Below are 115,343 nucleotides of genomic sequence, written 5' to 3' on the forward strand. Positions count from 1 at the left end.
ATGTGGTCGAAGGGAATCTGGGCGGTGGCGGCGGCGGGGAATACCCGTTGCAGGATGGCTTTGGCTGGACCAACGGCGTGACGCTGAAGCTGATGGACGCGTATTGCCCGAAAGGCATTACCTGTAACAATGTCAGCGACCTCAAAAAAGCCCCGTAGCCTGGCGCTGCCCGGCCGTGGGGCCGGGCGGTTACGAGCTGGTTATGCCTGAAGCACCTTTTCAAGCTGCTTAACGGCGTCGGCGTGTTTATCCGCAGGCATTTTCGACAGGTTGTGCAGCTTCCACCGAACTGCCGGCAACTGGTCGATATGGTCGAGACCGAGCAACGCCCAGTCGGGCTGCCGGCGTTTGAACGACAATAAAAATGCCCGCTCGTCTGATGTCATCTCTGCATGGATCTGTGCAACCAGCTGTTCCCGCACCGCCTGCAAGTCTGCCAGGGGGACGTCCACCTCCGCCATACGGCGGAACTCACCTTCATAAATCCCGCTTATCTCTTTAAAATGCGGTCGCAGCAACTCAGCGATAGGGCGTGGATGGCTGATCACATAAACCAGCAGGGCTTTACGCAGCGCATCTGTCAGCCCCTCGTTGTCGAGTAAAAATTTGACGTCAAACAGATCCCTGGGATGCTGGCGATCCAGTGCCGCGCAAATTTTACCGGCATACAGGTCAGCAAATGACACCACGGCCATTTCTGCATAACCAAACTCATCCTCAACCGCTTCACAGACCGGCCGCACCGCCGGCTCGTAGACGGTCCCACGCAATACCGGCGACAGCTCAATCTTAATCATCACGCTGTCGCGGACAACCGTCAGCCGCAATGCATCACGTTTGTCTTCATACGATTTGCTCACCTTGCTGGCGGGAACAGAGGTGCTGATGGCGTCTGCAATGCTATCCAACGCAGATTTGATGGCGGTGAGTGAGGCGTTGCGTTCCAGCACCGGCAGAAACACCAGGTCAATATCCACCGATAAGCGGGGAAACTCCCGGATAAACAGATTAATGGCCGTGCCGCCTTTCAACGCAAAGCAGTCATGTTTCGCAATGTGCGGGATGAGCTGTAACAGGAGCTGAACCTGTTGGTAATAAATGCTTCCTCTATCCATTTTTGATCACATCTCTTTAGGGACGGTAATATTCCAGGTGGTGTCCAGGCGACCCGCCTGGACGATGGCCCGCTTGCCGGTGCCGAGCGCATACTGGGTAGGGTTAAGGTGCCTGTACCACGGGTGGTTATGGCGCTGCGCCAGCCACATAAACAGCCGCTTGGACTTAATGCTGCCATTTGCCTGCATTAAAGGGTCGAGTTTTCTGGGGGAGAGTGTCGACAGCCCCTGCATCAGCTGGTCAGCATGTTCCACACTGAGATGTTCAGGCACTTGCGGGAGAAGCTCCAGCATGGCTTTTTCAGGCCCTGACATCATGAGCGCGGGTAACCCTTCGCGCCACGGGTACGCCCGCAGATAGCGGGCATCGTCCATCACCGGAGCGGGCCAGATGCGCCGGGTGCTGTGCCACTCAAACTGTGTGCTGAGGTTAAGCCGGTTCAGCCACGGAGGTGCCGCGCCTGCGGAATAGAGGCTGATCAGCTGGTCTTTATGCCTGGACTGATAATGCGCCAGCCCTGCCAGATCCAACGCCGTAAGGCCGCCCACCTGCACCGGCAGGCTTTGCATACGTTGCAGGGAAATGGTGACGCCTTGCCAGCTCAGGCAGGGCTCCTCACGCACGTAAACGCCGGGCACCAGTGCCAGTAATGTCCGGCTTTTTACCGCGTTATCAATAAAGTGCAGGGTTAAACCCTGTGCCTGTAGCCAGGCTTTGGTTGCCAGCAGGCCCACTGGAAGCAGTGTTTTCAGCAATTGTCTCGATTCACTATTTAACATTCGCCACCTGCGGTTTACTAACGTGTTTATATACGGCGATTATCGCCGTATATAAGGAAATATACAAACCACGTAAGGTGGAAAGTTTACCTGGCTTCCTATTTACGGCAATCATCGCCGTGAATGACCATTTTAATAAACCTCTGTGCAGGGTGTTTCTGCGGGTATTACCTTGCGGTCATCTGCCGCTGCACGCAGCCAGCATCAAAAATCGTCTGAAAGACGCTGCGGCCGTGGCCCAGGAGATACGTAATGAAAAGCAAAACCTTTAATGGTGTGGTCGCCGAATACAGTGACGGCAACGTATTCGCTGATCCCGCTCTTCCCGACACAGAAAAAGTGACAGTTAAAAGCGGCCTGGCCGCTGAAATCAATCTGCCTTAGGCATTACGGGCCGGTGTCCGCATCAATGTCACCGCCTTTGTCCTGAAATTTTGATCATACTCTCTACACATACAGGTTCCTTCTCTCACCATCCACCTTCTCAACGGTGCAGAAATCAATCTGTTAGCAGCCAATGTTTCCCGGAGATTTCATTTTTCTGTCATTTTTGTTCTTTACGCTGTTAGCTTCCTTATATGGATATTAACACTATGAAAATAAAAGCTATTTCCCTGGTTGTCGGCTGTGCGCTCTCATCATCAACGCTCGCGGCGCAGCCGCAGGTCGAGCGCTATATCGTCAGTTTTCCCGAAGGGACACGCGTAAGCTACAACGGCGCGTTTTCCGGCGCGTTTCCAAATGGTTTGCCGGTGGGGATTGGCTCCGGTTTGCTGTTTACCGGCAAGCAGGGGGAGGCGTTCACCTTCGCAACCGTCACCGATCGCGGGCCGAATGCTGACTCGCCTGATATGGGTAAGAGAGAGGCAAAAATTTTCGTCACGCCAGAGTTCGCCCCACTGCTGATGACTATTCGGGTGCAGAACGGCAAAGCGGAGGCCACGGACGCCCGGCCGCTGCATGACGATAAGGGCAATATTAACGGATTGCCGCTGCAGGATGGCGTCATCGGATCAACCAATGAAATCGCGCTGGACGATACGTTGAAAGTGCTGCATGGCGATAACCGCGGTCTGGATACGGAAGGCATTACGCCGGACGGCAAAGGAGGGTATTGGCTGTGCGATGAGTATGGCCCGTTCCTGATTAACGTTGATGCGCGCGGCAAAATCCTGAAAATTCACGGGCCGCAGGCAGAAGAGGGGGAGAAATCCATCGCGGGCGGTCTGCCGAACGTTCTCAAATGGCGTCAGCCAAATCGTGGATTTGAAGGGCTCACCCGCATGCCGGACGGGCGCATTATCGCCGCGGTGCAGAGCACGCTGGATATCAACGGTAAAAGTAAAAAGCAGGCGCGCTTTACCCGCCTGGTGAGCTTCGATCCGGCGACCGGGAAAACCGCGATGTATGGTTACCCTATCGACAGCGCCGCTTACAGTAAAAACAGCGACGCAAAAATTGGCGATATTGTGGCGCTCGACAATCAGCATATCCTGCTGATTGAACAAGGCAGCGACAAAGACGATGCGATGCGCAACCTTATCTATAAGGTGGATCTTAGCCCGGCTACCGAGCTTGCAGCATTCGATAAGCCTGACGAGTATCCGGAGTTTGATGACGAGAAAGCGCTGGCGCAGCGCGGCATTAAGCTCGCCGCTAAAACGCTGGTGGTCGATTTACGTCAACTCGGCTGGCAGCAGGAGAAGGCCGAAGGACTGGCGCTGATCGACAATAAAACGCTGGCCGTCATCAATGACAATGACTTCGGCGTGAGAACAGTCATGCAAAATCCGGTTGAGGGTAAGAAGCGTAAGGATTATCGGGTGACCGAACAGGGGACGCTGACGGTAGATGATAAGCCGGTTGCAACGACTATCGGCATAAAGCCGCTGAAGAAACCGGAGTCGGACAGCGAGTTGTGGATTGTCACGCTGGCGGCACCGCTGAAATAAACGCTTTCCCCACCCCAGGCTGCATCCGTTAATGGCATCACTTTGTGTAAAAGAGCCGGATGCAGCCCCGTTTTGCCATCGACAGATCATTCCCCGGCGTTAAGTTACAGCGGGCTGCGGGCTGCGGGCCGGACATCGCCCGCGATGAGCGAGAAGCGGACTGAAACCAGGTTAATGTCCTTTACGTAACCGGCTCACACTTAATACCACTGATGCCGCAGACGCGACGACAGCAATCCACAGAGCATAATGGACAGCCTGCAGTTCATTTATTGCCAGCAGTGCCCCCATGACAGCAGCACCGAGGCATTGGCCGAACGTCCGGACGATAGACAATACGCCTGATGCGTAGCTGGCATAGTCGCGGGATACGTTAGAGAGCATCTCCCGGTTGTTAGGGCTTTGGAAACAACCAAATCCGATGCCGCACCACAGGCTGCGTAAACAGATATCCCATACCGCAGGGCGGGCGGGTAGCGTGGCCAGCAAAATCAAACCCATAACAAAAAGAGCTAACCCAACGGTAGAAATCAGAGGCGCTGAAAATATGTCGGCCCAACGGCCCGCATGAGGCGCTATCAACACAATGCCGATCGGCCATGGCGTAAAAAGTAACGCCGACACGACAGGGCTGTAGCCATACACGCTCTGAAACAGAAATGGCAGCGCAATAAAGGTAATTCCCTGGCTAACAAAACAGGCGAGCGACGTTAAAGCGGCCAGGGTAAAGCGTCCATTTTTGAACATGACGGGGGGTAATAAAGGATGCTTTACCCGGCGGATCTGCCAGATAAATGTTATGGCGCTGAGCATCGCGAGCAGACTCCAGTTGATAGCCTCGACACTGATGTGATGGCCTGAGGAGAAGCTGTTTGCCGCCATCACCATTGAGCCTAAAAGTAGTGCAGAAAGCACAGCGCCTGGCGTATCGAACGGCGTTCTATCGGACGCCGGTTTTCGTGGCAGCGACCTGAATACCAGCAACAGGGAAACGGTGCCGGGGAGCACGTTTATGGCGAACAACCCTTTCCAGCTCATTATGTCCAGCACTGTGCCGCCAAGTACAGGCGCGATGGCCGAGCTTGACGCAATCAGCAGGGCATGTAGCCCAAGGATACGGCCAAGCAATCGGCCGGGGAAAACAGAACGCAGTATCGCCGGGGCGATGCTCAGGGTAGCTGCGCCGCCGATCCCTTGCATAATGCGCATTCCGATGAGCATCTCCGGCGTACTGGCCAGCGCACAACCCAGTGAAGTGAGCGTAAAGACGGTAAGGCCTGAAAGAAACACTGGCCGGTAGCCGACGCGTACTGCCAGCGCAGCGAAGATAGCCAACGTCATGGCGGCGGAGAGCAGGTAACCGTTGGCGAACCAGACCGAGACATTCGCCGGTACCTGCATCGCTTTTGCCATGGATGGCAGGGCGATGTTGATCATCGTGCCGTCAAACACGCCCATCAGCGTCGTGGTCATCACGGCGGCCATGACGCGCGCACGTTCTTGTCCCGGCAGGCCTTCATCGCCCGGTAGATGTGAAAATAACGTTGTCATTTTTATGCCTGTGAAAGGAGGGAGACGAAAACTATAATCAGCAGTGACTCAAGGCGGAAGATGCAGCATTTGCACTGTATCATTGCATTCGACGCCCTATCTGAATTCCTGGCAGGAACCCATATGTCCGACCCTGATTTCAACTTGCTGGTCGCGCTCGACGTTTTGCTGGCAGAAGCCAGCGTTGCGGGGGCAGCCCGACGCTTAAACCTGAGTACCTCAGCGATGAGCCGCACACTCAGCAGGCTACGTGAGGTGACGGGGGATCCCATTCTGGTGCGGGCAGGGCGTAACATGGTGCTCACCCCTTGGGCTGAAGCAACCCGGGATCGTGCCAGAAACGCGGTCTATGAGGCGAGGGCAGTGCTTCAGCCCTCATCCGAAACGCTCAAGGTGGAAAACCTCGAACGGCTGTTCACCATCAGGGCCAATGATGGTTTTGTCGTGGCATTTGGCCCACTGCTCATTGCCGCCGTGGCCGAAGCGGCCCCAGGTATTTGCATACGCTTTGCACCGAAACCTGAAAAAACGCCTCGTTATCTTCGGGAGGGTTTAGTTGACCTGGAGATTGGCGTCCAGAGCAATATGGGGCCGGAAATCCGGGTGCAGAGACTCTTTCAGGATCGCTTTATTGGCGCGGTGCGCAAGGAGCATCCGCTGGCGTCACAGCCGGGAATAAGCGTTGAAGATTATATTGCCTGGGGACATGTGGTGGCGTCACCCGATGGGGTGTTACATGGTTTTGTCGATGATGCCCTGGCGGCGTCAGGCGTCATGCGCAAAGTGGTGAGTGTGGTTCCGGGCTTTCCGACTGCGTTATCCGTCGCACTGGCCTCCGACCTTATCGCCATGGTTCCCGCGCTGTACTTGCGCAACCAACAAATGACAGAAAATTTACATGTCTTTGAATTGCCATTCAAAACCCGGAACATTGTGGTGTCGCAGATGTGGCACCCAAGAATGGAAAAGGATCCGGGGCACCGCTGGCTTAGAGAGAAAATTTCAGAGGTGTGCCGGGTACGGTAACGTATTCCGTCCCCTATCAACTAAGTCAATTGCACTGTTACCACGGGACTGCCTCCGGCACGCGTTGTTGAGACTATGCGGCTGGAGTTTGCCAGAAGTCACATCGAAAGTTAGCCACGTCCGCTTCTGGCACAAAGCGGACTGAATCAGCTGAAAGTCCATGATGAGTGAAAAACGGGCGTCTGCATCAGAGGGAAATTTTACAGCCGAAAAGTCTGCTTCAGGGTTTGCGCCAGTAGTTCGGTGGCTTTATCCTCATACGATGCGGCGCTACGGATGAACAGTATGTTATGGTCCGGAATGACGGGCATCCCTTCAATAATCTGCATCATTGCTGTGACCTTTCCCCGATCAATCAGGCTGACGGCCAGCCCTGTCTCAACGCACTCTTTAATCGCCTGGCTGGAATGGCTTTCAAGTACGATACGAGAACGCCTTGCGGCCACTTTGAGCGACTCGGTTATGGCCTTACGGTAAGCGCAGGGCGCTGTGTAAACGGCAAGAGGCAATACTTCGCTGAGCGCTATGTCTGTGCCTAAGGGCCCCACCCAGACGGGGGTCGTCGGCATTAACACCTGAGCATCAGGATTGATTTCTTCCTGAGATTGAACGACCACTGCCGTATCTAATTCACCGCGCTGAATCCACTCTTTCAACAGATTGCTTGGCCCCATCCGGAGCTCCAGCACGACGTTCGGCCAGGCTTCTGAAAACGCTGGAAGCACCTCACGGATTATGTGTGCAGCATAATCGTCAGGAACACCCAACCTGATACGACCGGCGATACTGGTACCACGAAGGTCAGCCAGTACCTGATCGTGCAGGCGTAATAGTTCGGCAGACGACCCCCACAAACGTTTACCCAGCATTGTCAGGGTCACTGACTGGTTATCACGATGTAGCAATTGTCCGCCTGCCACGGCCTCCAGACGCTGAATGTGAACGCTTACTGCCGCAGGACTCTTATGGAGCTGTTCAGCAGCCGCGCTGAATTTTCCTGTTCTGATCACTGCATGGAATGTACGCAGGAGTTCAATATGAAGAATATCCGTCATGATTTAATATCGCTTAACCACTGTTGCATATAATTTTGATTTACCAGATTACACCCTTCCTTTAGGTTTGGGTAATGAACAAAATCAGCCCACTCCTGAAAGAAAAACCTCTGCACCGTCACTGGATTTACGCCATTCCTTTGCCCCTGCTTGAAGCGGCACTGGTGATCTCCTGGAGTTCAGGATTTATCGGTGCACGGTTTTCTATCTCCTATGCACCCGCACTGCTTGTGGTGTTCTGGCGCTATGTGTGCTTAACAGTTCTGCTGTTTCCTTTTGTCTGCAAAGCGCTGCTGAAAACGCCTCCCCGGGTACTGCTGAGAAATGCCGGAATAGGTCTGCTGGCTATGGTCGGATATATGACAGGTGTAACGCAGGGCATCGTTTTAGGTGTGCCTGCAGGGCTCGCCGCCCTGTGCGCAGACCTGCTGCCGCTGGGAATGGCGCTGCTGGCAGCAGCATTTTGTGGCGAACGTTTATCGAATCAGGTCTGGCTTGGATTGTTCACCGGACTGCTGGGCGTGATATGGGTGACGCATGATGTGCTGAACGTGGGTAAGGCGCCGGTATGGGCCTATGTCTTGCCCTTAACGGGCATGTTGTCACTGGCTGTGGCAACGTTATGGCAGAAACGCAGCAGTGCTTCACAGTCCATGGATATGCTGCCGGGTCTATGGCTTCAGTGTCTTGTGGCGAGTTTCGCCTTCGCCATCATCGAGGGGAGTCAGGGAAGCCTGGTTCCGGTACCCACAATGGGCTTTACTCTCAGCGTATTATGGACGGCAAGTCTGCCAACCTTTGGCGGCTATGGGCTCTACTGGATATGCCTGCGCCGAAGCTCGGCGACCCGGGTTACGACCGTTCTGTTCCTTAGCCCACCGGTGACCATGTTATGGGCCTGGGCTATGTTCAGTGAACCACTTTCCTGGCAGATGGCGTCCGGTATGGCAATTTCCTCAATTGGCATTTGGATAGTATTGCGTGCCGAAGAACGGAAGGTTCCTCTTGCACCATGAGCCGGCATACTGATGATGGCACGTTAAAAACCGATGCGGAAGCGTCAGTCCGACGCAGGCGATCACGCAGTGACATCAGTACATCGCGGAGCATGGGTGCCTGCCGTTCTGCTGGATCACCCGCCAGAGGATGTTTACCGCGAGGCGCTGTGGCGCGTCACGTTGGCGCATGATGCCCTGCTATTCCTGCAATAGATTTCCCCCATATGCTCAGCGCGACAGTGCCTGAACGACACCTGATTCAAAGGGGTTGCCTGCTTCTGATCACTTTTGATACCCTGTCCGGCTGGAGTTTTTTCAGCAGTCCAAAAGGAAAGAGTATGGCCTGCTCGCGTCGACACCGCCCATTTACCGCCCTTTCGCGCCGCAAGCGCCGCCAGAAAGTGTTTGCCCTCAAACAGCAGATCCACCGTGAACGCGCCCGCTGCGGCGGCCTGTTTTATGATGAGTGTGATATCGATTATCACCGCCGGCATCCTGAGCACCCCTGGCGCTGGAGCGACATCTTTTTCACCGGCCACGACCCCGCCGTGCTGTGGAACGCTGAAATTATTACTGCCCAACTGGCGCGGGAAGATCTTATTTCAGAGCGTGTATTCGATGAGGCCTGGCAGCAATTAAGTGACGCAGAGCGGTTAGTTGAAGCCCGCTTTGAAACCCGCCCCAACTACAACAGCCAAGGCAAACTGGTCAGCCGCACATTACTCCACCAGGAAAAGCCGCGTTACGCCCGCTTTAACGGCCTGACGTTCAATGAATACACGGAACAACGCGAAGCCGAAATAGTGGCTACCCAACCGCCTGCGGTGTATTGCGGCTATAAAATCCTGCCTGGGTTTGCTTACGGCATTGGGTTACGGATGGTGGTCGAGGCTGAGGCGTTAACGGTGGACGTGATTAACGCGGCGATTGAAGAGTTTAAAGCGCGGGGCGAAAGGGCATGGCAGTCGCCTGAACCGGCGCGCGTTTAAGGGAGGAGAGCATGAATTACTATGCGGAGGGACACTTCTAGCGAATTAATTATTAGCAGGAAGTGTCATGAAGAAACTTAAAGATCACTATAAGCATCCTAAACCCTGCGGGGGCATTGGGAATCCGTATGTCTATTATTACCGGCTGGGAAGCGTATGCTTCAGGCAATTCAGCACCCTGCAGGAGAAAAGTTATTATCACCTGCACCGGTATGAATATCGCGAATTTGGGCTTCATCTCCGGGCGGCACGCGGAAAAATGCTGCCGAGCAGCTGGGATGATTTCCCCTCAGATGTTGATAACGTCGCCAAAAGCTGGAAACACAATTCGAGACGGCGGCACCAGTATTACCGCTGAGTAGTGAACAAAAGCCTGTACACCCCGGTGCAGGCTTTTTTTGGCGTTGCGCCTGAGGTAAATAAAAGTAAACAGGCGTGATGCCGTGCCCTTGCGTGACACCCCCTCCGCTACACTTTTCCCATACGCGCCATTTTCTGGCCAGATCTGGGGAACCGCCATGAGGTTTATGCATACCCGTTTATCCGCCCCTGCCCGTGGCAGTGTTGCCCTGCTGGCCGCCCTGGCTTTCCTGTGGTGCAGTGCGGCGCCCGCAGCAGACAGCGGCCTGTTCCGGGCGTTAACCCCCGACACTGCCGATCTCACTCAGTATCGCTGGAAACATCGCCCGGTGGTGATCTTTGCGCCGTCAGCCACGGATGCCCGCTATGTTCAACAGATAGCGATGCTGAAAAAGCATCAGGATGCGTTGGCCGAGCGGGATATCATCGTGTTCAGTGATACCTCCCCGGCGGACAAAGGGCAGATGCGTGCACAGCTCCAGCCCAGGGGCTTTGAAATGGTGCTGGTGGGGAAAGATGGCGGGATGAAGCTGCGTGAAACCACCCCGTTGAGTGCGGAAGCCCTGCTCTCCACTATCGACCGGATGCCGATGCGCCAGGCAAAAACAGACTGATGCTGGGTGGTAAGCGCGGTTTTACGAAGCGGGTTGGCACGGGCAACCCGCTGCTGCCCGTGCACCGGGGGCGTTAAACCCGTACCGGCAAGCCTTTGAGTAACTTATCCAGCGTGATCGGGTAATCCCTCACCCGCACACCCGTGGCGTTGTACACCGCATTGGCAATCGCCGCACTGACGCCACACAACCCCAGTTCGCCCACTCCTTTCGCTTTCATGGGAGAGGAAACCGCGTCAGCCTCTTCCAGGAAAATCACCTCCTGCTCAGGGATATCCGCATGTACCGGGACTTCATACGCCGCCAGATCGTGGTTGACGAAATACCCCAGCCGCGTATCCACCGCCAGTTCTTCCATCAGTGCCGCGCCCACGCCCATCGTCATCGCCCCGATCACCTGGCTGCGCGCTGTTTTCGGGTTGAGGATGCGGCCCGCCGCGCACACGGCCAGCATTCGCCGGATACGCACCTCACCGGTGTCGATATCCACCCCGACTTCAACAAAGTGCCCGGCAAAAGTGGATTGCTGGAATTTTTTATCCAGGTCGCCAAACTCGATGGTGTCTTCAACGGTAATTTTCCCCTCACGGGCGGCATCCGCGAGTTTCACGCTGCGGCCCCCGGCGCGCACCTGCCCCTCAGCAAACACCGCCCCGGCGGGATCAAGGCCAAGCCTGTTCAGCACCGTGTCACGCAGTTTGACGCACGCCGCGTACACCCCTGCCGTTGAACTGTTGGCGCCCCACTGGCCGCCGGAACCGGCAGACGCCGGGAACGCGGAATCCCCCAGCCGCACCACCACGTTGTCGAGCGGTACCCCCATCATCTCTGCCGCCGTCTGGGCAATGATGGTATAGCTGCCGGTGCCGATATCCGTCATGTCGGTTTCGACGGTCACGATGCCCTGGGCGTCAAGATGCACCCGCGCGCCGGATGTCATCACCAGGTTGTTGCGAAAGCCGGCTGCCATGCCCATGCCCGTCAGCCAGCGCCCGTCTCGGGTCTGGGCGGGGCGCGCATTGCGGCGGCTCCAGCCAAATTTCTCTGCGCCGGTCTTTAAACAGGCGATCAGCTGGCGCTGTGAAAAGGGGCGGTCGGGGTTGGCGGGATCGACCTGGGTATCATTCAGGATGCGGAAGTGTACCGGGTCCATGCCGAGCTTTTCGGCCATTTCATCCATCGCAATTTCCAGCGCCATCAGCCCCGGTGCCTCGCCGGGCGCGCGCATCGCATTCCCTTCCGGCAGGTCAAGCCGGGCCAGCCGCAGCGCGGTAAAGCGGTTGGCACCGGCATAGAGTAACTCGGTCTGCTGGACGGCCGTTTCCGGCTTGCCCTCCAGCAGATTGCCTGACCAGCTCTCATGCGCGATCGCGGTAATATGCCCGTCCTGATCCGCCCCAATGCGGATGTGCTGGATGGTCGCCGGGCGGTGCGTGGTGTTGTTGGGGATAAACGGCCGGGGCAACGCGATTTTTACCGGCCTTTTTGCCGCCCGCGCGCCCAGCGCCGCCAGCACCGCATCGCTGCGCAGGAACAATTTGCTGCCGAAACCGCCGCCGATATAAGGCGACACAATACGCACGTTGTCGGCAGGCAGGTTAAGCGTCTTCGCCAGTTCGTTGCGGCACCAGTTAATCATCTGGTTGGACGTCCAGACTGTGACCTTATCCCCCTCCCAGACGGCCATCGACGCGTGGGGTTCCATCGCCATATGGCTCTGGTCAGGCGTGGTGTAAACCGCATCCAGTTGCACCTGCGCGGCGGAGAACGCGCGCTCAAAATCCCCGGTTTTCTTGTCCGGCTCGTTTTCATCGGCTTTTGCCGAGGGCTTCTCGTGGGCGAGATCCCAGGCACCGCGGTCGCGGCGGTAATGCACCTGAATCAGCGCCGCGGCCGCGCGCGCTTGTTCAAACGTCCCGGCGACCACCACCGCAATAGCCTGATGGTAATGCTGGATGTCAGGGCCGCCGAGCAGGGCGGCAGCGTTCATTTCACCTTTGCCGAGGCGGCCTGCATTCTCTGCGGTGACAATGGCCAGTACGCCGGGCGCGCGCCGGGCCGCCTCGAGATCAATAGACTGGATTTTACCTTTGGCGATGGAAGAGCCGACCACATAGCCGTGGGCGACATCCGGCACCAGGTCATGCCATTCATAGGCGTAGTGGGCAGTACCCGTGGTTTTCAGCGGCCCGTCGATGCGGTCATGAGGGCGGCCTACCACCTTCAGCTGGTCGATGGGGTTGTCATTGGCCGGATTCTCAAATTTCATGATCTTATGCCCTCGCTTCCGTCAACACCGAGGCGAGCATACGCTTCGCCAGGACAAGCTTGAATTCGTTTTCATGCGTGGGTTGCGCGTTTGCAAACAGCCGGTCATAGACCGCCTGCGCACCCTGCTTCAATGCGGCGTCGGCGGCGTCCGATCGCCAGGGTTTATGCGCCACACCGCCCAGTGCCACGCGGCCGCTGCCGTCCTGCTGCACCACGGCCGCCACTGAAACCAGGGCAAACGCGTAAGACGCACGATCGCGCACTTTCCGGTAAATATGCGTGCCGCCGAGCGGGCGCGGCAGCGTCACGGCCGTAATCAGTTCGCCGGGCAACAACACGGTTTCCAGATGCGGCGTTGTGCCGGGGGCGCGGTAAAAATCAGCAATCGGCAGGGTTCGCGTACGCCCATCCGGGTTCACCGTCTCGATGACGGCGTCCAGCAGGCGCATACTGACGGCCATATCACTGGGATGCGTGGCGATGCAGGCGTTGCTTGCGCCCGTTACCGCGTGCTGGCGGCTGAACCCTTCCAGGGCGGCGCAACCGCTGCCGGGCAGCCGCTTATTGCAGGGCTGGTTCGTGTCGTAGAAGTAAGGGCAGCGCGTACGCTGAAGCAGGTTGCCGGCGGTCGTGGCCTTATTACGCAACTGGCCGGAGGCCCCGGCGAGCAGCGCCCGCGACAACACGGCATAATCGCGGCGTATGCGCGGGTCAGCCGCCAGATCGGTGTTACGCACCAGCGCGCCAATCCGCAGCCCGCCGTCAGCCGTCGGCGTGATGTTATCCAGCGCCAGGCCGTTAACGTCGATCAAATGGGTCGGGGTTTCTATCTCCAGCTTCATCAAATCCAGCAGGTTGGTGCCGCCGGCAATGAACTTTGCGCCCGGTATGCGCTGGGCGCTTGCCGCCGCGTCGGCAGGCGTGGTGACGCGTTCATAGGTAAAAGCTTTCATGATTCTTTCCTCCCGGCGACATCCTCAATCGCCGCAAGGATGTTGGAATAGGCCCCGCAACGGCAGATATTGCCGCTCATGCGCTCCCGGATTTCATCAGGCGTGAGGGGCGGGGGCGAAACCAGATCAAGCGTGACGTGGCTGGGAATGCCCATTTCGATCTCTTTGAGTACTGCCACCGAGGAGCAAATCTGGCCGGGGGTGCAGTAACCGCACTGATACCCATCATGCTTTACAAACGCGGCCTGCATGGGGTGCAGGTTTTCCGGCGTGCCGAGGCCTTCAATGGTGGTGACCTCCGCGTCCTGATGCATCACCGCCAGGGTCAGGCAGGAATTAATCCGGCGTCCGTCCACGATGACCGTACAGGCCCCGCACTGGCCGTGGTCACACCCTTTTTTGGTGCCGGTAAGGTGCAGGTGTTCGCGCAGCGCATCCAGTAACGTGGTCCGCGTATCCACGTTGAGCTGCCGGATCTCGCCGTTAACCTTCATTTTCAGGTCAGACATGGCAGGCGGCGGGGTGTCGGGGAGTTCGCGGGCGCTCAGCATGGTGGAAGAGGAGACCGCCGCCACCGCCACGGTGGCAGTACCCGCCTTCAGCAGTTCGCGCCTCGTCAGGCAAAAGTGCGCTTTTTGGCTGCCGTCACCTGGCTCATCGTGATGTTCCTTATTAACCTTCTTATCGTGGTTGCTCATGCCAGATCTCCGGGATGCTGAAAGGTGAACCAGGGAACAGTCGACGCTTTCTGTTATGACAAGGGGGAATAGTCAGTCCTAACTTTTGAATATAGCTGTTCCCGGCCGCTTCTTTACCCGGCGATACCGAATGCTGTAATGAGTAATATTCATCAATCAGGCGATAGGCGGGTTTTTTGAGGTGAGCGCGCGGGTGATCGTGTTTATGAGCGGGTTGTTTTACTGCCGCGAGGCCACCGCATGTTGGAAGCCGCTTAAAATATTGACAACAGGAATCCAAAAATATATTGCTCTCTGGAAATAAGAACAGACACGAATTAAGCCGCGTCAGAAAAACCAGGGCGAACACCCCTAAAGCTTCCCTCTCTCTCCGCCGATACTCATTTTTACTTATCCCGGCCTATGGCTGGTGTGCAATGACACAACCTGTCAGCGACACCCGCTAAGGTATCGGCACATCCAACAAGCACAAGGTTATCCTGTGGTTAAAAAAATGGGAGCGCATGACAAACTGGCGAGCCGGCTGGCAGATATGCTGGTTACACTCCACCAGCAACCTGCCGTTTATCGCAGCCAGCTGGCAGAAAAATATGGCGTGTCTGAGCGTACCATTTTCCGTGATCTCAACCGGTTGCAGCCGTTGGTAGAACATATTAACGGTGAAAGCTACCGGTTATCGCCAACGTATGCTCCCTCTTTGCACCACAACGATTTAACTAAATTGATGGCCATCACCGGTTCATGGCCACTGTTTGCCGGCCAGAAAATTCAACAGCTTCTTAAATGGGCACGTCAGGATGCGCATCCTCCGTTCCTGATAAAAAATGCCGGTATTGAACATGGTCAGGATGAGGCGTTGGAGCGCATTTTCGCGCCATTACAGCAGGCGGTAAGCCTTAATCGCCTATGCGAATTTCTCTACAAAAATAAACTACGCAGGGTTGAGCCTTATCGTCTGGTGAATATTAAGTATGTCTGGTATCTGGCCGCTATGGAGTCGGGGATGTTGAAAGCATTCCGGCTGGGAAATATTCAGTGGCTGACGATCTCCGACACCACTTTTACCCCCGATCCGGCAACCGTCATCGCAGTGGAACAAGAAGATGATGCCTGGTTCAGCCTGGCAAAATTTGAGGTACAGCTATGCGCCAGTGCCGACAGCGCCAGTTGGTTCATACAGCGTGATCTACTGCCTGCACAAAAGATTATCAGCCGTACGCCGGACGGCAGTTTGCACCTTCACTGCAAAGTAGCAGATGCCCGCCAGATCCTGGCTATCGTCCGTTACTGGTTGCCACATCTCACCATTTTGTCGCCTGCCTGGCTGCAAATGCGCCTGAAGCAGGAACTCGAAGACGCCCTTACGGCGATGAATAATAACAAGGAGAATTTATGACAGGCACTACAGCGCAAGAATCCACTCTGCCCATTCCGATCAATGCTGAATTGCTGCAAAGCGATGGCTACCAACAGTTATTAGCGGATGATATTACCGCAGAGCTCACACAGCATGAGGGCGACATTATCGCAGCGGGTGAGGTGATCAGTGCCTTCACGACTGCAGCGGCCAACCACCCTGATGCTGATGCCATGCAGTGGTTGATGGAGCAATTTTCGCATCACGCCGCCTTATGGCCCGATCATGCCAGTATGAGGCGTGATGCAGAAGTCATTGTGGCAAGCGTAACCCGCCATGCTGCAATTAATGAGGATTTGGACGCCGCACGCAACAACGGCAAATCGCGCGAAAATTGGCTGGCGAAATCGCTGTCCGCATCGGCGCAGCGCCACGGCACACTCAGCGTCGGCGATTACGGCAATATAATCGATGATGCTCTTATGCTCGCCAATGCGCAGATGCAGACGACAGTCATGCGTATCGACGGGGGATTCAACCAGTCACGCAATCTGGATGGTTTTATTGCCGAAACGCATCATGTTAACACGTTTAACGTCAATGCAGTCGCCAGTGGTGCAGACGCACGGGCTGAGCTGGTGTTTACCCCAGGCAAACCCTTTGGCAAAAACTCCGTCGATATTCAAATCAAAGACAGTAGGGGCAAAGTAGTACGCCGCTATCAGTCGAAATACGGCAGCGATGCAAAAGCCAGTGAAACCCTGTTTGAAAAAGGCGATTACGCTTTCCAGCGTAAGTTGGTTCCAGAAGGCCATGCCGAACAATTTAAAGGTATTGCCCACGAAAGCATTGAGTTCGAGGGAGTGAGATCTACCCCACTCAGCAAGGAAGAGGCGAAACGTCTGCAGTATGAGGTTCAGCAGAAACAGAACGTTCATGTAATGGATTGGAAAAGTGCTGATGGGCTGACAGTCGCAAAACGTATCGGTAAGGATGCGGCAGTGGCAGTGGGTTTGAGCATTTGTTTACAGGCTGGCGTAATTCTGGCGCGCCGCAGCTGGAATGCGCTGAACAACAAGAAAAACCCGGCGCTGAAAGAAGAAGGTAAAGCATTTATAAACAATGCATTGATGACCTCCGGATCGATATTGCTCAACGTATCCGCTTCAGGCGCATTAATGGTCGCCGCCAGACGTGGGCTGTTTGGCAGCGTAGTACAGAACACCCCTGCCGGACGTATTGCTGCCATTGCTTCGGTTGCGATGGATAACACCAGAATAGCGGTGAAATTGTATCGGGGAGACATCAGTAAAGAAGAGGCGTTGGACAGCATGACCAATACCACCTTCTGTGCAATAGCCGGACTGGTAGCGGCAGGCGAAGGTGCCTCGCTGGGCGCAGCGATTGGCATGGTGATTGGCCCGGTAGGCTCCGTTGTTGGCGGCTTTGCGGGCGGCATTATTGGCGGTATGGCCGGCAGCAAGGTCGCGGAGCAATTCTACAAAGGACGTAAATCGTTGATCAGTAAAAGCCTGCAACTCGTGAATAATGCCCGTCAGACGCTGGCCGGCGGCATGAAAGCATTTGGCAATGCGTTATCGCACCTTTTTGCCTAAGGGAAGTCATGGATATTGAAATGATGAGCCGCCTGCACACTTGGATCCTTGCCGGTCATGGTGGATTTTATCTGCAAAGTGCAGAGGACGAACGTGTCGACAGCCTGATTGCCGCGCTGGCCAAAGAAACCGGGATGCGGATTTGCGAGTGGAACCTGGCTTGGGGGTGGGTTAACGCACAAAATAAAACTCCGCTCAGCCTGGCAGCCGAACAGACACCGCAACTGGCGCTGCATTTGGCAGAGTTGCTGCATGACGATTTGGAAAACACCCTGATTGTTATCAAAAACGCCCATGCGGCATTAGAAGGGAACGCGCTGGTCGCGGCACGGCTGCAACAACTGCTGCTGCGCATTCAGCGCCACCATCAGCGTGAATGCGCGGTGATTTGCGTCGATGAGCGGGCTGCCATCCCGGCGCTGGTAGAATCGCAGATGACCTTGGTTACCTTGCCGTTACCCCAGCGCACCGACATTGAGCAGCAAATTCTTTGCTTTGCCAATGTTCGGGGCATATCACTGAAAAATGAGTTGTTGCAACAGCTAAGTGCCCTATTGTCCGGGCTGACCAGCCGTGAGATCGAGCAAACCCTGTCGGTTGCACTCGTGAACCACCAGGCGCTTAATGACGACGCGTTGGAAACGCTGCTAAGCGAAAAAGAACAAATCATCGCCAAAAGTGGCGTGCTGGAGATGATTAAGGTACGGGAAACCTTTCAGGACATCGGGGGCTTAGAAAATCTGAAGGCCTGGCTGGAGCGTAAAGCAGCCATCCTCAAACGTCTTGGTGATGCTCAGCAACTTGGCTTACCGGCCCCCAAAGGGGTATTGGTGGCAGGTATGCCAGGTTGCGGTAAATCGCTGACGGCCAAAGCGGTTGCCAGCCTGTTTCATCTGCCGTTACTGCGTTTAGATATCGGCTCGCTGCTGGGTAAATACGTTGGTGAGAGCGAGCATAACATGCGCCGGGCGCTGGCGATGGCTGAAACCATCAGCCCCTGCGTGTTATGGGTTGATGAACTGGAGAAAGCGTTTGTTGGTATCGGCGGCCAGGGGGGATCCGAAGTAACCGCTCGTCTTTTAGGCTATTTTCTGACCTGGATGCAGGAAAAAAGAGGGGCAGTCTTTGTGGTGGCAACAGCCAATAATATTGAAGTGCTGCCGCCGGAACTGCTGCGTAAAGGGCGTTTTGATGAAGTGTTTTATGTTGGCTTTCCTCATATTGCTGAACGCCGGGCAATCCTTAGCCTTCAACTGAAAACTCACTGGCATACTTTCAGCGAAGCACAGCAGCAGATGCTGGCACGCCGCTGTCGCGATTTTTCCGGTGCGGATATTCAAAATGCGGTGCATGAGGCTCGTGAGCAAGCATTCCTGAGCAACACGGAACTCAATTTCGATACTGTGCTTCACGCTATTGATAACACCGTGCCACTGCGGGAAACCCTGCGCGACAGCGTCAGCAAATATGAAGTGTTGTTTGAGAAAATGAAGCTGAAACCTGCGTCATGTCAGGAGGGATTAAGCCTCGCGCAGATGATCGCGCTTGTAAATCATGTTAATCCGCATGATCGCTTGCGCGTGGCCAGTCATGAAGAGTGCACTGTTGATCTGCTTACCCAGCTGGCGCAGGACAGCAATCAGGACGTGCGGCGTGCAGTGCTGAATAATCCAAACTGCGATGAGAAGATCCTCTCCGCCTATCTGGTGGATGCACAGAACAAAACAAAACATGATGAAAGCCTGCTTGAATTGGCGATATGCCATCCTAATGCACCCGAAAACCTGCAATATGATCTGGCAAAAGCCGGGCAATTATCTGACAAAATTATTCTGCGCCTATTAAGCCTCAGTCACTGCCCGGCCAGGATGCTGGCATATTTTGCCCAGCGTCAGGAGGTGAAGTTGTTGGTGCCGTTACTCGCTCATCCGAATCTCAGCGAAGAGGATCGTGAGCTGCATATAAACAGCAAAAATCCGCAACTTCGTGCTGCGCTGGCAGGCAATCCAACATTATCTCTGCCTCATCAGCAGAAACTGGTGAACGATCGTGATGTCAGTGTGCGTTGCGCGTTGGCAGGAAATCGGCATTTGTCAGAACAAATCATTGTGCAACTCGCTATGGATAGAGAACATTCAGTATTGGGTACCCTGGCGTTTACGCATCAGGTACAAGGAAACCATGCCAATACCCCAGACATTGAGACACTGGTTGAACGGCTTCATTCAGGCAATGAAAATGATCTTCGTAGCCTGGCGGAAATACCGTTACCCACAGAGTTGCAGTACCAATTCATCAGTAAAGTGCATGACGAAGATATTCTGGCCATTTTTGCCCGGAATACTGATTTGAACCCACCTATCCAACAGCGTTTGGCCAGCGAAGGGTCAGAAATTGTCCGTCAGTCACTGGCAGGTAATCTTACATTAGTGAGTGATGTTCAAAATTATCTCTTTAAAACCAGTCAGTCTGAAACCAAAAAGGAACTTGCGAAAAACCCATCGTTATCGTTGATGGTGCAGCATTATATGATGCGGGCGGATACCGACATTCGTTGTGCCCTCGCCACCAATACCGCATTGGATCCTAAGCTACAGGAAAGCCTGATAACCAAAGGAAATTACGCAGAAATTACCGCGTTAGCCAGCAATCCGGCTTTATCTGCGCAGTTGCAACACCACATCTTTGATAAGAGCAGCCGCTTTAGCAATCATCATGTTGAGTTAGCGAAAAACCCCAATGTCACGCGTGCAATCATTGACCAGCTGCTCGCCAAAGAGGACAAAATGGTGAATGCGCAACTGGCGATGAATCCCAATATTGGGGTTGAATTATTGCTCACTTTTGCGCAATCGCAGGATCAGCAGACTCAACTGGGCGTTGCCGGGAATATTGCCGCCACTGAGGAAGTACAGGCGGCACTGATGCATGGCGCTGAGCATGTATTGCAACGGTTGGCTGCTCATCCACATCTGGCCCCTGCCCAGCAGTGGGTACTGGCGGGTAAAGGTCATTATGAGGTTGTGATTGAGCTATTGCAGAATAGTGCCGTAACTGAACGTTGTCGTGAACTCTGTTTGGAAATACTTCGCACTTCTGTACAACATCAAGGGAAGCTAATAAAAAATATTGAGTCGCTAACAGCCGAAGTCAGTTCATTAACTGAAGAGAAAAAGTTTACTGCTGGTTTTGCTGCCAGGTTTGTTGGCTCGCGTTCTGAGAAGGACCGCTATGTGAAGTTAAGCGGCGCTCAACATCGTCTTGGGGTACTTACCGCAATTCAGCATTCGATTCGGAGTCTATAAGCTATTTAATGTGGCTTGGGTCAATAAAATCATCATTACAAATTTATTGGCCTCGCCGGCAGCCCCGGTGATCCTGATAAGTTATTGTGTACGGTTGGGTATTCCGGCCTGTTAACACCCAACCGTACACCTTTCTGCCTTCAACCGGCTGGATAACGACGCGAGAGCCATGACAACGTTAATTGGTTCAGCTCGGCCGGCTTCTCTTCCGGCGTCCAGTGCCAGCAATCGGCAATAACCTTTTTTTCCAAATCCGGGATGTAAGTTTCCATTCCCTCGGCCATGCCAGGCCTGAGCACCACATCATTGGCAGCCGAGATCATCAATGCAGGAACCCGTATGGTCTGTTCAAGCGTGCGGCCTGCCTGCCAGTTCCGGGAAATATTGCGGTACCAATTGATGGCAGGAGTGAAACCTGTGCGCTTAAACTGTGCCGTATACACATCAAGTTCTGCAGCCGTCAGGACATCATGCCCTGGAAACTGCCTGGGCAGGGGCTTCCCGTAATATTCCATGTTCGCGACCTCAGGGGGCAACGCATCCCACTCCGCCGCGGTCATCAGGTCTTTGCGGTACGCATTCCGCAGAGTACCCTGTATATCCTGCGCCATTGCGGTATCTGCACGCTTGCCGTCCTCAAACATGAGGACGTACATCTCCGGGCTGTAAACCTGCCGCATCTGAACAATGGGATCAACGTTAGGGTTAATAACCCAGCCCCTGCGTTCAGGCTGCGCTGCCGCCACAAGATCAGGGTGCAGCCAGAGTGTCCAGTGTGGCATAAACGGCGTATTAACGCCGATCACTCCGGCGACCCGTTTGGGATGGATAAGCGGCATTTGCCAGGCCAACATTCCGCCCCAGTCGTGCCCCATAAACAGAGCCTTATCGACACCGGACACATCAAGCAAGCCTGTCATGTCAGCGGTCAGTTGCTGGATGTCATAGGCTTCAATGGCCGCCGGTGCGTCGCTTTGGCCATAGCCGCGCAGGTCCGGCACGATCACCCGGTAACCCGCTGACACCAGCGCAGGGATTTGGTGCCGCCAGGTGTAAGCCAGCCCAGGAAAACCGTGCAACAGAACAATGGCCGGCCCTGAGCCGGCGTCATGTACTGCCAAGCGGATGCCGTTGGTCTGCACAAACCGCACAGGCGGCATCGCAGGTGCCTGTGCCCCGGCGGGCAAGATAGGCAATGCTGAAAGAAGGGCTGCCGAGCCTGATGCAACCAGTAATGTCCTTCGGGTGACTGGAGCCATATTGACCTCGTACCTGATGAATACGTGGAAAGGGTGTTCCTGACTGCGCCAGGATTGATGCGATACTCCGCGTCAGGCTGGAAACGCGTTCAGCACTGATGATAGAACGCTATGGCTGATTGGCACGAAAAAACGATGCAGGCTTACCGCAGGGGAGCGGACGCCCGCTGATTTTAAGGAGGATTATGCAAACGTCGCTGATGCTTGAAGACACGCTCATTGAAGCAATGATCAATTCAGATACCGCCGCGCTTGGCCGGCTGATCGCAGACTCGTTGATCTTTATTAACCATACCGGCCAACAAGTGGCCAAGGCGCAGGATATAGAAATGCACACTTCCGGCACGATTCAGATTGAATCGATTGTCCGGGAGTCATTCAACGCCTGTGAATATCCGCACTGCCTGATTGTCGATACCTGCCTGTTGATTACCGGCAGCTATGCCGGCCAGAAAGCGGATGGCCGGTTTCATCACTTACGTACCTGGGCGAAAACCGGGGAACAGTGGCAGGTGGTCGGCCTGAAAAGCACGGTGATGTAACAGGCGGGAAAATGGCCTGAGCAGGTGAGATACGCGCTCAGGCCAGGGGTAGTCGCTGGCCGTAAACACGCGGCAGGCGGCGGTTCCCGGCAATGGCTAACGGCCTGTAAGATAATAGTTTTATACGTATTACATCATACTTCATAAATATGACTTCATACTTAATCAATGCCGCTGCGTGGTGTGGCCTCACGACAGGGCGCGCCCGGCAGCACCGGCGCACGCCATAGTGCGGCTATTATGGCTTACCGTGATACCCATCCCAATAGGTCGCAATCGCCCCCTCCAGCAGCAGCTTGCTGCGTTTCTCTGGCTGATCTGCCTCGTATTCGTGGTTAATAAAAGCGCTTTTCTGCGTAACGGGACTGAACGGCCCCTCTTGGTCCGTGGCACCGTCCTGAGCCTGGGAAAAACTTGCCACACGCTGCTGTGCCTGCTCTGCCGTCAGGCCGGCCACCCGGTCTTGTTTCCCGAGGTCGTAAAATTGGCTAAGGAACTTTTCCATCCGCCGGGCATTGTCCGTCGTTAATGGCTGGGTGTTCGGATCAAAATGGAGGCCGGCTAACTGATAAGCCATATGGCGTGCATGTTGACTGACGCTGGTTTGTGGCCCTGAACAGGCCGAGAGCAGTAACACACCCACCAGCACCGACGGAAGGAGAAGTTTTGGCATCATTTAACGTATATCCCTATAAAAATGTGTGCCGGAATATACAGGTAAGGGGTAACCGCAGTAAATCGATAAGATTTCTCTCTCAGGCATCACTTTTACAAGGCGCAGCGATTGCCGGGGGATGTCTGAATTTTTCAGACAGCGCCAGACTGAGCAGAGCCAGCAGAATAAAGGCCACAGACAGACCGGCAAGGCCGTAAAAACCCGCCACCGGATAAACCCAGGAGGCCACTGCCGAGCCAAAGCCTATCCCGCCAAACATAAAGGCACTGGTCAGCGCCAGCGCAATGCCGCGATGCCGGGCAGATGACAGTTCGACAATCCTGCGCTGCTGGCTGGGCCAGAGCAGGTCAGTGGCAAAGGCCCAGAAAATGAGCGCCACCAGCAGCACGCCCAGCGTTTTCGGCAGCAGGGTGATTAACCCCGTGTCGACGATCAGCAGCGTCATGCCGGTCATCAACAGCTTCTCAGACGTAAAGCGGCTCGCGGCGCGTGTGACCCAAAGGTTCCCCAGCACCCCGGCGACGCCCAGCACTGCCAGCGCCGCGGAGACAGCCTGCGGGCCGCCGGCGTAGGCATCGCGAATGAGCGGGGCGATAAAAGCGTAAACGCTGTAAACCCCGGAGGTGATGAAAAATACCACCAGGAATGCGGCCAGGTATTTCCCCTCAGACAGCACGCCCGCCATGTCAGAGAACCGGGTGCGCGTCCCCGCATGTCCATCCGGTACCGTCAGCAGGATGTTCAGCCCGCTCAGCAGGCTCACCAGCCCGACCAGCGCAAACAGCGCTTTCGCTCCCCACAGGCCGGCAACCCACGCGGCAAGCGGAATCCCGGCAAGGCTCGCCATAGAGACCCCCAGGAGCACCATGCCGATAGCCCGCCCGCGCTGCTGCTCATGCACCAGCTCTGAACCCAGTGCAACCAGCACCGGGCCGATAAACCCCGCGCCCACGCCCATCAGCACGCGGGAAGCCACCAGCGCGCTGTAAGCCGGGGACAAGGCAAACGCGAATGCGCCCAGCCCAAACAGCCCGATGCCTGTGAGCACCAGTTGGCGGCGGTGCAGCTGACCAAAGAGAATCTGAACCAACGGGGCGGCCAGCGCAAAGGTGAGGCCGAAAATGCTCAGTAAGCGTGCGCTCTGCGCATCGGTCAACTGCCAGGCCGCTGAGATAGCGGGCAGGCTGCCGGCGACAGAGAGGGCACCGGTAGCCTGAACAAAGTAAGCGAGGCTCAGTGCGCGCAGGGCGCGGCGCTGGGAAGAGGTGATGACAGCGTTCATATTCACTCCGGCATAAAAAACAGGGGCAGTACGCCCCTGATGTTTTTACTGAACAGGAATCGGGTTATCCGCGACCGACTGGTTGAACTGGTTCACCAGGGTATGCTCGTCGGCACCGGGGTTATCCCGGACTGGCAGCACACGGTCAACGATCGCTTCGATGGTGTCGGTGCCCAGCTTGTCAAAGGTCTCGCTGATGAACTCACCCAGCGGCATGGCGCGCGGGTCGCCGCTCTTGTAAATCAGGTCGGTATCCACCCACGGCGGAGAGATCTCAATCACCTTCACGCCGGTACCACGCAGCAGGAAGCGCTGTGACAGCGTATAAGAGTGGATAGCCGCCTTGGTGGCAGAGTACAGCGCATTGGTCGCCAGCGGCAGGAAGGCCAGCACCGAGCTGTTGTTGATCAGCACCGCATCCGGCTGCTGCTTCAGGTGCTCAATAAAGGCCGCGCTGACGCGCACCGGGCCCAGAATATTGGTGTTAAGGAGCGTCACTGCCTGGGCGTCATCCAGTTCGCCGGCGGCATTGTCAAACGGCATGATACCGAGCATTTTAATAAGTAGATTAGCAGGAGCAGTGTCTAAGTGACTTATGTCATTTAAGTACTCCCAAAATGCCAGCCATATTGACTTTCATATTTACCCGGTAATATTTTAGTATATAAAATACACTGAACTTTACCGTTTTAATAAAAACATTTTTTCCGCCTCTCTCTAAAATTGTCTAACTGCAGAATCTAAAAGTGACAATAAATAAAACTAAAAATTTATCTTTAAAGAGATGCATTAAAGTATATGTCTTATAAATCAAAGCAATGCAGAGCAATCTATATGTTTTTATTATCAAGTTATAGGTAAATCAATACCATAATGCACATATCGCAATTAAACCATTTTATTTATATTATTAATTTAAAATGGTTATTATTATTTATCGCAATCATAAACAAATATAATAATCGCTTCATTTCTTATTAAAAAGCAATTTTACCAGAAGTAATTTAATAACTTTGTCATTTTTTCTTTGATATTTTATTTTTCTTTCGCGCAAAAAGAATTTTAAAAAAATTACGCTTTTTTAAAAACACATTATATCTGCAAAAGACATAAACAGTGGGGAATAGACATAGCTCTTTTTAATAATTACATGCATAAATCTACTATTGTAATATTGTTATTTTAAACAAAGGAACTTTTATTATTCACCACCGTATAAACGTGATTAGCCGATCTGCGAAGCTCACTGCAGAACTTATTTACTTCCTCTTTATTTCGCGCCACGGCAAGATAACATAGCCCCTTTGAGCAAACTGTTTCGCTATTTCAAAGGCTATGTCGTCAGACGCGCCGGTGATTAAGTCGATTTTATTGTCCATCTCCTTTCCTCAGTATTTCATTTCAATAAGCAGCAATCCTGATATATGCAACAGCGACAGGCGCCTGAATAGTGGATAAGCATGACTAATGCGTCACCGTTCACAAATATTGTTTTGAAACATTGCTTTTTGAAAATTTAAAATGCAACAATTAGGGTTAATATTGCATTTATTTCCCTATTACTGAGTGTAAAACATGAAGATTAGCGCCCTGACTGAGCGGCTTGCGCAAAAAATCGTTGGCCTGATCGATGCCGGCAAACTGGTGCCTGGCGCGCATCTCAGCGTGCCGAAGCTGGCCGAAACCTTTGACGTCTCGCGCTCGCCGGTGCGCGAAGCGCTGGTCTATCTGGAGCAGAAAGGCGTTCTGCAACAGAGGCTCAACCGCGGTTTTTTTGTCAAAGAGGATTATGCACCGCAACAGCATGACGAGCCCACGCCCGCCGACGGCAGCGATCTGCCGGAGTATTATCAGCTGGCGGAAGACTGGCTGCAGGATAACATCGAAGCGGAAGTCACCGAACTCTACCTGATGAAGCGCTACAACCTGACCAAAAGCCAGCTCTCAACGCTACTGGCGCGCGGCATCAGCGAGGGCTGGGTGGAGCGCAAACAGGGTTACGGCTGGCGTTTTCTGCCGGTGGCAAAAACCAAAGCGGCGCTGGAAAACATTTTCAGCTTTCGTATGGTCATTGAGCCGATGGCGATTCTGGAGCCGACCTTCAACGCGCCGCAAGAGAAGATCGACGAGATTCGCCGCGAGCTGGAGATGCTGCTCGACAACGGCATTGAGCGCCTGTCGCCAAAACAGCTGCAGCTGGCCGGCTACCGCTTTCACGAGACAGTGATCGGCTTCTCCAACAACCCCTTCTTTGGAATCTCGCTGCGCAACGTCAACCGTATGCGTATGCTGATGGACTACCGCATTATGGACGATCGCAGCCGCTACTACGCTGAGGTCAAGGATCATATGCGCCTGCTGGCGCTGATTGAGTCGGGGCAGCGTATCGAAGCTTCTTACATGATGAAGCAGCATTTGGCGGTGGCGCTGGAAAATAAAAAAATGCGCCGTATCAGCGCGGAAGCCTGAAGAATAAACGGCTCACTCCCTGAGCCGTTTTCCCTTATGCCACGGTCGAGTAGATGGGGTACAGCCCTAACAGCAGGCCCGACCCGAGGAAGATCATGCAAAGCAGAAACGCCCACTTAAAGGTGTATTTCTGATGGTCGCTGAACTCGACACCCGCCAGCCCCACCAGCAGATAGGTTGACGCCACCAGCGGACTGAGCAGGTGCACCGGTTGGCCTACCAGCGAGGCGCGGCCAATTTCAATTGGTTCGATGCCGTACGCCTTCGCCGCTTCCGCCAGCACCGGCAATACGCCGTAGTAGAAGGCGTCATTCGACATGAAGAATGTGCCCGGCAGGCTGATCAGCGCGGTAATCGGTGCCAGATAAGGCCCCCACGACTGCGGCAGAATATCCAGCAGTGAACCGGACATCGCCGTCACCATGCCGGTGCCGGACAGGATCCCGGCGAAGATGCCCGCAGCGAGGAAGATCGAGGTCTGATTAAGCGCGGCTGGCGCATGGGCGGCAATGCGCTGACGCTGCGCATCCAGATGCGGATAGTTGATCAGCAGCGCCAGCGCGAAGGCGACCATAAACAGCACCGACAGCGGCAGCAGCTCCATTACCAGCGACGCCATCAGTACCAGCGTCAGGCCGGCATTCAGCCAGAACAGTTTAGGCCGGCGCAGCTCTTCGTTCACCTCATTAATAGCGGGAAGATAGCTCTCCGCGTCCTCTTCCACTACTGAACCGTCAGCGTGGGTCTGAATGCTCAGTTTGCCCAGGCGACGACGCTCGCGAATGCCGATATACCATGCCAGCACCAGGACGCCGATAAAGCCGCATAGCATCGACGGGATGAGGGGGATAAAGAGATCGCTCGACTCCACTTTTAGCGAGGCCGCCACGCGTGCCAGCGGCCCACCCCACGGCAGCAGATTGGTGATGCTGCCGGCCAGGAATACCACGCAGGTCAGCGATAGTGGATCGAGACGAATGCGTTTAAACAGCGGCAGCATCGCGGTGACGCAAATCATATAGGTGGTGGAGCCGTCGCCATCCAGTGAAACCATCGCTGCCAGCACCGCGCTGCACATCACCGCTTTAACGGGATCGCCGTTAATTATCCGCAGGAAAAAGCGAATAATGGGATCAAATAAACCGGTATCGAACATGGTACTGAAATAAAGAATGGCGAAGATCACCATAATCGCGGTCGGCGCGACTTTCTTTAATCCCTCTATCATCATCTCGCCCATCTCGCCGCCAAAACCGGCAATTAATGCGAAGATAATGGGAATAATTGTCAGTGCAACCAGAGCAGAAAGCTTTTTAGTCATAATCAGGATCATAAAGACCACGATCATGCCGTAACCCAGCAAAGAGAGCATAAGAGCCTCCAGCGCCCTTATAAATAAGGCGCGATAAAAGTTGTCGTCGTTATATTTTTTACGGCGCGGAAAATTAGCTCATATGCATACCGCCGTTGACGGAGAAATTCGCGCCGGTGGCGTAGCCCGATTCATCCGAGGCAAGCCAGGCGCAAATAGAGGCGATCTCTGACGGCGAGCCGAGGCGGCGTACCGGGATCTCTTGCACGATTTTATCGATCACCTGCACCGGCGTAACAGTTTTCAGCTTGCTGGTGGCGAGATAGCCCGGCGACACGGTATTCACGGTGACGCCGCGCGCGGAGACTTCACGCGCCAGCGCGCGGGTAAAGCCGCGCACCGCATATTTTGCCGTGGAGTAGTTCACCTGCCCGACGGTGCCGATTTGCGCATTAAGCGAGGAGATATTGATAATGCGTCCCCAGCCGCGCGACATCATGCCGTCGATAACCTGGCGAGTAACGTTAAACAGGGAGTTCATATTGGTATCGATCACCGCTTGCCACTCCTGTGGCTGCATATCGCGAAATAACGCGTTACGCGCGGTACCGGCATTATTGATCAGCACATCTACTTCGCCGATCTCCTGACGGATCTTGTCAAAGGCCTTAACAGTAGAATCCCAGTCGGCCACATTGCCTTCAGAGGCGATAAAATCGAAGCCCAGCTTTTTATTATCATCCAGCCAGAGCTGTTTTCTTTTTGAATTGGGGCCACAGCCGGCGATGACTTTGAATCCATCTTTAGCCAGCCGACGGCAGATTGCCGTGCCGAGACTGCCCATTCCAGAGGTGACATACGCGATACGTTGGGTCATACCCTTACTCCCAGATGCATTTTTTTAACATTCGTTTACTTCGCATTAACAGTAAGCGGTGAGCTCGCTTTTTCTGCAATCTGCCCGCGTTGAAAATGTGAACAGGATCGGTTAATTTATGCTTTTAAAGATATGTAAATGCAATGATGCAATATGAGCGGGTAAAACTGCTTTTGAAAAAATTGTGCATTTAGCAGCGACTCAAGGCCATTTTTGATCACTATTTTTGCTGGTTTCAGACAGTGGCGTGAGGATGGTCACATGATGGTTAATGCACTTATATTATTATAAATGCATTAATTCTGGAGGTTGACATGACATTTGCCTATGTGGGTTGCCGTACGTCCGCCTGGCGCGGTGCGCGCGGAAAAGGGATTGAGGTCTATCAGGTGCTGCCGGATGGTGAGTGGCGTCTTATTCAGCGCGTCGAATCGGTGCAGGAAAACCCGTCATGGCTGACGCTGGATCCGCGTCGTCAGCGTCTCTACGCGCTGCATGGCGACGGGGATATCGTTGCCGTCTGGCAGCGCCACCCAGAGAGCGGCCTGCTGAGCCTGCTGACGCAACAGACCACCGGCCCGCGTCATTCACATCCCGATCTCGATCCGCAGCGGCGCAATAACCCCGTCAGTGCGGCGTTGACGCCTGATGGTCAGTATCTGCTAATCGCCAACCATGAAGCGGGCAATATCGCGGCGCTCGCCATTGAGCAACAAGGGCTGCAGCCGCCTCACTCGCTGGCGCGCATTCCCGGCCATCCCACCACCCTGGAAGCGCCGGAAAGCCTGTCCCGACCGCATGAGATCGTCTTTGCGCCCGGCAGCGATCTTTTCGCCGTGCCGATACAGGGACGCGCGGCGGGCAACGGCATCGATATGATCCGGCTTTATCGCTGGCATGAGGGTGAAGCACACCTGCTGGATGAAATCCGGCTTGCACCGGGCAGCTGGCCGCGCCATGTCGACTTTCACCCCAGCGGAAAATGGCTTTACGGCCTGAGCGAGCTGAGCAGCACGCTGACGGTACTGGATGTCGATGCCCAGCGCGGCGCGCTGACGCTCAGGCAGACGCTGAGCGCACTGCCTGAGGGCTATTCAACGCGCAGCGACGCCAGCGAAATTGAGGTGCATCCCAGCGGCCGTTTTGTTTACGCGGCGAATCGCGGTCATGACAGCATCGGCGTGTTTGCGGTGGATGCGCAGGAGGGCACGCTCAGCGTGATTGACTGGGTGGACTGCGGCGGCAAAACTCCCCGCTTCACCACGCTTTCGCCTGACGGCTGCCGCTTCTTCAGCGCGAATGAGGAGTCCGACACCATTCAGGTATTTGACGTCGATGCGCAAACCGGCCTGCTGCACAGGCGTGACCAGACGATTGTCACGGCCAGCCCGACCTGTATCTGCTTCGCTAGCGCAGAGTAACCACGCTGCCTGGCCCTTCCTCCTCCTGACCGCGTCTGTTCGCGGCGGTCAGGCTTTCAATCAGGGTTTTCACCGAGGGCGACGCCAGCGCATGCGCCTTGACGCCCACCAGCAGCCCCCGCTTCGCCCAGGGTTCCGCCAGCGGAATCGCCCGCACACCTCGGTGCAGCGAGGCGGGCGCGATCTCATTCACCGGCAGGATGGCGATGCCCAGCTGCTGGCTGACCAGCTCCGCCATGGAGACAAAGCTACTGACGCGCAGCCCGATGCTGAGCGTCCTGCCCAGCCTGCGCGCCTCGCGTTCCAGAATATGGCTGACGGCGCTGTCGCGGTGCGGCCCCACCATCTTCTCATCAAGCAGATCGGCCAGCTGCAGAGAGGCGTGCGACGCCAGCGCATGGCCGTGCCACACCAGCACAGAGAGTTGATCCTGCTGCCACGGCCAGACGTCGATGCCGGACGCGGGCGTCCAGCTGGAGAAGATGCCGACATCGGCGTTGCCTTCCAGCAGTCCCTGTACTACCCCGATGCCGGTCTGCTCTTCAATATCGATATCGGTTTGCGGATAGTGCAGCAGAAACTGGCTGATGGCGCGCGGCAGACAGTGCATCAGCGCCGCTGAAATAGTGAAGATACGGATATGGCCGCGGATCCCGGCGGCGTAGTCGTTCAGCTCCTCTTCCATCTGCTCCAGATTGCGGAATATCTGACGCGCGTGATAGAGCAGCGAATGTCCCGCCGGCGTCAGCTCGATGCCGCGCGGCAGGCGCAGCATCAGCTGAGTGCCCACCTGCTGTTCCAGTTCGGTGATGCGCTTGCTCACCGCTGACACCGCGGTATGCTTGCGCCGCGCAGCGTGGGTCAGGTTTTGCGTTTCCGCCACGGCGACAAAGAGAGATAACGAGACCAGATCGTAACGCATAGTCAGCCTTTCAGAGTTTGCTGGATGACGAAGGGCAGGATGCCGCCGTGCAGCAGATAGCTAAGCTCCTGCTGCGAGTCTATCACCGCGTTCAGCGCGAATTCGCCGAGCAGGGTCGTATCACGGCGGATGCGCAGCCGCAGCGGCGTGCTGCCGGGCTGTAACGTTTCTAGCCCGATAAAGTCCAGGGTTTCGCTGCCATCCATCTCCGGCAAGCGCGCCGCCTCGCCCGCGCAGAAGTGCAGCGGCAGGATCCCCATGCCAATCAGGTTGGTGCGATGGATGCGTTCAAAGCTCTCCGCCACTACCGCCTTAACGCCCATCAGCGCCTGAGCTTTCGCCGCCCAGTCCCGGCTGGAGCCGGCGCCGTAGCGTTCGCCGGCGAACACCACCAGCGGCACACCGCGCGCCAGCCAGCTCTGGGCGGCTTCATAAGCGGGCAGGATCTGCTGATGGTCGGCATCCCAGGCGAAACCGCCGCCGCCGCGTTTTTCTGCGGGCAGCAGGCGGTTCGCCAGCGCTTTGTTGGTGAAGGCGCCACGCACCATCACCTCATGATTGCTGCGTCGCGTCGAGTAGAGATTAAGATCCTGCGGATCCTCATGGTGTTCCAGCAGCCATTTTCCCGCCAGGCTGGTCGGCGGAATAGCGCCGGCCGGCGAGATATGGTCGGTAGTGACGTCGTCGCCGAACCACAAAAAGGGGCGCGCGTCGCGCAACGACAGCGGCGCAGCGGGATCGCGCGGCAGACGTTGCAGATAACCGGGACGACGCAGGTAGGTCGAACGGGCTTCCCACGGATAGTGCATGCTGCCCGGCGCGGCGATCTGCTGCCAGTGCGGCGTGCCCTGCCAGATAATCTCGCGACGTTTGACGTAAAATTCCCGCTTCATGGCGCGATCGACCCACTCTTCAACCTCTTCGCGCGTCGGCATCAAATCCCGCATGCGGATCGGCTGCTGCTGCGCGTCGTAGCCCAGCGCGTCGTGGATCATATCATGGGAAATATGGCCCGCCAGCGCCCAGGCGATCACCAGCGCCGGAGAGGTGAGATAGCCGTGTCCGAGGCTGGGGTTGACGCGCCGGGGAAAGTTACGGTTGCCCGACAGCACGCAAACCGCCTGCAACCCCTCGTTCACCAGCGACTCCATGGCAGGCTGCAGCGCGCCGGAGCTGCCGATGCAGGTCATGCAGCCGTAGCCGGTGACGTCGAAACCGATCTTCTCCAGCTCGCTCAGCAGGCCGCAGGCGCTGAGATAGTCGGTAACGGCGCGCGATCCCGGCGAGAACGAGGTTTTCACCCAGGGTTTGGGCTTCAGGCCGTGCCGCGCGGCGTTGCGCGCGAAAAGCGCCGCCTGGATCACCAGCCACGGGTTTGCGGTGGTGGTGCAGCTGGTAATGGCGGCGATGGCGATAGCGCCCTGTTCAATCGCCTGCGGATAAGCGGCGTGCTGCCAGCGCTGGTTACGCGCCTCAGCCGTCAGGCTGTCGCGAAAGCTTTCTGCGGCGCGGCTCAGTGGGATTTGCTGATGCGGATTCACCGGTCCCGCCATGCAGGGTTCGATGCTGCCGAGATCCAGCGCTATCAATTGGGTAAATTCAGGCGTCGGCGTCTCCGGCGAGCGCCACAGGTGTTGCTGCTGCATATAGGCGTGAATGATCGCCTGCTTCTCTTCGCTGCGCCCGGTCATTTGCACATAGTCGGCGCTGCGCTGATCCCAAGGGAAAAACACCACCGTAGCGCCATATTCCGGCGCCATATTGGCGATGGTAGCGCGCGACTCCAGCGGCAGCAGATGCAGTGAGGGGCCGGTAAACTCGACGAACTTGCCGACCACGCCTTTTTCGCGCAGGAGGCGGGTAATATGCAGCGCCAGATCGCTGTCGCTGACGTCAGCGGCCAGCGAGCCCGACAGCGAAATGCCGATCACCTCAGGAAAGCGCAGCGTCACCGGTTCGCCGACCAGCGTCGCCTGACCTTCCAGTCCGCCTACGCCCCAGCCCAGAATGCCCAGCGCGTTGATCATCGGCGTATGACTGTCCGTCGCCACCATGCAGTCGGCGTGCAGCAGCGGCACGCTTTCCCGCGTGTCCACCGTGACGATCTCCGCGATAGCCTCCAGATTCATCAGATGAATAATGCCGGTGCCCGGTGGGATCACGCGGAAGTTATCAAGGCTCTGCTCGGCCCAGCGAATAAAGCGATAGCGCTCGGCGTTGCGACGAAAGTCGAACTGCAGATTCTGCTCCAGCGCGTCGGCGGAGGCGTAGCTTTCGACAATCACCGAGTGATCGATGGTCAGCACCGCCGGGATGTGCGGGTTAATGCGCTGCGGATCGCCGCCGAGTTCGGCGGTGAGATCGCGCATCGCTGCAAAGTCTGCCAGGGCGGGCAAACAGGTGGTGTCGTGAAACATCAGGCGGTCGGGATAAAACGCGACTTCTCCCGGCGCCTCTTCGCCCTGCAGCATGCGTAAAAAGTTGGGCAGCGCCTGCGGCGAGCGCAGCGCGACGTTCTCCAGCAAAATACGCAGGCTGAACGGCAGGCGCTGCAGCCGATCGAGCGGCAGAAGCTGGGTCAGATCGAGAAACTGAAAGGGGTGGCCATCAATGACCAGCGTTGAGCGTTCCAGAGATAAGGGCGATGTCATACAAACCTTCCGTCATCACAGCGTTGTTATGTTCTCAGATGGATAACGTGCCACGCCAGAAAGAGATTGAAAATTGAACCTTGAATAAGAGAGCGTTCTCAGAACGAGAACGCTTTGCAGGAGGCTCAGGCGTCAGCCAGGTGGCGGTCGATGATGGACTGCAGGCTGCCGTCCTGTTGCCACTGGGTCAGCAGCTCAACGAGCTTTTCATGGCGAGACGGCTGCTGGCGTGGCACGCAGATCGCCTGATTGATAGTGCCGAAGTTGTCCGGCAAGACGCGATAGCCCGCCTGTTCGCGGGCGGCGCGCGTCAGCGGCTGACGAATGCCGGCTGCCATATCGCCTTCTCCTCTCAGAAACGCATCAATCGCCGCCTGGGAAGAGTCGAGCCGGTTCAGCGTAGCGTGCTGCAGCTGCCGCGTCAGATGCAGATCGTAGGCGGCGCCTTTGCCGACATTGATCACCACGCCCGGCTGATCCATCTGGTCAACGCTCTGCCAGCTGCTTTCCGCTTTCACCAGCACCGTGCCCTGAATCTGAATATAGGGCTGCGTAAAGCGCAGCACCTCTTCACGTTTGGGATCGACGGCGAGAAACGCGATATCCCAGCGGCTGTTTTGCGCGTCGTCCACGACTTTTCCCGCGGTGGGGTAAGTGATGAACCGCGCCTGGCTGCCCAGCGCGGCCGCGATCCGCTGGGCGATATCAACGGTAATGCCGCCTGGTGCGCCGTCTGGCAGGGTGTTGGCCAGAACGGCGTTGCCGAGGTTAATGGCGAAACGGACTTCTGAATCAGCGGTGATTGACATGCGGTTCCTCCGGGAAAGGGGCGTCAGGATCCTGCTGGTTCGTCTCGAAATTTAACCGCTGGATTTTACCGGCGACAAAGAGATAGCAGCAGAGGTTCAGGAAGGCGCAGACACCGACGAAAATCAGTGCGCCGTTAAAGGAGCCGGTGTCCTTAATAATGTAGGCGATGATAATCGGCGTGAAGATCCCGGAGATATTGCCAATCATATTGAACAGGCCGCCGCTCAGCCCCACCGCTTCTTTTGGCGAGAAGTCAGAGACCACGCACCAGCCCATGGCACCAAAACCTTTGCCGAAGAAGGCGAGGGACATGATCGCCACCACAACCCAGGCGGAGTCGACGTAGTTGCAGATGACCATGCTCACGGCCAGCAACATGCCGATGACAATCGGGGTTTTGCGGGCGGCAGAGAGGCTATAGCCGCGTGAAAGCATAAAGTCAGACAGCACCCCGCCCAGCAATGCGCCCGCACAGCCGCACAGTGCCGGCAGGGAGGCCACGAACCCCGCCTTGAGGATGGTCATGCCGCGGTCGTGTACCAGGTAGACCGGGAACCAGGTCAGGAAGAAGTAGGAGAGCACGGTGAAAAAGAACTGCCCCATATAGACGCCCAGCGCCAGGCGGCTGGTCAACAGCTTTTTGGTGTAGCCTTTGCTGCTGGTGTCTCCTTTTTTTGTGGCTTTGAGGTTGGTCAGCCCGCCGCCGGACTGAATATATTCCAGCTCGGCATGGTTGACCAGCGGATGGACTTTCGGCGTGTCCGCCAGTACGCGGCTCATCAGCAGCGATATCAGGATGCCGATGCCGCCCATAAACCAGAACACCGATTCCCAGCCGAAGGTATAGGAGAACCAGCCCATCAGCGGCAGGAAGACCACCAGCGCGAAATATTGCGCGGCGGTGGTAAAGCCAGAGGCCTTGCCGCGTTCACGCGCCGGGAACCAGGCGGCAAGAAAGCGCGAGTTAGCCGGCAGCGTCGGCGCTTCGATCAGCCCCATCATAAAGATAAAGCCGAACATCATGACGCGCGTCACCCAGACGCTGTCAAACGCGGTGCTGAACCCCACCAGGAAAACAAAAAACGACCAGGTGAAGACACCGGTAACCAGCACCTTTTTCGAGCCAAAGCGATCCAGCAGCCAGCCGCCGGGATATTGCCCCAGCACATAAGCCCAGGTGAAGGTAGAGATGAGATAGCCCAGCGCGACAATATCGAGGCCGGCGGCTTTCACCATATCCGTTCCGGCGATAGAGAAAGTGGCGCGATCGCCATGGTTAAGCGCAATACTGAGAAACACCATCAGCAAAATCATATAACGATAATGCGTCGGCTTATTTTTTCGTGGTGCGGAGTGTAAGGTATCCATTATTTCGGCCTTTTCTGCCAGTCGATTAATTAAATCGGTAAAGTTCAGCCGGGTTTGCCACAAAGAGTTTGTGCCGAACCTGTTCGCTACTTGCCCAGTGGAATATCTTGGAAAGAATTAATGTATCGTCCGGCATCTTTTTATTCGCGCTAATCAAGCTGGGGTGCGGCCAGTCGCTGCCCCACAACACGCGTTCTGTCGCTTCATGTAAAAAGCTTTTTACTACGGCGGACATATCCGAAACGTCATCATGCCGCGATTGATGGTAAAGCCCGGAGATCTTGACCCAGCAGCGTCCCTGGTTGATCAATTCCCACGCCAGCCGCCAGGCCGGATGCGCCATTGGTTCGGGCTGCGGCAGACGGAAAACATGGTCGATCACCAGATTGCCGGGCAGCTGCAGCAGAAGCGGACGCAGCGACCAAAGCTGGTCGGCGGAGGCGTGGATCTGCAGGTGCCAGCCGCGCTCCGCCAGCCGATGCGCCAGCGGCAGCATCATCTCCGGCGTGGTGGCGCTGCCTGCACCGAAGTTAAAGCGCACCCCGGTGACGCCCGCCTGACCAAGCGTGTCCAGTTCGGCATCACTGACCCGATCCGTCACCACCGCTTCGCCGCGCGCGCAGTCGCCCGCCTGCGCCAGCGCCGCCAGCAGACAGCGGTTGTCGAGGCCATACGATGAGGGCTGCACCAGCACATGCCGCTGAAAACCCAGCCGCTGTTTAAAACACGAATAGTCGTCGAGCGTCGCGTCCGGTAAATTGCGCGTATCGTCAGGCGCATAGGGAAAACGCCGATCGTAAATATGGTGATGACAGTCGCAGCTTTTTTCCGGCAACAGGCTGTCCGGCGAAGATGAAATATCACTATATTTCACCTCCTCCTTAATAGAGTGGCTGTTCACGGTGGGCCTTTATTATTGACGGTTGGAAAAGAGATTAAGCCATCAGGCGTTTTAATTTCGCGACGGCGGATTGCGCGCTGCTTAATACCGGACAGGCGGCGGCCGCTTTTATCTCCTCGAAGGCGACTTCCATCGAAAAATGGGCCAGAACGATGGCGTCGACGTGCGGGTTCTGGCGCGCGGCCTCAGCCAATAGCCGATTATGATAGTCAACGTCGCCCGCACTCAGCGCGTCGCGCGCGCCAGCCACTACCTGCGTTCTCAGTGTCGCCGTCGAGCCATGCGCGGCAGCGAGCTGGTGAAATTCCGCTTCCATGCTCGGCACGGCCGGCGCGAACGTTGCCAGCATCAGAATGTCTTTGCCCTGCGCCAGGGCCGCTTCAAACATCGCTTCGTTAGGCTTCAGCACCGGCAGCGTGTGTCGCTGCGCGCTGGCGTCGATCGCCTCGCCCAGCGCCGAGCAGGTAAAGAGGATCGCAGCGGCGTGCATCGACAGCGCATAATCCACCAGCGCATCGATACGCTGGTAAAACTCAGGCGTCAGCGCCGCGACCTTACCGCGATCGCCGCTCAGGGCGTCATCCAGCAGGTTAGCGATCTCCGCCTCGGGCCACTGCTGCGCGAAGGTGTTGTTGACCGGTGCCACCGCCAGCGGCGTCGCGTGGATCAACACAATGCGTTGGTTCATGATGTTCTCCATGAAAACAGGCTGCTGCCAGTGCAGCAGCCTGACGCCAGCCGTTACGCGCGGATGGCCGCAGCCACGTGCTCTGCGAACGCTTTGGTGCCGCAGTTGCCGCCCAGATCCGGCGTGCGCGTTTCGGGATTTTCCAGCACTTCGTCGATGGCGCGGTTAATCTCCTGCGCCGCTTTCAGGAAGGTTGGCTGGTTATGCTTTTCCGCATACCACGCCAGCATCATCGCCGCCGACAGGATCATCGACACCGGGTTGGCCTTGTCCTGATTCTGAATATCCGGCGCGGAGCCGTGCTGCGCCTGCGCGCAGCAGTGGGTGTCGCTGGCCATGATAGAGCCAGCCAGACCCAGGCTGCCTGACAGCTCACTCGCCAGGTCGCTGATGATGTCGCCATAGAAGTTGGTGGCGACCAGCACGTCGAAGCGCTCCGGGTTACGCACCAGGTGTGCCGTTGAGGCGTCGACCAGCAGATCGTCCAGCTCTACTTCCGGGAACTCTTTGGCGACGTCGCGCACCGCTTCCAGGAAGAGGCCGTCGGTCATATGGAAGCTGTTGGCTTTATGGATCGCGGTGACTTTTTTACGGCGCTGCATCGCCAGCTCAAACGCTTTGCGCGCGATGCGCTCAGAGCAGTGACGGGTGATCTTACGCGTTGAGAGCGCCATGTCCGGGCTGGGCATCACTTCGCCCCAGCCGCGCGTCATGTTGCGATCGGGATAGAAGCCCTCGGTCGCCTCGCGCATGATCACCAGATCCATGGTCTTGCCCTCTTTCATATTCGAGGTCAGGAAGGGACGGGTGCGCGCCGGACGCACGTTGGCGTAGAGGTCAAGGCCGATACGGAACCCGGCGGAGACGTTGCGTCCGCCTTTTTCCGGTGCCGGATAATCGGCGTGCGACTGGGTGCCGAGAATAATGCCGTCGTAGGTTTTCGCTTTTTCCAGCGACTCCTGACGCAGCGTGGTGCCGTGCAGCTCCAGGCTTTTAAAGCCGACATCCTCATAGTCAAACTCAAAACCCAGGCCATAGGCTTTGTCCAGTGAGTTCAGCACGGTTACCGCAGCTGAGGTGATTTCAGGGCCGATGCCGTCGCAAGGCAAAACCAGAATACGCATATACACTCCAATAGTGGGTCAGTTTCGATTGCATTTTTATACCAATAAATGCACTGAAAGAAAGGGGATGCAGATCACATTTATTACACAAAAAAATCACATTTACGCAAGGCTGTTAGATTTCAGCCAGTTAGCGGAGCAAGAATCTCTGAGCGGTTTACTCCCTCTTTTCTGCTTTCATTACCCAGCTTAACGCAATCAGTAACGATAGGTATCCGGGGGCTAAATTTGTGAGCTTAACCACAAATTAACACGGATGTACTTTGCATTTATAAATACATAAAAGCAGTATGTACCATTCATTGAGCACGAAGGGAAAAAGTATGATCAGGTTAGGCGTTATCGCCGATGACTTTACCGGTGCCACGGATATCGCCAGCTTTATGGTGAACGCCGGCTGGAAAGTGGTGATGTTTAACGGCGTGCCCGAGGAGGCGTTCGCCTCTGAGGGCGTGGACGCGATCGTCATCGCGCTCAAGAGCCGCTCGATTGCGGTAGAGGACGCGGTGAGCCAGTCGCTGGCCGCATCCAGCTGGCTTAAGGCGCAGGGCTGCCAGCGTCAGATGTTTAAATATTGTTCGACGTTCGACTCCACCGCGCAGGGCAATATTGGACCGGTCACCGACGCGCTGATGAAAAGTCTCTGCGCTGAGATGACGCTGGTGTGCCCCGCGGTGCCGGATAACGGCCGCACCATCGTTCACGGCCACCTGTTTGTTAAAGGCGAGTTGCTCAACGAAAGCGGCATGCAGCACCACCCGGTAACGCCGATGAAAGCGTCGTCGCTGAAAAAGCTGATGGAGGCGCAGTCAGCCGGCCTGTGCGGCAATATCACCCTCGATACGGTAAAAAATCATGCCGATCAGATTCAGGCTCAGCTGGCGGCGCTGCAGGAGAGCCAGGTTCGCTATGTGATTTTCGACGTACTCGATAATGCCGATCTGCTGACCGTAGCGCGCGCCACTGCCGCGTTTCCGCTGGTGACGGGCGCTGCCGGGCTGGGCTACGCCATCGCGGCGATTGATACGCAGCTGCAACGCGGTGCCGGCCGCGCCATGACCATTGATGCCGAGGGCTACAGCGTGGTGCTATCGGGCAGCTGCTCTTCAATGACGCGTCAGCAGGTCGGTTTCTACCAGCAGCGCGCCTCCTCGCTGGCGCTGGACGTCGAAAAAATCCTTCATGATGCGGAGTATCTGCCTGCCGTGGCGGAGTGGGTGCACCGGCACGCCGGCAATACCCTCGCCCCGCTGGTCTATGCCACGCAGCCGCCGCAGATCATCGCGCTCATTCAGGAAAAGTACGGCGCCGCATTGGTAAGCGAAAAGATTGAAGGGTTCTTCGCCGCGCTGGCGCGAACGCTGAGCCAGCAGGGCTTTAACAAATTTATTGTGGCGGGCGGCGAGACCTCCGGCGCCGTCACTCAGGGACTGAATATTCGCGGCATGGTAATCGGCGACGCCGTCGCGCCTGGCGTGCCCTGGACGCAGGTTCTTGATGAACGGAAATGGGTGATCCTCAAATCCGGCAACTTTGGTAACAGTGATTTCTTCCTGAAAGCACAGGAGTATTTCCATGAGTGAATCTCAATTGCGCCAGGATCTGGTGCGCTACGCCCGCTCAATGTATCAACGCGGCTACAGCAGCGGCGGTGCGGGTAATATCAGCCTGAAGCTGCCTGACGGCAACGTGCTGGCGACGCCGACCAACTCCAGCTTCGGGGATCTTGATCCCGACACGCTGAGCAAGGTGACGATGATGGGCGAGCTGCTATCGGGAGAGAAGGCGTCGAAGGAGATCCTGATGCATCTGGCGATCTACCGTCAGCGTCCGCAGTGCGGCGGCATCGTACATCTGCATTCGCCGTGGCTGACCGCGCTCTCCTGCCTGCCTGACCTGGATGAAGAGAATGCGCTGCCGCCGATTACGCCTTACTACGTGATGCGCGTCGGCAAGCTGCCGGTGGTGCGCTATATCCGCCCCGGATCGCCGGTGATTGCCGAAGAGGTCGAAAAGCTTGCCGTCGAGCACAATGCTATTCTGCTGGCGAATCACGGCCCGATTATTTCCGGGAAAAATATTCGCGAAGCGGTATTTAACGCCGAGGAATTAGAAGAGACCGCCCGGCTCTATTTTATGCTCAGGCCCTTTGGTATGAATACGCTGACGCCGGAAAATGTCGCCGAGTTAAACACCCTTTTTAATATGAAATAACGGTTATTACGCGCCCGGGAAATTCATTGCCCGGGCTTTCTGTACCTGTAAAAAATAAAAACAGAGTTAATTCGACCATGTCATTGATGCTGATTACCGGGATCGTCATGTTTATCGTGCTGACCTGGTGTTTACTGAAGAATACTTTTCCGCCAGGTATTCTGTTTATTATCCTGCCAACCCTCGCCGCGCTGGTGTGCGGATTTGGCTTCAGGGAGCTGGGCGATTATGTCGCGCTGGGGCTGAAGTCGGTAGTCGGCACCGCCACGCTGGTGGCCTTCAGCGCCATGTTCTTTACGCTGATGAAAGAGGCAGGCGTATTTGACGTGATCGTGCGTTTTATCCTGCGCTTCGTTACCCCCTCGACCTTCTCCGTTCTGCTGGCGACGCTGGTTATCGCCTCCGTCTGTAGTTTGGACGGCAACGCCTACGCCACCCTGCTGGTAACCGTGCCCGCGTTGCTGCCTATCTATGAGAAGATGAACATCAGCCGGAAAACGCTGCTGCTGCTGGTAACGGTCGGCGTCGGCGTTACCGGCATCACGCCCTGGGGCGGCTCCCTGAATCGCGCCGTCGCGGTTACCCATCTCGATATTCTTACCGTTTACTATCAGCTGCTGCCGCTGCAGGGGGTGCTGTTTGTGCTGGGCGTCCTGCTCTGCGCCTGGATGGCGCGCGTTGAGAACCGCAAAGGATCGGGGATCTCGCCCGAAGCCTTCCATCAGATGCGCCTGGAGATGCTGAACCCGCAGGCGAATCCGCATCCCTGGCTGCTGAAACTCAATTTCGTGCTGGTGATCGCCACGATTGTGACGCTGGTGGCGGGCTGGGTAGCAGGCAATTATCTGTTTATGATCGCCTTTGCGCTGGCGGTAATGATTAATTATCCCGACGCGAAAAAGGCGCAGCAAAAAATCAAAGAGTACGCGATAACCATATTCCCGGTTATCGTCATTTTTCTCACCATCGGCGTTTTTGTCGGCATACTGCAAAATACCGGCATCATTAAGGTGTTGGTCAATGAGCTGGCGGCGATATTTCCTGACAGCCTCGGCCCTTATCTCTATCTTGTTTTGGCGGCTTTTAGCGTACCGGTGGTGATCCTCATTGGCTCCGACGCGTTCTATTTCGCTCTGCTGCCGCTGGCGGTAGGGCTGGGCCAGAACTTCAATGTCTCGCCTCTGCACGTCACTATCGCCATGCTGATCACCGAGCAGATTGGTTTGCTGCTTAGCCCGGTCATTCCCGCGACCTATCTTGGCCTGAGTCTGCTCAATTTGCGCGTGGACGAGCATATCCGTCATTCAATGATCAAAGTATGGATCCTGAGCGTCAGCGCGCTGCTGGCGGCGATGCTGCTCGGCATCGTACCGGTGTGACGCCATGATCCCGGTAGAACGGCATCAATATAGTTTCGACGCGCCGGCGACGAATCCTACCTTAGCCCCGCAGCGCTGGCAGCTCGGCTGCGCGTTTAGGTGATGATCATTCGCCGTGACGTCGCCGAGCTTTCCGCCTCCGCCGCGCGAATCGCCGTGTGCGGCGGAGCATATTATTAAAGAAAGAGGATAAGAGAATGCCTGAGATTGTAGTTTATGCGGTAGAGGGCCGTTCTGCCGAGCAGAAGAAAACCCTGATGGTGAAGATCACCGAGGCCGTAGTGGAGAGTTTCGGCGTAGAGCGCGATCGCGTGGTGGTGTCGATCGTCGAGACCAAAGCCAGCGATAAAGCGCGCGGTGGCGTGCTTTATAGTGAGCGTGGGAAATAGCGAATACGCGCTGTCCCAGCACAACGAAAATGAGGCTATGAGTATAGCCTCATCTCTTTTTTCAGCTTTGGCGCATATACAGCAACGCCGTAACAGCACGCAGGGATGAAGCCACCATACCCGATAAAAGGCCAGGCCCTGTCTGGCTGAATTCACTGCCCGCCAGCGAAATAATATGACGCCGCCCGCTGCCGGATCAGTCATCACAACCCGCGTCTATCGGCACATTGCCTGTCTTGTCATCCTCTGTCCGTTCTTTGATAAAAAACGTGTAAGGGTGCAGAGGCTTGTTCGCCGAAAAGCCGTTTTAACTGCTCTTTTGAGCCGGAGATGCTTGCCTGTTCCCCACTTTTCCGCTGCGCGTTCGACATGCCAGTAAATTCTGTCAGTGCGGCTTTGCCGATAATGTAGCGGTATTGTTCATCTCAATAAGCAGTCCAGCCATGCTCTGCGCCGGGCCAGACAAACCCGCTTCGCGACAGAAAGGGCGCGGATAAACCGCAAAGAGTTTAGCGTGCAGCGCCATCCGGGTGGGTGTTTGTTTGCAGCTCATTAATCCTGCCAAATACATGGAATTATGACGCTGGACGTGATGTGTGGGTCTGATCACATCTGAAGAAAATAGGTGTTAACCATAATGGTATTTTGTTGATCCAAAGAACCGCAAAGGGCTAGATTGATGTTGCTCATGTTAAAAATTCGTAAATGACTCCTTGGATAATTCCCTACCTCTTACTCATCCAGATGTAACACCAGGTCTGGAATCAACGCAGAGAAAGACGATGGTCAACATTACTGAAAGCAAAGATAAAGCCTCAGGAAAGGACATAGAAAATCAGCCGGGCTGGGTGAAAACCTGGTGGAAACTCATGGACTTCGACATTGGCATCATTCCCTTACCTGTCTACATCGTCATGGTTATTCTGATGATCAGCTTTACGGCTATCAATGGGATAACCAGGGAGCTGGCAATGGTCATTGCCATTGCGGCAACATTCGCCTTTACCTTAGGTGAAATTGGTAATCGTTTGCCTCTCTTGAGAAATATTGGCGGCGGTGCGGTGCTGGTAACCTTCGTTCCCTCTCTTTTGGGGTACTTAGGCTGGATCCCTCAGCCAATGACCGACAGCGTGGGTGAATTCTTCAAAACCAGTAAAATTCTCAACCTGTTCATCGCTGCTGTCATTGTGGGTTCGATCCTGAGTATGGACCGCTCATTGTTGATTAAAGGCTTTCTGAAAATCTTCGCCCCACTTGCCGTAGGCACACTCTGTGCTGGAATTGTCGGGACCGGCGTTGGTGTGTTGTTGGGTATCGACATAGAGCACACATTTTTCTATATCGTGGTGCCTATTATGGCTGGCGGAGTCGGTGAAGGCGCTATCCCACTGACGATTGGATATTCGCAAATACTTGGGCTTGACCAGGGTGAAATGCTGGCGAAAGTGATGCCTGCCATCATGGTCGGCAACCTGACCGCGGTTATTCTTGCCGGCCTGCTGGCGAACCTTGGTAATAGACTGCCCCATTTAAGCGGTAACGGTGTGCTGCAGCCGGGCGCTGAAGACCTGCTGGGCAAACAGTCAAAGGCAGAGAAGGGCTGTGATATTCGTGCCGTTGCTGCCGCTGCCATCGTGGCGGTCATGCTCTATCTGGTAGGCGTATTAATGCATGACCTGCTGAAGTGGCCCGCGCCTGTCGTCATGCTGTTCCTGGCAGTATTGCTGATGCTGTGCCATCTGATTTCCCCACGCATTCAGGCGGGCTCAGCTGTAGTCTACAAGTTTGCACTGACAGCGATGGCTTTCCCGATTTTGTTCACTTTCAGCTTAATTCTAACACCATGGGAGAGTCTAATTGCGGGCTTCGCGCCGGCAAACCTGATTACCATCGTGTCAACGGTGCTGGCAATGGTAACAGGCGGTTTCTTTACTGCCCGCTTCGTCAACCTCTATCCCGTTGAAGCAGCCATTGTTACCAGTACCCACAGCGGGATGGGCGGTGCGGGCGATATCGCTATTTTGACAGCGAGTAACCGCATGCGCCTTATGCCATTCGCGCAGATTGCTACGCGTATCGGTGGAGGTATCACTGTGGCTGTCGCCCTGATCCTGTTGCATCTGATGTACTGACCATACTGGCCACATCAAAAAATCCCGGACTATGTCCGGGCTTTTTATTTTGCCTGTTTCTCGCGGGAAGCATCTGAAAGGTGCATACGCATATAGTCGGAAGCAGCCTCTCTATCGTCTTCAAGTAGCAATCCGATCAAAACCAGATGCTCTTTACAGCGGCGCAGGGCCTGATCACGGTCCACAGCTTTCGTATACTCCATCAGACGGCGCACACGGTTTAAACGCCGTAATGAGTCAAGGATAAACATGTTGCCTGAACAGGCGGCAATAGCTTCATGCAGCCGGGTATTAGCATCAAATATTTGTGCCGGCGTAACAGAGAAAATGGCCCCATTACATAGCCATTTCTGCTCTTCCTGACACTGAAGGATGCTGGCCTCATCAAGTTTGAAAGTGGGTTCAAGAATTCCGGCGGGTTCAATGATCTTCCTGAAACGATAGCTTTCGTTATAAGCCCCACCGGATGACATCGACTCTGTAAACATCCAGCCATGACCGGGCAGGCGTTCTATCCAGCCTTCATGATGAATACGCAGCAGGATATCACTGAGCAGGCTGCGGGTAATGCCGTAGCGGCGCATCATTTCATTCTCAGTGACCTTCTCCGGCAATTTACCGTTCAGCCTGTCGTTGGCAATTTTGAAATAGATTTCATCTGAATTGCTTTTTACCGGTTCCGTAAAAGGCGAGCAGGAAAGCGCACCTTCCGCAACTACATAGCCCCCGTCCGGATGGCGGTTAATCAGCTTTTTGTCCGCCATCTTTGCAAGGGCAGTTCGGACGGGGGAACGGGAAACCCGCAGATGCTCAGCCAGTGCACGCTCAGGGAGACGCGCTCCGACAACGAGAGACTGGTTATTAATGTACTGAATAATGCTTTGAGCCAGCTGCGCTGACAGCGTCTGGGGCATAACGATTCACCCTGCAATAAAATCAAAACCCAACTTTAACCCGAGAGAGTTAAATCCGTAAATTTGCCACAGGCCAACAAATGTGACCCTGATAACAAAAAAGCACCATAACAATTGTTTCACACTCATTTAGTGGTACTTTATTTTAACAATATACCATAGAGGTAAGCCATGTCAGGGTTAGTTTTACCGGAAAATACTTTTGGGGCGTGCGACAGTCACGTACACCTTTTTATGCCCGATATCTTTTGTTATTACAGCGACCGGTGCTACACGCCAGACTCTGCAACGCTTATTGATTTGGCGGCTCATAACGAAATGTTAGGCGTAACGCACAACGTCCTTGTTCAACCCAGCTGCTACGGCACCGATAACCGTGCGCTCCTTCATGGTCTGACGGTTTTAGGAGCGGCAAGCGCGCGTGGCGTCGTTGTTATTGATGTTGACCACGTGACCGATGAAGAGCTGCGTGCGCTACACCTGAAAGGGGTTCGCGGCATTCGCCTGAATCTTTCTGTTTCGGGCCAGGGCGATATCGCCCGCATTCGCATTGAAATGGAGAAAGCGGCAGAACGCATCGGTCCGCTGGGCTGGCATGTGCAGATTTTCGCCAGCCCGGCTCAGCTGACCCTGCTGCTGCCAGTCATTTGCGACAGCAAAGTCGCGGTAGTCCTGGATCACTTTGCCGGCGGCGCTGCACTGGCCGATCAGATTTCGGAGCTTCTCCATCACCCTCATATCTGGATAAAACTCTCTGCGCCAGGCCGGGTATCTAACGTTTCTGGCCATGCCGATTTGGCAAGCGTAGTTAAGCGCTTTATAAGCGCTGCGCCCGATCGTCTGATCTGGGCCTCAGACTGGCCCCACACGGGCGGCCATGGCCGCCGCAGCGGCTCAATTAGCGATATTGAACCCTTTGCTGCCGTTGATGATCGGCAGGATCTCTACCGCCTTGCCTGGTGGGTCGATAACGGCGATCTATTCCGCCGCATTCTGACTACCAACGCATACGCGCTTTACGATTTCTGAAACTGAAGAGAAGGCCGAATCATGATTGTTACTGTTAATCCCGCTACAGGTCGCCCGATTGCTGAGTATCCACTGCACTCATCTGCTGACGTTGAGAAACGTATCGCAGGTGCGCACGAAGCGCAAAAATCCTGGGGTGAGAAGCCGGTATCCAAGCGCGTGACCCTGCTCAACAACGTGGCTGAGGTGCTGCGTCGTAACAAGGCGCTTTATGCGGCAACCATTACGGAAGAGATGGGCAAGCCCATTGCCGAAGCCGAAGCCGAGATTGAGAAGTGTGCATTGACATGCGAGTTTTATGCAGAAAGCGCGGAGAAATTTTTAGGTGACACGCATGTGCCGAGCAACGCCACTGACAGCCGCATCGTTTATGATCCGCTGGGCGTTGTGCTGGCCATCATGCCATGGAACTACCCGTTCTGGCAGTTCATTCGCTTCGCCGCGCCCGCACTCGCCGCCGGTAACGGCGCACTCCTCAAACATGCAAACAATGTTGCCGCCTGCGCTATTCAGCTTGAAGAGCTGTTCCGTGAAGCCGGGACGCCAGAAGGTTTGGTGTCGACGTTGCTGATCAATGCGTCTGACGTGGCGGGTGTGCTGGCAGATGACCGCGTGGCAGCCGTTACACTGACGGGGTCAACGGAAGTCGGCAAAATCGTGGCTTCACAGGCGGCCAGTCTGATGAAAAAACAGGTCCTTGAGCTGGGCGGTTCCGATCCGTTCCTGGTCCTGGCCGATGCGGATGTCGAACTGGCCGCCAAAATGGCGGTAAAAGCGCGCTTTTCTAACACCGGACAGAGCTGCATCTCATCCAAACGCTTCATCGTGGACGCAACCGTTGCAGATAAGTTCGTTGAGCTGTTTGTTAAAGGCGTTAAGCAGCTAAAAACCGGCAACCCAACAGATCGAGACAACATCATTGGCCCGATGGCGCGTGAAAATCTACGCGATGCGCTGCACGCACAGGTTGAGCGCAGTATCAAGGAAGGCGCGAAGCTGGTTACCGGCGGTCATGCTGTCGATAGCGAAGGCTATTACTACCTGCCAACCGTGCTGGATAACGTTACCCCGCAGATGACTGCCGCTATCGAGGAAACCTTTGGCCCAGTAGCCGCCATTATCCGCGTGCAGTCCGAAGAGGAAGCGATTGCCGTGGCCAATAACACCGAGTTCGGTTTGGGTGCGGCTGTATGGACCCGTGATGTTGATAACGGTTATCGCATCTCCCGCCGCATCGAAGCCGGCGCAGTATTTGTTAACGGGCTGGTCGCCTCCGACCCACGCCTGCCGTTTGGCGGAATCAAGCAGTCTGGCTATGGCCGTGAGCTGGGCGAGCTCGGCATCCGCGAGTTTACCAACGTCAAAACAGTGTGGATCGGCCCCGCTAAGTAAAAGAGGTCTATGAGCATGATCAAAACAAAATCGGATTCTTATCTGCTGCACCCGGCAGATATTAAAAAACACGATCGTGGCGGCGGTGCCAGCACAACCCCTCTGGTGACGGCAGGCATGGGTGCCAGCGCCTTTATCACCGGTTATACCGAATTTGCGGGTGGCGCAAAAATTCCGTTTCATTTCCATAACTGCGAAGAGAGCGTGTTGCTGGTGGAAGGCAATGCAATTTTTGACATTGACGGGCAGGAATTTGCGATCCAGCCACAGGATGTCACCTTCATTCCGGCGGGCGTTCCGCACCGCTTTCGCAATGCTTCGGAAACGGAGCCGATGAAGATTATGTGGATATATGGTTCACCCGATGCTAACCGCACGTTGGTTGAAACGGGCGAGACGCGGCCGATCGCGGCAGAGCATAAAAATTAATTAGTCAGATTAAGGTAAGAAAAACCATGAAATTTCTCGTTCTGCCAGGCGACGGTATTGGTCCCGAAATCATTGAATCAGCCGTCACTGTACTGAAGGAAGTCGACCAGAAGCTCGGTTTGGGCATTGAGTACGACTATCAGGATATCGGCTTCGCCAGCCTGGAAAAATATGGCACCACGCTGCGCCCTGAACTGCTGGAAAGTGCGCGCACTTATGAAGGCATTTTGCTGGGCACTATTTCTCACGCCGATTATCCAAAGCCGGATAAAGGCGGTATCAACGTCTCGGGTGCATTCCGCGTGGGCCTTGACCTTTATGCCAACGTGCGTCCAGCACGCACCCGTTCTTACATCACCAGCAATCTGCGTGAAGGCAAAACCATGGACCTGGTGATTATGCGCGAAGCGACGGAAGGTTTTTATCCTGACCGCAACATGGCCCGCGGCTGGGGGGAAGTGATGCCAAGCCCGGATATGGCGCTTTCTACACGTAAAATTACCCGCCACTGTTCTGAGCGTATCGCCCGCCGTGCGTTTGAGCTGGCAGCCAAGCGCCGCAAAAAAGTGACAGCTATCCATAAAGCAAACAGCTTCCACATGACTGATGGCCTGTTTCTTGAAGCGGTACGGGCTGTCGCTAAAGAGTTCCCTGAGATTCAACTCGACGACCTGCTGGTTGACGCCTCTACCGCACACCTGGTGCGTAATCCCGAGCGTTTCGACGTACTGGTCGCCACCAATTTTTACGGTGACATCCTCTCTGACCTGGCAAGTGAATTGTCGGGCAGTCTGGGCCTGGCCGGCTCGGTCATGGCGGGGGATCATCAGTGCTGTGCACAGGCGCAACACGGTTCAGCGCCTGACATCCAGAACCAGGATAAAGCGAACCCGACTTCCATGATCCTGTCAGTTGCGATGCTGCTGGAATGGATTGGTGAGAAAAAAGCGCTGCCGGTATGGAGCGAAGCCGGTGCAACCATTCACAACGCGATTGAAAAGGTGCTGGCGGAACCAGCGCACCGGACCATTGATTTAGGCGGTAGCACAGGCACCAGGGCTTACACCACAGCGGTCGTCGAGCAGATCCGCAGCCTGTAACCGACAGTCAGGATGAGGGCAGCGGACAGGGACGTCCACCTGATTAACGCAAAAGGTGAGAGGCAAACATGCCAGAAATTGTGGTGTATGCGGTAGAAGGCCGTTCTGCCGAGCAGAAGAAAACGCTGATGGTAAAGATCACTGAAGCGGTTGTTGACAGTTTTGAGGTTGATAAAGATCGCGTTGTCGTGTCCATCGTTGAAACCAAAGCGGCAGATAAAACACGCGGCGGTGTGCTTTACAGCGAACGCAAAAAGTAAAACCGAAAGGCGGGCGCTGATGCCCGCTTTTTTATAAGGAAAAACGAATGATCCATGTTATTGCGATAATCACAGCCAGACCCGGCATGCGGGATGAAATTATTGCCCGCGTTCAAGAAAATATCCCAGCCGTTATTGCTGAAGAAGGCTGCATTGAATATCGTCCGGTCGTTGATCTGTCAGCGGAAGCTGCTACCGGCTTCGGTTCCGACACGCTGGTTATTATCGAAAAGTGGCGTGATGCAACCTGCCTGAAGGATCATGCAGCCTCACCGCACATGAAAAATTACGCTGAAAAAGTGAAGGATTTCATTCAGGAACGATCTATCCGTATTCTGAAAGACATCTGATATAACCCACTCATTTATTAAAGCGCAAACTATTGGCTTCACGGCCAATGGCTTGCTCATGCTCACTGAACGCTCAAACATTTTTTCCGGAGCCTGCAGATGACCACACATTCTCGTTTAAGCCAGCAGTTGGCGAATTATGGTATTACCCCCTCCGCTGACATTATCTATAACCCTGACTACGTCACCCTGTTTACTGAAGAGACACGCTCTGATCTGACCGGCTATGAAAAGGGCGTGGTAACCCGCTTAGGCGCCGTCGCCGTTGATACCGGCGAGTTTACCGGCCGTTCGCCGAAAGATAAGTACATTGTGCGTGACGGCACCACGCGCGACACTATCTGGTGGTCGGATCAGGGTAAAGGAAAAAACGACAACCATCCTCTTTCACAAGAGTCCTGGGAACATCTCAAATCGCTAGTGTGTCATCAGCTTTCTAACAAACGCCTGTTTATTGTAGACGCCTGGTGCGGCGCCAATGCCGACACGCGCCTCGCCGTACGTTTTCTTACCGAGGTCGCCTGGCAGGCTCATTTCGTAAAAAACATGTTTATTGCGCCAACCGCAAGTGAACTTGAAAATTTCACGCCTGACTTCATCGTGATGAACGGTGCCAAATGTACAAATCCAGACTGGCAGGCTCAGGGTCTTAACTCTGAAAATTTCATCGCTTTCAACCTGACGGAAAAAATCCAGCTTATTGGCGGGACCTGGTACGGCGGCGAGATGAAAAAAGGCATGTTCTCGGTCATGAACTACCTGCTTCCTCAGCAGGGCATCGCCTCCATGCACTGCTCTGCTAACGTCGGCCAGGCGGGTGACGTAGCGCTGTTCTTTGGCCTCTCCGGAACGGGTAAAACCACGCTATCAACCGATCCTGACCGTCAACTGATTGGCGACGATGAACACGGTTGGGATAATGATGGTGTGTTCAATTTTGAAGGCGGCTGCTACGCCAAAACTATCCATCTTAATCCACAGGCAGAGCCTGAAATTTATCAGGCGATCCGCCGTGATGCGCTGTTGGAAAACGTAGTGGTACGGGATGATGGCAGCATTGATTTTGACGATGCGTCCAAAACTGAAAATACCCGCGTAACCTACCCGATTAACCATATCGAGAACATCGTTAAGCCCGCATCCAGGGCGGGCCATGCCTGCAAAATCATTTTCCTGACGGCTGACGCGTATGGTGTACTGCCGCCTATTTCTGTGCTGACTGACGAACAGGCGCAATACCATTTCCTCTCGGGTTATACCGCCAGGCTCGCCGGAACCGAGCGTGGCGTAAACGAACCCACCCCGACGTTCTCCGCCTGCTTTGGTGCCGCGTTCCTGAGCCTGCACCCGGTGCGCTACGCCGAAGTGCTGGTAAAACGCATGAAGGTAGCTGGAGCGAAGGCCTACCTGGTGAACACCGGCTGGAATGGACAAGGCAACCGCATTTCGATTAAGGACACGCGTGCCATTATCAATGGGGTCAGTTTGGATATCGAAAATTATTGTACGTTAAGGAGATTTTTTGTACCTCTGAGCTATGGCAACGCTTGACCACTTTGACAGGCAGCTTTAAGCGATAAGCGGACATTAACGAAATCATGGAACCAGTGAGCATCGACAAATATGCCCAAAATCATGCACGTTGATTTTGGGCTTTAGATACTTTTCACATAAACATAATCCGCTTCCAGGCCGCAGATAAAACTGCGTCATGAGCTTAATTTATCCTGCTTTTTTGCCCGCAACTCGTTAACAATACCTAAAAAGGCAAGCCCGACGGGAACAAGGGATCCCCACAGGACGGCGTTCCAGCCGTAGAGACTGAGCAGAGCACCTGAAGAAAATGATCCTACAATCATCACCCCAAACACCACAAAATCGTTCAGGGACTGGACCTGGGTTTTTTCTTCGGGACGGTGATATTCAATGATTTTTGCCGATGCGCCGGTGAAGCCAAAATTCCAGCCAAGACCCAACAAAATCAGCGACAGCCAGTAGTGGAAAATATCGGTTCCACTGAGTCCGGCCAGGACAGAACATGCCGTAATAAGAAGACCCGCAGCGGCGATACGCATGGCTCCAAATCGGTTAATTAATTTGCCGGTGAAAAAACCCGGACCGTACATGGCAATAACATGCCACTGGATACCAAGATTCGACGCCTGCTGAGAAATGCCGTGCATGTGCATCGAGAGTGGGGCTGCCGTCATCAGGAAGTTCATCACCATATAAGTGACCGCACCGCTGAATACGGTTCTGGCAAACCCTGGCTGACGGACAATTTCGCGTAAAGGCCGCCCACCCGTTTTTACCGCGCCGGCAGGTTCTGTGGTTTTCACGCCTTTGAGTATGAATGCCGAAATGACGGCCACGAGCGCCTGGGCGAGGAACGTGACGGCGAATGTATGAGGCGGCCAGAGGTGCATCGTTCCGGAAACCAGCATAGGACCAACCACGCCAGCTATCACTCCGCCTCCCATTACCAGCGACAAAGCCCTGGCTCGGCGTTCAGGCGTGACGCCGTCCGTTGCGGCAAAACGAAAGCTGAGCGCAACGGCCGCATATGCCCCCCCCATAAATGCGGCAATGCAGAAAAGTATAAAAGAGCCAATGACGACGGCAAGTGCAGCGGTCAGTCCGGTAATGACGCCAGCCCCTGTGCCGACCATAAAAGCAGTTTTACGACCATTTTTCCGCGCCAGTGAACCTAACGGCAAGATGCAGGCCGCCATCCCAAGTACAAACATGGTGATGGGCAGCGTGGCCAGCGAGCTTGCAGGCGCAATCGAGTTACCCACAATTGCGCCTGTGGCATAAAAAACCACAGAGTTAGCACCGGCGAGAGCCTGTGCGGCCGACAGGCGGATGATATTGTTTTTCTGGTCTGCAACGGGCAGGAAATGTTCTGCGGACATGTGATTAATTATCCTGATTCATGGTGAGCACTATCCGGTATCGCGCCAGACCCTGCTTCAGTCTGCTGAGCGCCTCATTTGCCCTTTCAAATGGCAGTAGCTCTGTAACAGGCAAAGCCTGAAAGAGATGGCTGAACTGCAGCGCGCGCTCGGTTTGCGTCGGTGTGCTGACGAAAGATCCTGTCAGGGTACGTTCAGCGCCGATCATCATACCGGGCATGACCTGTAGCGGCGTTTGTCCGGTACCCAGCAGGATCGCTTTTCCCCGGGGGGCGAGGGCGGACAGAAGGGCTGATACCGTCTCTGAAGCCGGTGCCGTTGCCACAATAAAATCCACACCGCCGTCATTTTTCAGGCGTTCTGATGCGTTTTCATCAAGTGTATTGATGTAGTGATGCGCACCCAGCTCATAGGCCGCTCGTTCTTTTTCGTTACCCCGCGCAATCACCGTCACCTCAAACCCCATTTTACGGGCGTACTGAACGGCCATGTGGCCAAGGCCACCCACTCCGAGAACCGCCACTCTGTCGCCCGCCCTTGCGCCTGAATTACGCAGCGCGTTGAAGGTTGCGGTACCGGCGCAAAGGATCGGCGCGGCATGTACGGAAGAAAGCGCGGAGGGGATGGCTATCAGCGCAGTGTGCCGCATGACGACGTACTCTGCGTAGCCGCCATCACAGCTGAGTCCAGGCGTAAGCTGGTTTTCACAAAGATGAAAAAGCCCGCTGCGGCAGGGTTTGCAGTGCTGACAGTACCCCCCCAGACGTCCGACGCCTACCCGCTGACCGTTTTGCCAGATATCGGGTACCCTGTTCCCCTTCCGGGCAATAAACCCGACAATTTCATGTCCCGGTATACGGCCGGGCTGGCCCGCCTGTGGTGCTTTTTCCGCGTCCCGGAGATCGGCACCGCATACGCCGCATGCTTCAATTTTGATGAGCACTTCATCCGGGCCGGGAACAGGTACCGGCTGCTCGGTCATTTCCAGCACACCGGGGGCAACGATCTGCATAGCGCGATATTTTTTATTCATAAATTGCACCGGAAAATTTGGGGTTGTCAGATGGCAAGGGCGACAAGAAAACGGGACACCATGTTATAGGCGGCGACAGTAGCAACGGCTTCCACGGTCTCTTTTTCACCTAACAGGCTTTTCAGCGCACCAATTACTTTCTCCTCAACCACGACGTTCCGGGTGGACTGGTCCGTAAGATGTATCAGCAACGTTTCGGTGTCATTAAAGACGTGTGGCGCGGAGGATAACCGCAGGGCTTCTGCTTTTTCAGCCGTTCCGCCTGCATCCAGATAAGCAGGGTAGTGCACGTTCCATTCAAATTCTGCTTTATTCAGCCAGGCAACGCGCAGCATGATTAGTTCCCGGTATTCAAGGCTGAGCGAAAATTCCTGACGTACCCGTACCATCAGTTCGTTCCAGCCCGTGGCCAGGGGGGCACTCTTCAGTAATATCCGATCAATAGCTATCAGTTTTCCGCCGGGCCGACGGGCCTTTATCGCGTTGAGAAGATCGGCGTCGACTGGCTCTTCATCTTGCCAGGGAGTTACTCTTGATGTGTTCATATCATTTTTTCCTGTAGAACAGAACAATCCAGCCGCGTCAGCTCAGTATTAAGTCACCTTCGATCAGCATATTCTGGGCCAGTAACCACCGGTTCAGAGAGGAGGTAATCACCCGTTGATGAACCCCTTCAAACTGATGCACCGTGCCGCCACCGCGTACATGGATGACATACACAAGCCTGCCGGAAGCATCCTCTGCAGGTCTGTCACCGGAGGCCGGTATACCCTTCGGAAGGTGCCCGTCAGTGTGAATTTCAAGATGCGTAAGGGCGAGACCTTCAGCCCTGGCTTCGAGAATAAAGGCGGCCATCATGCAGGCATTGAACGCAGCGAGCATCAGCTCCTGGGGGTCAGGAGCCAGCCCTTCGCCACCCAGCGAAACCGGTTCATCGGAATCGATAACATGACTTTGCAGGGCAGGCGGAGCGTTGTCTGCGGAAAAGGACTGGCAGAGCGTCCGGCTGGCCATGCCCCCCTGCCACGAGGTGACAAGGTCATAATGCGCGGTCTGGATTTGCATAATTACTCCAGTGCCGCACGCGGGTAAGCGCGTGCGGCATGGTCATCAGGCGTTACGGCCAGCCATTACGCCGCCATCGATATCCCAGATAGCGCCGGTGACCCAGCCAGTCTTGTCAGAAAGCAGGAAAGCAACGGTTTCCGCGATATCTAACGGGGTACCCACGCGGCCGATCGGGTGGAAGCTGTCAAAGCTGTTCATCACGCCCTTCACGTCGTCTTTCGGAATGAAGCCTTCGTAAATCGGTGTGTGAACAACTGCCGGAGACACTGCATTCACACGGATCCCTTTTTCACCCAGCTCAATGGCCAGGTTTTTGGTCAGCGCGTGCAGACCCGCTTTTGCCATTGAGTAAGCTGAAGACGGAGTGGCACCGATGGCCTGCTGTGCCCACATGGATCCGATATTAACGATGGATCCTTTGATACCGGCCTCGACCATATTGCGCACCACGTCACGGGTAATAAAGAACGTCGCGCGGTTAATGTTCATGTACATGTCATAGTCTGACGTTTCATGTTCGGTGAACGGTTTCGGGAAAAATACGCCAGCAGCATTGACCAGCAGGCTGATATCCTTGTGTTCGGCATTGATGGTATTCACCACGTGCTGCATACCTTCTTCTTTCATCAGGTCGGCAACGATGATGGAAACCTGACCGTCTGCAGCCAGCGCCTGGCGGGCCTGCTCGGCTTTGTCCTGACGATTGCCAACCAGCACAACGCTGCCACCGTTTTTCAGAACCAGCTTCGCCGTTTCGAAGCCCATGCCGCTTGTACCACCGACCACTAACAGTTTTTTACCGGCAAAAGATGCGTTCATCGCTAACCTCTTAAAATTGATATGGTTGTCATTGATGAAAAGCCGCGCTCCTCATCGTGTGAAATCAGAATGCCACCCGGGCCCCAGATTGACGACTGAGAAGAAATTGCGACGCAGGAAAGAAAATCTTTCTCGCTGGCGTATACTGAGGAAAATCATGAATCAGGATAACCCCGATGCGATCGCTAAACCGACTTAAATGGCTGCATGCTTTTGAAGCCACCGCCAGGCACGGTAGCTTTACCGGCGCGGCACAGGAGCTTGGCGTAACGCCCGCCGCAGTAGGCCAACTGGTACGCTCGCTGGAAGACTGGGTCGGACACCCGCTTCTTCACCGCACCCGCTCAGGAAAAGAGCGTCTGACGCTGGTTGACGAGGCGCAGGAGGCACTGCAGGACATCACGCTGGGACTCGACAAACTGGAAACCGGATTAAATAAGCTTCGTGGTCGCCGGTCGCGTTCAGTGGTGGTGGTGACAGCATCGCAGGTACTGATGATGAACTGGCTGATGGATCGCCTGAACCGGTTTTCGGAAACGCACGAAAATATCGATCTGCGGCTTAACGTCACGGAAAAACTGATGGACGTGTCGCACGGCGAGGCGGATATCGGTATTCGCTGCGGCCAGGGCGACTGGCCAGGCGTGAATAAAACCTGGCTGATGGATGAGGAAGCGGTACTGATCTGCAGTCCACACCTGGTGCCGTCCGGGAAAATGGCCTGCAGTGAATGGCTCGCCACGCAAAAACTCATTCATGATGACACGCCCCATCCCGGGGCGGATTTTCCGTCATGGAATGATGTCCTGTTGGCGGTCGGTGCCCCCGAAGCGCTGGAAAGCGGTCTGCATATTAACTCCACCTCAGCTGTGATCCTGTCGGCCCTGAGTGGCAGGGGCGTGGCCATCGTGCGATACGCTCTGGTGAAAAAGCTTATCGAAACCGGACAGCTGGTCCAGCTGCACCCCGACCATCGGTGGCCGCTCAAGTGGTCTTATTATGTGGTGACCCCGCAGCAAAAAGTCATGCGTGATGAAGTGAAAGTTTTCCACGACTGGCTTCTTCAGGATGTGATCTCGGAGCTTTCATAAACTGCCCACTCAGGCATTACGCTGCTCCTGCAATCACGCCGGGCGCGTAATGCTTATTCCCTGCCAAACGACGACATAGAATTTCTTCTCTGCTCCGCAAGATTATCTGATTTGTTGAAGCTGTCTGGCTTTCTGATAATCGCCCTCAACGAAAGGTAATACAGACCGGATTTTAACCGGGCGTGTTACTTCAACCCTGAGCGAAGGAGAGAACGATGGCTTATCTGCAAATCACCCTGGATATCAGTAATGAAAACCGTGCGGCAGCCGCAGGGGTATACCAGAAATACAAAACTCCGTTTCTGACCACCATTGAGGGTGCCACCTCTAAAGAGCTGCTTGTCCGTGACGAGGATGTCCAGGTGCTGCACGGCTTTACGACTGTGGCGCAGGCGCAGGCATATCTTAGCAGTTCGCTGTTCACGCAGGATGTCGTTGCAGGATTAAAACCGTATTTAAACAGCGCGCCTGACGTACGTATTTTCGACGTCATGTAATGAATTTTCTGAGACAAAAAATAACCGGAGTTTTCAATGTTCTTAAACTGGAATGAATATCGCAGTAGCCTGCTCGCCACCATCGGTAAATTTGCCAAACTGCAGCCAGAGTTTATGAAAGGCTTTCAGCAGATGGATAAAGGGGCGTCAGAGAACAAGCACCTCGATCCTAAAACCCATGAACTGATTGCACTGGCCGTGGCCGTCACTACCCGCTGTGACGGTTGCCTGGCGGTACATGTGGACGCTGCGGTCAAGCACGGTGCCACGCGTGAAGAGATCGCCGAAGCGCTGGCCGTTGCCATTAACCTGAACACTGGCGCAGCGCTGACGTATACCGCGCGTGCTCTGGATGTTTACGATAATCTGCCGAACAAATAGGCCTGCAGACGGCCCCCTGCGGGGCCGTCTAATCACTCACTATGATATTACTGAATTCTGATTTTTCGCAGCGTGCGATCGTTACTCCGGACGATTATCAGTGGATACCTTCTCCCCAGCCCGGCGTTGAGCGCGTGATGCTTGACCGGATTGGTCGCGAGCAGGCCCGCGCAACCAGCCTTGTCAGGTATGCGCCCGGCTCCGAATTTCCCGCACACAGCCATCCCGGCGGAGAGGAGATTCTGGTGCTCGACGGTATTTTTAGCGAAAACGGGGTCGACTATCCTGCCGGCTGGTATCTGCGCAGCCCGGATGGTTCTTCTCACCAACCCTCAAGTCGCGACGGCACAACCATTTTCGTCAAGCTGCGCCAGATGTCTGCCGGTGAGCGCCAGCCGGTCAGGATAAATACGCAGGAGGCAGCTAACTGGCACGGTCAGTCGCAAAGACAAATCTGCCCTTTATTCTCCGACACCTCAGAAACCGTTCTACTTAAGAAGCTTGCCCCGGGTGAGCGGATCTTCTGTGCACCGCTTGTTGGCGGAGCAGAGATCCTTCTTCTGCAAGGGGAACTCCATGCGCCGGAAGGTTGCTATGGGGTAGGAAGCTGGCTGCGGTTTCCGCCGGGTGATATGCCTGCTCTTATAGCCACCGCCTCTGGCGCACTTTTTTATCTGAAAACGGGACATCTCAGCCCGACAACCCTGACCGGAGCGACATTATGAAGCAGACCGCTGTTATCATTGGTGCGGGCATAAGCGGCCTTTATGCCGCCACGCTGCTTGAAAAAGCGGGTGTTGATTATGTGATCCTTGAGGCTCGTGACAGAACGGGCGGGCGCGTGCTGTCAGGCCTGGAACTGGCGGGCACCTCCGCTGGCATTCATGTAGATATGGGGGCAGCGTGGTTCTGGCCTGATATTCAACCGGACTTCGCGCAACTGATTGAGCGACTTAATCTTCCGGTAATCACGCACGGCCGCCCGGGAGACATGCTCTACGAGCGCCAGCTGGATTCGCCCCCCGAACGCTACCCGTCATGGGAGAGCTCCCCGGCGTCTTTCAGGCTGAAGGGAGGAATGCAGACGCTCACGGCGGCACTTAAAAGTCAGATCCCGGCTGAGAAGATTAAAACCGGCCATCAGGTGGTGGCGGTTTCCCGGACTGGCAAGGAAGTGCAGGTCCATACCCGTTCCGAAGGCAGTAAAAAGGCCGTGTTTTCCGGTGAGCATGTCTTCCTCGCTTTGCCTCCCGCCCTGGCAGCTAAAATAGATTTCAGACCAGCGATGCCGGAACAGGTGCTGTCGAACTGGCGGAAAACTCCGACGTGGATGGCTCCCCATGCAAAATATGTCGCTGTATATAAAACAGACTTATTGCATGAGCGGCAGCTTTCAGGGAATGCAGGAAGCCGCGTGGGGCCAATGGTTGAGATCCACGACGTATCCGAGCCAGATTCGGGAAAAACGGCGATTTTTGGTTTTATTGGCGTACCGGCAAAATCAAGATGGACAGTCAGCGAAGCTGTTCTCAAAAGCCTTTGCCGGGAGCAGCTCGTACGCTTATTTGGGCAGGATGCGGCAGAACCCGAAGCTGAGTATATAAAAGACTGGGCGGCCGATCCGTTTACAGCGACGGAATTTGATCTCCTGCAGGAGGTCGGGCACGCAATGCCTGAGCAACTTCCCGCCAGGGGAGAGTGGTCTGGCGAGATGACAGGTATCGCCAGTGAATGGTCGCCGCAATTCTCGGGCTATCTGGCAGGCGCAATTGACTCTGCATTAACGGGCGTTCAGCGCTGGTTACAACAGAAATAACCCCGTGAAAATGGTTTGTAGCCTTTCGAACCGGAGAGGGGTTATTAAAAAACATGAGTTTCCGGTTCGATAATACGTCTGTTATTGGAAACAGCTGGCTTCTAAAACTTCCGCTTATGGCACAGAGCGGACTGACACGCAAACCCATGTCCGCTATGAGCGAAAAACGGATATTGGTTTAATGTCAGAACTGACATTTTTTGACTCAACCTCGCCATTGTTAAGTCTCTAAAAAAGCAAGAAGAAAAACTCCGCTGGCGCAAATTCTGATTCGGGGAAACCCGCTCCACACGGAGTTTTACCGAATGGCCGGACGGGGCAACCCATGCCTTCCGCGCCGGGGCTGGCCGCCCGGCACCCCCTATATCTAGTGGCTTTCCCAGCTGGCGCAGACACAAGATATAGCTTATCCACAGAAACGGGGGATAAGTCGGCGGATTCGGTCTTATTGGCGTTTTACCGAATGCCCTACAATCGTGACCAGGTATGAACGCCCGTTATGCAGGATTAGCAGGGATGATTGACGGGCCCGTCAAAATACAATACTATTGTTCCTACAACTCAACCCCGAACGCAGCGATTAAGTTCACTGGCAGTTGGGGTGAAGAAACCGGCCAGCGAGCCGGTTTTTTCGTATCTGAAGGAAGGGAAGCAAACGTGCGCACCGCTTTTTTTATTGACGGATACAACCTCTTTTATGGCCTGCTAGCCGGCACGCCTTATAAGTGGCTCGACCTCCCAGCCCTCCTGACCTATATCACGAAAATACAAAACCCAGCCTCTGAGACTGCTCAAGTAAATTACTTCACGTCTCCTGTATTGCCGAGCCTTGCAACTTTAGGAATCAAATCTAAAGAAGCTCAAGATACTTACATTCGCGCACTGATCGCGAAAGGCGTAATAGTAACACTGGGAAAACATCGGTTAGAGCATGGCACAGCTCCCCGCTACATAGATAAAAATACTCCGGCTTCTAGACAGGATAAGGTGGATATATGGGATCTAGAAGAGAAACAGACCGATGTTAGCCTGGCAATAGGTATGTATAGGCTTCTTTCAAAACAACAGAATCTGCAAGCATATGAACGCATTGAGCAGATAGTTTTAGTATCTGCTGATACTGATATGACGCCAGCATTAAAAGCGATAAAACAAGATTTTCCCGAAATCATAGTGGGCATCATCCTTCCCCACCGGGAAGGAATAGATCGTGAAGTTCCCGGCTCACTCAAGAATTACGCTCACTGGGTAAGAAAGAACGTAAAAATTGATGAGCTAAAGGCACATCAGTTCCCTGAACGCGTCCCCACAAATAAGAAGCCTGCTATTAAACCTCATTACTGGTAATTCGGTAGAATGAGTGCTTTACCGAACATTCAATATTGAAGCAAGCCAAAATCATAAAGTCCGCTTCTGGCGCAAAGCGGACGGCTATCTTTCAAAGGAGATGTATAGTGTCTGAGATGAATGAGCCGGAAGGCGAAGACAAAATTTTTTTTACAGGAAAGGCCAGTACTGAAGAGCTGCGTGCTACGTCTCTCGACCTCCTTTTATCTGATTACATGCATATTGATGACACTGGGATGGGGCGTGAGTTGCATAAAGCCGGTGAAGCAGCATTTAATACTGGGAACATGCCAGCCTACCGGGGCCTCCGAATACTTGGGGCGCTTTGCACATTTCACATGAACAGTGATGATCCAGCAGATACATGGCATCCCCGCTGGACGGATGGTAAGGCCAGAACGTTGACTCCAGCCGACGTACGAGGAGAACAAAATTCAGCCCTCGCAGTAATCCTCCCGGAGATCGCTCATCCTGCCCTGCGTGCTCGTGTGGCTGATGTTGTATGGTCCAATGACCGTAAGCAATACAAAGCGGCTAACGAAGCCGTAATGGCATACTGTGAGTGTGTAGAGAGTCGTCTTAAGGGCCGTTTTAAAGATAAGTATGAAGGTGATATAGAAAGCCTGTTTGAACCTACTAATCTGCTCCAGCGAGCTTTATTCATTAATGCTTCAATTGGAAAAAAGAAAGCTCTACCTGAATTCCTACAGCACGCTTTTTCTCTTCTTTATCAACGCGCCATTGAAGAATGCCACTATGTTGTATTCGCGCGGCTTGGAGAACTTGCTACCGGTTATAAAATCATGACCTGGCAGAAGGTTGCACAGGATTCAGAATATTTAGTCAGCACAAGTAATGCTAATGATTATCCTGAAGCTCGTAAAAAGGTATGGGCACTAGCAGCCAGATGTTATGAATTTCTAAAAGACAGAGAGGGAAGACAGCGCTGTTTAGGGTCTTTGGTTGATGAAACCCTGAAAATGTGCGAGCAAGTCTCAAGTTATGCAGCGAAAGCATCATGGATGCGCCAGGCCATAAATGAACTTCGTATAGCGGGTGGTTTCCAGGAAAGAATTAAAAATATTATTGAAGATATGCGTCTTGCGCAGTTAGCCAGCCTAGATGAAATATCTGAGTTCAGCATCCCTTTTGATTTATCAGAAGAGAGAGAACTGATCACTGATAAATTTTCAAAATTACTTTTGCCAGACGCCCTGTTTCATTTTGCAGTAGTAGCTGAGTCACCTTCTGTTGAGCTTTTGAAGCAGGTTGCTTACGAAAACAGGTCTACAGGTCTGATAGCCCATCTATTTCCAAAAAAAATATATCTCGATCGGGAGGGAAAAGTCATTGCAGAAACGTCTGGCCAGATTAAACCCGAAGGTCCAGATGATGAATGGTTCCGAGAAAATTGCCTTAGTGTGATGGACATTTTTCATCACAACATTGTCGAGGGAATCATAAAACCGGCCAGGCATGCCGTAATGCATAACTATCCTGTAGAGAGTAGGCACTTTGACGCCATAACTTCACTTAGCCCTTTTGTACCTTTTGGCTATGAGCATATTTTCAGCCTTGGATTTGCCCGCTTCTGGCAGGGTGACTGCGCATCAGCTGCTTTTCTCCTGATCCCTCAGCTTGAAAATTCTTTACGCCTGATTCTGATGAATGCTGGCAGAGATACTTTTAAAACTGATAGAGGAGAAGTGCAGGAAGATCGTTCTCTTTCCGGATTACTGGATAACAAGAGAAAAGAACTTGAGGATATTCTCGGAAGCGATCTCGTTAACGAGATAGATTTACTTTTTCACTTCAAGCCCGGACCGTCCTTACGACATAAAATTGCTCACGGAAAATTGACTGCAGGGGATTGCTACAGTACAGCATGCATATATGCCTGCTGGTTTATCTACCGGCTTACCTGCATACCCCTGCTTCCACAATGGCAGGATCAGGTAGCGTCCCAGATAAAGCTTTCTCTCTAATTATGGGTAACCTTAACTGTGAGTTGGCAATATGGAAGAGCCGCTTACGGAAGAATATCAGCATCTTCCATTGCCGCTTTTATTCTGAGGATGGTCTGACGCGTAGTATTAAATTCGCGAGCGATCGCGCTGATGCTTTTTCCTTCATTAAGTCGCTGAAACACCATTTTCTTTTGATCGTCATCCAAGGCCGGCGGACGACCAAAACGCTTTCCGGATGCTTTGGCCCGCGCAATACCAGCATGCGTACGCTCAAGCAACAGATCACGCTCAAACTCAGCAACTGCAGAGATAACCTGCATTGTCATCTTTCCGGCCGGACTTGTGAGATCTACCCCGCCTAGCGCCAGGCAATGAACCCGTATTTCTGAATCAGACAAAAGCTCAACAGTTTTTCTGATATCCATGGCGTTGCGCCCGAGGCGGTCCAACTTTGTTACGATTAAAACATCACCGTTTTCCATTCGGTCAAGCAGCCGCATAAATCCGGGCCGCTCGGCCGCCGCGACTGATCCACTAATGTATTCTTCAATCAACCTCTGAGGCTTGATAGCAAATCCCGCAGCTTCGATCTCACGGCGCTGATTTTCAGTGTTCTGCTCAAGGGTTGATACCCTGCAGTATGCAAAAACTCGTGACATAGTGTTATTTTGTGTACGAATATGGTGTACGAATTATAAGGCATGTACGAAAATAAAAACACTAACTTTCGGACATATTGATGTTAGGGTGTACTAAGCCGGTCGGTTTCGGTCAGTGTAAAGCGGTAACTAAAATAAACTATATGCAGAGGAAGCATCTATGCCACGGAGACAAATACTCAGCAGTGAAGAAAAAGAACGCTTGTTGGTTGTGCCGGACGATGACGTTCTTCTGACGCGCATGTGCTTTTTGAGCGAACATGACCTGGCGCTTATTAATAAACACCGCAGACCTGCAAACCGCCTGGGCTTTGCTGTTTTACTCTGCTATTTGCGAGGACCAGGGTTTCCTCCCGACAAAAACATTGCCCCTCACGACGGAGTTGTTTCCCGGCTGGCGGCTCATTTGAAACTTCAGCCTGATTTGTGGGCCGAGTATGCATCAAGAGAGGTCACCCGCTGGGAGCATCTGGCCGAACTATACCGCTATCTGGAATTATCCCCTTTCAACCGGGCGCTGCAAAAAACCTGCATTCGCCACCTTTATCCCCACGCCATGCGGACAGACAGAGGTTTTTTGCTTGCGGAAGAAATGCTCTCCTGGCTTCACAATAATAATGTCATTTTCCCCTCAGTTGATGTCATTGAGCGGACCCTGGCCGAAGCAGCAACGCTTGCAGACAGGGCGGTTTTTTCTGCGCTTACCACGCAGCTTGAACCAGGGCACAAAGCGGCACTGGACCGTCTGCTGGTATCTGAGGGTGAGCAACCCTCACGGCTGGCCTGGCTGCTCCAGCCTCCGGGAAAAATTAATGGTAAAAATGTCCTGCAACATATCGACCGGTTAAATGCGATTGAGGCGCTGGCACTGCCTGACGGTATTGCACTTTCCGTTCACCAGAACCGGCTCCTGAAATTGGCACGCGAAGGCAGGAAAATGAGTAGCCGGGACCTGGCAAAATTCACGGATGTTCGCCGTTATGCCTCGCTGGTTTGTGTCATATCGGAAGCCAGGGCCACCCTGACTGACGAAGTTATTGATCTGCACGAGCGTATTATGGGCAGTCTGTTCAGCAGGGCAAAACGCACGCAAGCCGAACGGCTTCAACAAACGGGAAAGCTGATTCAGAGCAAGCTGAAGCAATACGTTACCATCGGGCAGGCATTGCTTAACGCCAGAGAGTCTGGTGAAGATCCCTGGGCCGCAATAGAAGATGTCCTTCCCTGGCAGGAATTTATCAACAGCGTGGAAGAGACGCGCTTCCTGTCACGTAAGGACAACTTTGACCCGTTGCATCTGATCACAGAAAAATACAGTACGCTGCGTAAATACGCCCCCGGATGCTGTCCGCATTGCAGTTCAGGGCTGCAACCGCTGCATTGCAACTCAGTGACGCGCTGGACACCGTCAGAGAGATGTATCGAAAACAACTCCGAAAAGTACCGCCTTCCGCGCCAACCGGGTTCATCCCGGAAAGCTGGAGAAAGGCGGTGATCACTCCCACCGGCATTGACCGAAAATATTACGAATTTTGCGTGCTGAATGAGCTGAAGGGAGCCTTACGTTCTGGTGACATCTGGGTAAAGGGATCACGCCGCTACCGGAATTTCGATGATTATCTGATCCCGTCTGACGACTTTGAAAAATCACTCCGGGATAATCAGCTATCCCTTGCCATTCCGACTGATTGCCATGAGTACATCAAGAACCGTATGACACTTCTGACATCGCGCCTGGAGGAAGTTAATGCGATGGCGCTGGCCGGTGATTTACCGGATGTTGATATATCGGATAAAGGCGTGAAAATAACCCCGCTGGATAATAGTGTCCCTTCAGCAGTATCTCCTTTTGCCGATTTGGTTTATGGCATGCTGCCTCACCCTAAAATTACTGAAATTCTGGATGAAGTGGACGGCTGGACCGGTTCTACCCGCTATTTCACGCATCTTAAAAATAAACACGTCAGACCAAAAGACAGAAAGTTGTTACTGACCACCATCCTGGCCGATGGCATCAATCTGGGGCTGACAAAAATGGCCGAATCCTGCCCGGGAACGACAAAATCGTCACTGGAGGGCATTCAGGCCTGGTACATCAGGGATGAAACCTATTCAGCCGCGCTGGCTGAGCTGGTTAATGCTCAGAAACAGCGGCATCTGGCTGCATTTTGGGGCGATGGTACAACGTCTTCGTCTGACGGGCAGAACTTTCGGGTGGGTAGTCACGGACGTTATGCGGGTCAGGTCAATCTGAAATACGGGCAGGAACCAGGCGTGCAAATTTACACGCATATCTCGGATCAATACAGTCCATTTTACACCAAAGTGATCAGTCGCGTGCGCGACTCCACCCACGTACTTGACGGTCTGCTATACCACGAAAGTGATCTGGAAATTACAGAGCATTACACTGATACCGCTGGTTTTACGGAGCATGTTTTCGCGCTGATGCATCTGCTCGGATTTGCTTTTTCCCCAAGGATCCGGGATCTTCACGACAAGCGGATTTTTATTCAGTGAAAGGCTGAGCGTTATCCGGGACTTCAATCTGTTATATCCACAACACCACTGAATCTTAAAGACATTGAGACGCACTGGAATGAGGTACTTCGCCTCGCAAGCTCGATAAAACAGGGGACTGTTACCGCATCGCTCATGATGAAAAAACTGGCCAGTTATCCTAAACAAAATGGCCTTGCAAAGGCATTGAGGGAAATCGGACGCATCGAACGGGCACTGTTTATGCTGGACTGGTTTCGCGATCCATCACTGCGCCGACGCGTACAGGCAGGGCTGAATAAAGGTGAGGCCCGCAATGCGCTTGCACGAGCGGTCTTTATGCACCGGTTGGGTGAGATCAGAGATCGGGGGCTGCAGAATCAGAGCTACCGGGCCAGTGGTCTGACGTTGCTGACTGCGGCGATCTCCCTGTGGAATACGGTATATATAGAAAGAGCTATAGATTCCCTGAGACGAAAAGGGATCCCGATTAATGAGCAACTGATTTCTCATTTGTCCCCGCTGGGATGGGAGCACATCAATCTGAGTGGGGATTACGTCTGGCGGACAAACCTTAAGCTGGGACAGGGTAAATACCGTTCATTACGCTCAGTGGATAGTGGTCTGTACAAAAAACAAGCTTAGCGTAGGATATTTTCCGTTTTCCAAGCGGACCCCATCCAGGTTTCATCATACCCAAGTTATGACACTACACATCAGGGCCGCCGGCCCGACGTGTCCGGGTGCCCTGATGTTCAGGGTAAATGTCGGCAGTGTTGTGCAGGAACACAGGCGGTGTCACACCGTGCCCTTAACATCTTCAGGGCACGTATTTAACGCGGATCACGCTGTTCCAGGCACAGGGTGCCGCGGGCGGCCCCCAACATCTGAGGAGAGAAAAGAGTGCAGCAAGATGAATTTTCTGAAGCCAAAGCCATCTGCACGGAAATCGGGATTGCGGTATTGGCGTCATTAGGGGAACAGCGGGCGTTTACGCTCGAGACGCTTATCGACATTCTGCAAGAAGTACAAAGAAGTGGGGCCAGATTGGAGGCAGAACGAGAACACAGTATGGATCTGGCCGTTAAAATATTGACCAGCTTTGCCGGGAGCCGACCGGACGTCATTCGGCATTGAGAGTGCATTAGTGCCCCTCGCCTTATCCCGGTAAACCGCCATTTGGTGAAAGAAGGTGAACCCGGCGCCGTGTGTCCGGGCATCGGTAACTCTCGGCGAAAAGGCGACAATATGTCCCCTTTTTTATGCCAGGGGATCGGGATATAGAGGGTAACGTGGTTTTTTTCTGGGCGGAGGTAATCATGCTTTATATGCTTATGCGCAGCATACACGTGCTGGCGCCGGTTTCCCTCGTATGGATCGACTGTCAAATTGTAAATAGTCCTCGACGAGAGATTGAACCTACAGTATGCCACTGACTTAACACGTTTTTTAGGGAGTGCACGGATGACAATACTGGTTACAGCCCAGGCTCAGCACACGGTTGGTGAAGCCCAGGTAATAGAAGGTCTGGCCCCGGATGGGAAATTCTCCGCGGTGTTTGAAGATGACGGGGATACAGGGTATTTCTATGCGCTCGATGAGTGCGATGAAGGCAATCCGATCAAGGATGCTTTGCATATCTACAATGCCGAACATATCTCAGACGCTCATATACCCTCCGATATAAAGATCGGATGGTCAGAAGACAGCAAGAAATGTGTACTCCTGATCAATGGATATCCACATGGCGTTTTTGATTTCGATAGTAAAAATGGATATTGCAGGAGTGGTTTCCCCCCTTCAATTGGTCAGGGTTGGTCTGTATCAGGGCATGAATGGGATGACAAGGTTGATGATTTTTTCAGATGAACCACTGAAAAGTCTCACCTTGCTTCAATACCCTTTTGGATAGAAGCTTCTCCGCTCATTGCAGATTTCTCCACACTTCAGTTGTCCGCTTTGTGCCAGAAGCGGACGTTGCCAGACTAGGATACGATACGCTCAACCTGTCATTTTCTCGCTTCCCGATGAGACATGCCCGCTTTTCTGAGCAGGATAACCCTCGCAAAAAACAATCCTGTGATACACAGAACGATGACGCATGGAAATAAACCACCGTTGTACTGGGTGTCGGTAAAGTAACCTCCCGCCACGGCATTCAGATCCGATGTCAATGTTGAATGACAGAAAGCGCAGAAGTGAATTCAGGATGAGCCTGTAACGCTTCGATTACCCGGCGCTGAAACCCAGCGATAACTACTGATACTGAGCAGTTCCAGGAAAACATCACCCGGGCAGCGCCGATATGTCCTGGGTTTTATGTTGATACTCCTGTTGTGACGCTCTCCATAGTGGAACGGAGGTATGCGATCCAGCGAACCTCCGTTTCGTCGTCTACACCAGTTGTTTCAGTACTGCGGGCTGGAAGGGCACGATGTCAGCGCCCGCTCCGTTCGCCACCTTCCTGGGCCAGTCGGGATCGGCTATTAACGCGCGCCCCACCGCCACAAGGTCAAAATCGCCGCGCTCCAGACGCCGTTCAAGCTCGGCGAGGTTGTCGGCCACATTGCTAGCATGGCCTTGGAACGAGTCGAACATGTCATTTGTCAGCGAGACCGAACCCACCGTCATCGTCGGCCTGCCAGTCAGCTTCTTTGCCCACCCGGCAACATTCATATCCGTTCCGAATTCGCCTTCCCAGAATCTCCTTTGCGAGAAGTCGAAGATATCCACGCCTGCATCCACAAGAGGGAGGAGATAATCCCGTAATTCTTCAGGTGTCTGAGCCAGTCGCGCCGAGTAGTCGTGGAGCTTCCACTGGGACATGCGCATCATTATCGGGAAGTGCGGCGCGGTGCGGCGGCGGATTTCGCGCACTATTTCACAGGCGAAACGAGTGCGATTGGCTATCCCACCCCCGTATTGATCCGTACGCAAATTAGTGGCCGACCAGAAGAACTGGTCGATGATATAGCCGTGTCCACCATGAAGTGCGATACCGTCAAATCCCAGCTGATATGCCGACTGGGCAGCTCTGGCAAAACTGTCAATGACTTCCTCGATATCGCTAAGCGATGCGGGCTCGTCCAGCTGCTTCAGCGGCACGCCGAGAGAGCCAACCATACCCGACGGGCCGATCCTGCGCGCTCCGCCGCCCGGCCCCTCTTCCGTCTGGCCGCGATGCATGAGCTGCGGCATGATCTTGCCCCCCGCAGCGTGCACCTCGTTAAGCACACGTTTCCATCCTGCCAGAGCGTCGTCCCCGTAAAAGCGGGGTGCGTCAGGTTGGTCCGATGCAGCAGGATGAGGGACCCACGATCCCTCTGTGATAATCAGGCTGACCCCTCCTTCGATCCGACGACGGTAGTACCTTGCCATGTCCTCACCGGGCACGCCTGCCGGTGAACGGTATCTGCTCATCGGGGCCATCACCACACGGTTGGGAAGCTGGAGTGGCCCGACCGTCACCGGTTCAAACAATTTCGCTTTTGTCATACTTGCTCTCCGAGCCGCCTTCGGCTCCTTGCATTATTGTGAGGTTTTCGCGGGTCACCCGGGCTGAAGAATCAGGCGGTCGCCTGGCTTACCCGGGCGATCAGCTTGCCATTAACTCCGCCACCAAGCTGCTCAAGCGCCTCTGGCACCCCGGCAAACGGCACCACCCGGTCTATCGGCATGGTGATCTTGCCTTCCGTAAACAGGCGACCAAGAACGGCGATGGCCTCATCGCGTTCTTCGGGTGTCCGTATGCTGTGCAGGGCACCCGTAACCGAAATACCAAGCGTCTGAATCTTGAATGGCGGGATCGTCGGGAAGTCCGAACCACCGGCGAAGCCGATGAGCACATAGCGGCCGCCGATGGCGATCGCATCCAGCGCCTGCTCAACCAGCGGGGGCCCGACCGTATCGTAAACGATGTCAGCGCCCTTGCCTCCGGTGAGCGCCCGGACCTGCTCGCTCAACTGCCCCGACTGCGTTTCGATGACATGGTCGGCTCCCTGCTCACGGCAGAACGCCGTCTTTCTGGCATCCCGCACAGTAGCAATCACGGTCAGGCCCAGCGCTTTGGCAAGCTGGATCGCAGTTGAACCCGTGCCCCCGGTTCCCCCAAGTACCAGAACCGTCTCGCCAGCATGCGCCCGGGCTCGATTGACCAGACCAACCCAGGCGACGTGGAACGTCCCAAGGAATGCCGCCGCCTGCTCGTCGGGCATGTCATCGGCGGCCAGCACTGCGCCGCCGCCCGGAGAAAGGCAATACTCCGCAAGCCCACCGGACCCGGACATGAAGTTGGCACCACCGATCACACGTGCCCCTACGGGATAGGGGTATCCGGGACCTGCCGCCTCGACAATGCCAACCACTTCCTGACCAGGAGTGACAGGCGGATTTGGGGTAAGAAAGTAGCGTCCCTCCAGCATCATGCGATCTGGCAGTCCGATATTGGTGGCTAATACTCTGAGAAGCGCTTCACCTGGGCCCGGTTCGGGGATATCAATATCGACCAGTTTTAGCACGTCTGCGGGGTTGCCGAAGCTTTCTGCGCGCCAGGCTTTCATATCTATTCTCCCAGAATATTTGATGTTTACATGAATAATGCACGGGCAATTCTGACCACTGTATCTGCATCAGGGGAAGCACGTTCACCAACACGCTCTGCAAAGACTTCTGCTGATAAATCACGGCGCCGCGGCAGGCGCTCCCGTTCTGCCGATGCCAGGGCTGGTCCCAGCTCGTCGTGGTTCAGATCGGTGATATACACGGGAGAACCTGGTTGCTGACGCCATGAATCGGCAAGCATGCCTGCGTCAAAACCATCGAAGCCGGTGTCTTCGACCAGTTTCAGCGCCACGTCCCGATCCTGCTTTCTGTCGCCCGCTACGGGGAGCGCAATACGGTCAGGATCACCTTTTGGTTTTCCGCGGGTTTCAAAGGAAACCATACCGATGTTATTCCACGCCTTGGTGACAGGACGCCCGAAATAGTCTCGAACCCATTCACTTTCAACTTTGCCGGCTTCAAGCTCCGGATTCACACCGTCGCGGCCAGGGAAGTAGTTGGAGATATCAATCACTACGACGTGCTCCGGCAATGCCGCCACTAAAGGTCTGATTTTATCGAAACCGGTATGAGGCATTGCGAGGATAACCACTTCCGCCTCTTTCAAGGCCTCCTCTGCAGTTGCCGCCTGAGCACCGGTTTCCAGCACATCGGGCGCAATAGTTTCAGGACCACGTGAGTTGGCTACTTTCACCTCGTGCCCGGCAGCAGCGAGCTTGCGGGTGAGATTTTTGCCCATAAAGCCTGTTCCCAGTATGCCGATTTTCATGATAGTTACCCTTACAGTTAAAGTGACCTGCCCTTACATTTGCAGTGCGCGGCTGATCCTCACAATGGTTGCCGCGTCGGGATTAACACCTGGTCCGAAACGCTCAGCAAAGACGGCGACGGACAAATCACGACGCTTAGGCAGACGCTCCCGTTCTGCGGCCGCCAGCGCAGTGGCGATCTCACTGTAACGGAGATTGGTGCAGTAGACCGGCGCGCCGGGCTGCTGTCGCCAGGAGTCTTCAAGTGGGCCTGCATCATAGCCATCAAAACCGGTATCACTGATGAGCGCGATAGCAATATCCCGATCGTGAGCGCGATCGCCAGCAACCGGGATCGCAACCCGATCCGGATGACCTTCCGGCAGGGCATTTTCAGCAAAAGGTACGGTGCCTATTGCATTCCATGCTTTGACGATCGGGCGTTCGAAAAAGGTCTGAATCCAGACGCTTTCAACTTCTCCCGCCTCGATAGCAGGATTGACGCCATCACGCTGCGGGAAATAGTTGGAAGTATCGATCACCACGGTATGCTCAGGCAGTGCCGTGACCAGCGATCTGACCTTTTCAAAGGCGCGTTGAGGCATGGACATGATCACCACATCCACATTATTTACTGCGTCTGCAGCGGTTGCGGCAATTGCACCGTTTTCCAGTGCACGGGCGCTAATTGTCTCCGGACCACGTGAGTTCGCGATCTTCACCTGATGCCCGGCTGCGGCAAGAGTGCGGGCCAGTGTAGAACCGATTGCTCCTGCGCCAAGAATGCCAATCTTCATTGTTGCCTGTTCCTTTTTTATGAGACGGAAAATTGGTGAGGTATAATATTTTCTGGCTTACTAATATCTAGTTCACTAGGTAAATTAGCAGCCCTTACCTTAATGATCAACTTTAGCGAACGTGGAGCCCGTCTTGTCAGATAACACAATGCCTCGTCTTGGAATGGAGCTGTCCTTTGCCCTTTACAGCGCAGCAGGCAGGATGGCCCGCATGCACAAACCGCTGCTGGAGCCGCTGGAGTTGACGTTTCCCCAGTATATGGTTTTGCTGGAGCTGTACGCCGGTACTCCCCGCAACGTAGGCGATCTGGGGAACAGCCTGGCAATGGACACCGGCACCATCACCCCGCTGCTTAAACGTATGGAAAAAGCCGGGATGGTAACCCGTACTCGCGATCCGCTGGACGAACGCCGTATCCTTGTGGGGTTGACCTCAAAAGCGGAGAGTATTCGGCAGGACGTGTGGGCGGTATCCGGGAAAATTAAAGCCAGATGCCAGCTTGATGAAGCAGGGCTGGTCGCGCTGAGAGACACGCTGCGGGATTTTGCACATCCGGCAGAGGAGTAAGCTGGCGATATGCATTGATATTCCACAGGTTAAATACGGGATATGCTTTTATTCAATTTATAGGGTCCGCTTCTGGCACAAAGCGGATAGGTGCTTAGCGTTGAGGGTCCGCTTCTCGCTCTAAGCGGACATCGGTCTACGTGTTAGCCCGCTCTGTGTCAAAGTAGACAATAAAGTGCTGAACGGGATGGTCATTACAAAGTAATGATCCCTACATGGCACTGGGAACAAATAGCCGATCAGTATCTAAATGCGGCCGCACGCCCTTAGTCTGTATTTAAGAAGCTGCAATGTTTCTGCCAGCCAATGAGGGCGTGGCAGAAACATCGCTCGGTGCCGTATTGAGCATTAGGCCAGCCTGAGCTGCCCAGTTTGGAACGCAGAGGGCTTGATAACAATTTCAATGTCGCAGCCTAGACGATTGAGGCAGTCCATTAGTTTACGTTCGGACAGGTTGCTAAAATCACCACGTAGCAGATTGGACACCTTTGCCTGGCTGATCCCCATACGCGCGCCGGCTTCAGTTTGAGACAGTTCCAGACGTCGGATAGACCGAATAATTTCAGCGGCCAGGCCGCTTTTAACTTTCAGTTTTTCTGCGTCAGGAAGACCGAGATCGGCGAATACGTTGCCGCCACTGTATTCGACGACCACACCATTAATGGTTTTGTTTTTCATTGCGTATCTCCTGGGCCATGGCCGCAGCTACTTTCAGACGAGTTTTGATAATGTCGATGTCTTCCTTTGGGGTAGCGATCCCGTGCTTGCTCTTTTTCTGGAACGCATGGAGCACAAAGACAGCTTCTTCAAACCGGACGGTATAAACGGCTCGGTACGTACCGCCAATATCATCATCAACCACTTCCAGCACACCCGCTCCACCGAATCCCTTTAACACCTTCGCGGCATCGTGCTTGTCACCACGTTGGGCAAAATCAAGCGCGAAACCAAAGAACCGCTGTACCTCTTTCGGCAGCGTCTGCAGGTCTTTTCTGCTGCTGCCGATCCAGAGTAGCGGCTTCTCTCCATGCTGACTCATAACTTATACCTTCAATGGTATGGATGGATTAAATATACCAGTTATGGTATAAAAAGCAACCCTTTGTACCTGGTGCAGTCAGGATACAAACAGCCGGTAAGGCACCGGTCACCGGTCTGAACTATCCGGGGCTGGCCCGGGGGGAGCAGTGGTCGATACCCATGGCCGGCTGGGTGGCGCGTTTGCCGCCGGCGTCTGAAAGCCGCGTACTTTGCCATAACCTTCTTTTGGCCGAGTTAAGGGTATTGTGCATATCCCGTTCATTCCAGTCCTGCCTAAATAACAACGCGTTGATCTCAGTAGTGATAATCCCAGGAAAGAATATAGTAAGTTTGGGTATCGCTACTTATTTCTGGAGACACCATGATCACTTTTCAAAATGATGGCCAGCTGATTGCTTGGACAAATTACTGGCAAAGTGAACTTGCGATTAAAGGCTTCTTTTTTCTTTCCTGGAACGCCGGGGCGGCTCGCCTGCTAATTCCTGACGTTCATCAGGGGCTGTTACGTGAAACGACAGGTACAGAGTTTGTCATCATCACGCGCGGCAAACTCCAGGGGACGGGAGGCGTTTGAAATTATGTTTGAAGATAATACGGATACCCCATACGCCATTCACTTGGGGGCAGAGCAAAGTGACCGATTGCCTCCCGCTAAGGATCAACGGGGTCGGTTCACTTTCACACTCTGGACAGCGCAGGGCTTACAGAAGACGCATACAGCGCACTACCGTGAATCCAGCGTACTGCCAGATCTTTCGCCCTGGGCAGGTCATTGACGCCTACGATTTCAGCCCCGCCCGTGACACGCTCGGCCTGTGGCGGATCGTACCATCCCGTCATACGCACAACGAGCTGTCCCATTAAGTAGAAGGCCCAGAATTATGCGTGCTTCTTAATGATGGCTACTGATTCTGGAGAACTAAGACATTGAGTAAGCGGGAAACCCTGCCTAACAGGCAACCTGAAAGTGCAGCTGGCTGGCCAGGAGAGCCGCGTCTGCACCTCATTACAACCTGTACGCTGCGTAAAGCACACAGCGCAGGAGAAACCGTGTTTCCTTGCAGCCCAGATTCACTGCAGGTGACCGGTGAACGCTGGCGCCGACAGATCGCGCACGCGGCAGACGAGAACCGTAACGTTATGCCCGCAGGTGAGCTGTACCGGGGGGCGCACTGGTTGCAGGCCAGAAAAATTGTGGCACGCTGGCCAGGCACTGAACTGTGGGCAATCTCTGCCGGGCTGGGGCTGCGGCATCATGCTGATCCCGCAGTGCCTTATGAAGCCACGTTTCACACAATGCCATTCCCGGGCCGTGAGGTGTGGGCGCTACTGACAGCCCGCCCGCCGCTGCCCGGTCACTGTGCCTCCCTGGCAGAGCTGATGCGCCGGTATCCGAATGACAGCTATGTGATTGCCGGCTCTCCGGTCTATATCAGCGCCACTGAACAGGACATTCAGGCCGGTATCGCTGAGCTGACAGATGCATGCAACCAGCTGACGATCGTCACGTCACAAGGCTATCGCGGTGAACTGGAACAGTACGTCAGCAGGAGCCATGCGGGGATGCTTTCCGCCCTGAAAACCAATATGACGTGTCTTAATATTGCCTTGGCCGGCAAGCTAATTGCAGACAGGTGCAAGAGTGGCTAATTGTTAAGCCGTCACTTCCTCACTTTGACGTGATTAATGTCACCTCACGGTAAGCAACTCCGCAAAGCAAGTCGTATACCGGGGTGAAAGCATCTCCCGTTTCATCATCCAGGGATTATCCGTTCCCTGGCCGGCGAACCAGACTTTACCCAGTCCGGATTTATTGATCTGATCCAGCGCATTCATCAGGGCATCTGCATTCGCACGCGGCTGATTTTCGCTAAACATATCGAGCTGAGCCACACCAGACTGATAGAAGTCGCCCAGCATAATGCCTGCTTTCGCATAGCGGTAACCCTCACGCCAGATGGCATCCAGGCCCCGCATGGCAAGGCTGACAATGTCACGGGTATCATTGGTCGGGTATTCACAGGTCAGTGAGGCGGTATTGGCATACTGCGGTTCATTGCCGTAACGTCCGGTGGCAATAAAAATGCTGATGTGGCGACATCTTGAACCCTGTTCACGCAGCTTTTCAGCGGCGCGTGTCGCATACATGACCACGGCATGCTGCATATCGTCCAGCGCAACGATACGCTGGCCAAAAGACTTAGAGCACACAATTTGCTGCTTGGGCGGCGGCACATCTTCCAGCGCTATGCAGGATTCGCCATTGAGCTCACGGACGGTGCGCTCCAGCACAACGCTGAAATTTTTGCGGATCATACTGGTGTTGCTGTTGGCCAGGTCCAAGACGGTATTGATCCCCATGGCCTGAAGCCGCTTTCTGATACGGCCGCCAACGCCCCACACTTCGCTAATATCAACGAGACTCATCAGCTTTCTTTGACGCAACTCACTGGACAGGTCAACGACACCATTGGTTTTGGTCCATCTCTTGGCCGCATGGTTCGCGAGCTTAGCCAGGGTCTTGGTGGGGCCAAAGCCCACGCTGATAGTCAGGCTCGTTTCTTTTCTGACGCGGTTTCGCATTTGATGCCCGAATTCTTCCAGTGGCATATAACTCGCAATGCCCGTGGCATCGAGAAAAGATTCATCGATTGAATAGATCTCCTGGCCAGGCGCCATTTCGCCTAAAATCGACATCATTCTATTACTCATGTCACCGTAAAGCGCATAGTTAGAGCTGAAGACATGCACGCCGTTCTGCTGGAAATAACGTTCGTTTTTGAATAAGGGATCACCCATCTTAATGCCGAGCTGCTTTGCTTGTATGTTATTTGGAATTAACCATGCCTATATTCTATACAGCGAATGTTGTAGCAGGAGGCAGGACGATATGAAGCAAAAATTACTGGCAGTGCTGTCCTTTATGGCGGCAGATTCATCTGCCTGCCGCTGGATTGCGCTACAGGAAGACTTGTTGCATGCTCCAAATACTGTGGACGCCTATGCCCGCGGCATAAATGATTGGCTTGCATTCTGTCATTCCGCCGGCCTAACGGCGCTTACCGCTGGACCTGATACAGTAGCACTGTATGTTCGCAGCCTGCATGTTGGCCATCAGCTATCAGCCTCTACTCTCCGACATCGCCTGACAATAGTGCGTCTTTATTGCGACTGGTTGTGTGAGGAAGGGCTTAGAAAGAGCAATCCTGTAAGGCGGGGTGTCTGGAAAAATGGTGGCAATGGGCGTCAGGGTATAGTGCCGACGCAACGCAGGTTGCCGCGGATCCCAAACAATGCGGAATGGCTGCATTTCCTGAAGGTAGTGGCCAAAGAAGATATCCGCACCCGCTTCATGCTGGCGCTGGCTTATGACTGTGCACTGCGCCGTGAAGAGCTCTGTACGGTAGCGACCAGCGATATCGATCCGGCCAGACGTATTCTCACTATCCGCGCAGAGAACACCAAAAACCGCTGTGGGCGCGTAGTTCCTTACTCTTTGGTTACCAGCGAACTCTATGCTGCCTGGCTGGCAGAGCGTCGTACACTCAGCACGTCACGTGGCCCGCTGTTTCTGTCCCGATCACCGCGAAACCATGCACAGCCAATCACTGGCTGGACCTGGTCAAAGATAATTCGAAAACTGGCGCTTGAGGCCGGGATACCCTGTATTAGCACACATACATTTCGCCACTTGTGTCTTACCGAACTGGCCTGCGCGGGCTGGGATATTCATGAGATCGCAGCATTCGCCGGGCATCGACGGGTTCAGTCAACACTACTTTATCTTCATCTCAGCGCTCACGACTTAAACAACAGGTTTAGTTCTACTTTGGCATCTCTGCACACCTCCCGACTCGTCGTCCTACAGAACGGAGAATATTCCTATGATGCGCCATGAACTGACCGCGCCATGCCCGTCAGAACAGCTCATAGTACCGGCCCCATCCTGGGACATCAGCCCTGATTTTTTTCCTGGGGAGCATGACGCGCTTGATCGTCTTATCCTTCTCTTCAAGGAGGGAAAGAAGTGCTGGCCTGTAGAGGTATCAACCCGGCTTGATCGCCTATTGAAACCGCTCAGGGAAACACTTACATGGATGCAGGCTGCCAAAGCACCCTATAACTCTGCCATACACGATATTGTTTTGGAGATGCAACGAACCCGAAAAACATACTGGGCATGGTCACAGGCAGAGTGGGCAGAAGTTATCTGCAATAGTGAAGGTGAATTCCACCGCCGCTTTGGTGCCAGTGGAAATTGCAGGCAGTATGTGATGGCGCTGGCCTGGCTATTGTGCGGTTTTGACCGACTGGCGTATTGCGGAGTATTTTATCAGTACCGGCTCTGCCTCAAAGTATTTGGACGCTATGCCACTGATTCTGCCGTCAGTCAGCTTGATGTAATGATGCAGGGTATAGGATATGTCCCGCGTGATGGGAGAAATAACGGTGTCAGAAATGCAATGTGTATGGCGATGCTTATTCAGCGAGAGGCTATACCTGATAATATTAGGGTCGAGACGCTGAAGCATATTGCCATGGCCGGCCCTGTATATCTCCGAGCTGCGTCCGCCACGCTTTCCCGCATCCTGGCCGAGTCTGGTGCCATTAAGGAAGGCTTTGATTACCGTATCTCACAACGGAGAAGACCAGAGCAGGAATATCGCGCCGTTGCTGACGTACCACCGACGTGGTTAGTCTGGTGTGAGCGATGGCGTGCCACTTCGGTACTCCGTCCATCAAGCGTTAAGTCGTGTTGGTATGCACTTCTGAAGTGTGGTCGTTGGCTAGCGGATTGTCATCCCACGTGCATTTCACCGGCAGACTGGACGCGGGAGACAGCAATAGCCTGGGTGACGGCCGCATGTAGAATGAAAGTGGGCGAATGGGCTAACCCCGGAAGCATGTACCGTGACCGGCAAGGGAAACTGATGAAGCCTGCAGCCAGAGCCAGCATTCTGGGCCATATCCGGATCTTTTTTCATGACCTCCAGGAATGGGGATGGATAGCGGTACGATTTAGCCCAGGAAGAGTTTTCCGCGCGCCGCGCAGTCTGACCTCCATGGTTGGCCCAGAGCCCCGAGTTGTAGCCGATGATATCTGGTGTAAATTACTTAACGCCGGGCAAAATCTGCAGGAGTCAGATTTACCAAACTGTGTTGCATACCCTTATTTTTATCCGCTGGAGATGGTCAGGGCACTCAGCGTACTCTGGCTATTTGGCGGCCTCAGACGCGATGAAATCCTGCGTATGCGATGCGGCTGTATCCGCTGGCAAATTTCAAAAGAGCATGACGGTCAGCGTATCTGCCTACTGGATGTGCCGGTCAGCAAGACGTACGTTGCATTTACAAAACCGGTTGACCCTATAGTGGGGGAATATATCGAACGATGGGAGCAGGTTCGTAATATGCAACCTAGTCAGGAGGATCCTAAAACCGGCGAAAGCGTACATTTTCTGTTCATGCACAGAAGAAAACGCGTGCATGGTAGTTACATCAATAATTCTTTGATCCCATTACTGTGCAAAAAAGCTGGTATACCCGAGCAGGATGCCAGGGGTAGGATCACTAGCCACCGAGCGCGAGCCACAATGGCAAGTCAGCTCTATAATGCCCGTGAACCACTAGATATTTTTGAATTGCAGAAATGGCTGGGTCATGCCTCACCGGAATCCACCCGGCATTACGTGGATATTACGCCAACGAGACTTGCCGGGTCACTTGAGAAAGCTGGTTACTTTGAACGTAATCGCCGCATGGTTTCGGTTCTCATCGATCAGGACGCTATCGCTGAAGGCGTGGCTCAAGCCGGAAACCCCTGGCGATATTATGATCTGGGGCACGGCCTATGCACATATGATTTTTTTGAGCAATGTCCGCACCGCATGGCCTGTGCTAAATGTTCGTTTTACATACCAAAGTCTTCATCTGAAGCACAGTATCTGGAAGGCCGGCAGAATTTACTTAAGCTGATGCAAGAGATCCCTTTGACTGAAGATGAGCAGGCTGCGGTGGAAAATGATATGGATGCTATTGACCGACTTTTAACAAGACTAAGTGGAGTCCCGGCACCGGGTAGACAGAAAAAATAATGTTGGGCTGCTATTAACCTCCTCTCTGGTGAACTTAACAGGGTTCTGCTGTCAGAACCCTGCCATAAGCCAATAAAAATTTAAAAGTGGCAGATGGTTATTTTTTCAACCATGCCTCCATATGTGCAATCTCACCTTTTTGTGCTTTGATAACATCCTCTGCCATCTTTTTCATTTCAGGATCTTTACCGTATTTCAGCTCCGTTTCTGCCATGGCAATGGCCCCCTTGTGATGTTCAATCATGCCTCTGGCAAACGCTCTGTCTGCGTCTTGTTCCTTCAAGGCATCCATCATGCCGCTGTGCATTTTTTGCATGCCTGACATGTACTCTTTTGAGGCCGGGGCCATGCTCATGTCATCCGACATTTTTGCATCTGACTGCTGAGCTATAACAGCAGCCGGCAGGACAAACAGCAGCGAGGCAAGAACAAACTGCAACTTTTTCATAACTTTACTCCTTCATGGGTTGGTCCCTGATTTCAGGTTTTCTCGACATCCTTTCATATGCCAGGGAACGTATCCTTGATACAAAGCAGATTAAGAGCATGAAACTTGTGGTCTGGAAATAATGCGTTAAGGCATTTCCGGGGCAGCCGGCATCACGGCCGTAAACGTGATAACGTTATCGTTCATGGCAACCTGCAGATCGCCATCGTGAGCCAGTAAAATGGAGCGCGTGATTGAAAGACCCAACCCAGCTCCGTCAGTGTTATGCTGACGGGATGCATCGCCTCGGTAAAAACGGTCAAAAAGCCGGCCCAGACTTTCCCGAGTAATGTTCTCTGTAAGATTGGATACGTGTACAAAAACCTTGTCCGCCTTGTGTTCTGCAAGCACGGTAATGGCTGAATCCGGTAAAGAATATTTTATGGCGTTGGTGATCAGGTTGCTCATCGCCCGGCGTAGCATCAGGCGATCACCACTGACGACGGCCTCTCCCTGAAGCGAGAGGGCTTTGCCACTGTCACCGGCAAGCGGTTCATAAAAGTCGATGAGTTCTTCCAGCTCCGCCTTCAGTGAAACGAGCTGCTTCTCCAGAGGCATCAGTCCATTTTCTGATTTCGCCAGAAAAAGCATATCGCTGCTCATTCTGGCCAGTCGCCCCAGCTCTTCCAGATTAGAGAAGAGCACTTCCCGGTAGCTTGCGGCATCGCGCTCACGGGACAGGGCGACCTGCGTCTGCATAATCAGGTTGCTGACGGGCGTGCGCAGTTCATGGGCAATATCAGAGGAAAACTCAGACAGGCGCCGAAATGAATCTTCCAGCCTTTCCAGCATGCTGTTGAACTCGGCAACGGTAGGCATCAGCTCTGCCGGCAGGTTATGAGCAGGCAGACGCTCGCTGAGACTATTTACGGTGATGGCGGAGGCCAGCCGGTTGATTTCATTCAGCGGCCTGAGTCCAATACGGGTGACAAGCCAGCCCAGAAGCACGGAAATAAATATCAGCGCACCGTTAAACCACACCAGCCACTTTTTAAGCTGGCCGATAAACTCATCATGAAAAGCGGTATCGTAAGCGGCAGTAATCAGCACATCCTGTTGCCTGCCTGCTCTCTTTGCACTGATTTTCCTGACTATTACATTGTAGCGCCAGCCTTCAGTCTCTACTGTTTGTAATGTATCGAGGCGTACGGCTTCTCCGGTAAAACGCGCGTCCGGAACCGGAAAACCGGGTGAGGCATAGTCAGCGAGGAGCTGATTGTCCGCAGTTCTGATCGAGAGATACAGTCCACTATGGCCCACCATCGCGTCGGCGAGTTTGCCTGCAAGCCCGGCGGTATCAAGCCTTCCGATACGTACCTCACTTTCCAGCAGTTCGGTGGCCAGCTCAAGCTTCCCGCTCAGCAGGGTAAGGTCCTGGCTGCGAAAATAACTGCCCAGCGCGGCAACCAGCAGGACGCTTGAAAGCAACCAGACAGACATCATTACACCGGCAAAGACAAGGCTCAGCCTTGAGGTGAGGGACCAGTTACGCTTCACTCTTCACGTATCTCCAGCACGTAACCGATACCCCGCACGGTATGAATCAGTTTCGGGCTGAAATCGTCGTCTACCTTACTGCGCAGCCGCCGGACGGCTACATCAATAACATTGGTGTCGTTTTCAAAGTTAATATTCCAGACCAGGGAGGAAATCAGATTTCTCGGCAGAACCTCGCCATGGCGCTGCAGCAATAATTCAAGTAACACAAACTCTTTCGATGAGAGGTGTATTTTTCTGCCTGAGCGGGTGACATTGCGCCGGGTAACATCCATCACCAGGTCAGCAATCTCATGTGTGCCGGATGACAGGGCGCGGTTACGCCTGAGCAGGGTCCGGATACGGGCCAGAAGCTCTGCAAAATCAAAAGGTTTAAGCAGATAATCATCAGCCCCCAGGTCAAGACCTTTGATTTTCTCACTGACATGATCTTTCGCCGTCAGAAACAGGACAGGCTCCTCATGACGGGCCATGCGCATCTGCTGCAGAATGTCCCAGCCGTCCATGGAAGGCAGCATGATGTCCAGAACAATCAGGTCATAACGCTGCTGCAGGATATGCTCCAGCCCCTGCCGACCGTCATTCACCAGGGTGACGTCATATCCGGCCTCCTCAAGCCCCAGCTTCAGGTAAGTCCCGGTTTTCAGCTCGTCCTCAACGATCAGAAGGGTGGTCATAGCGTGATGGTCCTGCAGAAGGTTAACTGTTATTCCATACCGGTGCCGGGCGACAGCGTACCGAGCCAGGCGACAGCGGCCAGAATCAGAATGGAAAGCGTGAACTCCGTAATAATGCTTCTGCGCATCAGCGCAATACCCGTTTTATAGTGGCCCTGGCCGAGCGTTTTTTCCAGTCTGGGCGCAAGCCGGAAGCGGTTCACAGCGGCCAGAAGCAGCATCACAAAAAACAGCGCGGTTTTAATGAGTAACAACAGCCCGTAGTCGCTGCCCGGCAAGGTACGCAGCGGATCTTCAACAATGAAGAAGAAGTTAATCACGGCGGTGACAATAATGCTCAGTACAATTACCGTGCCGGCGCGGGCAAATCCCGTCAGCGCATCAGCCATCTGTTGGGCATGGGCGGCTCTTCCCGCTTTTTTAATGCACAGAAGGATGGTGAAAGCTGCAAGGGCCCCCACCCAGGCACCGGCCGCCGAAAGGTGGACAATATCGCTAAGCAGGTGCAGATAGTAGCTCAACCCATCGTTCATGGCCGCATGACCACCCCATGCCAGGGTGGCCAGCGCGGTACCGCCGGACAGGGTAAGAACGTAACGCGATGTGACCACATTCCGCAGACGCAATCCCAGCCCGATAAACGCCAGGATAAGGGCTGCAAGCCGGATAACCCAGCTGAGGCCGACGGCGGTCTCACCAACCACCATCTGAATAATATGCAGCGTCAGCTCACCCGGTTCACTCACACCACTCATAGACTGAGCAACCAGCAGCATGTTCGCCAGCGACAGCAGGATACCCGCGGATATCAGCATGAAGTAGAACGACCAGACGCTGAATAAAGACACTGATTTCTTTAACACCCCTTTCACGCTGTACAGCTCAAACAGAGGCAGCCCAAAGAGAACCATAAGGTCGAGATAGAGCAGGAACCTGATGACAACAAACGTCTGATCGTTCATGGCATTATTTCACGCTGAAACTGACATTACCGGTGCGGGGATGCGTGTCAGATGACACTGCACGCCATTCCACCTTATACGCACCGGCCGGCAAAGGTTTTGTCGGGGTGATAATCATGGTTTTCGGATCGCTGCCGGCTGAAATTTTGGTTGCCACAGGCATAGGCGCATGTGAAGACATTCCCGGCATGGCCGTCATCACAAGACGGGCACCGGAAAATTTTGTGACCAGATTTTCGGTGAAATGCAGCTCCACCTTATCAGGCGCAGCCACCTGCGCTTTGTCCGCAGGCACGGAAGATGCCAGCTCCGGATGTGCCTGCGCGCCAAAAGCAGCGGCAGAAGCAATAACAGCGATAAAATAACCCGCATAAGTACGTTTCATAATAATACCTGTTTCAGTTAACGGCTTCAGAACCACACACGAGCACCCACAAGGACGCTCACCTCATTATCTTTTTCACCTTCGCGGGCAGCGATATCAGCGGTATTACCGTAGAGCTGGCTCCAGGATACCCCTACATAAGGGGCAAACTCCCGCTTCACTTCATAACGAAGGCGCAGGGAAAGCTCGGTACTGGAGAGACCTTTACCGGTTTCACGCGCTTCGTCATCTTTTCCATAAAAATTAGCTTCCAGGGCCGGCTGCAGGATGAGCCGGTTGGTCAGCAGCACGTCATACTCCGTTTCCAGCCGGAACGCGGTACGGCCCTGTTCACCGGCAAAAGCGGTCAGCTCGGTTTCCAGGTTGTACAGCGGCATGCCCTGGATACCGGCGGCAAACCAGGACTGCGGCTTACTGGGCTTAAAGTCCTGACGGCCACCCACAACTACATCCCACCAGGGGGTAACAGCATGCCCCCACAGGGCCTGCACTTCTGCTGACTCGGTTTTACCGTCGCGGGTTTCACCCTCGCTGCGCAGCCAGAGGCGGTCAATGTCTCCGCCTGCCCAGCCGCTGATATCCCATCCGAGTCCGTCAGTATTATCGCTTTTCTGCCATTCCAGCTGGTCGGCAAGCAGGTACCAGTTCACGCTGCTGTCATGTACCTCATGGCCCTTTACGTCCGGGAATGCAGCACGGCGATCGGCATCCGTTAACGCCGGGATCGGCGTTCTGCTTTCCGTGGGGGCCGCAGGTTGCATAGGCTCCATGCCTTGCATACCGGACATAGGCTCCATATCTCCCATGGAAGAATGGTCCATACCAGACATGTCGCTCATGTCATGGCCCGGCATACTGTGTGCCGTATTCGTCTGCACGGCATACGCTGACACCAAGGTGCTGCCGACCAGCACCGGGACAACCAGAAGGCTGACAGCAGACCAGGAAAATCTGTTTTTCATATCACCACGTCTTGAAGCTGACATCAGGAACACCTCACTCTGTAACCCGGACTTCACGAAACATGCCGGTTTCCATATGGAAAAGCAGGTGGCAATGGTAAGCCCACCGCCCCAGCGCGTCGGCGGTCACGCGATAGCTGCGGCGTGTTCCCGGCGGCATATCAATGGTGTGCTTACGCACCTGGAAGTTACCCTCTTCATCCTCCAGATCGCTCCACATCCCGTGCAGATGAATGGGGTGCGTCATCATGGTGTCATTAACCAGCACAATACGGACTCGCTCGCCATACCGGAGCGTAAGCGGCTCTGCGTCTGAAAATTTGACCCCGTTGAATGACCAGGCGAACTTCTCCATATGCCCCGTAAGATGCAGTTCAATGGTACGCGAGGGCTCGCGCCCGTCCGGGTCTTCAAAGGTACTTTTCAGGTCTGCATAGCTGAGCACTTTTCTGCCGTTGTTACGCAGGCCGATCCCCGGATCGCTGAGCTTTGGTGTGGGCATCATGGCCTGCATATCGACCAGGGGATTACCCGTTTCCGAAGCCGGATGCGTCTGCATGTCACTCATGCCCGCCATGCTGCCGTGATCCATCCCTGCCATGCTCCCATGGTCCATGCCGGCCATATTCCCTGAGGAAGTATCCTGTACAGTCGCGCCCTCCATACTCTGCATGTCACCGCCGTCCATACCCTGCATCTGGCTGTGATCCATGCCGCCCATGCTGCCATGGTCCATACCGCCCATTCCCATATCATCCATGGTCAGCCAGGGGCGTGGGTCAAGGGATGGGACAGGCGCAGACAGACCTTCCCGGATGGCAAGTGTGCCCCGGGCATAGCCGCTTCTGTCCATTGATTGAGCAAAGATGGTGTAGGCATCATGACTGGGTTCAACAATGACATCGTAGGTTTCGGCTGTCGCGATACGAAATTCATCCACTGGTACAGGACTCACATACTGACCGTCAGCAGCCACCACCGTCATTTTCAGGCCCGGAATGCGTACGTCAAAATAGGTCATGGCTGACCCGTTGATAAAGCGTAAACGCACTTTTTCACCTGTACGGAAAAGCCCTGTCCAGTTTTTACCCGGCCCCTGCCCATTCATCAGATAGGTGTAGGTCGCCCCGCTGACATCAGCCAAATCCGTGGGGTTCATCTTCATTTCTGCCCACATTTTGCGATCAGCCAGCGTATTACCGAGGCCTTTTTCCCGGGCGTCGCGAAGAAAGTCGCTGACGGTGGGTTTGGCAAAATTGTAGTAATCCGACTGTTTTTTCAGCTTCGCGAAAACGTCTGAGGCCTTTTCATCCGACCAGTCCGTCAGCATCACAACATGCTCCCGGTCATAGGTGAACGGCTCAGGCTCAGCGGCGTCAATAATGAGGGGGCCATAGACACCATCCTGTTCCTGGAAACCGGAATGGCTGTGATACCAGTAGGTGCCGTTCTGCTTCACGCGAAAGGAGTAAACGTAAGTGCCGCCCGGTTCAATGCCATGAAAGCTGAGGCCGGGTACGCCGTCCATATTGGCGGGCAGGATCATGCCGTGCCAGTGAATGGAGGTGGTTTCTGCCAGATGGTTTTTTACCCTCAGGGTGACAGTGTCACCCTCTTTCCAGCGCAGCAGCGGGCCGGGCAGACCCGCATTGATGGTTTTTGCATAGCGGATTTTACCGGTAATGTTAAGCGGCGTCTCAGCAATAAAGAGGTTAAACTCAGTGCCGGTAAGGGTATGGGGCTGGACCAGACTTATTGCTGATAAAGCATCAAAGGTTCGAAGCCCAATCCCACCCACAATACCTGTGGCCGTAAGCCCTTTGATAAAATCACGTCGTGAACGTTTAAACTGCATGGCTAAACTCCGGCAGAATATGGAAATTCCTGAAATAACCTGCCGGAAATACATCAGACGCTATCCGGCCGGAAAATCTGCTTTTAATGACAGAAATGTTAACACATTTAAATTCATGTCAAGATTACATTTCTGTAATGTTCAAGCTGGCCTTTTTTTAATTACATTTTCGTCATTATTCTCCACAGCAGATTTTTTCGTTTAGGATGAAACCATCGAATGCGGGCTGCTCCGGTTCGTCAGTAAACAACGATGGCCTTTTCCAACGTAAGGATTTATGTAATGAAAAAAACCGTATTTATTTCTCTGCTGGCAGTGCTTTCCGTTTCCTCCGCATGGGCTCAGCAGAATGCGTCTGCTCCGTCAGAAAAGGCAGGCACTAATACTACTATTGCTTCCATGAATGAGCACGAGCGGGCGATTCTGGTGCACCAGAATATGGACAATGGCAACGCTGCTGCGCACCAGAGCATTATCGATATGCACCGCAAGATGATGCAGAGCGCGCAGTAACCGGCCTGCATACTGGATTTACAGTGCGTAACATAGACAGCAATTCCCGGAGATTGCTGTCTGTCAGGGGAGTCTCTCCGGGGTGCATTACCCTCATAACTGTAAATTTTTGGCTGATATATTGTATTATTTCTGCCACGCAGCCCGCTTTAACAGAGCGGGCTTTTTTTAGCTTTATAGCGACGTTTATTTCGCTTCGCTGATTCTATTTTTTTCAGGGGATAGTTTTTTGGAAATATGCTTTATTATTCCAGGCTTTTTATTCTTCTTAAGTAATTTCAAGTAAGTGAGGCGGAAATAGGTCTGAAAAATACCAGGTTTTTATCAACACCTGCTATACGTGCGCTATAACCTGATATAACTGTGCTGCATCACGCCTAAAAAAACGAAAGCTAGAAAACCTCAAAATGTCGCATTCTGTACGAACCGGGGCAGATGAAAGTTCAGGATAATGACGTACCGCTTCTGCTGTGCACCCTGTCGGCCGCTATCTCTGTTTACTTTGTTCTTTACAGAACTGCCAAGAAGGCCGGTGGCCTGCCATAAGCTCGTATTGGAAAGCAGCAGATAGAGAAATTCCTTCAATATGGCTATTAAATGCTCAGACTACCCTGCCGTAATGTTGGGTAATTATCGCCATGTTGTCGGCTCCGTTGTAAGTGTTGCCTCGTCATTTTTCCGTAGAGCTAAAGGATAGCTTCACTCCCGACCATGTTAATAACACATTCTTTTTTCCATACTTTTTTTAGTGGGAATGGCTGCCTGCAAGGTGGCTTGGGGTGATCACTGGCGACACATCTTCTGGCTCTTCTGTCTGCTCTAGCTCACGCAGGATCCCGCAGTCGCGGGTCGCCCGGTTTGCGTTGCAGTGACTCCGAAGTTCGTTCAGTTGCTTCTCCAGCATATTCAGCTCGCAAATGCGGGTCTGTACATGGCGCAGGTGCTCGTCTATCAGGGCATTCACTGTTCCGCAGTCAGCATCAGGTTGACTGCGCGCCCGAAGCAGGACCCGGATTTCATCATGCGTCATATCGAGCGTCCGGCAGCGCCTGATAAACATTAATCGCTCCAGATGCGCGCTGTCATAGTGCCGGTAATTATTTGCCTGGTCCCGTATCACGGGCTGCAATAATCCTTCACGTTCGTAATAACGCACCGTTTCAACAAGACATCCTGCCTGCCGTGCCAGTTCGCCAATTTTCATGTTTCACCTCATTCATGCTTGACCCTGTAGTTACTTCAGGGTCTTTAATGCCAGTATAAATGATGAACAGGACAAAAACATGAGTGACTGCTGCAGTAACAGTAAATGTGGGACGACCGCATCCGGTAAAAGCTCGCCTGTAAAAGGCATAGTCGCCCTGCGCTCAGAAATTCCGGAGAAGGGGAGCAGACCAGAAAGCAAAGCCGCCACTGACTGTTGCAGTGGTATAGGCTGCTGCGCGACAAAAGCGGTAAACCTGTCGGCTAAAGATGCCGCCGGGGATGAGCTTCAGACGCAGCAGATTACTGCTGAAGGGGTACGTACCCACATCCGCATTATGCAGATGGACTGTCCCGTTGAAGAGGGCATGATACGCAAAAAGCTGGACGACATGCCCGAAGTCAAAGAGCTGGATTTTAACCTGATGCAGCGCGTGCTGACAGTAGTCCATACCCCAGATGCCCTGGAGCCGGTTCTGGCTGCCATTCGCTCGCTGGGCTTTGAACCCGAACTGCCTGACAGCAGTGGCCGGCATGCGATAACGGAAGAAAAGAAAAAAACCTGGTGGCCGCTGGCGCTGGCTGGCGTAGCGGCGGCAGCCGCTGAGGCCATGCACTGGGGCGGTATGCCGGAGTGGGCGGAGGCCGCGCTGGCTCTGATTGCCGTAGCCGCCTGTGGCCTGACAACCTATAAAAAAGGCTGGATAGCGCTGCGTAACGGTAACTTAAACATCAATGCCTTGATGAGTATTGCCGTGACCGGTGCTTTGGCGCTCGGGCAGTGGCCGGAAGCCGCCATGGTGATGGTGCTGTTCACGATTGCAGAGCTGATTGAGGCCAGGTCTCTTGACCGCGCCCGTAATGCGATAGGCTCCCTGATGAAACTGATGCCGGAAACGGCTACGGTTCAGCAGCCGGACGGCTCCTGGAAAGACACCGAGGCAAAATCTGTTTCTCTGGGCAGCGTGGTCAGGGTCCGGCCCGGCGAGCGTATTGCGCTTGACGGCACCGTTATCCGGGGCCGCAGCTCCATTAACCAGGCACCCATTACCGGGGAAAGTCTGCCGGTAGAAAAAGGTGAAGGCGACCCGGTATTTGCCGGCACGGTTAACGGCCCGGGCGGTTTTGACTATCGGGTGACGGCTGTTGTCGGGAACACCACGCTGGCGCGAATCATTCATGCCGTAGAGGAAGCTCAGGGAGCGAAAGCCCCCACGCAACGCGTTGTAGACCGCTTTTCACGTATCTATACGCCTGTCGTGTTTGCCATTGCGGTTGCAGTTGCGGTTCTTCCGCCTCTGATTGCCGGGGCGAGCTGGCAGGAGTGGATTTATAAGGCGCTGGTCATGCTGGTTATCGCCTGTCCCTGCGCGCTCGTGATTTCCACCCCGGTGACCATTGTCAGCGGCCTGACGTCTGCAGCCCGCAGGGGGATCCTGATTAAAGGCGGTGTTTACCTGGAGGAAGGCCGACGGCTCACATGGCTGGCACTTGATAAGACCGGTACACTTACTCATGGTAAGCCGGTGCAGACAGATGGGGTGATTTATGCCGGAGTCACGGAAGAAGAAGGCCGCGGGCTGGCTGCCAGCCTGGCGGGTTATTCCGATCACCCGGTTTCACAGGCCGTGACGGCGGGGGCAAAAGGTACGCAACGGTATACCGTGGACAATTTTGAAGCCCTGCCCGGGCGCGGCGTGAGAGGGGGGATTAACGGAAAAACCTACCGCCTTGGAAATCTGAGGCTGACGGAAGAAACGTTAGTCTGCCCGCCTGCTGTAAAAGCGACGCTTACCGGGCTGGAAGCGCAGGGAAAAACCGTTGTCATGCTCAGTGATGAGAAGCAGGTGCTCGGGCTGTTTGCCGTGGCTGATACGGTCAAAGAGAGCAGCCGGGCAGCAATAAAAGCGCTGCACAGCCTCGGCGTCAGCACTGTCATGCTCACCGGAGACAATGCGCATACCGCCGGTGCGATCGCCAGCCAGGTCGGCATCGATGAGGCCCGGGGTGAGCAGTTGCCGGAAGACAAACTCCGCGCCATTGAGACGTTTGCTGCGCAGGGCACCACGGGCATGGTCGGCGATGGCATCAATGATGCCCCGGCGCTGGCCCGTGCTGATATCGGCTTTGCTATGGGAGCGATGGGCACCGATACCGCCATTGAAACGGCTGACGTGGCGCTGATGGATGATGACCTGCGGAAAATCCCTGCTTTTGTCCGGCTATCCCGGCAGACTTACCGTATTCTGGTTCAGAATATTATTATGGCGATCGGAATCAAGGCGGTGTTCCTGGCCCTGACAATCGCAGGCATGGGCACTATGTGGATGGCCGTGTTTGCTGACGTGGGCGCAAGCCTGCTTGTCGTGGCAAACGGTCTGCGCCTGTTGCGTAAATAGCCAGTTAATTTGTTGCCCACCGGTAGATGGCGGGCAATGTCCGCTTTTCGCTCATAGCTGCCATTAAAAGCGTCAATAATTTCTGTAGATTTTCTATTCCACATAAATGCCGATCTCTCGCAGAGGGTCATGACAGTTCTAGAGGCACTGGCCCCTAAAGTTGAAGTGTATTCAATTGACGAGGCCTGGATGCAGATAACCGGCATCAATGCCACCATACCCTATGAAGCATTCGGGCATCTGGTGCGTGACCAGGTTTACCGGCACACGGGCCTCACTGTAGGCGTAGGATGTGCGCCTACCAAGACCCTGGCAAAAGCCTGCAATTTTGCTGCGAAGACCTGGCCGGCCACCAAAGGCGTGGTGGCGCTGACTGACCCGCTGCGAATTCGTAAATTGCTTTCGCTGATGGCCACAGAGGATGTCTGGGGGATTGGCCGCCGGTTGTCGAAGACGCTTAACACAATGGGTATACAGACGGCGTTACAGCTGGCAACCTGGATGTGCGTTTTGCGCGTAAGCATTTTGGCGTGGTGCTTGAGCGTACCGTGCGGGAGCTGCGTGGCGAAAGCTGCATTTCCCTGGAAGAACATGCCCCGGCCAAACAGCAAATTATCTGTTCACGCTCGTTCGGGCAGCGCATACAGGATGAACAGGCCATGAGTCAGGCCGTGTGCCGTTATGCCGAACGGGCCGCTGAGAAGCTGCGCCATGAGAAGCAGTATTGCTGGCACATCACGGTCTTTATCCGTACCTCGCCGTATGCAGACGACCCGCAGTACGGCAATGCCGGCACCGAAAAGCTGCTGACGGCAACCCAGGACACGCGTGACATCGTGGCGGCCGCTCAGCGCATTCTGATGCGCCTTTGGCGGCCGGGATTTCGTTATGCCAAAGCCGGCGTGATGCTCAACGATTTCTCTCCAGACGGCATCGCCCAGCTGAACCTGTTTGATGAGCACGCGCCACGGCCTAATAGTGATGCACTGATGCAGGTGATCGACCAGATAAACCACAATGGCCTGGGCCGCGTCTGGTTTGCCGGCCAGGGTCTTGAGCCAGTATGGCAAATGAAGAGGGAGATGCTGTCGCCGGCTTATACAACGCGTTGGTCAGACTTACCGCTGGCCAAGATTTAAATATCAACATTAATCCGAACATTGCGGAAAATACCTGCAAGATTGCAGCAATAAAAAATGTAAATACTAGAAAGAAGTGAACTTAAGTCATTTGAAAGACATAAAAAAGGCTCAATTAGAGCCTTTACGAAGTAACCAGACTGTAAAGAAACAGTTCTTTAGGAGAACGGTTTTCTTACTATCCGAACTCGTATAATAATTATGACTTGATCACCCAAATGGCCATACCAATAGCTAGGGTGAACAAGATAGTCATAAATTGAGCATGGAAAGATGCGTGTAAGAACTCAGTCAAAAAACCAACAAAAATATTAAGGTCATTCATGGGGTTAATCCTCATTAAAGGTTATACGCCGACTGTGGAGTATGAGGATTATGCAGAAACTATCATCTGCATGATCTAAGGCTGCAAAAAATTTTTTACCAAAAACTCAACATCCATGCACTGTTAGATCCGGCGTCTTCCGGCATGAAGACTCAACACGTTTAAACGCGCAACAGGCACATAGTAATCCAAAGTTATTATTAACAAACTTAGTTTTCTATAATTAAACCAGGGTATTAAAAAAGGTTCGGTTTCGTACACTGAATCTAGCCACTGTCCGAAAGTTAGTGAAATCAATAACGGACATACTTTATGATTCGTATACCTATTCCGTACGGAAAGTTTCCTATGTCACGAGTTTTTGCTTACTGCCGGGTATCCACTCTGGAGCAGACCACAGAAAACCAACGTCGTGAAATTGAAGCGGCAGGTTTTGCCATCAGACCCCAGCGACTGATTGAGGAACATATCAGTGGTTCGGTTGCTGCCAGCGAACGTCCCGGATTTATTCGCCTGCTTGATCGGATGGAAAATGGTGATGTGCTGATTGTCACCAAGCTTGACCGACTTGGTCGTAATGCCATGGATATCAGAAAAACCGTTGAGCAACTGGCCGCATCAGATATTCGTGTTCACTGTCTGGCGCTCGGAGGTGTTGATCTGACCAGCGCAGCCGGGAGAATGACGATGCAGGTGATTTCAGCGGTAGCGGAATTTGAACGGGATTTGCTGCTTGAGCGCACACAATCTGGTATTGCGCGGGCAAAAGCAGCAGGCAAGCGTTTTGGTCGCCCGTCAGTGCTGAGTGAAGATCAAAAACGGGCTGCGATGGAGCGTCTCAATATGGGAATTAGTGTCAGCGCCGTTGCTCGTGAATTTAACACCACCCGGCAAACTATTCTCAGGGTGAAAACGGCGGCAGAAACAAATAATAGATCTTGATAAATTTCGGTTTAGATTTTTATTTAAATGGATGGTCATTCTGTTTACTGGACTGATCATCCTATTGTTTTTTTTAATTATTTTGCATCGCTAAGTGTTGCTCAGCCTCCTGTTGATGGACTGCTAATTGACCATGTTTAGTAAACCCGTGAGCAACAGCAGCCTGCTCATGCTCGTTCATGGAAGAAAATGATTTGGCGGTATTCACTGTTTCTGATGATATCTGAGTACCCATCATCTTTTTGTGATTTTCAATCATTTTCTCATGGGCGTATGAATTACCATTATTCATGTTTTTATGAACAATCATCGCTTGTTCATGTTCATTCATATGTAAAAATGACTGTGGTTTATTAGTGTCCTGCGTTTGTCCACCCATCATTTGCTTATGCATGTCAGCCATTTTTTGATGTGCATCTGAGTTGCTGTTTTTCATTGAGTCATGAGCAATAACAGCCTGCTGATGCTGACTCATCTCCATTTCTGGCATCGCGGTTTGTGTAGCCCAGGCAGAAGAAGCAATACCGAGGGAAATAGCGGTCGCGATAATAATATTTTTCATGTGATACTCCTGATTAAAACAATAATTAAATAGTGTGGCGTTTTCCTGATAACGGCCCACGCCCTGATGTTACTGATTATATAAATATCATTCTGTTGGGTTCGTGACCGGGTAATGACAAGTTGGTCATTTAGAAAAAATTAAAAATAAAGGCAGCACCTGATTAAAGGTGCCTGCCTGCTAACCGTGAAATCGGGGGAGTGTGAGGGTAAAGCGGGTCGAATGCGGATCAGAGGCGACGCTTATTTTTCCCTTATGTGCAACCACAATGGATTTGACGATGGCAAGCCCGATACCACTTCCTTCACTCTTTCTCTGACGTGAAGGATCCACACGATAAAACCGGTCGAAAAGTCGTGGTAGGTGTTCCTGCGGGACTGGCGCGCCCGGATTCTCCACGGTAAGCTCGACCCATTCAGCATTTTCATGGATATGTACGGTCACTGAACGCCCTGCCGGGGTATAGCGGATGGCGTTGGACAACAGATTGTTGATAACCCGACGGAGCATCAGCCGGTCTCCCTCAATCCTGCCGGAATCACCGTCCAGCGCCAGACCCACTTCGCGCTCTTCTGCCCAGGCCTCAAAAAAATCAAATACCTTGATAGTTTCAGCCCGAAGATCCAGCGGCATTTGCTCCGGAACCAGTTGATTATTATCCGCCTGAGCCAGGAACAGCATGTCACTGACCATTTTGGTCATCCGGTTGTACTCTTCAAGACTGGAATAGAGAACGTCCTCCAGCTCTTTTCCCGTGCGCTGTTGACTTAAGGCTATCTCCGTCTGGGTCATCAGGTTAGTGATAGGTGTCCTTATCTCATGGGCAATATCAGCGGAAAAATTCGCCTGCCGGGTGAACACATCTTCGATACGTGAAATCATGCTATTAAAGGAAATCACCAGTTGCTCGAGCTCAATCGGTACGCGGGCGGGATCAAGACGGACATCCAGATTATCTGAGGTGATGTTCTTAATTTTCAGGCTGACGTTACGTAACGGCTGATGTCCTTTATGTACAGCAAAATAAACCGTCAGAATAATCAGCAGACTCATCAGCGAAGCAATGAGTAACAGATTATATTTGAGCGCATCGAGATAGTGTAAGTGGAAATTTATTGAAAGGGCGATTATCAGTGTATCGCTTTTAACTTTTTCGCCATCCGGTGAATTAACCGGGGAGGCCAAGATCCGCCAGGAGGTCTGATTCACACCTTTATCATCATGCATGTTTAAATTATAAGGCATCTGGTCATTTGACCACTCGAAGATTTCACCTGATGATTTAGCATCAGTAAACCCGGCGGTGTTTATTACCGATATTAGTTCCAGTCCGTCAGGTGAACGATAGATGATTTTATTTTCAGAATTAAGCAACAGGACGGATATATGACGGTAGCTGGGGAGGATAATACTCATTTTATCGATTTTTTGCTGTTCCGACTCCTCCGGATTTTCCAGAATAGCGGTAAGCGTGGTGTTAATTTGCTTCAGGCTTTTGATGTCCTGTTCCGCAAAATGATTCTGGACAGAAATGAGCATAATGGCCGCAAAGGTTGCGAAGGTAAAAATGGTGGCCAGGCTGATAAGAAAAGTCAGCCGGATTTCGAGTGAGAAAGGCCGACGTTTACCATTAATCCTCATTCGGCACCTCAAGTACGTAACCGACGCCACGAACCGTCTGAATGAGTTTTGGCTCGAAATCATTATCAATTTTGGCACGCAGACGTTTTACTGCGACATCAATGGCGTTGGTATCACTGTCAAAGTTCATATCCCAGACCTGAGAGGCAATGAGCGAACGGGGCAGCACTTCACCTTGATGACGAACAAAAAACTCAAGTAGGGTAAATTCCTTACTCGTCAGCGTAATTCTCCGGCCTGCGCGACTGACTTTGCGTGAGACCAGGTCGATGTTCAGATCCGCCACCTGAAACTGACTTTCAGCTATGACCGCCACCCCACGACGCAACAGCGTCCTCACCCGGGCCAGCAGTTCTGCAAAAGCGAAAGGTTTTACCAGATAATCGTCTGCCCCCAGTTCGAGCCCCTTTACCCGGTGCTCAATGGCTCCGAGTGCGGTCAGCAACAGGATCGGTATCCCTTTACCAGCCGCCCGCAGCATACGGACAATATCCCAGCCATTTACGTCAGGGAGCATAATATCCAGAATGATAAGATCGTATTCTGCCGTCATAGCATAGTGGTATCCGGTGAGGCCGCTATCCGCTAAATCCACGATAAAACCGGCTTCCGTCAGCCCCTTGCTCAGATATTCGCCGGTTTTCGCCTCATCTTCAACAATCAGTATCTTCATCTTCTCTCCGGATATCGGCCATTTTCCAGTCATTCTAGTGAGCGGATTGGCGAGATCAACGACTGAAATGGAGAATGACAGCTTTGTCATTATCCTGTCACCAAGCCAACAGAGTCCCCCGGCTAATCTATCCCCCATCATTATTTACCCGCAGGATTTTCCGGGCGAGCCTGGACGGGAAGCGATATGTTCAAATTAAAACAACTGGCGGTCAGTACGGTGCTTATTCTGAGCGGGTGTGTTTCACTGGCCCCCGAATACGAGCGTCCGGCACTCCCTGTACCTCAGCAATTTTCTCTTTCCCGCAACAGCCTCGTCCCCGCCAGTGCAGGCTATCAGGATACCGGCTGGAAAACCTTTTTCGTCGATCCCCAAGCCCGGCGTTTCATTGCTGAGGCGCTGAAAAATAACCCTGACCTTAAAATGGCTATCCTGAAAGTGGAGGAAGCGCGGGCGCAGTATAATGTGACTGACGCAGACCGATACCCGCAACTGAACGCGTCTTCAGATGCGAACTACCAGGGCGGGTTAAAAGGCAGTAGTGCAACGACGAAAAACTACTCCGCAGGGCTGGATCTGAGTTTTGACCTAGATTTCTTTGGTAAGCTGAAAAACATGAGCGAAGCCGACAGGCAGAATTACTTTGCCAGTCAGGAGGCGCAACGAAATGTGCACATTCTGCTGATTTCTAACGTCTCGCAAAGTTACTACAACCAGCAGCTTGCCCTGGCGCAACTGAAAATCGCCCGTGAGACGCTGCAAAACTATCAGCAATCCTATGCCTTTGTTGAGCAACAGCTCGTCACCGGCAGCACAACGGTACTTGCTCTCGAACAGGCGCGTGGGGTCATTGAAAGCACTCGCGCCGAAATTGCCAGTCGTGAAGGGCAGCTGGCTCAGGCGAACAACGCGCTTCAGCTGTTACTGGGTATCTACAACAGCCTGCCAGCAGCCCGGACTGATGAGGCGGCAGATCTTAATCCCGTTAAATTACCGCCAAATCTTTCCTCAGCGGTTCTGCTCCAGAGGCCGGACATCATGGAAGCGGAGCACCAGTTGAAAGCGGCCGATGCCAACATCGGCGCGGCCAGGGCGGCATTTTTCCCGTCAATCAGCCTGACCAGCGGTCTGTCGGCCAGCAGCTCTGACCTCTCAAACCTGTTTACGCCAGGGAGTGGCATGTGGAATTTCGTGCCGAAAATCGAACTCCCGATTTTCAACGCGGGCCGCAATGAGGCAAACCTGACGCTGGCGAAGGTGCGTCAACAGCAAGCAGTAGTGAATTACGAACAAAAAATTCAGACCGCATTCAAAGACGTGGCCGACGCGTTGTCATTGCGGGACAGCATCAGCAAGCAAATTTCGGCGCAACAACGCTATCTTGACTCTCTTAAAATAACATTGCTGCGGGCGCGTGGATTATATTCAAACGGTGCGGTCAGTTATATTGAAGTACTGGATGCGGAACGCTCCTTATTTGCCACGCAACAAACCCTTCTCGATCTCAAATATTCACAGCAGGTCAATGAAATAAAACTCTTTACCGCACTTGGCGGCGGCTGGGTTGAGTAAATTTTCTCTTTTAATTAATCAGGAGTATTTAATATGCATCAGTCAATGAAAGCAGTCTTTTTAGGTTTAATGTCACTGGTGATAGCTCAGGCCGCTCAGGCCGGGGAGTCGCACCACGATATGCAGATGTCGCACGGTGAAATGAAAGCGGAACAACAGGTCATCAGCGCCACCGGCATTGTGAAGGATATTGATTTTCAGAACAAAAAAATCACCATTGCTCATGAAGCCATTCCGGCCCTTGGCTGGCCAGCAATGACCATGCGCTTTACCTTTACAACCCAGGATGACAATATCACTGCACTGAAACCTGGTAATAAGGTCAATTTTTCCTTTATACAGCAGGGAAATATTTCACTGTTTCAGGACATCCAGGTCACGCAGTCATAATTTAGCCACCGGTTTATACCCATCACAGTGAAACATTGTGATGGGTCTCTTTTATATGTTGTATGACCCGTAAAGTTTATATTTCCTTTACCAGGAGCAGTCATGGCTTCCTTAAAATTAAAATACGCTGCGGTAATGATTAGCAGTCTTCTCATTGGAGGGATAGTTGCCGTTGCCGTGTATCCTTATTTCAATTCTGGCGGGCATCCGACATCGCAGCCAGCGGAGCGTAAAGTCCTGTTCTGGTACGATCCCATGAAGCCTGATACCAAATTCGATAAACCCGGCAAATCGCCGTTTATGGATATGGATCTGGTGCCCAAATACGCCGATGATGGTGATGCACAGAACGGCAACGGAGTCCGGATTGATCCGTCTTTAGTGCAAAACCTGGGCATGAAAGCCGTGAAGGTAAACAAGGGGCATTTACAGTACACCCAGACGATACCAGCCAACGTCAGTTATAACGACTACCAGTTCGTTATCGTGCAGGCGCGTGCGGACGGTTTTATCGAAAAAGTCTACCCACTTACGATCGGGGATAAGGTCCGCAAAGGAACGCCTCTGATTGACATAACCATTCCTGACTGGGTTGAAGCTCAGAGCGAATACCTGTTGTTATCGGATACCGGTGGAACACAGGTCCAGATCAAGGGGATACTTGAACGTCTGCGCCTGGCAGGTATGCAGGAAGAAGACATTCAGCGGCTGCGCAGCACCCGTACTATCCAGACACGCTTCACTATTAAAGCACCGATTAACGGGGTCATTACCGCCTTCGATCTGCGGACCGGAATGAATATTTCAAAAGACAAAGTTGTGGCCCAAATCCAGGGGATGGATCCGGTTTGGATCAGCGCTTCGGTTCCGGAATCCATTGCCTACCTTCTCAAGGAAACCTCGCAGTTTGCCGTTTCAGTTCCGGCGTATCCGGACAAGACATTCAATGTTGAAAAGTGGAATATTTTACCGAGTGTGGACCCGACAACTCGCACCCTTCAGGTTCGTCTGCAGGTGAGCAACCCGGATGAGCTGTTAAAGCCGGGGATGAATGCCTATCTGAAACTGAACACACAAAGCAGTGAAATGCTGCTGATCCCCTCGCAGGCGGTGATTGACACAGGCAAGGAGCAGCATGTCATTACCGTTGATGGCGTAGGCCGGTTTGTTCCCAAATCAATCAAAATACTGCATGAATCTCAGAACCAGACCGGGATCGCCAGCGGGCTATCTGAAGGTGAGTCCGTGGTAGTGAACGGGCTATTCCTGATTGACTCTGAAGCCAACATTTCTGGCGCACTGGAGAGAATGCACCAGGCGGATAAGCTGGCGCCAATGACTCCGGGTATGGCGATGCCATCCGATAATTCACATACGAGTCACTGAGGATAACACAATGATTGCATGGATTATCCGGCGTTCGGTTGCCAACCGCTTTCTGGTGATGATGGCAGTATTGTTCCTGAGTATCTGGGGAACATGGACCATTGTGAATACCCCTGTCGATGCCTTACCCGACCTCTCTGATGTTCAGGTCATTATCAAAACCAGTTATCCGGGTCAGGCGCCGCAGATTGTCGAAAACCAGGTCACCTACCCACTGACCACAACCATGCTGTCCGTACCGGGCGCGAAGACGGTACGTGGCTTTTCCCAGTTTGGTGACTCCTATGTGTATGTGATTTTTGAGGATGGTACCGACCAGTACTGGGCACGTTCACGCGTGATGGAATATCTGAACCAGGCTCAGGGAAAATTGCCCAAAGGCGTGACGTCGGAAATTGGTCCCGATGCCACCGGTGTCGGCTGGATTTACGAATATGCCCTTGTCGATAAAAGCGGCAAGCACAATTTGGCCGAACTGCGTTCACTTCAGGACTGGTTCCTGAAATATGAGTTAAAAACTATTCCAAACGTCTCGGAAGTCGCGTCCATTGGCGGGATGGCCCGGGAATATCAGGTCCAGGTTGATCCGATAAAACTGTCGCAATACGGAATAACCCTGTCGCAGGTCAAAAACGCGCTGAACGCTTCGAATCAGGAAGCGGGCGGTTCTTCAGTGGAACTGGCCGAAACCGAATACATGGTGCGGGCCACCGGCTATCTTCAGTCCCTGAATGATTTCAACAACATTGTCCTCAGTGCGGGGGCAAATGGTATTCCTGTGTATTTAAAAGATGTCGCCCGGGTACAGACTGGACCTGAAATGCGGCGTGGCATTGCAGAGCTGAACGGTGAAGGTGAAGTTGCCGGCGGAGTGATTATTTTACGCTCCGGGAAAAATGCCCGGGATGTGATTTCCGCGGTGAAGGATAAGCTGGAGATACTGAAAAAGAGCCTTCCGCAGGGAGTTGAAGTGGTCACCACCTACGACCGCAGCCAGCTCATCGACCGGTCGATTGATAACCTCAGCCATAAATTGCTGGAAGAATTTATTGTGGTTGCCGTGGTCTGTGCGCTGTTCCTCTGGCATCTGCGCTCTGCACTGGTTGCCATCATATCTCTCCCACTGGGATTGTGTATTGCCTTCATCGTGATGCACTTCCAGGGGATGAATGCCAATATCATGTCGCTGGGCGGGATTGCGATTGCGGTCGGCGCCATGGTGGATGCTGCGGTGGTGATGATAGAAAATGCCCATAAACGGCTGGAGGAATGGGATCACCAGCACCCGGGAGAAAAAATTGATAATGCAACACGCTGGAAAGTTATCACTGATGCTTCGGTAGAGGTTGGACCGGCACTGTTCATTAGTCTGCTGATCATTACCCTGTCGTTTATCCCGATCTTTACTCTTGAGGGGCAGGAAGGCCGCCTGTTTGGTCCGCTGGCCTTCACCAAAACCTATTCGATGGCCGGGGCCGCAGTTCTGGCGATTGTGGTGATACCAATTCTGATGGGATTCTGGATCCGCGGAAAAATTCCGGCCGAAACCAGTAACCCGCTGAACCGGTTCCTGATCAGGATGTATCACCCCCTGCTGCTGCGTGTTCTCCACTGGCCAAAGCTGACGCTGGTCGTGGCATTATTATCGATCCTGACCATCGCATGGCCACTCAGTAAGGTGGGTGGGGAGTTTCTTCCGCAGATAAATGAGGGCGACTTACTGTATATGCCGTCCACACTGCCGGGTATTTCTCCCGCGCAGGCCAGGACGCTGTTGCAGACGACCGATAAGCTCATCAAAACCGTACCTGAAGTGGCCTCGGTGTTTGGGAAATCAGGGAAAGCGGACACCGCCACAGACTCAGCCCCGATGGAAATGCTGGAAACCACAATCCAGCTGAAGCCGGAAGACCAGTGGCGCCCGGGAATGACCATCGACAAAATTATCGACGAGCTCGACAAAACCGTTCGTTTACCTGGCCTGGCTAACCTCTGGGTACCTCCTATCCGTAACCGTATCGATATGCTGTCAACCGGGATTAAGAGCCCGATAGGGATCAAAGTCTCCGGTACGGTTCTGGCTGACCTTGACCAGACTGCACAACAGATTGAGGAAGTGGCCAGAACCGTTCCTGGTGTCACCTCTGCTCTGGCGGAACGTCTGGAAGGCGGGCGTTACATTACGGTCGACATTAACCGTGAAAAAGCGGCCCGATACGGCATGAGCATTGATGATGTCCAGTTGTTTGTAACCTCAGCGATTGGCGGCGCTCAGGTGGGGGAAGTGGTGGAAGGTGTTGCCCGGTACCCTATTAATATTCGCTATCCGCAGGGCTATCGTGATGGGCCTGAGACGCTGCGTCAACTGCCCATCCTCACCCCAATGAAGCAGCAGGTCACGCTGAGCGACGTTGCTGAGGTTAAAGTCGTTTCCGGTCCGAGCATGCTGAAAACAGAAAATGCCCGGCCAACGAACTGGATCTACATCGATGCCCGCGGTCGAGACATGGTTTCGGTGGTTAACGATCTTAAAATGGCCATCAGTGAAAAAGTGACCTTAAAACCGGGCACCAGTGTGGCTTTCTCCGGACAGTTTGAACTGCTGGAGCATGCCAACAAGAAGCTGAAACTGATGGTACCGATGACCATCATGATCATTTTCGTTCTGTTGTATCTGGCGTTCCGTCGTGTTGATGAAGCTGTATTGATCCTGATGAGCCTGCCCTTTGCTCTGGTGGGGGGGATATGGTTCCTTTACTGGCAGGGATTCCATATGTCGGTGGCGACCGGAACCGGGTTTATTGCCCTGGCTGGCGTTGCGGCAGAATTTGGGGTGGTGATGCTGATGTACCTGCGTCATGCCATTGAAGAAAAACCCGTGTTGTTAAGCCGGGAAACGTTCACTACTGAAGGACTGGATGACGCATTATACCATGGCGCGGTACTCCGTGTGCGACCAAAAGCCATGACCGTGGCGGTCATTATCGCCGGGTTGTTGCCGATATTATGGGGAACTGGAGCTGGTTCAGAAGTGATGAGCCGTATTGCTGCGCCGATGATTGGCGGCATGATCACCGCACCTTTACTGTCTCTGTTCATCATACCAGCAGCTTATAAGTTGATCTGGCTGAAGAGGCATAAAGTTATCGCAAGTTAAAAGTAGGTTTGGTTTTGCAACTGAAATCAGGAATACAGGTCAATGCCTGTATTCCTTTTTTATTATTACCTATCAAGCTGTGGTCCTGCCACAAGTGGCACAGATCCAATTGAACCATTTCCTCCGTAAAAGCTCTGGAAATGTGCGATTCAGCGTATACAAACGCACGAAGCGGACGCCGCATTCGTTCAATTGTGCAAAAAATAAACTTAGCGTAGGATATTTTCCGTTTTCCAGGCGGACCCCCTTCTGGACGCGCCGCTGACCGGAGAGAAGCTGAAGGCCGCAGACGTGACACACCCACCCCGTATCCTGATGCTCTACGGCTCGCTGCGGGAGCGCTCTTACAGCCGGCTCACAACAGAAGAGGCCGCCCGGCTGCTGACGGCAATGGGTGCCGAGGTGAAAGTTTTTAACCCGTCCGGCCTGCCGCTGCCTGACGACGCCCCGGAGACGCACCCGAAAGTCGCAGAGCTGCGTGAGCTGGTTCTCTGGTCAGAAGGCATGGTCTGGTGCTCCCCGGAGCGTCACGGTGCCATGACCGGCATCATGAAAGCGCAGATTGACTGGATACCGCTGACATCCGGCGCAGTCCGTCCGTCTCAGGGTAAAACCCTTGCCGTCAACCAGATGCGGATTCTCGGGCGCTGGATGCGTATGATCACCATTCCGAATCAGTCATCCGTAGCAAAAGCCTGGGCCGAGTTTGAGGAAGACGGCCGTATGAAACCTTCGCCGTATTACGATCGCATCGTGGACGTGATGGAGGAGCTGATGAAGTTCACCTTGCTGACGCGCGGGCGCAGTGATTACCTGACCGACCGTTATAGCGAAAGGAAAGAAAGTGCTGCGCAGCTCTCAGAGCGGGTCAACCAGCGCAGCATATGAAAAAAGCCGGCTTCTGTTTTTACGTCTTCCTTCCGCCGGCAGCACGCAGAAAGGTCAGTGGCTGATTCGCTTCCCGTGCTCATCAATAACTTTTTCGCCGTCTTCTTTGGTGAATGCCCCCTGCTGCGGGTTCGGCAGAATGTCCAGAACTGCTTCAGACGGACGGCAGAGCTTTGTACCGAGCGGCGTCACCACGACTGGACGGTTGATGAGGATAGGATGGGCCAGCATGGCCTCCAGCAGTTCGTCATCGCTGAACCGGTCTTCTGCCAGCCCAAGCTGCTCATACGGCTCCGTGTTTTTGCGCAGCAGCCCGCGTACGCTGATACCCATATCCGCAATCAGCTTTTGCAGCTCGTCACGGGCTGGCGGCGTCTCCAGATACAAAATTACCGATGGCTCTGTGCCGCTGTTGCGGATAAGCGCCAGGGTGTTACGGGACGTCCCACAGGCCGGGTTGTGGTAAATAGTGATGTCAGTCATAAGCGTACTCCATAAGAGACTGCGCAGACGCAGTCCCAGGTTTGGGTTAAACAGACAGGCGCAGGGCCAGCGCGGCCAACGTCACAAAAAGCACTGGCAAGGTCATCACGATGCCTACGCGAAAGTAGTAGCCCCAGCCGACCGTAATATTTTTCTGCGCCAGTACATGCAGCCACAGCAGAGTCGCCAGGCTGCCGATCGGGGTAATTTTCGGACCGAGGTCGCAGCCGATGATGTTGGCGTAAATCATCGCCTCCTTCACCATGCCCTGAGCAGTGCTGCCGTCAATGGAGAGCGCGCCGACCAGGACGGTGGGCATGTTATTCATCACCGAGGACAGAAAGGCCGTCAGGAAACCGGTGCCCAGCGTGGCCCCCCAGACGCCGTGCTCAGCAAACCGGTTCAGGGCAGCAGAGAGATAATCCGTCAGGCCGGCATTGCGCAGACCATACACCACGAGATACATGCCCAGCGAGAAGATGACTATCTGCCAGGGCGCGCCTTTCAGAACCTTGTTTGTGTCGATAACCTGCCCTTTCCGGGCAACCAGCCAGAGGATAAAGGCTGCCACCGCGGCTACCAAGCTGACCGGGACGCCGAGAGGCTCCAGGCCAAAAAAGCCGGCCAGTAGCAAGAGCAGCACCAGCCAGCCGGTTTTAAAGGTTCGTATGTCACGGATAGCTTCCCGGGGTGCTTTCAGCTTTGCCAGGTCATAACCTGCAGGGATGTCTTTGCGGAAAAAAAGGTGCAGCATGGACAGGGTGGCAGCCACGGAAGCGATATTAACCGGTACCATCACGGAGGCGTATTCACTGAAGCCCAGCTTAAAGAAGTCTGCCGTAACGATATTTACCAGGTTCGACACGATCAGCGGCAGGCTTGAAGTGTCCGCAATAAATCCGGCGGCCATCACAAACGCCAGCGTGGCACTGGGGCTGAAGCCCAGCGCCAGCAGCATGGCGATAACAATTGGCGTGAGAATAAGCGCCGCGCCGTCGTTGGCAAACAGGGCCGCGACCGCCGCTCCCAGCAGAATAATATACGTAAACAGCAGCCGGCCTTTACCGCCTCCCCAGCGGGAAACGTGCAGCGCAGCCCATTCAAAAAAACCGCATTCATCAAGCAACAGGCTGATGATAATCACGGCAATAAAGGTAGCCGTGGCATTCCAGACGATCTGCCAGACCGCCGGGATATCACCAGGGTGAACCACACCGGCCAGCAACGCCAGCGCGGCGCCGATAACTGCACTCCAGCCAATACTGAGCCCTTTCGGTTGCCAGATGACCAGTACCAGCGTCAGGACAAATATTGCACCCGCCAAAAACATACATTTTCCTTTTGATATCGCTCCCGTCAGACCGGGCAGAAAACACTCAACACAACGTATATGTAAAACCAAATATGTATGGGTAAATTTTTTAAAGGCAAACAGGCTTGCCGTTGGTGGTCACGCTATCCCGTTCAGCCCGCTGGCTGAGTTGCAAGATGTCATTGCGCTGACACAAGTAAGCCTGCTCAATCACCGCTGCAGCCCAGGCTGGCATATGTGGTGACAACCGATAATAAATCCACTTGCCGTCGCGCCTGTCAATAAGCAGGCCTCCGTCTCTGAGTATTGCCAGATGCCGGGAAATTTTAGGCTGACTTTCCTTCAGAATTGACGTGAGTTCACAGACGCACAGCTCTCCTTTTTCGCGTAGCAACAAAACCAGACTGAGCCGTGTTTCATCGGACAGATTTTTGAAAAGCTGAAGAGGTTGAAGTTGAGGCATGATAGCTCCTGAGCCCGGGACGGAAGTCAGTGTCGCTGCCTGTAAACTGAGAGTCAATATTACATTCATTAATTCAGATGTGTTCATCTGGCCTAGGTTCATCTTCTGGAGATCAACCTTGTAGCGTATTTGTACAGTTAAACCAGGACGATGTAATCGCTCAACGTCCGCTTTCCGCTCATAGCTACCATTAAAAGCGTCAATAATTTCTGTAGATTTTCTATTCCACATAATCAGCGGAACGGGCAATTACACAGCCATCGTTGTTCGAAACGACGCAGATAGGCTTCCCACGCAGATCGGGGCGAAAAACGGTTTCACAGGATGCATAAAAGTTGTTGGCGTCAGCGAGCGCAAACATAGGTCAGATCCGGTTTATGCTGTACATAAAAACAGTATTAATGAATATCCTGGCGTTATCAACCGCTCAAAGGAGAGGGCTAAACCTGCCAGAATTTTTCCGGTGCCGGTTTAAGTTATTCCTGACGTACCTGGTTAAACCCTAAGCCCGCTATATCAGTAAGGACATAAGCCACTACCCCCCAGATCAATGCGTCATCTTCTTCGGTCAGGAGCATGACTGAGCCCTGGCCAGACAGTTCTTGCAGCCCCGGAACCGGCTCTAGCTGCAGGCGGCGCAGCACAAGCTCGTCATCAACCTTTACGATGACAACCTGACGGTCCTGTGGCGTCAGACCACGATCGATGACCAGGAGCGACCCCTTCATAATGCCCACGTCCGGGTAATCACTTGCGCTCCTTAACAGGTAGGTTGAATGAGGGGAGAGATACACAAGATCACCCAACGTCAGGCGATGTTCCGTGTAGTTCTGTGAGGGATTTTGAAAGCCCATTCGGTACTCCTGGGTGTAGATGCGCTTATAGCGCATGAAGGCGCCTGATAATGTTTAGCAGAACACAGCAGGTTAGGGCGCCGGTAGCCCGGCGAAGCCGGTTCCGGGTTGATAGGTTTTACCGAACCATCCCTTCGCCCTGCTAAGCCATACCCGCTAAAAGCGTCGCTAAACGGTTTGTGCGCCGTCGGAGTGGTCACGACAAGGCCTTGGCCGCAGTCGGGGCGTATCTCCGCGTTACGTGCCCTTTAGGGCCGTTACGGGCGTGTTGCACAATCTAACAGCGATACTTCTAACTACGATTCTAAAGCTAATTACAACATTCATTATAAAAAGCGGCTCTGTTCCGGCCCGCTGGGCCGGGCGGCGGGCTTTTCAGTGGTGAGGTATTTGTATTGTTTTAGATATGCACACTATGCCCGCCATTATAGAAATATCTTCCGATTGGTGATAACGGTCCTCGGTGGCCTGTACCGAACCAACTGAGCGTTGTCAGTGATGTTAAAGCGGTGCTTGTCGTATGAACTACTCCCAAATAAAGAACCCGATTAACAGCATCGGTATCGCCTTTCACAATAGTGACATCCACGCTTCATCTTGAAGTCAGCGAAGCGGCCAGATAATTATTGAAACAGTCGGACTGAGGATAAGAGGTTAGGTAAACGTTTACCAGATCGCCAAAGTTTGTCACCGCAAGCTTTCCATGACCAGATAGTTAGCTATTCTATCACGCATAAGCTGAGTCTCATGTTCGTTTAAATGAAATACTGGCTCGTCATCAGCTGGTCCATAAACTACAACCGCTGCCGACTTACTTTTAGCAATTGCTTGTTGCCTTGGAGCACTTTTCTCTCTGTATGCTCAGCCACGCATTTCCCTCGCTGCCGCTACATCACCCTGCAACGCCTCTCGTTTAACTCACGACGACCCAAGCTCCTTATGCTCCTTATGCTCCTTATGCTCCTTATGCTCCTCTCGCAGCTTAAGACGAAGCTCAACCATAGCCATCATTTTTTCAAACTCGGTAACGCGCGAGATACGCTAGCTTACGCATAAGGGGATCGTTTACCTCTTGCCGAACCCGAGATTTGATGACTGCGTAGTGTGAAGATATCTTTTGGAAACGAGCACGAACATGAAGGTCTGGACTTTCCCAGCCAGCACGATATGCATCGTAATGCGCACGTAAAATTTCACACGCCACCGCCCTTACCTTCCTACATTCACGACGACACACCTGGTCACGTACATGAAGCTGTGGCGCGTACGTTTTTTCCATGGCGATAATACCGTCTTTAGGTTTCTCAGGGTTAAAGACCGAAGGCAAGTCCTGGAAAGTACTACATCGGCGTTTCATCTTAGGCAGACTTATTTCGAGATGAATATCTGACGCTTTAACACTAACAACCTCAGGATGGATCACATCCAAGACCGTAAGCCACCGCTCTGTTCCCGAATACCTAAACCGTGGGTGTACAAAGTCATGTGCAATGTTGATCAGTCAAGTTTCTTCTCAAACGGGGCTTTGCTGATAGCATTACGTGTTTTATGAACAGCATAACCATGCAAACTTCACGAGCAGAAAATAACCCCTACTTTACAGCAATGCTTGAAACTGCTGAGGTATGGCACGGTGTGCGATGCAGTTCATAGTCGCCATCAAGATGCCAACTGCCATTATCTACGTTGAAGCCACAATGGCGTTCGAGGATGCGACAACATTTCTGCAGGGTATCTGCATCCTACCAAAGATTTTGGGCAAGGAACGTCTCAGGGTGAACACGGTTAATGAAACATGACAGTGAACGTTATCCTTATCGCGGTGAATGGCAGCGATATACTGATTATCCTTCATGCCGAGACTTTCCAGACAGTAACGGGGGCTACTAAAGATCACATCAGGGAAGGGGTCTTCGTCACTCTGCCAGGAGAGAAGAAAGTGGTGAACAGCATTCTTGCAACGTTGGTTCTGCATTGCGGTCATGTTCATTTCTGACGCAGCAGTCTCTAAAGAAAAACAGTTAGTCTCACAAAGCACCTCACTAGACAAGACACGCTGACAAGTTGAGTTGTCGACGCACTAAGTTCAGGGTCGACATAGCTGACCAATTGTTTGAAGCCAGCCGCTTCAGGCACCTCTGAAACAGGAGCCGTTGCATCCTTACCTGGTGTAACGGACTCACTACTCTTCTTATCATCTCGCTAGCTAACGTAGTCAACTAAATGGCGAAAGCTTGTTTTCTTATCACGCCGCTTAGGAGGAGTTATGATGTTCATAAATCCTGAATCTCATGAGCATACACCGGCGTCATATTGATAGCATTGATGGCAGTGGTGATCCCCACAAGTGCCTCCGAAAACTGTCGGCTTAGCTCTGGGGTCATGGTTTCCTGCATCTGTAAATAGAGATGCTTTTGAAGCCACCCAAGACGCTTAAGCTCGTTCATCATGCGAATATCTGTACGGACCATTATGCGGCGGCCAAGAGCTGTTCTGCGTAAGTATTCCGACGTCGTAAGGCCGGCAGAAAGAGCTTTCTTGTTAATTGCAGCGTACTCATCTTCCGTGCAGCGGCACCTGACAACTTTGAGTTTTTGTGGTTGTTCGTTTTTCATGTTAACTCAACCTATTTACTGTACTAGGGTGTCGGGGCGGAGCCCTGACCAAGCGTTTTGGAGATTACAACCAGTACGCTGGTTGTAGCTACAAAACATTTCCTGTCCTATCATTCACTCGTGCGAACGATTTTACCACCGGCCGTGGTGGTTCGCTATGTTGGTTTCTATTTGAAATTATTTAGGGCAATAGGTACAACGGTTTTTTATCAGAAGGAAAACATTTATGCGTCAAAAAATTAGAAGTTATACAGCCAGAATGATATTAAATTGGTGAGAGAGCAACTGGTATCGCTTCCTGATATAATTTTAGAAAGATTACTTAAGATTTAAGTTTTGGGCCTTTAAAATTTGATATCTAGGCTCTAGTAAATGAGATGGGTTACACGCATGAAGAGATTCATGAACAACTATCAACAAGGGTTTTGGCAGATGTTACTCAGAAGAATATTGCATCGTTAAGTAGGCCAAAAAACTACGCTATAGAACAAGCATAAGAACACGTTCCGCTGATTGTGAAATACTCACTTTACCTGACAATGACGCTTAAATGATTCCAGAATACAGGGCCTATGCTCACTCTAGGTAAAAATAAATTTCAGGATTTTTTTGGAGTATGACTATTGTGCGTGACCTGCCCCGAGTATCCGATAAAACCGTCAGTTGTAATAACTGTTTTCTTACTGTCTAATTTCCCATTTCACCATCGTACTGCAAACTCTGATGGAGCCTGATAATTCAGTGCTGAATGTGGACGGCACTCGTTATAATCCTGCGGCCAGTCATTATTGGTTTTCCTGGCGTGAACGATATCGCTGAACCAGTGCTCATTCAGACAATCATCGCAAACGTGATCGTTAAAAATCCCAATAAATCCGTTCTGCGTTGGCTTACCCGGCTGGATTAAGCGCAACCCCACACCATGCGCGCGGCAGGTAAATTTCGGGCCATGCTCGGTTATTATCGTCGTCAGATAGCCAAGAAATAGTGCAATGCTGTCCAAAAAACGCATAATTTGAACGCCTGAAATCCTAAATGCGGCGGTGATCATCAGGCACTCCTTCGTGAAATCATCTACACAGGTCAGGCGCTTAATCCGGCGGCCACTGGCGAGTGAATCTATGACAAAATCCATCGACCAGGTCAGGTTTAACGTATCCAGACGTAAAACTGGAGGCCGATCATTTTACAACGCCGTCTGCGTTTTACGCTCAGATCGTTTAGATAATAAATGCGATAAACCCGCTTGTGATTAACGCAAAAGTTTTCGCGCCGAAGAAGCAGCCAGATACGCCGGTAACTAAAGCGCCAGCTCAATGATGCGTACAGATAACTGTGCGTCACACGTGGCTTCTGCGAGCAGCCTCTTGAAACGCGCGTTCTGCTCTTCAAGTGACTCAAGCCACTTCACTTCGGGTACTTTCATGCTGTCAAATTTCTTGAGCCAGTTGTAGAAAGTTACGTCTGAAATAGCTTGCCTATAGCAGAGTTCTCAGGCAAAAAACGCCGGCTTCTGCCTTGCGGAGAAAACTGATGATTTGTACATCGGAAAACGCTTCTTCATAAGAATGCCCTTACATTGCTGATGAAGGCATTAACCATATCGCGATGTATTAATCAACGGAGAGCAGGTCACCTTAACAAATACTGGCGGTAGAGATGTCGAGTGACTTTCTCGACATACTGATCCAGTTTATGCGTTATTTGTTGGTTTTTGCCTCGATTTCATTTTCGAAGCATGCCACTTTTATCTCTTCTCTCCCTGACTATCATAAATTGCTTCTGGATTCTTTCTGTGGATGGTTATGTACCGGGTAGGAGGCTTAGAGCCTCATATCCTAAAGCCATCCTCAGGATAACTTTTATCGTTTATAGTGCCGGCGGCTACTGAGTCATTGGCAGAGCGGCGTAAGTCATGATCATACTGCAGTCGTTCCGAGCGCACCTCTCAATCCAGTGAAAGTAAGTGTAAGAGTCCGTGCCGTTAGGGTGACTCAGTCAGCTGGTCAGTAGGTCAGCACATCAGGTGTTTAGGCAGCTTGGGACTACATGGCGGGGCGAAAAGGATAAGCAGATCAGGTTTCACTTGGCTTTCTCCTGCAGTTTTCAGCTAGTTCTGTGTTTCGGCATGCCAAAGCGCTGTGGCCGGACAGCGTAAGCCGAATACGTTTACCACGAGCCCTACTATGACCAGCGCGCAGACACGCCACTGGGTAGCGAAAAGAGGTTCATCCAGCAGCCAGACGGAGGCGTTCCGTCTAACAATCGGAACCAGTAGGGACAGTGGTACTATTTTACCTGGCCAGCAGGCGGCTCAAGAGGCCAAAGCACAGAACAGTTGGGTAGATAATGCTCAGCACCGAGGTGAGCGTGATGTGCTGCAGCGATGCTGAGGTGGCGTCCGGCCCGTCGATGAACCACGCCAGGACAAAAAACGGCACTGGCTGGATGAGTCCGCCCCAGATAACCAACGCCATCGGGTTAACGCCGCGAAAACGACGGGTAAGCAAATTAACCAGCGCCCAGCACAGCCCCCTAGCAGCGCCAGCAGAATGGCGTGCAGGGTGGTAGCGCATGCGCTCGGCCAGCTGATTAACAGCAGGCAGCCTGCAGCTATCAGCAATAGAAGCCGTTCGTTCCGTCTTCAGGCTACGTATACTAGGTAATATTACGGGTTTAGAGACTATTCCTGGACATAATCCTGATGCATAGAAAAAATTAATCTTGCGCCTTCATACGATGATTGAAACAGCATGTTTGATTCAGGCCCTAGCAGGGTTCTTTAGTTGCAAGCTTACCTGTGTAAATTAGCTTACTTCCAGAACTTTTGTTGCGGAAAAAGCTTTAAACTGAGGCCTGCGTGCGGTATCGAGAATGCACAGCACGCAGGTTTTACAACAGTTGGTGCTGCTTAGATAAACGTGAATTTCATTAAAATCTTACCTGTAGCATCAGCTGAGTCTACCTATGGGCTTTCACTTCAGGTAATTTTTGAAGAGTAAGCAGCTCCTGACCTTTTACTCTGCGGCAGTGTGAGGCGGCATCCTGGAGCTTAGCGCGAGCGCTTTTATCATAGTCAGCATCAAGTACCTGATATTTTAGGCTGTTTTTATAGGTTTGTATGACATCCAGTGGACAAATAAGGCGAATGTCGCCCAAGGCATAAAGATCTACTGCCTGAAGTAAATAGTACTTTTCGTCAGAAGAACGGGTGCCCCGCCAGGCTCCATCGCTGAAGTATTCAGCCGGGTATGAGGCTGTCGGCACGCCATAAACATGGGGACTAAGATCCATAATGCCCGACGTTCTGAGAAACATTGTCAGTATCAGGGCCGGAACCATATGCACAATGACGAGGAGTACTCCCCCCATGATGCCTCCGGTTACTGTCACCTGACGCAATAAGCTCGTACGAGCTCTAAGCCTAAGAAAGACGACGCCAGGAATAAAAGAGAAAATAATAAGAAAAATGGACAGGGCAATTACTGTCAGCGCCTGCCTGATCTCGCCCGTTCCGTCGGGAAAATCCAGCGTACGAAGAAACAATTCCAGAGGAAAGATATAGATACAGGCTGTCAGTGAAAAAAGCACTGGCTGGAAAAAATGCATCAAAAGTACTATTCTAAATTTCTTTCCCGGCTTCACTCCGTTAATCCTACTGCATGTAATACGGGTGTTGAAAAACCGTGTAAGGACGAAACTTATTAAATAAATAGCACCCAGCTGCAGATATATATTCTGAGTTTCTTTTTTCCCGATATGCATCGATAAAAAATAGTATACAAACAATACAAAAACTGATAACAACGAGGTCACTAGAACTATCGTGATGCTATTTTCGGCCAGCTTCTCTTGGGTTTCACTATCCTCTTTATCTTTATAAAGGAAAAGGCCTGCTAGCAGAGAAGGCATAAATAATATGAGGCAAAATGCGAGCACACTAACACATGCAAAAACCATCAAATAGCTAAAAATTGATGGAAAAGAAACGCTATCGAAAAATAGACTTGTCTGTCCTATACGTGTCAGATGCGCCCAAATAAATAGTGTCGCAATGGCAGTTGATATTAAATCTGGCGTCATAAGAGATACAAATCAGGCGCGTAAATTCATAATAATTCTTTGACCAATATCGTTATTCATATTTTATTTTCATCCAGTTAATTACAATTTATTCCATTTTTTATAGACTATTTAAACAAAAAATCATGTGTGTTTCCTGAAAATTTTTAATTTTTTTATAACATTAAAATCCATTTTTTAGATAAGTGACTGAGTACATAATGTACTAATTACTGGGCCAGCCCTGCCTGTAGCAGTGTTAGCTCAAGTATGCGTCAATATGAATATGTAAGATATAGGACGCCTTTTCAGCAATATATAACAGTTTTAATTCCTGACTTAATAATTTCTTTGATTTGTCAAGCAATATAGGAAAGCTCTTTCATTTAACTTTATATAATGGGACTTATATAAAGTTATCATCATGCCACCTCTGTTTATGCCTGATTCGTTTCGCGATAGCAGTTAAAACGGTGATTTTTTGCGCTGAAAACCGGCGATTGCGCTACGTGAAATCTGCAAGGCCTGGCCCCTGATGATTCCGTAGATTTCACGTAGCGACACCGAATTAAGCGGCGAAAAAACAGGCAGGCGTAACGCAGGCGTTAATTATCGTGACGTTGTCACGCTTTCGCTCAGGGTTCGAAATAGTGTTCCCGCTGTTTGATGGTCCGGCACATGACGCCTTTCAGCCATTCTGTTGCTTTGCGTGTTCCGCTGCGCCTGTGCGAATAGATTTTGACGGTAAACCTGGGCACCTCGAAAGGCAGCCTGAACCGCGTGACGCCTGTGGTCTGTTCCAGTTTAGCCGCGACAAAAGAGGGAACCGCCATCAGCAAATCACTCTCCGCGATGATAAAGGGCGCGCCCAGCATAGAAGGCGTTTTCAGGGTGATATGGCGCTTAAGCCCCAGGCGCGCCAGGTGCCGATCCAGCATGCCCTGCTTTTCATTCCACGGTGTCACCACCAGATGCCCGGCCGCCAGGTACTCTTCCAGGCTCAGGCTGCGCCGGCGGCAGTGGCTGATGACGATAAATTCATCGCTGAATAAATCCGTCTCCACCAGATCAGGATCGCTCAGCCCGCCCGGCTCACTGAAACTCAGCGCCAGGTCGATTTCACCGGCGAGTAACTCAGTCAGCGCCGGGTTGTGCGGCAGATAGCGGAGTTCAAAACGCAAATGCGGCGCGGTGTGTTGCAGTTCCTGCATCAGCCCTGGGAAAACACAAAAGGCGGTGTAATCCGTGATGGCAATACGGAAACAATCGTGGCTCGTCAGCGGATCAAAGGGCTGAACCGGCGAGAGCTGCTGGTTCAGCGTCGTTAACGCCTCCGCCACAAAGGGGGCCAGTTCATACGCATACACGCTTGGGCACATGCGGTGGCCCTCCCGGTAAAAAAGCGGGTCGTTCAAAAAAAGCCGTAAGCGTGATAACGCATGGCTCAATGCGGAGGTGCTCATCGAAAGCTCAGCGGCTGCCAGCCGGACGGAACGGTGGCGGAAAA

101 protein-coding genes and 5 pseudogenes (2 of these 106 cut by a window edge) are annotated in these 115,343 nt (G+C 53.3%); 50 read left to right on the plus strand and 56 right to left on the minus strand.

Annotated features, from left to right (window positions below):
• On the plus strand, window positions 1-158 hold the end of the coding sequence (treA, locus tag JK232_RS17790) for an alpha,alpha-trehalase TreA (protein WP_101835347.1). Its footprint begins 1,513 nt before the window's first position; 158 of the gene's 1,671 nt are visible here — the last part of the coding sequence; the start codon falls outside the window, past its left edge; it ends in the stop codon at window positions 156-158.
• A 42-nt stretch (window positions 159-200) separates the two neighbouring features.
• Here treA and JK232_RS17795 read toward each other — a convergent pair whose 3' ends face one another.
• Together JK232_RS17795 and JK232_RS17800 are read right to left on the minus strand one after the other, a co-directional pair.
• Window positions 201-1,115, minus strand: coding sequence for a nucleotidyl transferase AbiEii/AbiGii toxin family protein (locus tag JK232_RS17795; protein WP_072932219.1), 915 nt, complete (start codon window positions 1,113-1,115; stop codon window positions 201-203).
• A gap of 6 nt (window positions 1,116-1,121) precedes the next feature.
• Window positions 1,122-1,895 (minus strand): type IV toxin-antitoxin system AbiEi family antitoxin domain-containing protein, encoded by a 774-nt coding sequence (locus tag JK232_RS17800; RefSeq protein ID WP_212589476.1) that lies wholly within the window; start codon window positions 1,893-1,895, stop codon window positions 1,122-1,124.
• Window positions 1,896-2,147: 252 nt separating this feature from the next.
• Here JK232_RS17800 and JK232_RS22955 point away from each other — a divergent pair, with 252 nt between their 5' ends.
• Window positions 2,148-2,279, plus strand: coding sequence for a hypothetical protein (locus tag JK232_RS22955; RefSeq protein WP_276515073.1), 132 nt, complete (start codon window positions 2,148-2,150; stop codon window positions 2,277-2,279).
• 209 nt (window positions 2,280-2,488) lie between these two features.
• Window positions 2,489-3,847 (plus strand): esterase-like activity of phytase family protein, encoded by a 1,359-nt coding sequence (locus JK232_RS17805; RefSeq protein WP_212589477.1) that lies wholly within the window; start codon window positions 2,489-2,491, stop codon window positions 3,845-3,847.
• Between the two features lie 171 nt (window positions 3,848-4,018).
• On the opposite strand, the gene JK232_RS17810 is transcribed toward JK232_RS17805, so the two are convergent.
• Complete coding sequence (locus JK232_RS17810) at window positions 4,019-5,398, minus strand: MFS transporter (protein WP_212589478.1); 1,380 nt, start codon at window positions 5,396-5,398, stop codon at window positions 4,019-4,021.
• A gap of 123 nt (window positions 5,399-5,521) precedes the next feature.
• Here JK232_RS17810 and JK232_RS17815 point away from each other — a divergent pair, with 123 nt between their 5' ends.
• On the plus strand, window positions 5,522-6,424 hold the full coding sequence (locus JK232_RS17815; RefSeq protein ID WP_212589479.1) for a LysR family transcriptional regulator: 903 nt from the start codon (window positions 5,522-5,524) through the stop codon (window positions 6,422-6,424).
• Window positions 6,425-6,624: 200 nt separating this feature from the next.
• Here JK232_RS17815 and JK232_RS17820 read toward each other — a convergent pair whose 3' ends face one another.
• Window positions 6,625-7,479: a LysR family transcriptional regulator gene (locus JK232_RS17820; RefSeq protein WP_072932207.1), complete on the minus strand. Its 855-nt coding sequence runs from the start codon at window positions 7,477-7,479 to the stop codon at window positions 6,625-6,627.
• A 74-nt stretch (window positions 7,480-7,553) separates the two neighbouring features.
• Here JK232_RS17820 and JK232_RS17825 point away from each other — a divergent pair, with 74 nt between their 5' ends.
• The 4 genes from JK232_RS17825 (at window position 7,554) to JK232_RS17840 (ending at window position 10,440) form a co-directional block, all read left to right on the plus strand.
• Window positions 7,554-8,495 (plus strand): DMT family transporter, encoded by a 942-nt coding sequence (locus JK232_RS17825; RefSeq protein ID WP_212589480.1) that lies wholly within the window; start codon window positions 7,554-7,556, stop codon window positions 8,493-8,495.
• 320 nt (window positions 8,496-8,815) lie between these two features.
• A complete protein-coding gene (locus tag JK232_RS17830; protein WP_072932379.1) occupies window positions 8,816-9,466 on the plus strand; it encodes a hypothetical protein in 651 nt (216 codons plus the stop codon).
• A gap of 67 nt (window positions 9,467-9,533) precedes the next feature.
• A complete protein-coding gene (locus tag JK232_RS17835) occupies window positions 9,534-9,824 on the plus strand; it encodes a hypothetical protein (protein WP_072932377.1) in 291 nt (96 codons plus the stop codon).
• A 169-nt stretch (window positions 9,825-9,993) separates the two neighbouring features.
• Window positions 9,994-10,440 (plus strand): DUF4174 domain-containing protein, encoded by a 447-nt coding sequence (locus tag JK232_RS17840; protein WP_246538667.1) that lies wholly within the window; start codon window positions 9,994-9,996, stop codon window positions 10,438-10,440.
• Between the two features lie 73 nt (window positions 10,441-10,513).
• Here JK232_RS17840 and paoC read toward each other — a convergent pair whose 3' ends face one another.
• Genes paoC through paoA form a run of 3 tightly spaced genes read right to left on the minus strand, consistent with a single transcriptional unit; the run spans window position 10,514 to window position 14,362 of the window.
• Complete coding sequence (gene paoC, locus JK232_RS17845) at window positions 10,514-12,709, minus strand: aldehyde oxidoreductase molybdenum-binding subunit PaoC (protein WP_212589482.1); 2,196 nt, start codon at window positions 12,707-12,709, stop codon at window positions 10,514-10,516.
• Window positions 12,710-12,713: 4 nt separating this feature from the next.
• The gene (locus JK232_RS17850; protein WP_101835334.1) at window positions 12,714-13,664 is read right to left on the minus strand and encodes an FAD binding domain-containing protein; all 951 of its coding nucleotides are present in this window, start codon (window positions 13,662-13,664) and stop codon (window positions 12,714-12,716) included.
• The gene (gene paoA, locus JK232_RS17855) at window positions 13,661-14,362 is read right to left on the minus strand and encodes an aldehyde dehydrogenase iron-sulfur subunit PaoA (RefSeq protein WP_101828616.1); all 702 of its coding nucleotides are present in this window, start codon (window positions 14,360-14,362) and stop codon (window positions 13,661-13,663) included. Before paoA ends, JK232_RS17850 begins: the two co-directional genes overlap by 4 nt.
• 481 nt (window positions 14,363-14,843) lie before the next feature.
• On the opposite strand from paoA, the gene JK232_RS17860 reads away from it, so the two are divergent.
• From JK232_RS17860 to JK232_RS17870, 3 genes are read left to right on the plus strand one after another with little or no spacing between them, the layout of a single operon-like run.
• On the plus strand, window positions 14,844-15,758 hold the full coding sequence (locus JK232_RS17860; RefSeq protein ID WP_212589483.1) for a helix-turn-helix transcriptional regulator: 915 nt from the start codon (window positions 14,844-14,846) through the stop codon (window positions 15,756-15,758).
• Complete coding sequence (locus tag JK232_RS17865) at window positions 15,755-17,335, plus strand: hypothetical protein (protein ID WP_212589484.1); 1,581 nt, start codon at window positions 15,755-15,757, stop codon at window positions 17,333-17,335. Before JK232_RS17860 ends, JK232_RS17865 begins: the two co-directional genes overlap by 4 nt.
• A gap of 8 nt (window positions 17,336-17,343) precedes the next feature.
• On the plus strand, window positions 17,344-20,640 hold the full coding sequence (locus tag JK232_RS17870; protein WP_212589485.1) for an AAA family ATPase: 3,297 nt from the start codon (window positions 17,344-17,346) through the stop codon (window positions 20,638-20,640).
• Between the two features lie 140 nt (window positions 20,641-20,780).
• Here JK232_RS17870 and JK232_RS17875 read toward each other — a convergent pair whose 3' ends face one another.
• Entirely contained in the window at window positions 20,781-21,782 is a 1,002-nt protein-coding gene (locus JK232_RS17875) for an alpha/beta fold hydrolase (protein WP_212589486.1), read from the minus strand.
• Window positions 21,783-22,084: 302 nt separating this feature from the next.
• On the opposite strand from JK232_RS17875, the gene JK232_RS17880 reads away from it, so the two are divergent.
• A complete protein-coding gene (locus JK232_RS17880; RefSeq protein ID WP_212589487.1) occupies window positions 22,085-22,441 on the plus strand; it encodes a nuclear transport factor 2 family protein in 357 nt (118 codons plus the stop codon).
• 238 nt (window positions 22,442-22,679) lie between these two features.
• Here JK232_RS17880 and JK232_RS17885 read toward each other — a convergent pair whose 3' ends face one another.
• From JK232_RS17885 to JK232_RS17895, 3 genes are all read right to left on the minus strand, one after another.
• Window positions 22,680-23,117 (minus strand): Exc2 family lipoprotein, encoded by a 438-nt coding sequence (locus tag JK232_RS17885; RefSeq protein ID WP_212589488.1) that lies wholly within the window; start codon window positions 23,115-23,117, stop codon window positions 22,680-22,682.
• A 79-nt stretch (window positions 23,118-23,196) separates the two neighbouring features.
• Window positions 23,197-24,399, minus strand: a complete 1,203-nt coding sequence (locus tag JK232_RS17890) for an MFS transporter (RefSeq protein WP_212589489.1) — start codon at window positions 24,397-24,399, stop codon at window positions 23,197-23,199.
• A gap of 45 nt (window positions 24,400-24,444) precedes the next feature.
• Window positions 24,445-24,954 (minus strand): SDR family NAD(P)-dependent oxidoreductase, encoded by a 510-nt coding sequence (locus JK232_RS17895; protein WP_276515074.1) that lies wholly within the window; start codon window positions 24,952-24,954, stop codon window positions 24,445-24,447.
• A gap of 1,020 nt (window positions 24,955-25,974) precedes the next feature.
• On the opposite strand from JK232_RS17895, the gene JK232_RS17900 reads away from it, so the two are divergent.
• Window positions 25,975-26,868 carry a GntR family transcriptional regulator gene (locus JK232_RS17900; RefSeq protein WP_212589490.1) on the plus strand — a complete coding sequence of 298 codons (894 nt, stop codon included), beginning with the start codon at window positions 25,975-25,977 and terminating at the stop codon, window positions 26,866-26,868.
• A gap of 34 nt (window positions 26,869-26,902) precedes the next feature.
• Here JK232_RS17900 and JK232_RS17905 read toward each other — a convergent pair whose 3' ends face one another.
• Both JK232_RS17905 and phbB read right to left on the minus strand, forming a co-directional pair.
• Window positions 26,903-28,240 carry a CitMHS family transporter gene (locus JK232_RS17905; RefSeq protein ID WP_212589491.1) on the minus strand — a complete coding sequence of 446 codons (1,338 nt, stop codon included), beginning with the start codon at window positions 28,238-28,240 and terminating at the stop codon, window positions 26,903-26,905.
• 73 nt (window positions 28,241-28,313) lie between these two features.
• Window positions 28,314-29,057, minus strand: a complete 744-nt coding sequence (phbB, locus tag JK232_RS17910) for an acetoacetyl-CoA reductase (RefSeq protein WP_212589492.1) — start codon at window positions 29,055-29,057, stop codon at window positions 28,314-28,316.
• Between the two features lie 314 nt (window positions 29,058-29,371).
• On the opposite strand from phbB, the gene JK232_RS17915 reads away from it, so the two are divergent.
• Window positions 29,372-30,478, plus strand: coding sequence for a lactonase family protein (locus JK232_RS17915; RefSeq protein ID WP_212589493.1), 1,107 nt, complete (start codon window positions 29,372-29,374; stop codon window positions 30,476-30,478).
• Here the strand turns inward: JK232_RS17915 and JK232_RS17920 are convergent.
• The 7 genes from JK232_RS17920 to JK232_RS17950 all read right to left on the minus strand — a co-directional run bounded on the left by JK232_RS17920 (window position 30,465) and on the right by JK232_RS17950 (window position 38,942).
• The gene (locus tag JK232_RS17920) at window positions 30,465-31,400 is read right to left on the minus strand and encodes a LysR family transcriptional regulator (RefSeq protein WP_212589494.1); all 936 of its coding nucleotides are present in this window, start codon (window positions 31,398-31,400) and stop codon (window positions 30,465-30,467) included. The two genes, JK232_RS17915 and JK232_RS17920, sit on opposite strands and share 14 nt — an antisense overlap.
• A 2-nt stretch (window positions 31,401-31,402) precedes the next feature.
• A complete protein-coding gene (gene acnA, locus JK232_RS17925) occupies window positions 31,403-34,051 on the minus strand; it encodes an aconitate hydratase (protein WP_212589495.1) in 2,649 nt (882 codons plus the stop codon).
• Between the two features lie 125 nt (window positions 34,052-34,176).
• Window positions 34,177-34,860 (minus strand): transporter substrate-binding domain-containing protein, encoded by a 684-nt coding sequence (locus JK232_RS17930; protein ID WP_212589496.1) that lies wholly within the window; start codon window positions 34,858-34,860, stop codon window positions 34,177-34,179.
• Window positions 34,844-36,229 carry an MFS transporter gene (locus tag JK232_RS17935; protein ID WP_212589497.1) on the minus strand — a complete coding sequence of 462 codons (1,386 nt, stop codon included), beginning with the start codon at window positions 36,227-36,229 and terminating at the stop codon, window positions 34,844-34,846. The genes JK232_RS17930 and JK232_RS17935 overlap by 17 nt, the downstream gene beginning before the upstream one ends.
• A 25-nt stretch (window positions 36,230-36,254) precedes the next feature.
• Window positions 36,255-37,103 (minus strand): amidohydrolase family protein, encoded by an 849-nt coding sequence (locus JK232_RS17940; RefSeq protein WP_338086329.1) that lies wholly within the window; start codon window positions 37,101-37,103, stop codon window positions 36,255-36,257.
• 61 nt (window positions 37,104-37,164) lie between these two features.
• Window positions 37,165-37,818, minus strand: coding sequence for an arylsulfatase (locus JK232_RS17945; RefSeq protein WP_212589499.1), 654 nt, complete (start codon window positions 37,816-37,818; stop codon window positions 37,165-37,167).
• A 53-nt stretch (window positions 37,819-37,871) separates the two neighbouring features.
• Complete coding sequence (locus JK232_RS17950) at window positions 37,872-38,942, minus strand: isocitrate/isopropylmalate dehydrogenase family protein (protein WP_212589500.1); 1,071 nt, start codon at window positions 38,940-38,942, stop codon at window positions 37,872-37,874.
• A 323-nt stretch (window positions 38,943-39,265) separates the two neighbouring features.
• Here JK232_RS17950 and otnK point away from each other — a divergent pair, with 323 nt between their 5' ends.
• The 5 genes and pseudogenes from otnK (at window position 39,266) to JK232_RS17975 (ending at window position 45,056) form a co-directional block, all read left to right on the plus strand.
• Window positions 39,266-40,525, plus strand: coding sequence for a 3-oxo-tetronate kinase (gene otnK, locus JK232_RS17955; protein WP_212589501.1), 1,260 nt, complete (start codon window positions 39,266-39,268; stop codon window positions 40,523-40,525).
• The gene (otnC, locus tag JK232_RS17960; protein WP_212589502.1) at window positions 40,518-41,156 is read left to right on the plus strand and encodes a 3-oxo-tetronate 4-phosphate decarboxylase; all 639 of its coding nucleotides are present in this window, start codon (window positions 40,518-40,520) and stop codon (window positions 41,154-41,156) included. The genes otnK and otnC overlap by 8 nt, the downstream gene beginning before the upstream one ends.
• A 77-nt stretch (window positions 41,157-41,233) precedes the next feature.
• Complete coding sequence (locus JK232_RS17965; RefSeq protein WP_212589503.1) at window positions 41,234-42,535, plus strand: SLC13 family permease; 1,302 nt, start codon at window positions 41,234-41,236, stop codon at window positions 42,533-42,535.
• A 146-nt stretch (window positions 42,536-42,681) separates the two neighbouring features.
• Window positions 42,682-42,924 (plus strand): annotated as a pseudogene (locus JK232_RS17970) (tautomerase family protein); the annotation flags it as partial.
• A gap of 782 nt (window positions 42,925-43,706) precedes the next feature.
• Window positions 43,707-45,056, plus strand: a complete 1,350-nt coding sequence (locus JK232_RS17975) for a 2-hydroxycarboxylate transporter family protein (protein ID WP_212589505.1) — start codon at window positions 43,707-43,709, stop codon at window positions 45,054-45,056.
• Window positions 45,057-45,100: 44 nt separating this feature from the next.
• On the opposite strand, the gene JK232_RS17980 is transcribed toward JK232_RS17975, so the two are convergent.
• A complete protein-coding gene (locus JK232_RS17980; protein WP_212589506.1) occupies window positions 45,101-45,970 on the minus strand; it encodes a GntR family transcriptional regulator in 870 nt (289 codons plus the stop codon).
• Window positions 45,971-46,141: 171 nt separating this feature from the next.
• On the opposite strand from JK232_RS17980, the gene JK232_RS17985 reads away from it, so the two are divergent.
• From JK232_RS17985 to pckA, 7 genes are all read left to right on the plus strand, one after another.
• Window positions 46,142-46,999 (plus strand): amidohydrolase family protein, encoded by an 858-nt coding sequence (locus JK232_RS17985; RefSeq protein ID WP_212589507.1) that lies wholly within the window; start codon window positions 46,142-46,144, stop codon window positions 46,997-46,999.
• A 21-nt stretch (window positions 47,000-47,020) separates the two neighbouring features.
• The gene (locus JK232_RS17990) at window positions 47,021-48,391 is read left to right on the plus strand and encodes an NAD-dependent succinate-semialdehyde dehydrogenase (RefSeq protein ID WP_212589508.1); all 1,371 of its coding nucleotides are present in this window, start codon (window positions 47,021-47,023) and stop codon (window positions 48,389-48,391) included.
• A gap of 9 nt (window positions 48,392-48,400) precedes the next feature.
• The gene (locus JK232_RS17995; protein ID WP_212589509.1) at window positions 48,401-48,820 is read left to right on the plus strand and encodes a cupin domain-containing protein; all 420 of its coding nucleotides are present in this window, start codon (window positions 48,401-48,403) and stop codon (window positions 48,818-48,820) included.
• A gap of 26 nt (window positions 48,821-48,846) precedes the next feature.
• Window positions 48,847-49,920 carry an isocitrate/isopropylmalate dehydrogenase family protein gene (locus JK232_RS18000; RefSeq protein WP_212589510.1) on the plus strand — a complete coding sequence of 358 codons (1,074 nt, stop codon included), beginning with the start codon at window positions 48,847-48,849 and terminating at the stop codon, window positions 49,918-49,920.
• A 68-nt stretch (window positions 49,921-49,988) separates the two neighbouring features.
• The gene (locus JK232_RS18005) at window positions 49,989-50,180 is read left to right on the plus strand and encodes a tautomerase family protein (RefSeq protein WP_212589511.1); all 192 of its coding nucleotides are present in this window, start codon (window positions 49,989-49,991) and stop codon (window positions 50,178-50,180) included.
• A gap of 47 nt (window positions 50,181-50,227) precedes the next feature.
• Window positions 50,228-50,530, plus strand: coding sequence for a putative quinol monooxygenase (locus JK232_RS18010; protein ID WP_212589512.1), 303 nt, complete (start codon window positions 50,228-50,230; stop codon window positions 50,528-50,530).
• Window positions 50,531-50,629: 99 nt separating this feature from the next.
• The gene (gene pckA / locus JK232_RS18015; protein ID WP_212589513.1) at window positions 50,630-52,081 is read left to right on the plus strand and encodes a phosphoenolpyruvate carboxykinase (ATP); all 1,452 of its coding nucleotides are present in this window, start codon (window positions 50,630-50,632) and stop codon (window positions 52,079-52,081) included.
• Window positions 52,082-52,239: 158 nt separating this feature from the next.
• Here pckA and JK232_RS18020 read toward each other — a convergent pair whose 3' ends face one another.
• The 5 genes from JK232_RS18020 to JK232_RS18040 are packed head-to-tail and all read right to left on the minus strand — an operon-like array spanning window position 52,240 to window position 56,365.
• Entirely contained in the window at window positions 52,240-53,445 is a 1,206-nt protein-coding gene (locus JK232_RS18020) for an MFS transporter (RefSeq protein ID WP_212589514.1), read from the minus strand.
• A 4-nt stretch (window positions 53,446-53,449) separates the two neighbouring features.
• Window positions 53,450-54,478, minus strand: coding sequence for a zinc-binding dehydrogenase (locus JK232_RS18025; protein WP_101828601.1), 1,029 nt, complete (start codon window positions 54,476-54,478; stop codon window positions 53,450-53,452).
• A gap of 26 nt (window positions 54,479-54,504) precedes the next feature.
• The gene (locus JK232_RS18030; protein WP_212589515.1) at window positions 54,505-55,023 is read right to left on the minus strand and encodes a carboxymuconolactone decarboxylase family protein; all 519 of its coding nucleotides are present in this window, start codon (window positions 55,021-55,023) and stop codon (window positions 54,505-54,507) included.
• A gap of 37 nt (window positions 55,024-55,060) precedes the next feature.
• Complete coding sequence (locus JK232_RS18035) at window positions 55,061-55,543, minus strand: OsmC family protein (RefSeq protein ID WP_101828603.1); 483 nt, start codon at window positions 55,541-55,543, stop codon at window positions 55,061-55,063.
• 45 nt (window positions 55,544-55,588) lie between these two features.
• Entirely contained in the window at window positions 55,589-56,365 is a 777-nt protein-coding gene (locus JK232_RS18040; protein WP_101828604.1) for an SDR family NAD(P)-dependent oxidoreductase, read from the minus strand.
• Window positions 56,366-56,541: 176 nt separating this feature from the next.
• Here JK232_RS18040 and JK232_RS18045 point away from each other — a divergent pair, with 176 nt between their 5' ends.
• The 7 genes from JK232_RS18045 to JK232_RS18075 all read left to right on the plus strand — a co-directional run bounded on the left by JK232_RS18045 (window position 56,542) and on the right by JK232_RS18075 (window position 63,482).
• A complete protein-coding gene (locus JK232_RS18045; RefSeq protein WP_101828605.1) occupies window positions 56,542-57,456 on the plus strand; it encodes a LysR substrate-binding domain-containing protein in 915 nt (304 codons plus the stop codon).
• Between the two features lie 215 nt (window positions 57,457-57,671).
• Window positions 57,672-57,953, plus strand: coding sequence for a hypothetical protein (locus JK232_RS18050; RefSeq protein WP_101828606.1), 282 nt, complete (start codon window positions 57,672-57,674; stop codon window positions 57,951-57,953).
• 36 nt (window positions 57,954-57,989) lie between these two features.
• A complete protein-coding gene (locus JK232_RS18055; protein ID WP_101828607.1) occupies window positions 57,990-58,334 on the plus strand; it encodes a carboxymuconolactone decarboxylase family protein in 345 nt (114 codons plus the stop codon).
• Window positions 58,335-58,375: 41 nt separating this feature from the next.
• Window positions 58,376-59,059, plus strand: a complete 684-nt coding sequence (locus JK232_RS18060; protein ID WP_101828608.1) for a cupin domain-containing protein — start codon at window positions 58,376-58,378, stop codon at window positions 59,057-59,059.
• A complete protein-coding gene (locus JK232_RS18065) occupies window positions 59,056-60,150 on the plus strand; it encodes a flavin monoamine oxidase family protein (RefSeq protein ID WP_212589516.1) in 1,095 nt (364 codons plus the stop codon). The genes JK232_RS18060 and JK232_RS18065 overlap by 4 nt, the downstream gene beginning before the upstream one ends.
• Before the next feature lie 486 nt (window positions 60,151-60,636).
• Window positions 60,637-61,497, plus strand: coding sequence for an NYN domain-containing protein (locus JK232_RS18070; RefSeq protein WP_246538673.1), 861 nt, complete (start codon window positions 60,637-60,639; stop codon window positions 61,495-61,497).
• Window positions 61,498-61,613: 116 nt separating this feature from the next.
• Entirely contained in the window at window positions 61,614-63,482 is a 1,869-nt protein-coding gene (locus JK232_RS18075) for a DUF4209 domain-containing protein (RefSeq protein ID WP_246538701.1), read from the plus strand.
• A 44-nt stretch (window positions 63,483-63,526) separates the two neighbouring features.
• On the opposite strand, the gene JK232_RS18080 is transcribed toward JK232_RS18075, so the two are convergent.
• A complete protein-coding gene (locus JK232_RS18080; RefSeq protein ID WP_212589518.1) occupies window positions 63,527-64,123 on the minus strand; it encodes a recombinase family protein in 597 nt (198 codons plus the stop codon).
• A gap of 160 nt (window positions 64,124-64,283) precedes the next feature.
• Between JK232_RS18080 and JK232_RS18085 the strand changes: the two are divergent.
• The 3 genes and pseudogenes from JK232_RS18085 to JK232_RS18095 all read left to right on the plus strand — a co-directional run bounded on the left by JK232_RS18085 (window position 64,284) and on the right by JK232_RS18095 (window position 68,491).
• Window positions 64,284-67,267, plus strand: a pseudogene (locus JK232_RS18085) (Tn3 family transposase).
• Window positions 67,268-67,525: 258 nt separating this feature from the next.
• Entirely contained in the window at window positions 67,526-67,759 is a 234-nt protein-coding gene (locus JK232_RS18090; RefSeq protein WP_212589519.1) for a hypothetical protein, read from the plus strand.
• A gap of 327 nt (window positions 67,760-68,086) precedes the next feature.
• Window positions 68,087-68,491: a DUF2251 domain-containing protein gene (locus JK232_RS18095; protein WP_212589520.1), complete on the plus strand. Its 405-nt coding sequence runs from the start codon at window positions 68,087-68,089 to the stop codon at window positions 68,489-68,491.
• A 525-nt stretch (window positions 68,492-69,016) separates the two neighbouring features.
• On the opposite strand, the gene JK232_RS18100 is transcribed toward JK232_RS18095, so the two are convergent.
• The 4 genes from JK232_RS18100 to JK232_RS18115 all read right to left on the minus strand — a co-directional run bounded on the left by JK232_RS18100 (window position 69,017) and on the right by JK232_RS18115 (window position 72,761).
• Window positions 69,017-70,117, minus strand: coding sequence for an NADH:flavin oxidoreductase (locus JK232_RS18100; RefSeq protein WP_212589521.1), 1,101 nt, complete (start codon window positions 70,115-70,117; stop codon window positions 69,017-69,019).
• A 71-nt stretch (window positions 70,118-70,188) separates the two neighbouring features.
• On the minus strand, window positions 70,189-71,181 hold the full coding sequence (locus JK232_RS18105) for a quinone oxidoreductase family protein (protein WP_193037331.1): 993 nt from the start codon (window positions 71,179-71,181) through the stop codon (window positions 70,189-70,191).
• A 26-nt stretch (window positions 71,182-71,207) separates the two neighbouring features.
• Complete coding sequence (locus JK232_RS18110) at window positions 71,208-71,951, minus strand: NADPH-dependent F420 reductase (RefSeq protein ID WP_193037332.1); 744 nt, start codon at window positions 71,949-71,951, stop codon at window positions 71,208-71,210.
• Window positions 71,952-71,984: 33 nt separating this feature from the next.
• A complete protein-coding gene (locus JK232_RS18115) occupies window positions 71,985-72,761 on the minus strand; it encodes an NADPH-dependent F420 reductase (RefSeq protein ID WP_338086332.1) in 777 nt (258 codons plus the stop codon).
• A 178-nt stretch (window positions 72,762-72,939) separates the two neighbouring features.
• Here JK232_RS18115 and JK232_RS18120 point away from each other — a divergent pair, with 178 nt between their 5' ends.
• Window positions 72,940-73,296: a MarR family winged helix-turn-helix transcriptional regulator gene (locus JK232_RS18120; RefSeq protein ID WP_246538675.1), complete on the plus strand. Its 357-nt coding sequence runs from the start codon at window positions 72,940-72,942 to the stop codon at window positions 73,294-73,296.
• Between the two features lie 348 nt (window positions 73,297-73,644).
• Here JK232_RS18120 and JK232_RS18125 read toward each other — a convergent pair whose 3' ends face one another.
• Together JK232_RS18125 and JK232_RS18130 are read right to left on the minus strand one after the other, a co-directional pair.
• Window positions 73,645-73,974, minus strand: coding sequence for a helix-turn-helix domain-containing protein (locus tag JK232_RS18125; protein ID WP_212589524.1), 330 nt, complete (start codon window positions 73,972-73,974; stop codon window positions 73,645-73,647).
• Window positions 73,955-74,335: a type II toxin-antitoxin system RelE/ParE family toxin gene (locus JK232_RS18130; RefSeq protein WP_212589525.1), complete on the minus strand. Its 381-nt coding sequence runs from the start codon at window positions 74,333-74,335 to the stop codon at window positions 73,955-73,957. Before JK232_RS18130 ends, JK232_RS18125 begins: the two co-directional genes overlap by 20 nt.
• A gap of 363 nt (window positions 74,336-74,698) precedes the next feature.
• Between JK232_RS18130 and JK232_RS22870 the strand changes: the two genes are divergently transcribed.
• Window positions 74,699-74,911, plus strand: a complete 213-nt coding sequence (locus JK232_RS22870) for a hypothetical protein (protein WP_246538678.1) — start codon at window positions 74,699-74,701, stop codon at window positions 74,909-74,911.
• Window positions 74,912-75,387: 476 nt separating this feature from the next.
• The gene (locus JK232_RS18140) at window positions 75,388-75,987 is read left to right on the plus strand and encodes a hypothetical protein (RefSeq protein ID WP_338086331.1); all 600 of its coding nucleotides are present in this window, start codon (window positions 75,388-75,390) and stop codon (window positions 75,985-75,987) included.
• Between the two features lie 39 nt (window positions 75,988-76,026).
• On the opposite strand, the gene umuC (JK232_RS18145) is transcribed toward JK232_RS18140, so the two are convergent.
• Window positions 76,027-77,175 carry a translesion error-prone DNA polymerase V subunit UmuC gene (umuC, locus tag JK232_RS18145; protein WP_338086333.1) on the minus strand — a complete coding sequence of 383 codons (1,149 nt, stop codon included), beginning with the start codon at window positions 77,173-77,175 and terminating at the stop codon, window positions 76,027-76,029.
• 52 nt (window positions 77,176-77,227) lie between these two features.
• Between umuC (JK232_RS18145) and JK232_RS18150 the strand changes: the two genes are divergently transcribed.
• Window positions 77,228-78,235 (plus strand): tyrosine-type recombinase/integrase, encoded by a 1,008-nt coding sequence (locus JK232_RS18150; protein ID WP_212589526.1) that lies wholly within the window; start codon window positions 77,228-77,230, stop codon window positions 78,233-78,235.
• Window positions 78,222-80,432: a tyrosine-type recombinase/integrase gene (locus JK232_RS22875; RefSeq protein WP_246538684.1), complete on the plus strand. Its 2,211-nt coding sequence runs from the start codon at window positions 78,222-78,224 to the stop codon at window positions 80,430-80,432. The genes JK232_RS18150 and JK232_RS22875 overlap by 14 nt, the downstream gene beginning before the upstream one ends.
• Before the next feature lie 97 nt (window positions 80,433-80,529).
• Here the strand turns inward: JK232_RS22875 and copM are convergent, their stop codons facing one another.
• The 7 genes from copM to JK232_RS18195 form a co-directional block, all read right to left on the minus strand.
• Window positions 80,530-80,880, minus strand: a complete 351-nt coding sequence (copM, locus tag JK232_RS18165) for a CopM family metallochaperone (RefSeq protein WP_212589527.1) — start codon at window positions 80,878-80,880, stop codon at window positions 80,530-80,532.
• Between the two features lie 126 nt (window positions 80,881-81,006).
• A complete protein-coding gene (locus JK232_RS18170) occupies window positions 81,007-82,416 on the minus strand; it encodes a heavy metal sensor histidine kinase (protein WP_212589528.1) in 1,410 nt (469 codons plus the stop codon).
• On the minus strand, window positions 82,413-83,093 hold the full coding sequence (locus JK232_RS18175; protein ID WP_212589529.1) for a heavy metal response regulator transcription factor: 681 nt from the start codon (window positions 83,091-83,093) through the stop codon (window positions 82,413-82,415). Before JK232_RS18175 ends, JK232_RS18170 begins: the two co-directional genes overlap by 4 nt.
• A gap of 29 nt (window positions 83,094-83,122) precedes the next feature.
• On the minus strand, window positions 83,123-84,055 hold the full coding sequence (gene copD, locus JK232_RS18180) for a copper homeostasis membrane protein CopD (RefSeq protein WP_212589530.1): 933 nt from the start codon (window positions 84,053-84,055) through the stop codon (window positions 83,123-83,125).
• 4 nt (window positions 84,056-84,059) lie between these two features.
• Window positions 84,060-84,440 carry a copper homeostasis periplasmic binding protein CopC gene (gene copC, locus JK232_RS18185; RefSeq protein WP_212589531.1) on the minus strand — a complete coding sequence of 127 codons (381 nt, stop codon included), beginning with the start codon at window positions 84,438-84,440 and terminating at the stop codon, window positions 84,060-84,062.
• Between the two features lie 26 nt (window positions 84,441-84,466).
• On the minus strand, window positions 84,467-85,402 hold the full coding sequence (locus JK232_RS18190; protein WP_420847735.1) for a copper resistance protein B: 936 nt from the start codon (window positions 85,400-85,402) through the stop codon (window positions 84,467-84,469).
• A 34-nt stretch (window positions 85,403-85,436) separates the two neighbouring features.
• Window positions 85,437-87,257, minus strand: coding sequence for a copper resistance system multicopper oxidase (locus JK232_RS18195; RefSeq protein ID WP_212589532.1), 1,821 nt, complete (start codon window positions 87,255-87,257; stop codon window positions 85,437-85,439).
• Between the two features lie 282 nt (window positions 87,258-87,539).
• Here JK232_RS18195 and JK232_RS18200 point away from each other — a divergent pair, with 282 nt between their 5' ends.
• On the plus strand, window positions 87,540-87,770 hold the full coding sequence (locus tag JK232_RS18200; RefSeq protein ID WP_212589533.1) for a hypothetical protein: 231 nt from the start codon (window positions 87,540-87,542) through the stop codon (window positions 87,768-87,770).
• A gap of 745 nt (window positions 87,771-88,515) precedes the next feature.
• Here JK232_RS18200 and cadR read toward each other — a convergent pair.
• Window positions 88,516-88,974: a Cd(II)/Pb(II)-responsive transcriptional regulator gene (gene cadR, locus JK232_RS18205; RefSeq protein ID WP_212589534.1), complete on the minus strand. Its 459-nt coding sequence runs from the start codon at window positions 88,972-88,974 to the stop codon at window positions 88,516-88,518.
• Window positions 88,975-89,053: 79 nt separating this feature from the next.
• On the opposite strand from cadR, the gene JK232_RS18210 reads away from it, so the two are divergent.
• The 3 genes and pseudogenes from JK232_RS18210 to JK232_RS18220 all read left to right on the plus strand — a co-directional run bounded on the left by JK232_RS18210 (window position 89,054) and on the right by JK232_RS18220 (window position 93,778).
• A complete protein-coding gene (locus tag JK232_RS18210) occupies window positions 89,054-91,372 on the plus strand; it encodes a heavy metal translocating P-type ATPase (RefSeq protein WP_212589535.1) in 2,319 nt (772 codons plus the stop codon).
• 96 nt (window positions 91,373-91,468) lie between these two features.
• Window positions 91,469-92,511 (plus strand): annotated as a pseudogene (gene umuC / locus JK232_RS18215) (translesion error-prone DNA polymerase V subunit UmuC); the annotation flags it as partial.
• Window positions 92,512-93,184: 673 nt separating this feature from the next.
• A complete protein-coding gene (locus JK232_RS18220; protein WP_212589536.1) occupies window positions 93,185-93,778 on the plus strand; it encodes a recombinase family protein in 594 nt (197 codons plus the stop codon).
• A gap of 73 nt (window positions 93,779-93,851) precedes the next feature.
• Here JK232_RS18220 and JK232_RS18225 read toward each other — a convergent pair whose 3' ends face one another.
• The 3 genes from JK232_RS18225 to JK232_RS18235 all read right to left on the minus strand — a co-directional run bounded on the left by JK232_RS18225 (window position 93,852) and on the right by JK232_RS18235 (window position 96,654).
• The gene (locus JK232_RS18225) at window positions 93,852-94,340 is read right to left on the minus strand and encodes a copper-binding protein (RefSeq protein ID WP_212589537.1); all 489 of its coding nucleotides are present in this window, start codon (window positions 94,338-94,340) and stop codon (window positions 93,852-93,854) included.
• Between the two features lie 180 nt (window positions 94,341-94,520).
• Complete coding sequence (locus JK232_RS18230) at window positions 94,521-95,981, minus strand: Cu(+)/Ag(+) sensor histidine kinase (RefSeq protein ID WP_212589538.1); 1,461 nt, start codon at window positions 95,979-95,981, stop codon at window positions 94,521-94,523.
• On the minus strand, window positions 95,971-96,654 hold the full coding sequence (locus tag JK232_RS18235) for a copper/silver response regulator transcription factor (protein WP_212589539.1): 684 nt from the start codon (window positions 96,652-96,654) through the stop codon (window positions 95,971-95,973). The genes JK232_RS18230 and JK232_RS18235 overlap by 11 nt, the downstream gene beginning before the upstream one ends.
• A 186-nt stretch (window positions 96,655-96,840) precedes the next feature.
• Here JK232_RS18235 and JK232_RS18240 point away from each other — a divergent pair, with 186 nt between their 5' ends.
• The 5 genes from JK232_RS18240 to arsH all read left to right on the plus strand — a co-directional run bounded on the left by JK232_RS18240 (window position 96,841) and on the right by arsH (window position 104,047).
• Window positions 96,841-98,226, plus strand: coding sequence for an efflux transporter outer membrane subunit (locus JK232_RS18240; protein ID WP_212589540.1), 1,386 nt, complete (start codon window positions 96,841-96,843; stop codon window positions 98,224-98,226).
• 33 nt (window positions 98,227-98,259) lie between these two features.
• Window positions 98,260-98,616 carry a cation efflux system protein CusF gene (gene cusF, locus JK232_RS18245; protein ID WP_212589541.1) on the plus strand — a complete coding sequence of 119 codons (357 nt, stop codon included), beginning with the start codon at window positions 98,260-98,262 and terminating at the stop codon, window positions 98,614-98,616.
• A 102-nt stretch (window positions 98,617-98,718) separates the two neighbouring features.
• Complete coding sequence (locus JK232_RS18250; RefSeq protein ID WP_212589542.1) at window positions 98,719-100,002, plus strand: efflux RND transporter periplasmic adaptor subunit; 1,284 nt, start codon at window positions 98,719-98,721, stop codon at window positions 100,000-100,002.
• Between the two features lie 10 nt (window positions 100,003-100,012).
• The gene (locus JK232_RS18255; RefSeq protein WP_212589543.1) at window positions 100,013-103,159 is read left to right on the plus strand and encodes a CusA/CzcA family heavy metal efflux RND transporter; all 3,147 of its coding nucleotides are present in this window, start codon (window positions 100,013-100,015) and stop codon (window positions 103,157-103,159) included.
• Between the two features lie 249 nt (window positions 103,160-103,408).
• On the plus strand, window positions 103,409-104,047 hold the full coding sequence (gene arsH, locus JK232_RS18260; RefSeq protein ID WP_246538708.1) for an arsenical resistance protein ArsH: 639 nt from the start codon (window positions 103,409-103,411) through the stop codon (window positions 104,045-104,047).
• 54 nt (window positions 104,048-104,101) lie between these two features.
• Here the strand turns inward: arsH and arsC are convergent, their stop codons facing one another.
• From arsC to JK232_RS18315, 11 genes and pseudogenes are all read right to left on the minus strand, one after another.
• Window positions 104,102-104,530 carry a glutaredoxin-dependent arsenate reductase gene (gene arsC, locus JK232_RS18265; RefSeq protein ID WP_212589544.1) on the minus strand — a complete coding sequence of 143 codons (429 nt, stop codon included), beginning with the start codon at window positions 104,528-104,530 and terminating at the stop codon, window positions 104,102-104,104.
• A gap of 46 nt (window positions 104,531-104,576) precedes the next feature.
• On the minus strand, window positions 104,577-105,860 hold the full coding sequence (locus tag JK232_RS18270) for an arsenic transporter (protein ID WP_212589545.1): 1,284 nt from the start codon (window positions 105,858-105,860) through the stop codon (window positions 104,577-104,579).
• A 91-nt stretch (window positions 105,861-105,951) separates the two neighbouring features.
• Window positions 105,952-106,305 carry a metalloregulator ArsR/SmtB family transcription factor gene (locus JK232_RS18275; protein WP_212589546.1) on the minus strand — a complete coding sequence of 118 codons (354 nt, stop codon included), beginning with the start codon at window positions 106,303-106,305 and terminating at the stop codon, window positions 105,952-105,954.
• Window positions 106,306-106,537: 232 nt separating this feature from the next.
• Window positions 106,538-106,666: pseudogene (locus JK232_RS18280) on the minus strand (Y-family DNA polymerase); the annotation flags it as partial.
• Between the two features lie 115 nt (window positions 106,667-106,781).
• On the minus strand, window positions 106,782-107,195 hold the full coding sequence (locus JK232_RS18285) for a S24 family peptidase (RefSeq protein ID WP_246538686.1): 414 nt from the start codon (window positions 107,193-107,195) through the stop codon (window positions 106,782-106,784).
• Between the two features lie 1,645 nt (window positions 107,196-108,840).
• Complete coding sequence (locus JK232_RS23095; protein WP_212589547.1) at window positions 108,841-109,149, minus strand: relaxase/mobilization nuclease domain-containing protein; 309 nt, start codon at window positions 109,147-109,149, stop codon at window positions 108,841-108,843.
• 283 nt (window positions 109,150-109,432) lie between these two features.
• A complete protein-coding gene (gene mobA, locus JK232_RS18295; RefSeq protein WP_212589548.1) occupies window positions 109,433-109,774 on the minus strand; it encodes a plasmid mobilization protein MobA in 342 nt (113 codons plus the stop codon).
• 700 nt (window positions 109,775-110,474) lie between these two features.
• Window positions 110,475-111,312, minus strand: a pseudogene (locus JK232_RS18300) (integrase core domain-containing protein).
• A 756-nt stretch (window positions 111,313-112,068) separates the two neighbouring features.
• On the minus strand, window positions 112,069-112,350 hold the full coding sequence (locus tag JK232_RS18305; protein ID WP_212589549.1) for an EamA family transporter: 282 nt from the start codon (window positions 112,348-112,350) through the stop codon (window positions 112,069-112,071).
• Between the two features lie 385 nt (window positions 112,351-112,735).
• The gene (locus JK232_RS18310; protein WP_246538690.1) at window positions 112,736-113,857 is read right to left on the minus strand and encodes a hypothetical protein; all 1,122 of its coding nucleotides are present in this window, start codon (window positions 113,855-113,857) and stop codon (window positions 112,736-112,738) included.
• Between the two features lie 614 nt (window positions 113,858-114,471).
• On the minus strand, window positions 114,472-115,343 hold the 3' portion of the coding sequence (locus tag JK232_RS18315) for a LysR family transcriptional regulator (protein ID WP_101858457.1). Its footprint extends 55 nt past the window's final position; the window shows 872 of its 927 coding nt (coding positions 56-927); the start codon falls outside the window, past its right edge; its stop codon occupies window positions 114,472-114,474.

It is taken from the genome of Nissabacter archeti (assembly GCF_018257325.1).
Taxonomy (GTDB): Bacteria; Pseudomonadota; Gammaproteobacteria; order Enterobacterales; family Enterobacteriaceae; genus Chimaeribacter; species Chimaeribacter arupi.

Coding starts and splice junctions, on each gene's coding strand:
- JK232_RS17795 (WP_072932219.1), bottom strand. CDS start 1,115: ATGGATAGAGGAAGCATTTATTACCAACAGGTTCAGCTCCTGTTACAG.
- JK232_RS17800 (WP_212589476.1), bottom strand. CDS start 1,895: ATGTTAAATAGTGAATCGAGACAATTGCTGAAAACACTGCTTCCAGTG.
- JK232_RS22955 (WP_276515073.1), top strand. CDS start 2,148: ATGAAAAGCAAAACCTTTAATGGTGTGGTCGCCGAATACAGTGACGGC.
- JK232_RS17805 (WP_212589477.1), top strand. CDS start 2,489: ATGAAAATAAAAGCTATTTCCCTGGTTGTCGGCTGTGCGCTCTCATCA.
- JK232_RS17810 (WP_212589478.1), bottom strand. CDS start 5,398: ATGACAACGTTATTTTCACATCTACCGGGCGATGAAGGCCTGCCGGGA.
- JK232_RS17815 (WP_212589479.1), top strand. CDS start 5,522: ATGTCCGACCCTGATTTCAACTTGCTGGTCGCGCTCGACGTTTTGCTG.
- JK232_RS17820 (WP_072932207.1), bottom strand. CDS start 7,479: ATGACGGATATTCTTCATATTGAACTCCTGCGTACATTCCATGCAGTG.
- JK232_RS17825 (WP_212589480.1), top strand. CDS start 7,554: ATGAACAAAATCAGCCCACTCCTGAAAGAAAAACCTCTGCACCGTCAC.
- JK232_RS17830 (WP_072932379.1), top strand. CDS start 8,816: ATGGCCTGCTCGCGTCGACACCGCCCATTTACCGCCCTTTCGCGCCGC.
- JK232_RS17835 (WP_072932377.1), top strand. CDS start 9,534: ATGAAGAAACTTAAAGATCACTATAAGCATCCTAAACCCTGCGGGGGC.
- JK232_RS17840 (WP_246538667.1), top strand. CDS start 9,994: ATGCATACCCGTTTATCCGCCCCTGCCCGTGGCAGTGTTGCCCTGCTG.
- paoC (WP_212589482.1), bottom strand. CDS start 12,709: ATGAAATTTGAGAATCCGGCCAATGACAACCCCATCGACCAGCTGAAG.
- JK232_RS17850 (WP_101835334.1), bottom strand. CDS start 13,664: ATGAAAGCTTTTACCTATGAACGCGTCACCACGCCTGCCGACGCGGCG.
- paoA (WP_101828616.1), bottom strand. CDS start 14,362: ATGAGCAACCACGATAAGAAGGTTAATAAGGAACATCACGATGAGCCA.
- JK232_RS17865 (WP_212589484.1), top strand. CDS start 15,755: ATGACAGGCACTACAGCGCAAGAATCCACTCTGCCCATTCCGATCAAT.
- JK232_RS17870 (WP_212589485.1), top strand. CDS start 17,344: ATGGATATTGAAATGATGAGCCGCCTGCACACTTGGATCCTTGCCGGT.
- JK232_RS17880 (WP_212589487.1), top strand. CDS start 22,085: ATGCAAACGTCGCTGATGCTTGAAGACACGCTCATTGAAGCAATGATC.
- JK232_RS17885 (WP_212589488.1), bottom strand. CDS start 23,117: ATGATGCCAAAACTTCTCCTTCCGTCGGTGCTGGTGGGTGTGTTACTG.
- JK232_RS17890 (WP_212589489.1), bottom strand. CDS start 24,399: ATGAACGCTGTCATCACCTCTTCCCAGCGCCGCGCCCTGCGCGCACTG.
- JK232_RS17895 (WP_276515074.1), bottom strand. CDS start 24,954: ATGCTCGGTATCATGCCGTTTGACAATGCCGCCGGCGAACTGGATGAC.
- JK232_RS17900 (WP_212589490.1), top strand. CDS start 25,975: ATGAAGATTAGCGCCCTGACTGAGCGGCTTGCGCAAAAAATCGTTGGC.
- JK232_RS17905 (WP_212589491.1), bottom strand. CDS start 28,240: ATGCTCTCTTTGCTGGGTTACGGCATGATCGTGGTCTTTATGATCCTG.
- phbB (WP_212589492.1), bottom strand. CDS start 29,057: ATGACCCAACGTATCGCGTATGTCACCTCTGGAATGGGCAGTCTCGGC.
- JK232_RS17915 (WP_212589493.1), top strand. CDS start 29,372: ATGACATTTGCCTATGTGGGTTGCCGTACGTCCGCCTGGCGCGGTGCG.
- JK232_RS17920 (WP_212589494.1), bottom strand. CDS start 31,400: ATGCGTTACGATCTGGTCTCGTTATCTCTCTTTGTCGCCGTGGCGGAA.
- acnA (WP_212589495.1), bottom strand. CDS start 34,051: ATGACATCGCCCTTATCTCTGGAACGCTCAACGCTGGTCATTGATGGC.
- JK232_RS17930 (WP_212589496.1), bottom strand. CDS start 34,860: ATGTCAATCACCGCTGATTCAGAAGTCCGTTTCGCCATTAACCTCGGC.
- JK232_RS17935 (WP_212589497.1), bottom strand. CDS start 36,229: ATGGATACCTTACACTCCGCACCACGAAAAAATAAGCCGACGCATTAT.
- JK232_RS17945 (WP_212589499.1), bottom strand. CDS start 37,818: ATGAACCAACGCATTGTGTTGATCCACGCGACGCCGCTGGCGGTGGCA.
- JK232_RS17950 (WP_212589500.1), bottom strand. CDS start 38,942: ATGCGTATTCTGGTTTTGCCTTGCGACGGCATCGGCCCTGAAATCACC.
- otnK (WP_212589501.1), top strand. CDS start 39,266: ATGATCAGGTTAGGCGTTATCGCCGATGACTTTACCGGTGCCACGGAT.
- otnC (WP_212589502.1), top strand. CDS start 40,518: ATGAGTGAATCTCAATTGCGCCAGGATCTGGTGCGCTACGCCCGCTCA.
- JK232_RS17965 (WP_212589503.1), top strand. CDS start 41,234: ATGTCATTGATGCTGATTACCGGGATCGTCATGTTTATCGTGCTGACC.
- JK232_RS17975 (WP_212589505.1), top strand. CDS start 43,707: ATGGTCAACATTACTGAAAGCAAAGATAAAGCCTCAGGAAAGGACATA.
- JK232_RS17980 (WP_212589506.1), bottom strand. CDS start 45,970: ATGCCCCAGACGCTGTCAGCGCAGCTGGCTCAAAGCATTATTCAGTAC.
- JK232_RS17985 (WP_212589507.1), top strand. CDS start 46,142: ATGTCAGGGTTAGTTTTACCGGAAAATACTTTTGGGGCGTGCGACAGT.
- JK232_RS17990 (WP_212589508.1), top strand. CDS start 47,021: ATGATTGTTACTGTTAATCCCGCTACAGGTCGCCCGATTGCTGAGTAT.
- JK232_RS17995 (WP_212589509.1), top strand. CDS start 48,401: ATGAGCATGATCAAAACAAAATCGGATTCTTATCTGCTGCACCCGGCA.
- JK232_RS18000 (WP_212589510.1), top strand. CDS start 48,847: ATGAAATTTCTCGTTCTGCCAGGCGACGGTATTGGTCCCGAAATCATT.
- JK232_RS18005 (WP_212589511.1), top strand. CDS start 49,989: ATGCCAGAAATTGTGGTGTATGCGGTAGAAGGCCGTTCTGCCGAGCAG.
- JK232_RS18010 (WP_212589512.1), top strand. CDS start 50,228: ATGATCCATGTTATTGCGATAATCACAGCCAGACCCGGCATGCGGGAT.
- pckA (WP_212589513.1), top strand. CDS start 50,630: ATGACCACACATTCTCGTTTAAGCCAGCAGTTGGCGAATTATGGTATT.
- JK232_RS18020 (WP_212589514.1), bottom strand. CDS start 53,445: ATGTCCGCAGAACATTTCCTGCCCGTTGCAGACCAGAAAAACAATATC.
- JK232_RS18025 (WP_101828601.1), bottom strand. CDS start 54,478: ATGAATAAAAAATATCGCGCTATGCAGATCGTTGCCCCCGGTGTGCTG.
- JK232_RS18030 (WP_212589515.1), bottom strand. CDS start 55,023: ATGAACACATCAAGAGTAACTCCCTGGCAAGATGAAGAGCCAGTCGAC.
- JK232_RS18035 (WP_101828603.1), bottom strand. CDS start 55,543: ATGCAAATCCAGACCGCGCATTATGACCTTGTCACCTCGTGGCAGGGG.
- JK232_RS18040 (WP_101828604.1), bottom strand. CDS start 56,365: ATGAACGCATCTTTTGCCGGTAAAAAACTGTTAGTGGTCGGTGGTACA.
- JK232_RS18045 (WP_101828605.1), top strand. CDS start 56,542: ATGCGATCGCTAAACCGACTTAAATGGCTGCATGCTTTTGAAGCCACC.
- JK232_RS18050 (WP_101828606.1), top strand. CDS start 57,672: ATGGCTTATCTGCAAATCACCCTGGATATCAGTAATGAAAACCGTGCG.
- JK232_RS18055 (WP_101828607.1), top strand. CDS start 57,990: ATGTTCTTAAACTGGAATGAATATCGCAGTAGCCTGCTCGCCACCATC.
- JK232_RS18060 (WP_101828608.1), top strand. CDS start 58,376: ATGATATTACTGAATTCTGATTTTTCGCAGCGTGCGATCGTTACTCCG.
- JK232_RS18065 (WP_212589516.1), top strand. CDS start 59,056: ATGAAGCAGACCGCTGTTATCATTGGTGCGGGCATAAGCGGCCTTTAT.
- JK232_RS18070 (WP_246538673.1), top strand. CDS start 60,637: ATGAACGCCCGTTATGCAGGATTAGCAGGGATGATTGACGGGCCCGTC.
- JK232_RS18075 (WP_246538701.1), top strand. CDS start 61,614: ATGAATGAGCCGGAAGGCGAAGACAAAATTTTTTTTACAGGAAAGGCC.
- JK232_RS18080 (WP_212589518.1), bottom strand. CDS start 64,123: ATGTCACGAGTTTTTGCATACTGCAGGGTATCAACCCTTGAGCAGAAC.
- JK232_RS18095 (WP_212589520.1), top strand. CDS start 68,087: ATGACAATACTGGTTACAGCCCAGGCTCAGCACACGGTTGGTGAAGCC.
- JK232_RS18100 (WP_212589521.1), bottom strand. CDS start 70,117: ATGACAAAAGCGAAATTGTTTGAACCGGTGACGGTCGGGCCACTCCAG.
- JK232_RS18105 (WP_193037331.1), bottom strand. CDS start 71,181: ATGAAAGCCTGGCGCGCAGAAAGCTTCGGCAACCCCGCAGACGTGCTA.
- JK232_RS18110 (WP_193037332.1), bottom strand. CDS start 71,951: ATGAAAATCGGCATACTGGGAACAGGCTTTATGGGCAAAAATCTCACC.
- JK232_RS18120 (WP_246538675.1), top strand. CDS start 72,940: ATGCACAAACCGCTGCTGGAGCCGCTGGAGTTGACGTTTCCCCAGTAT.
- JK232_RS18125 (WP_212589524.1), bottom strand. CDS start 73,974: ATGAAAAACAAAACCATTAATGGTGTGGTCGTCGAATACAGTGGCGGC.
- JK232_RS18130 (WP_212589525.1), bottom strand. CDS start 74,335: ATGAGTCAGCATGGAGAGAAGCCGCTACTCTGGATCGGCAGCAGCAGA.
- JK232_RS22870 (WP_246538678.1), top strand. CDS start 74,699: ATGATCACTTTTCAAAATGATGGCCAGCTGATTGCTTGGACAAATTAC.
- JK232_RS18150 (WP_212589526.1), top strand. CDS start 77,228: ATGAAGCAAAAATTACTGGCAGTGCTGTCCTTTATGGCGGCAGATTCA.
- JK232_RS22875 (WP_246538684.1), top strand. CDS start 78,222: ATGATGCGCCATGAACTGACCGCGCCATGCCCGTCAGAACAGCTCATA.
- copM (WP_212589527.1), bottom strand. CDS start 80,880: ATGAAAAAGTTGCAGTTTGTTCTTGCCTCGCTGCTGTTTGTCCTGCCG.
- JK232_RS18175 (WP_212589529.1), bottom strand. CDS start 83,093: ATGACCACCCTTCTGATCGTTGAGGACGAGCTGAAAACCGGGACTTAC.
- copD (WP_212589530.1), bottom strand. CDS start 84,055: ATGAACGATCAGACGTTTGTTGTCATCAGGTTCCTGCTCTATCTCGAC.
- copC (WP_212589531.1), bottom strand. CDS start 84,440: ATGAAACGTACTTATGCGGGTTATTTTATCGCTGTTATTGCTTCTGCC.
- JK232_RS18190 (WP_420847735.1), bottom strand. CDS start 85,402: ATGAAAAACAGATTTTCCTGGTCTGCTGTCAGCCTTCTGGTTGTCCCG.
- JK232_RS18195 (WP_212589532.1), bottom strand. CDS start 87,257: ATGCAGTTTAAACGTTCACGACGTGATTTTATCAAAGGGCTTACGGCC.
- JK232_RS18200 (WP_212589533.1), top strand. CDS start 87,540: ATGAAAAAAACCGTATTTATTTCTCTGCTGGCAGTGCTTTCCGTTTCC.
- cadR (WP_212589534.1), bottom strand. CDS start 88,974: ATGAAAATTGGCGAACTGGCACGGCAGGCAGGATGTCTTGTTGAAACG.
- JK232_RS18210 (WP_212589535.1), top strand. CDS start 89,054: ATGAGTGACTGCTGCAGTAACAGTAAATGTGGGACGACCGCATCCGGT.
- JK232_RS18220 (WP_212589536.1), top strand. CDS start 93,185: ATGTCACGAGTTTTTGCTTACTGCCGGGTATCCACTCTGGAGCAGACC.
- JK232_RS18225 (WP_212589537.1), bottom strand. CDS start 94,340: ATGAAAAATATTATTATCGCGACCGCTATTTCCCTCGGTATTGCTTCT.
- JK232_RS18230 (WP_212589538.1), bottom strand. CDS start 95,981: ATGAGGATTAATGGTAAACGTCGGCCTTTCTCACTCGAAATCCGGCTG.
- JK232_RS18235 (WP_212589539.1), bottom strand. CDS start 96,654: ATGAAGATACTGATTGTTGAAGATGAGGCGAAAACCGGCGAATATCTG.
- JK232_RS18240 (WP_212589540.1), top strand. CDS start 96,841: ATGTTCAAATTAAAACAACTGGCGGTCAGTACGGTGCTTATTCTGAGC.
- cusF (WP_212589541.1), top strand. CDS start 98,260: ATGCATCAGTCAATGAAAGCAGTCTTTTTAGGTTTAATGTCACTGGTG.
- JK232_RS18250 (WP_212589542.1), top strand. CDS start 98,719: ATGGCTTCCTTAAAATTAAAATACGCTGCGGTAATGATTAGCAGTCTT.
- JK232_RS18255 (WP_212589543.1), top strand. CDS start 100,013: ATGATTGCATGGATTATCCGGCGTTCGGTTGCCAACCGCTTTCTGGTG.
- arsC (WP_212589544.1), bottom strand. CDS start 104,530: ATGACTGACATCACTATTTACCACAACCCGGCCTGTGGGACGTCCCGT.
- JK232_RS18270 (WP_212589545.1), bottom strand. CDS start 105,860: ATGTTTTTGGCGGGTGCAATATTTGTCCTGACGCTGGTACTGGTCATC.
- JK232_RS18275 (WP_212589546.1), bottom strand. CDS start 106,305: ATGCCTCAACTTCAACCTCTTCAGCTTTTCAAAAATCTGTCCGATGAA.
- JK232_RS18285 (WP_246538686.1), bottom strand. CDS start 107,195: ATGCGCTATAAGCGCATCTACACCCAGGAGTACCGAATGGGCTTTCAA.
- JK232_RS23095 (WP_212589547.1), bottom strand. CDS start 109,149: ATGAACATGACCGCAATGCAGAACCAACGTTGCAAGAATGCTGTTCAC.
- mobA (WP_212589548.1), bottom strand. CDS start 109,774: ATGAAAAACGAACAACCACAAAAACTCAAAGTTGTCAGGTGCCGCTGC.
- JK232_RS18305 (WP_212589549.1), bottom strand. CDS start 112,350: ATGCGCTACCACCCTGCACGCCATTCTGCTGGCGCTGCTAGGGGGCTG.
- JK232_RS18310 (WP_246538690.1), bottom strand. CDS start 113,857: ATGACGCCAGATTTAATATCAACTGCCATTGCGACACTATTTATTTGG.